This is a genomic window from Geobacillus sp. Y412MC52, from assembly GCF_000174795.2.
Taxonomy (GTDB): Bacteria; Bacillota; Bacilli; order Bacillales; family Anoxybacillaceae; genus Geobacillus; species Geobacillus thermoleovorans.
Genome location: NC_014915.1, coordinates 2446413 through 2561033 on the forward strand (window position 1 = coordinate 2446413; position 114621 = coordinate 2561033).

Below are 114621 nucleotides of genomic sequence, written 5' to 3' on the forward strand. Positions count from 1 at the left end.
ATGCACACCGGGATTTGCGTTGTGTAAAACAATTTATCCGGCAACGCGATGATCGCGTCGACTAAATCTGCGTTGACAATGTTTTTGCGAATCTCCCCTTCGCCGGACGTCATCGAGGACAGCGAGCCGTTCGCCAGCACAACCGCCGCTTTTCCGTTTTGGCTAAGCTTGTCGATCATATGCTGCAGCCAGGCGTAGTTGGCGTTTCCAGCTGGTGGAATACCAAATTTCCAGCGTGGGTCGTCGATTAATTTCGGTTGCCCCCAGTCGCTGTCATTAAACGGTGGATTCGCTAAAATATAGTCCGCTTTTAACGTCGGATGCAAGTCTTCATGAAACGTGTCGGCATGTTTCGGACCGAGATTGTTTTCAATGCCGCGAATCGCCAAGTTCATTTTGGCGAGCTTCCATGTCGTTGGGTTCGATTCTTGGCCGTAAATGGAAATATCAAACTTGTTTCCCGCATGTTCTTCGACGAATTTCATCGACTGGACGAACATCCCGCCGCTGCCGCATGCCGGGTCGTACACATACCCTTTGAACGGCTGAATCATTTCGACCATCAGTTTGACGACGCATTTCGGCGTGTAAAACTCGCCTCCTCCTTTTCCTTCGCTGGCCGCAAATTTGCCTAAGAAGTATTCGTACACCCGCCCTAAGACGTCTTTTTCCTTTGCCCCGCTGCCGCCGACGTCAATATTGGAAAACAAGTCAATAATTTCCCCTAAAATGCGCTTGTCTAACTCAGGGCGGGAGTAGTTTTTCGGGAGCACTCCTTTTAAACTGTCATTCTCTTTTTCGATTGCATCCAACGCCTCATCGACAATTTTTCCGATTTCCGGCGACTTCGAACGTTCCGCTATATAGCTCCAACGGGCCGTTTCCGGCACCCAAAACACTCCGTCCGCCATATACGCGTCGCGGTCTTCCGCAAAATCGGGATCTTCTTTCATCAGTTCTTCCCATTTTTCTTGAAACGTATCAGACACGTATTTTAAGAAAATAAGCCCTAAGACGACGTGTTTATATTCTGCCGCATCCATATTGTTTCGCAGCTTATCGGCTGCGGACCATAACTTTTCTTCAAAACCGATCGTCGCCATCTGTCGCTGCTCCTTTCCCGTTTGACACGATATGTCATTTGATTCCCAGAGTCCATTTTACCATAAAAATCTTTGCCATTAAGGAACTAATTTCCTATAGCCCCGCTCTCCCTGTCATCCAGCCTATCGGCAGGCGACAACAGGGAGAGCGGCGTTTTGAGTTTTACGATTGCATCAGTGTAAACGTCGAACGAATTCCCATTTTTTCGTACAGTTTTAAACTCGATTCAAGCCGTTGCTTCTCGAGTTGTTTCATCATGTCTTGAATGTGTTTTTGTTCTTCGAGATATGACATGATGATTTCCTTCTGCTCTTCGAACGGCCGCACTGGAATCGGAATGTTCTCCAAATCTTTCATATTCAAAATCGTGACATTTGTCCCTGCCTGTTTGCTCAAAAGAAGATATTGCCCAACAGGGCTTTCCAAGAAGATCTTTAAGTAAAATGGGTCGACATGGCGGTGCGGACGAATGCCGATAAAGTTATGGGAAATCAGTATATCTCCCTCATGCGGCGGGATGACCGCTATTTTGATCCCCGCCCCCCGAACCGATATAATGACATCGCCTTCTTGGACAAGATATGATTCAATTTTGGCATTGTTTGTAATTTCATAAGACGCGAGTTGATCGATCAACACCTCCCCATTTTGGACGTCAGATAACTTAATCACTTTATATGGCCCATTCTCTGTTTCTGCGTCTTTGGCTGAGATATTGATGCCGCGGTAGAAAGTGCCGATCCGTTTCAATGGTTGTACGCATGGCAAATTCTTTATGTGATCATGGTAAAACTTCACTTTTCCGTACGGCTCGATCGTCCATTCACTGCTTTGCAAATACCGGTTGCTTAAAAGGTTCGCTTCTTCAATCTCCCGGACGGATACGAATTTGCTTACTTCATCGATCTCCAGCCCTTCATGATATATGGCCACAATCCGTTCGATATCTTCTTGGCGCAAATATCTTCTGCCTCTTCTCCGTTCGCCATAATAATTTTCCGCGTTAATGAATAAAATGTTTCCTTCCCTCTCTGCACTTTTATTTTTATTCAGCACAAGAAGGTTGATCTGAATGGCTGCACCATCAAGCAAAGATGATGGCAGAGCGATCACGGACTCAATCAAATCGGCGGCCAATAAATGCTCCCTGATCACCGCCTCCGGCCCTCCTCTAAACAGCGTTCCGTTTGTGACGACAAGAACCGCTTTTCCGTTTTCCTTCAACGAAGAGAGAGCGTGCAAAATGAAAGCCATGTCAGCGCTCGTTCGCGGCAATCGGCCGTATACAAACCGATCATAACGGTCATTCATCAGTTGTTCATAGCTGTTTATTCTCATGCCGAACGGAAAATTCATCATAATGTAATCAAACTTTTTCAACTTGTTTCCCTCTACAAATGCAGGCTCGGTAAGCGTATCTCCTTTGGCCAAACGAGCATCGGTCCGGTCGTGAAATAACAGACGCAGTTTTCCAAGCGCCCATGCTCGCTGATTGATTTCCTGACCGTACAGCGCCACTTCGCAATGATGTCGCCGTGCATATTCGCTTGCTGCGCACAACGTGCCGGACAGCCCTGAAGCACCATCATAAAACTCCCCTCCTTCCATATTTAAAAGGCGAATGCCCAGCTCATTAACACCAGCCGGCGTGATCAGCTCTACACCTTCAACCCCGGCCATATTGCCTGCGTACACAAACAACGATTCAATCCATTGTTTCCACTGCTCTTTCGTGAATGCAAAAGAATGAATCCGCGACAACAAATGATATAATGTATTGTTGCTTAATCGGCCAAACAAGTCGGAAAACTCATATACTCCCTTTAGGAAAGGGACATGTGCTTCTATTTCGTTTAAAACTGCCTTTACCTTCTCCGCCAAAAAAGCTCCTTCTTTTAAAATCACCCCTAAAGAGAGTTCGTCTGGAAGACTGTAACGCTCCTTATCCAGTTCTAAAAATTTCACGCTTGCAATCGACGCGATCGTCTGCACAGAATCGATCACGCTTATATTCGCCTCGCTGCGCAACTTATCCATGAAATGAGATAATTCTCTTTCATACACCATTTAAAAGTCACCTCATTTTAGTAATAAAATTACTTACTTTAAGTATTGACCAAAAAAACTTTCTATCTGCATTATAATGCCAATAATAATAAAAAATCAACAATAAGTTAGTAATTGAGTTACTTTTTCTTCCCCTTATCCAAAGAGTGGCAATTGCACCTTTTTAACATAGTGCGCGCCGTCCTACAGCCGCCGGACACAAAAAAACAGCCGCCCACTCATGCAGGGCAAGCCGCCTACGCTCACGACGGAGATTTCTCATAAATCGTCTTCCCGTCGCGCTCGATTTCGCGCCGGATCGCTTCGTTCAGCGCGTCGAAAAAAAGCACATCGCACGAATAAATGCCGACGATCTCATCAATATCCTCTTTGATTTTCCACTTTTGTTTGCCGGTGTAGTCCACGCACAAGTCAATGTCGGAGTTGTAGCGGGCCGTGCCGCGCGCCCGCGAGCCGAACAACACGACTTTTTGAATGTCTTTTTCGCCGGCGAAATACGCCATCAGCCGTTTAAACACGACCGGGCTCATTCCATAGGTCACGATCGATCACTTCTTTTTTGATGTGTTCGAGCAGTGCTTCGATTTTGTGGACATATTCATTCATCTGAAATCAAACATGCCTACTTCAGAAAACAGTGAACAGACTAAATCACTTCTAACGATATTTCATGTAGCATATCGAGATCTTGCGTCTGGCAAGATGGAAGGAGCTCACCGTAGACACTTATATTTACTTTCCGCTGTGGAAAAGCCTCAACATGAATTGATTCAATTCTCGCCATATAACGCCCGTTGTTTTGAATAAGGTTAAACATAAACTCGCTATAGAAAGCAGGAATATACCCTAGCTTACACCCTTCATCTGTTAACACTTCTACTGCTTTAGAATCTTGCCTATTCTCCGGCTCTAACCGAAAATGCACCTCATCTCCCACTTTAAGATGTTGAACCACTTGATCTCCCTCATAATACCTCCAACCGGCGACATAAAAATCAAAATCGAAATGATTTCCCGATACATAAATTGGCGCTACAAATTCATAAGAATCTGTCGCAAGTTTACCACCAGTCGCTCGCAACATATCCATATCTGTACAATCGCGCGGCAAGCCGTATGTCCGCAAAATTTCTAAAAAATCCGGACGGCGCCGGTCAGGCAAACGCCGCTCAAAAGGCCCGAACAATCTGTTAGAAACGTATTTTTTTCCTATATCCGGAAACGACAAATGAGGTTGATAACCGTTTTCTAGTGCTTCGAACAGTCCTCTTCTCTTCCTGCTGCGTTCATAATAAAATACATACTTATCCCCATCGTGTAATAAGTTTCCAATATGATATCGCTGCCGAGTACATTCATTTTGCCAAATTAACCAAAGCACAAAAGGGCGCATCGCTTATTTCACCTCCATATACCAATTTACGAGCCATTCTTTTCGATACTGTAATAATTTTAATACCCATTCTTTGTAAATTTTACTCATGACATTTTCTGAAACACCATCTAAAACAGTTGTGACTTGTTGCTCATTTATTTGACTGATACGATCAATTTCCTTCTTCATTTCTATTATCACAAACAATAATGGTCATGCAAAAACCCGAAGTCCCTTTTCGAACTTCGGGTTCTCCTTTCACACTTCCTCACAATATTCATCGAACAGCGCCTGCAGCTTTTGCACGACAGCGACCGGTTCGTTCCCTTCGATGTCGTGTCGGTGCAGCATGGCGCACAATTTCCCGTCTTTTAACAAGGCGAACGACGGCGAGGATGGCGGCTCGCCGACAAAATATTCGCGCGCGCGGGCGGTTGCTTCTTTGTCTTGGCCGGCAAAGACGGTCACCAAATGGTCCGGGCGCTTGTCGTAATGAACCGCGTGGGCCGCTGCCGGACGGGCGATGCCGCCGGCGCAGCCGCACACCGAGTTGATGAGCACGAGCGTTGTGCCCGGACGGCGGAATGCCGCATCGACGTCTTCCGGCGTGCGCAGCTCTTCAAATCCGGCTTCGACCGCTTCGCGCCGCGCTTGTTCGACGATGTCGTTATAGAGCGGAAATTGAAATTGGAACATCTCAACACCCCCTTCGATTTGCCTTTATCATATCACAGTTCACCGCCCCGCTTCCGTTCATACGCCTCGATCAGCTCGCGGACGGCGGCGGTGACCGGCTTGGCGCCGGAAATGACGCTGTTCTCGAGCATCGGGAGCTTTTCTTTCACGATCGGGTCGGCGAAAAAGCGCGTTTCGATATATTCTTTGATCATGGCGTGCATCCAGTCTTTTTGCTGCTGGCGGCGGCGGTCGAAAAAGACGCCGGATCGCTTTGTCGTTTCGACAAACGTTTGAATGACGCGCCACATGTCGGCGATCCCTTCTCCCAAAAGCGCCGAGCATGTGTACGCTTTCGTCTCCCAGCCGGGCGTGGCCGGGCGGAGGTAATGGAGAAACTGGTTGTATTCTTTTTGCGCCGCTTTTGCTTTTTCTTTATTATCGCCGTCCGCCTTGTTGATGACAATGGCGTCCACCAGCTCCATGATGCCGCGCTTCATGCCTTGCAGCTCGTCGCCGGCGCCGGTTAAGGCGAGCAACAAGAAAAAGTCAACCATCCCGCGGACGACAAACTCGCTTTGCCCGACGCCGACCGTCTCGACGAGGATGATGTCATAGCCGGCCGCCTCGCACAGCATCATCGTCTCGCGCGTTTTTCGGTGTACGCCGCCAAGCGCCCCGCCCGATGGGGACGGACGGATGAAAGCAAGCGGATTGCGGGCGAGCGCCTCCATCCGCGTTTTGTCGCCGAGGATGCTGCCGCCGGTCAACGAACTCGTCGGGTCGACGGCCAAGACGGCGACGCGGTGCCCTTGCTCGCACAAAAACGTGCCGAACGCTTCAATGAACGTGCTTTTTCCCGCCCCCGGCACACCGGTGATGCCGATGCGAATCGAGCGGCCGACGTGCGGAAGCAGTTCATTGAGCACTTGCTGGGCGAGATCCATATGCCTGGCCGCATTGCTTTCGACAAGCGTAATCGCCTGCGCCAAAATGGTGCGGTCGCCGGCGAGCACTCCTTGGACGTATTCTTTAACCGATCGTTCTTTTCGCCGCACGAGCCGCTTCGGCGCCGGCGGGCGCTCGGCTTGCACGTACGACGACAGACCATTGCCGTCCGCCCATTCCGGGCGCCGCGGCTGCCCGTCCGAAACTGCGCTCTGGCCGCTTGCCTGTTCCCGCCGTTTCTCTTCGCCGTTCATTGGTTCACTTCCTCATAGCCAAGCCGGGCGTAAATTTCATCCAACACTTTTTCCGCCGCTTCCGGAATGACCGTGCCCGGTCCGAAAATGGCCGCGGCGCCGTGCTCATACAAAAACGCGTAGTCTTGCGGCGGAATGACGCCGCCGACGACGACCAAAATATCATCGCGGCCGAGTTTGCCGAGCTCCTCGACGAGCTGCGGCACAAGCGTTTTATGCCCTCCGGCGAGCGAACTGATGCCGACGGCGTGCACATCGTTTTCGACCGCCTGGCGCGCCGTTTCTTCCGGCGTCTGGAAAAGCGGGCCGATGTCGACGTCAAACCCTAAATCAGCAAACGCCGTGGCGATCACTTTCGCCCCGCGGTCATGGCCGTCCTGCCCCATTTTCGCGATCAAGATGCGCGGGCGGCGTCCTTCGAGTTCGGCGAACTGCTCAACCCGTCGCTTCACCCGTTCCAGCTGCGCTTCGTTTTTGTATTCCGAGCTGTAAACGCCGCTGATCGAGCGGATGGCGGCGCGATGGCGGTTCGCCACTTTTTCGATCGCGTACGAAATTTCTCCGAGCGTCGCCCGGACGCGCGCCGCTTGGACGGCAAGCTCGAGCAAGTTCCCCTCGCCCGTTTCCGCCGCTTTCGTGATGGCATCAAGCGCCGCTTCGACCTGCTCGTTGTCGCGCGTCGCCTTTAGCACGTTCAGCCGCTCGATTTGCCGCTGGCGCACGGCGGTGTTGTCGACTTCCAAAATGTCAATCGGCTCTTCTTTTTCCGGGCGGTATTTATTGACGCCGATGATCGTTTCCGCTCCTGAATCGATGCGCGCTTGGCGGCGGGCCGCCGCTTCTTCGATGCGCATTTTCGGGATGCCGGTTTCAATGGCTTTCGCCATCCCGCCTAAGCTTTCGATTTCTTCGATATGCGCCCACGCCCGCTTCATCAACTCGTTCGTCAACGTCTCGACGTAATACGAACCGGCCCACGGGTCGATCGTCCGACAAATGCCCGTTTCTTCCTGCAAGTACAGCTGCGTATTGCGGGCGATGCGCGCCGAGAAGTCGGTCGGCAAGGCGATCGCTTCATCCAAGGCGTTCGTATGGAGCGACTGCGTATGCCCCATCGCCGCCGCGTGCGCCTCGATGAGCGTGCGCACAACGTTGTTGAACGGATCTTGCTCGGTCAAACTCCAACCCGACGTTTGCGAATGCGTCCTTAGAGCGAGTGATTTCGGATTTTTCGGATTGAACGTTTTCATCATTTTCGCCCACATGAGGCGCGCCGCCCGCAGTTTCGCCACTTCCATAAAGTAGTTCATGCCGATCGCCCAGAAAAACGACAGCCTCGGCGCGAACGAGTCGATGTCAATGCCGGCTTTCAAGCCGGTGCGCACGTACTCAAGCCCATCAGCGAGCGTGTACGCCAGCTCCAAATCGGCCGGCGCCCCGGCTTCTTGCATATGGTAGCCGGAAATGCTGATGCTGTTGAATTTCGGCATGTATTTGGCCGTATAGGCGAAAATGTCGGCGATGATGCGCATCGACATCTCCGGTGGATAAATGTACGTGTTGCGCACCATATATTCTTTCAAAATATCGTTTTGGATCGTGCCGGACAGCTTGTCTTGCGTCACTCCCTGCTCTTCGGCGGTGACGATGTAAAACGCCATAATCGGGAGCACCGCCCCGTTCATCGTCATCGACACTGACATTTGGTCGAGCGGGATGCCGTCAAACAAAATTTTCATATCGAGCACCGAGTCGATGGCCACCCCCGCTTTGCCGACGTCGCCGACGACGCGCGGATGGTCGGAGTCATAGCCGCGGTGCGTCGCCAAGTCAAAAGCAACCGACAGCCCTTTTTGCCCCATCGCCAAGTTGCGCCGATAAAAGGCGTTGCTCTCCTCGGCGGTCGAAAAGCCGGCGTATTGGCGGATCGTCCACGGCCGCACGACGTACATCGTCGGGTACGGCCCGCGCAAGTACGGCGGCAAGCCGGGCATATAATCGAGAAAATCAAGCCCATCGATGTCTTCCTTTGTATAAAGCGGCTTCACCGCAATGTGTTCGTTCGTCTGAAACAACAGCTCATCGATCGACGCTTGCACGCGCCGCTCCACCGCGTCTCTCCACTGTTTCTCATCCACATCGGCCGCTATGGCGGAAAGCGTCATGTTGGTAAAATCAACGTACTTCGCCATCAAGCGCCACCCCTCTTTCCGTTAGAAACGCCACGATCACATCGTACGCGTTCGAACCGAGATGAATCGATCCGTCCACGCCCGCGTCCGCGTACGTTCTCTCAAGCTCTTCCGGCGGCTTTCCGGCGACATACAGCTTCGCGTTCGGCTTGGCTTGCTTGAACGCCTCAGCCAACGCTGGAACGAACGCCGGGTAATCGTCATCGGCGCCGCACACGATATAATGCGTCCCGTTCGTGTTCCGCACCCATTCGACCGCTTCCGCGACCGAGGCAAAGCCATCGCTCCGCTCAGCCGCCACCCCGCCGGCCGCAAACAGCCCGGCGATGAAATCGGCGCGCGCTTGATGGCGGACAAGCGGCCCGATATTGATCAAGTGAACGGAAAGCCGGCTTCCCGTGCGTTCGGCATACTCCTCGGCTGCCTTCCGCAGCTGCTCAAACGGCTCGGCCAAGCGCCATGCGTGAATCGGCGCAATGCGGACTGACGCGTTTCCGTCAGCAAGCGCCGCTGCGATCTCCCGAGCGGTTGCTCGACGGCGGGCCGCACGAATCGCCGCTTCCATCCACTTCCCGCCGACAAGCGCGCTGCGAATCTCGGCCACCCGCTTTTCATCCAGCGGCGGCGCCACGTTCGCTGCGTCTTGCTTCGGCTTTTCGACCGGCGTTTCCTCCAAATTGGCGTACACGTTCGTGCCAACGATTTTTTCCTTCCGCGTCTTGACACGATCCAGCCGCCGCTTGGCGACCGCTTCCACTTCCGTCTGCACGAAGCCGTCTTCGAGCGCCTTCGCCATGCCGCCTTTTTCCTCCACTCGTTGGAACAGCTTCCACGCTTCTTCGGCGAGCTTGGCGGTCAACGTTTCCACATAATACGAGCCGCCCGCCGGATCGATGACGTTCGCCACATGCGCCTCTTCGAGCAAAATGAGCTGCGTGTTGCGGGCGATGCGCCGAGAAAACTCATCGGCGAGTCCGATCGCCTCGTCAAACGGCGACACGTGCACGCCATCGGCGCCGCCGACAACGGCCGCAAACGCTTCCGCCGCCGCTCGGAGCATGTTCACATACGGGTCGTACACCGTTTTCGTAAAGGGCGACGTGCGCACATGCAGCTCGATCCGCCTTGCTGATTCACCGCCGCCAAACGCTTCGATCACTTGCGCAAACAACCGCCGCGCCGCCCGCAGTTTCGCGATTTCCATAAAAAAGTCCGCCCCAACCGCAAACGACGCTTGCATCCGCGTCGCGATGTCATCCACCGTCAGCCCCCGATCCAGCCCGGCGCGGATGTACTCGACCGCCGCCGCCAGCGCAAACGCCAGCTCCTGCACGGCGTTCGCCCCGCCGTTATGGTACGGCTCGCCGCGCACCAAAATCGTGCGGACGGCAGGCATCTGTTCCTTCGCCCACTTTGTTGCTTCCGCCATTTCATCATACAGCCGCAAAAGCGAACACGGGAGCGTCCCCTGTTCCGCCCACGCTCCGAGCGGATCCATGCCGATCGCGCCCCGTACGCTCGATAGCGGCACTCCCCGTTCCTCTAAATAAGCGGCCAACAGCGCCAAAAACGAAAGCGACCGCGCCCCGGCGTCCACACGGAGCGAATAGCGGTCCAGCGGCACGCCATCAAACATCGCCGCCACATCATCAACCGACTCGACGGCAAACGGCAGCCGACCAAGGGCAAGATGGATTTCCGTCTGCCCCCGCTCCAAGTCGTGCTTCACTGCCTCGTTCCAGTCGGACGGGCTCGCTGCCGAAATCTCCTGGCTCACCTTCCACGGCTCGCCCCGATACCCTTCCGGCCGCGCCCCGCGCACATAGCGGCCAAAGCCCGGGTACTGCTCAAGCGGGCCGAGCGCCTCCACATCGCGGCGCGTATAGAGCGGTTTGACCGCAATGTTTTCGTACGTCATCGATACAAGCCGCTCGAGCGGCTTGCCTTTCAGCGACTTTTCCGCTTCCCGCTCCCACTCCTCCACCGTCGGAGCCGGAAACGCCGCTTCCTTCATCTTTGCGACATCGCTCATTCCGATCCCCCTTTGCCTTCCAGACATAAGAAACCGCTTTCTTTTCAAGCCGCACCTTTCCCTCTCGAACCCGTCTGCTCAGAACGAAGCGCTGATGACGCTTCGTGTGGGAAAAAACGGTTTCTATGTTTATTGTAGTACATCGGCCGCGTTTGGGCAATGAACAAAAAGGCAAACAACTTGCTGATGCCACCATTTCGCCATGAAATGGAAAACAAAGCGGTCAAAAAAACATGAACGATCCCGAAATGGCTCGATGACTTGGCGAAACAACACCATCTCAACGATTCACAAATCCTCCAAGAAGCCCTGAAAAAACATGAAAGGAAGAGGGCGTTGTTGCATGCTCTCTTGGACGATGCTCCCTCGTCCCCCTCCAAATCGCCGCTTAGCGAAAATCTCAACTGCCATTTATTCATTGGAAAATGTTTCGCAAATCGATCACGAAATCCTTCAATACATGAACCAAAACGGCGTCATCCCGGTTGTACACTCCATGAAGTTCCAATCTTCCTGTTTTTCCGCGCAAATACACTTCCACCACTTGATTCGCCGGGTCAACGATCCAATATTCCTTCACCCCGGCCCGCTCGTACGCGATCCGTTTGTCCATCCGGTCGATTTTGGCCGTGGCGGGGGACAAGATCTCGACGACCAAATCCGGAGCCCCGACAATGCGGTTTTTTTGAATTTTGTTTTTGTCGCAGATGACGACAAGATCGGGGCATACCCAGTTTCGGACGTTTTCATCCATCCATCCCTTTCGATGATCTTCGAAAAGATACACATCGATCGGGGCGGCCAACACGCGGCAATCCTTCCCACGAAGATGCATCCCGAATTCAATGGAAAGTTGGAGCGAAACTGATTGATGTTCCGGTGTCGGCGACGGCGCCATGCTAATGATGTTCCCGTCCAAGACCTCGCACCGTTTTCCTTCCGGCCATGTCGCATACTCTTTGTAGGTCATAGGGGCCTGTTCCTTTTCTGGTGAACCCATATCCTCCACCTGCCTCCTAATTTTATATTGATTATACACCATCCATTCCTGTGTCTTGAACGATGTTTATTCCTCTTCCCGAACGAGCGGCAGGCGGACGAATACGGTCATCCCGCGTCCAAGGTCGCTGTCGAACCGAATCGCGCCGTCATGAAGAGAGACGATTTGTTTGACGATGGCAAGCCCCAAGCCGGTGCCGCCTTCTTTGCGGGTGCGGGCGCGGTCGACGCGGAAAAAGCGCTGGCCGAGAAACGGGAGCTGGTCTTTTGGAATGCCTTTGCCCGTATCTTGGATCACGAGCTCGCCTTCCGCTTCCGACAAGCGGGAAAGCCGCACCGTCACCACACCGCCTTCTGGGGTGTAGCGGATGGCGTTGTCAAGCAAGTTGCGCACGACTTGTTCGAGCCGGTTGGCGTCGCCGTTGACGATGATGTCATAGTCCAACTCGCACGCCAGCTCGATCCGCTTTTGCGCGGCGATCGGTTCGTACGTGGCGATGACATCTTCGATCACTTGGGCGAACGCCACCGGCGCGCGCTCGAGCGGCACGCTTTGCCCTTCAAGGCGCGCCAGGTCAAGAAGATCGCGCACCAGCCGCTCCATCCGCTCCGTTTCGCGGTGGATGAGGCGAAGGTACGCCTTTTCTTCTTCCTTCGTTTTCGCGAGGCCAGCAAGGAGTGCTTCGCTGTATCCTTTCATATAGCTGAGCGGCGTGCGCAGCTCATGCGAGACGTTCGCTAAAAACTCGCGCTTCCGCTCGTCTTCTTTGGCAATGGCGTCCGCCATTTGGTTGAACGCCTCCGCCAGGCGGCCGATTTCATCATCGCTCCGCACGGGGATGTCCGCTTCGTAGCGTCCTTCCGCCATGCGTTCTGCCGCTTGTTCCATCGCTTGGAGCGGCTCGGTCATCTGCCGCACCATCCGTCGGCCGACAACCAAAAGCGCGGCGGCGAATATGGCGGCCAACGGCCAAAACGTGGCGGCCGCCCGCTTCGTTGCTTCCTGAACGTCGGCTAACGGCAAATACAAGTAAATCGCTCCTTCAAGCCGCTTGCCGTCCAAAAGCGGAACGACGACCGCCATCACGCGGCGGCCGAACCGCTTTTCGTATCCCGTTTTGACAACAGGCTTCCCGGCTAACAATGTTTCCCGGTCGCGGCCGCTGACTAACGCGTCATAGTGGACCGGAAACGGAAAGCAGGCGCTCAGTTCGCGCGGGTTGTCAATCAACAAGATCGTGGCCGTTGATTTTTCGTCATACCATTCGATTTGACGGCGATATGCCTCCGTCACCGCCCCGCCGCGATAGTCGCGGGCGAGGCTCGTCCCTTCCGCGATCAACGTTCGCTCAACTTCTTTCATGTACACCGTCCGGTAAAAATAATTCAGAAGGCCAAAGGAAAACGCCAGCGTCACCACGACCGCGGCGCCGATCGACAGCCATAGTTTTTGTCCTAACCGAAGCCGTTTCATGTTCATCCCTCAAACTTGTAGCCGATGCCCCAGACGGTTTGGATATGGCGAGCGGCGTCTTTCAGCTTCATGCGCAGCGTTTTCACATGCGTATCGACCGTGCGGGCGTTTCCTGTATAATCATATCCCCACACTTTGACGAGCAAATCGTCGCGGCTGAACACCTGACCGCGGTGCTTCGCCAAAAACAGCAGCAACTCAAACTCTTTCAACGTCAATTTCACCGGTTTGCCGCCAACGGTCACGGTTCGGCCTTTTTCGTCGATGGCAAGGTCGCCAAATTGCAGCCGTCCGTCATTCTCGCGGACGCGCTGCACCCGGCGCAGCACCGCCTCAAGGCGGGCGATGAGCTCTCCCGGGCTGAACGGTTTGACGATGTAATCGTCGCCTCCCAGCTTCAATCCTTTCACTTTATCCCATTCTTCGCCAAGCGCGGTCAAAAACAAAATCGGCACGTCCGACTGCTCGCGGATGCGGGCGCAGACGGCGAATCCGTCCTGTTTTGGCATCATGACGTCCAACAGCACGGCATCAACCGGATGTTGCGAAAGCAGCACCAGCGCTTCTTCCCCGTCCCCTGCTTCGAGGCAGCGAAAGCCGGCGTTTTCCAAATACATGCCAACGAGCAGGCGCATTTCTTCTTCATCATCGACGATTAAAACGGTTCGTTCGCTCATGTTCGTCCCTCCCGAATGAATAGCTGCAGCGGGCCGTCTCCCGTCTTCCAACGGGCGAGCGGACGCAGCGTCGCCTCATCGACCACGATGATTTCATCGCTGTCATAACTCGCAATATACAAACGGCTTCCTGCCGCTTCCATGGCAAACGGATTGGCGCCGACCAAAACGGAGTTGAGCCGCTTCCCGCTTGGCAAAAACTGATAGACCGTGTTCGAACCGTGGCTTAGCACAAACACGCCGCGGCCTGTTTCGACAAAATCAACCGGCATAATCGGGGCGGCCATCGTCCGGAGCAAGCGGCCGTCTTGAAGCGAATAGACGTGAACATTCTTCTCCACCTTGTTTCCGCTTCCATGTCCGCCGACCCACAGCTCCCCTTCCTGCTCGCGCATCAATCCGCCTAAGGCGAACTTTGGCACAGAAAATGAGCGAATGACACGGAGGCGGCTTGCATCAATGACAAAGGCGCGGCCGTCTTGAAAGTCGATGGCATACAGCTCCGTTCCCTGGCGATTGACAAGCAGCGTCATCGGGGAGCGTCCGACCGAAAGGCGGGCGATCTCTTTCCCGCCCCGGCTCACAACGCGCACCGCGTGATGGGTGCTGTCACCGAAAAACCACGTGCGGCCATCCGGGGACGGGGCCGCGCTGACGATGCCGTTTCCCGTTTTCCATTCAGAAAGAGGCTTCCCACCTGCGAGATCGTACCGATACACGCGGTCAAGATCCCGCCCGTACAAAAGAAGCGTCCGGCCGTCTGGGCTCAACGCCCCGCCTTGAAACGGTTCGTTGATGTTCCAGCGGGCGATTTTGCTGCCATTTTTCGCGTTCAAAAAGGTGACCGTTTCCGCTTTGACATCGAGGCTGATGACGACGGAAAGCGAATCGGCCACCGGGGGAAACGACGGATTGGCGCAGCCGCTTAGCATAAAGAACAGACACAACAGCATCCATACGCTCGCTCGTTTCATCTGGTTTTTCTCCTTCGCACGTTCTTTTCTGCCCTCATTATACCTCACATTTGTGAAAGAAGTTTGAAATCGCGCCACGCAAAAACCCCCACCGCCAAATCGATGGCGATGGGGGAATCGTTAATCAATCGGCGCATGCTTTGACACTATATAGCTCACATTTCGCACCCTAACAAGGTTAAAACAAAGGATTTTTTATTTCGTTTTTCAGAATAACTTTTCGGCCAACACAACGAGCGATGGCAATCCTTTTTTTACCATCGCTAGTCGTTCTGTATCATGTTAGACGTAGATGCTCTCATCCATGCCCAATCCCTGCAGAATCCTTCGCTGATCCGGGTTGAGGGAGCGATCGAGTGCGCGTTGGATGCGCCCGTCTGGCAGCTCCAGCAGGATGACGTTCACATATTGAAACAGCTGAAAAATCGCCTGTCCCGTTGGCCGGGTCAGCTTGCGGCCTCCCGCGCCCTTTAACGGGTGTTCGGGTGTGATGAACTGGCGCACCCGGCGCTGAAAAACGCGGTAAATCGCTAGGGCCAACAGAAACAAATAGCCCAATACGGCAACTCGTTCTGGCTTTTTGACATCAATCTCATCCGTGAAAAACGGATCTTTCAAAAACGCGAAGTTCATTTCCACCGAGATTTGCCCTTTATACAGCTTCAAGATCTCTTGGGCATCCATTTGTTGGCCCTTCCATTCCTTCGGAACGGTCGTGACGAGGACAAACCGGGACGCTTTCCGTCTTGCCTGTTCCCATGCCGGTTGGTCGAATTCGACGTTTAGGCGAAGGGTGTACAGCGTCTCCATCTCGGGTTCCGCCCCTTTTTTCGGCCGTCCGCGCCGTTTTTTCGGACGCACGATCTCTTTGACCGCGGCCTCCACCCGATGAAACCGAGGGCGAAGGGACGCCTTGAGGGACGTCAAGGCTTGTTCGGCGTCTTCGCGGCAGGAGAAGGGGTGGCGCTCCCAACGGACTTCTCCGAGGGAGTTACATTCCGGATCGAGCTCAGCGAGAGCTTCGGGAACTGGTTCGGTATCGGCGCAGTTTGATCGAGGAACGGGCTCGGGAGCTCAACCGCATCCAAAAAGTGCTGGAAGGAGCCAACATCAAACTGGCTTCGGTTGTATCGGACATCAACGGGGTGTCGGCTCAGCGGATCCTTCGAGCCCTGATCGAAGGAACGGACGATCCGGCGGTATTGGCGCAACTCGCCAAAGGGCGGCTGAAGCAAAAAATCGGAGAGCTCCGGCGCGCCTTGAAAGGAATCATGGGGCCGCATCAACGCATGATGCTTTCGGAACAATGTCGACATATTGAATATTTAGACGAAGCGATTGCCCGGTTGAGTCGAGAGATCGAGGAGAGAACGCGCCCTTTTCATGAAGCGCTGGAGCTCATGGAGACCATTCCGGGAGTAGGGCGGCAAAGCGCAGAACAAATTATAGCGGAAATCGGGACGGATATGAGCCGGTTCCCTACGGCCGCAAACTTGGCCTCATGGGCGGGAATGGCCCCCGGGAATCATGAGAGTGCGGGGAAACGGTTGTCAGGCCGAACGAGGAAAGGGAACAAGAAACTGAGGGCGTGTCTGGTGGAATGCGCCCGTGCCGCCGCCCGAACGAAGAACACGTACCTATCGGCCAAGTATCATCGGATCGCCAAACGAAGAGGAGCGAATCGAGCGAGTGTCGCGGTCGGGAGAACCATCTTGGAAATCATCTATTCGGTCTTAACGCGAAAGGAACCGTATCGAGAGTTGGGAGCCGACTACTGGGATCAGCAACGGGAGGCCGCCATCGTGCGCCAAACGGTGAAACGGCTAGAGGGGTTAGGGTACGAAGTGAAACTGGAGAAGACCAGTGCGTAGCATGAAGAAACCATATATATACTGAAATACCTTCCTTTGGAATCTAATTCCAAAGGCTAGGTGGGGATCGTTTTTTGTTAATTGGTATTTTCAGGATAGAATAATGGAAATTATGAAATTCGTAGAATGGTCAAAAACAACCAAAGTCGATGCAGGTCAACTTGACTATCGTTTTTGGCTCGAACATAAAAAACGAAGGACAGGCTATTCAATTACAACATTTGGTTTAAAAAGAATAACACGATTATCTTTGATAAAAAACAGGGAAATATGGTTTCGTTCCTTCAAAGTATGAAACGGAATTGAAGAGTTTGCTCAATGAGTAGGCAATGCTTAACAAGACGGATTGTTTGAACGCCAAGCGGGATCCAAAGGCCAAATGCACAAAAGAAGGGATAATCGGCAGTATTTTGTTTGCAAAGTAAACAAGAATCCCCCACTTCCACCGGCATTAGCCGATAAGTGGAGGCAGTCCCATCTTTTTTTGTACAGGGGGATGATTGAATATTAATGTGTTCCTAAAAACCCGTACATATATAGAAAAACAAAGAGAAAGGTTAATACGGCTCCTATCATTGTTTGATTAAGTGTGTTTTCATCACTGTTCAAATTTTTTAAAAAGCTTGCTAAATTCAAAAACCACAAAACACCTATTATCGGTAAAATAAGTAAGTATATATATTCCATTCAAAAAACTCCTTTTACTGTAAAGTTTGAACCACTCCCACTTAGCTAACGCTTAAAGTGGAGGATTTCTGGGTAATCCTCCCTATATACATGTAACATGAAGAGTTAGCTTCTCAGTCATCCTCCACATCCTAAGCGTTGCAGCACTTCCTCCGGACGTTCGTGGATGCAGTGGACAAACGGAGCGATGCTTGCATGATATCGTTGCGATCCTTGCGACATATATGGGCGATCGCCGCACCTTTCAGCCATTTCCATAAGCGTTCAATCGGGTTCAGCTGTGGCAAATAGGGAGGAAGGGGAAATAACGGGAAAATACGGCCCTTCTTCCCACCAAAACGTCTTGACCATTTTGGCATAGTGAATGCAGGCGTGTTCCAACACCAAGACCATGAGACGATCCGGATCGCGCTCTTTGAGCATTCTCAAGAAACCCAAGAACGCCGCGGCATGGGCAGCGGTCGTTTGATGAAGCACCGTTTCGCCATCGTGGAGGTTGACCGCGCCAAACAGAGATGCGTGGGCATGACATAAGAGAGGCTTGAAATCATTAATAACTTAGTGTTAAAGCGTAAGAAGCAGTATCTACCGACTTAGATGGAGTTATTGATAATCCTGCTGGAAATACTGATACACTAGGTTCGCCAATATATAATTGGTGTCCATATTCAATTTTAATGTTAATTGTACCATTATTTTTTGTTGGTACATAAACATATTGTCCCATATATCCTTTGTGTAAAGTAAATTCTGTAGAGCTTCTTAAGTCAAATTCACCAGCAACTCCAGCATTTGGTTCCCAATCACTAGGTAAGTAATCAATTGCATAATCTATCCAGTTTCCATTACCTTGTGGATCTTGACTATATCTATGTTGATGTTGTGTTACTTTTCCATTACTAGTTGGAAGAAAAAATCCTGCACTTGAAGGAAAACCGAAAGTCATCTTATCTACAAGTTCGTAAAAAGGAGATTTTAGCCATTGGAAATTACCATAAATATAAAATTTATCGTAATTTGTTCGATCAGAGGTTACTTTATAAACTGTACCCCATAATTTCATCGTTGAGGACGAAATTGTACCCATCGTTGTAAAATCACCAGAATTATTTACTCCATTTTCGAAGGAAAATATTTCAGTTTTTGAATCTTGGATGACAGCTTTATCTTTAATGAGTTGCTTTGCAACTTCTAAAGGCAACATATCTATTTCTTCTTCAGTATGTCCTGTTACATCTTTTAAATATTTTCTTTCTTGCTTTGTTAATTTTTCACTTTTTGAGATATTATCCACTTCTTTTGCAGAGCTGAAATCATTGAAGAAAAATAATGAAAAAAGGAGCACTAAACTAAATAAATGAAATTTTAATTTTTTCAAATTAATCCCCTCCTTTTAGATAGCTTTGAATTTTATTATAAAATTTATAGTATTTATTGTAAATAAAAATATTTATTGTAAATAAAAAAATTAAAAGGATTTTCATTTCAAATTACACTTGACAAAAAAGAGGATTGTGATAAGTAAAAACAAAATAGTATTTCTTCCTTTTTATTCCATGCTCCTCTTTGGGCAACATTGCTGTCATGTTTGCCTTTAAAACTCACATTTCGCACCCTAACAAGGTCAAAACAAAGGATTTTTTATTTAGTTTTTCAGAATAACTTTTTGACCAACACAACGAGCGATGGCAATCCTTTTTTTACCATCACTAGTCGTTCTGTATCATGTTAGACGTAGATGCTCTCATCCATGCCCAATCCCTGCAGAATCCTTCGCTGATCCGGGTTGAGAGAGCGATCGAGTGCGCGTTGGATGCGCCCGTCTGGCAGCTCCAGCAGGATGACGTTCACATATTGAAACAGCTGAAAAATCGCCTGTCCCGTTGGCCGGGTCAGCTTGCGGCCTCCCGCGCCCTTTAACGGGTGTTCGGGTGTGATGAACTGGCGCACCCGGCGCTGAAAAACGCGGTAAATCGCTAGGGCCAACAGAAACAAATAGCCCAATACGGCAACTCGTTCTGGCTTTTTGACATCAATCTCATCCGTGAAAAACGGATCTTTCAAAAACGCGAAGTTCATTTCCACCGAGATTTGCCCTTTATACAGCTTCAAGATCTCTTGGGCATCCATGGGTTGGCCCTTCCATTCCTTTGGAACGGTCGTGACGAGGACAAACCGGGACGCTTTCCGTCTTGCCTGTTCCCATGCCGGTTGGTCGAATTCGACGTTTAGGCGAAGGGTGTACAGCGTCTCCGTCTCGGGTTCCGCCCCTTTTTTCGGCCGTCCGCGCCGTTTTTTCGGACGCACGATCTCTTTGACCGCGGCCTCCACTCGATGAAACCGAGGGCGAAGGGACGCCTTGAGGGACGCCAAGGCTTGTTCGGCGTCTTCGCGGCAGGAGAAGGGGTGGCGCTCCCAACGGACTTGTTCCTCGCGAAGAAGCTCCGCTTCTTTGACTCGCTCTTTTTCGAGCGTCTTTCCTTTGCGCTGGTCGAGCGCGCTCGATTCGACGACGATCAGCCGAACCGGGTGGCCTTCGTAGGTCGCGGCCGTTTCCCATACCCAGTACGTGGCGCCGTTTCTCTCCGCCAGGGTAAAGGGTTCGCTCCACGGGATGTGAGGCGAATCGGCCTCCGCGAGCGCCTGTTTCACGATTCGAAGCGACGAAGGGCCTCTGGTGATCAAAAAGGCACGGGCGGCTTTTGTCTGCGCCAAGGTGTCTTTCTTCATCGCGGCGGAATCGGCCACGTAAAACCATTCGTCGTCGAGGTGGGCTTGCTTCAGCTGCTCATGGACACGAGAGCGCTTTGATGCTTGCGATCAACTTAACCGCATCGCTGGTTCGGGTTTGGCATTGGGGATCCACAGAAACCGTCCGGTCAGAAACAAGTTTGAAATCGCGCCACGCAAAAACCCCCACCGCCAACCGATGGCGATGGGGGAATCGTTAATAAATCGGCGTGTTGTCTTTGTTCATGTTTTCCAAAATCGCTTTGACGCGAGCGAGGAAGCGGCCGCAAATCAAGCCGTCCAAGACGCGGTGGTCAAGCGACAAGCATAAGTTGACCATGTCGCGGATGGCGATCATGCCGTCTTTCACGACCGGGCGTTTGACGATCGTTTCCACTTGCAAAATGGCCGCTTGCGGGTAGTTGATAATGCCCATGGACTGCACCGAGCCGAACGCGCCGGTGTTGTTGACGGTGAACGTGCCGCCCTGCATGTCTTCCGGGCGCAGTTTGCCGGCGCGCGTTTTCGCCGCCAGTTCAGCGATTTCGCGGGCGATGCCTTTGATCGTTTTTTCATCGGCGTGCTTGATGACGGGCACGAACAAGGCGTCATCCGTCGCGACGGCGATCGAGATGTTGATGTCTTTGCGTTGAATGATCTTATCGCCCGCCCACGTCGAGTTCAGCTGCGGGAATTCTTTCAGCGCTTGGGCGACCGCCTTGACGAAGAAGGCGAAATACGTCAAATTGAAGCCTTCACGCCGCTTGAACTCGTCTTTGATCGCATCACGGTAGGCGACAAGGTCGGTCACGTCGACTTCGACCATCGTCCACGCGTGCGGCGCTTCGTGTTTGCTGCGGAGCATGTTCGCCGCAATCGCCTTGCGCACCGGGGTGACCGGAATTTCGATGTCGCCCGCTCCGGCTTCGACGTTCGGGGCCGCTGGTTTGATCGGCGCTGCCTGCGGCGCGGTTGGCGCGGCAGCGGCAGACAGTTGAGCCGCCGCGGCGGCCGGGGCCGGTTGCTCCGCTCTCGGTTCCGCTTTTGGCGCCGCTTGTTCCGCCGCCGGTGCCGCTTCCGCTTTCGGAATTTGTCCAGACTCAATGAGCTTCAGCAAATCTTTGCGCGTCACCCGCCCGCCAAGGCCGGTGCCTTTCACTTGTTCAAGGTCAATGCCATGTTCTTGGGCAAGGCGGAGCACGGCCGGCGAATAGCGGCCGTTGTTTGCCCGGCCGACCTGTTTCGGAGCGGCTGGTTCCGCGTTGTCTTCTGCTTTCGGCGCTTCATCCGCCGGCTTCGCTTCCGGAGCCGGTGCAGCGCCTTCGACTTCGATCGTGCAAATCGGCGCGCCGACTGGGAGCGTCTCCCCTTCTTTGGCGATCAGCTCGCGAATGACGCCGGCAAACGACGACGGAATTTCCGCGCTCACTTTATCGGTGATGACTTCAGCGATCGGATCGTATTTGTTCACTTTGTCGCCCGGGGAAACGAGCCATTTGCTGATCGTGCCTTCCGTGACGCTTTCCCCGAGCTGAGGCATCGTCAATTGTTCGATGGCCACATCGATACCCTCCTATCTTGGCTGCAATGTCTTCGCCTCAAAACGCCGCTAATTCGCGCATCGCTTTTTCGACTTTTTCTGGATTGATCATAAAGAATTTTTCCATCGTCGGCGCATACGGCATGGCCGGAACGTCCGGGCCGGCGAGGCGCATAATCGGCGCGTCGAGATCAAACAAACAATGCTCCGCGATAATGGCGGCGACTTCGCTCATGACGCTGCCTTCTTTGTTGTCTTCCGTAATGAGCAGCACTTTTCCTGTTTTGCTCGCCGCTTCGATGATCGCTTCTTTGTCAAGCGGATAGACGGTGCGCAAATCCAACAGGTGAACGGAAATGCCGTCTTGGGCGACGCGCTCGGCCGCCTGCAAGGCAAAATGGACGCACAGCCCATACGTGATGACCGTGATGTCATCGCCTTCACGCTTGACGTCCGCCTTGCCGATCGGAAGCACATAGTCGTCCTCCGGCACTTCCCCTTTAATGAGGCGGTAGGCGCGTTTATGCTCGAAAAAGAGCACTGGGTCTTCGTCACGAATCGCCGCTTTCAGCAGCCCTTTCACATCGTATGGCGTCGACGGCATGACGATTTTTAACCCAGGCTGGTTGGCGAAAATCGCTTCGACTGACTGCGAATGGTACAAAGCGCCGTGAACGCCGCCGCCGTACGGGGCGCGGATGACGATCGGGCAGTTCCAGTCGTTGTTCGAGCGGTAGCGGATGCGCGCCGCTTCAGAAATGATTTGGTTGACCGCTGGCATGATAAAATCGGCAAACTGAATTTCGGCAATCGGGCGCAGGCCGTACATCGCCGCGCCGATGCCGACGCCGACGATCGCCGACTCGGAAAGCGGCGTGTCGATGACGCGCTCTTCGCCGAACTGCTCGTACAATCCTTGTGTCGCTTTGAACACCCCGCCTTTTCGGCCGACGTCTTCTCCCAACACAAACACGCGCGGGTCTCGTTCCATTTCTTCGCGAATCGCCATCGTGACGGCATCAATATAGGAAATAACAGGCATCGTCGATTCCCCCTTACTCCTCGGCATACACGTAGCGAAGCGCATGCTCCGGCTCGGCGTACGGAGCCTTCTCCGCATAGTCGGTCGCTTCGTTCACTTCTTTCATGACGCGCGCTTGAATTTCTTCATCTTGTTCATCGGTCAAAACGCCGGTTTCTTTCAAATAGTTGGCAAACGACACGATCGGGTCTTTGGCGCGCGCTTCGGCGAGCTCTTCTTCCGTCCGGTAGACGCGGTGGTCGTCGTCCGACGAGTGCGACGTCAGCCGGTATGTCACCGCCTCGATGAGCGTCGGCCCTTCGCCGCGGCGGGCGCGGTCGGCCGCTTCTTTCACGACGCGGTACACTTCAAGAGGATCGGTGCCGTCGACCGTATAGCCCGGCATGCCATAGCCGATGGCGCGGTCCGACACCTTTTCGCACGCGAGTTGTTTCGAAATCGGTACGGAAATGGCGTACTTGTTGTTTTCGCACATAAAGATGACTGGGAGTTTATGAACGCCGGCAAAGTTTGCCCCTTCGTGGAAATCGCCTTGGTTCGACGACCCTTCGCCGAACGTGACGAAGGCGACAAAATCTTTCTTTTCCATTTTCGCCGCCAGCGCAAAGCCAACCGCATGCGGCACTTGCGTCGTCACAGGCGATGAACCGGTGACGATCCGGTTTTTCTTTTTCCCGAAATGCCCGGGCATTTGCCGGCCGCCCGAGTTCGGGTCTTCCGCCTTGGCAAACGCCGCCAACATCAATTCTCTCGGCGTCATGCCAAACGTCAGGACAACGCCCACATCGCGGTAATACGGCAAGACATAGTCTTTCGTCCGGTCGAGGGCGAATGCCGCGCCGACTTGCGCCGCCTCCTGCCCTTGGCATGAGATGACGAACGGAATTTTCCCCGCGCGGTTTAACAGCCACATCCGTTCATCGAGCTTGCGGGCCAAGAGCATCGTTTCATACATTTCCAACACCGTGTCATCGCTTAATCCAAGCGCCTGATGACGGTTTTGCGCCATCGCAACAACCTCCCTTAGATTCACATAGTCAACCAATGATCACGCGCCGCGCGCATACGGCGAAATCGGTTAAAAATGAATAGCTTTGCCATCGACCGCCAGCGCCGCTTCCGCCATGGCCTCTGACAGCGTCGGATGCGGATGAATCGCATGGGCCACTTCCCAAGGAGCCGCATCAAGCACGCGGGCGAGACCGGCTTCGGAAATCAAATCGGTCACGTGCGGCCCGACCATATGGACGCCAAGCAGATCGTCCGTGTTCCGGTCGGCGATGAGCTTCACAAACCCTTCCGCCTCACCGAACACAAGCGCCTTGCCAATGGCTTTAAACGGAAATTTGCCGACCTTGACATCATAGCCTTTCGCTTTCGCCTCTTGTTCGGTTAAGCCAACCGCCGCCGCTTCCGGACGGGTGTAAATGCAGCGGGGCACCATCGTATAGTCAATCGGCGCTGGGTTGTGCCCGGCCAAATGCTCAATGGCGACAATCCCTTCATGGGCGGCGACATGGGCAAGCTGCAGGCCGCCGATGACATCGCCGATCGCGTAAATGTGCGATTCTTTCGTTTGGCCGAACTCGTTCGTTTGAATATACCCCTTCTCCACGACAATCTCGGTGTTTTCCAGGCCGATCCCCTCAATGTTCGCCTGACGCCCGACGGAAACAAGCATCTTGTCGGCCGCAAACGTTTTCCGCTCGCCTTGATGCTCCGCTTGAATGACAACACCGTTTCCTTTTTCGAGCGTTTCCGCGAGCACCCGCGCTCCCGTGACGATGTTGACACCGCGGCGGCGAAGCAGTTTTTCCATTTCTTTTGACACGTCTTCATCTTCTGTCGGCAAAATGCGATCGGCATATTCGAGCACCGTCACGTCAACGCCGAAATCATTGAGCATGGACGCCCATTCCATGCCGATCACACCGCCGCCGACGATCAAGATGGACGAGGGGAGCGTCTCCATTTGCAGCGCCTCATCGGACGTCATCACGAATTCGCCGTCCGGCTCGAGCCCCGGCAGCGTGCGCGGGCGCGAACCGGTGGCGATGACGACGAATTTCGGGACGAGCATTTCGTTTTCGCTGCCGTCGTTCATTTCGACCGACACCGTCCCCGGCAGCGGGGAAAAGATCGACGGGCCGAGCAGGCGGCCGGTGCCGGCGTACACATCGATTTTCCCCTTTTTCATCAAATGCTGCACGCCTTTATGGAGCTGCTCAACAATCGCCGCTTTGCGCGCCTGCACTTTGGCAAAATCAAGGCGCACGCCGTCGGCGATGACGCCAAACGCCTCGCCATTTTTCGTTTGTGCGTACACTTCGGCACTGCGAAGCAGCGCTTTGGACGGAATGCAGCCAGCGTGCAGGCACGTGCCGCCGAGCTTCCCTTTTTCCACAACGGCCGTTTTCAACCCGAGCTGCGAGGCGCGAATGGCGGCCACATAGCCACCCGTTCCTCCGCCGAGAATGACGACATCGTATTCTTTTGCCATCTTGCCTTCTCCTTTCTGTCCGTTGCCGCATCAACGCCGGGCTGGAACCGGCGAAACGGCCTCGCCTGGATACACTTTTTCCTCTTCTTCGCCGCGCAGGACGCGAAGCGCGCCTTCAGCGAGCGCCTGCAGTTCGTTTTCGCCCGGATGGACGATGACATCGGCGATCCATTGCACGCGGCGAGTGATCTGTTCGACAAACGATTTGCCATACGCCAGTCCGCCGGTCAAAATGATGGCGTCAACTTTGCCGGAAAGCACGGCGCTTGCCGCACCGATTTCTTTCGCCACTTGGTACGCCATCGCCTCATACACGAGCTTGGCCTTTTCATCGCCGGCTTCGATCATTTTCTCGACTTTCACCGCATCATTCGTGCCAAGATAACCGACAAGGCCGCCGCCGCCGACGAGCATGTTCATGATCTCTTCGCGGTAATATTCACCAGAGAAGCATAAAGCAACCAAATCGCCCGCTGGCACCGTCCCGGCGCGCTCCGGGCTGAACGGGCCTTCGCCATCAAGCCCGTTGTTGACATCGACGACCCTTCCTTGCTTGTGGGCGCCGACCGTAATGCCGCCGCCCATATGGGCGACGATCAAGTTCAGTTCGTCATACCGTTTGCCGAGCTGCCTGGCGACGCGGCGCGCGACCGCTTTTTGGTTTAAGGCGTGGAAAATGCTGCGCCGCTCAATGAGCGGAAATCCGCTGATCCGGGCGATTGGATCAAGTTCATCGACAACGACCGGATCGACGATAAACGCTGGGATGTTTAAGGCCGAGGCGATCTCATGCGCCAAAATACCGCCGAGGTTGGACGCGTGCTGGCCGGAATATCCGCGCCGCAAATCTTCAAGCATCGCCTCATTGACGCGATACGTGCCGCCTTCGATTGGACGGAGAAGCCCCCCGCGGCCGCAGACGGCGCTCAACTTCGATAAATTGATCCCTTCTTCATCCAGGGCTTGCAAAATCGTTTGCTTGCGAAACTCATACTGGTCCGCGATCGTTTTATATTGCCGAAGCACGTCCGCCTCATGGCGGATCGTTTTTTCGAGCAATGGCCGTTCATTTTCAAACACGCCGATCTTCGTTGAAGTCGAGCCTGGATTGATCGTTAAAATGCGAAACTTCTGCTCTTCCATCGTTGCTGTCCCTCCATCATCCGCCGGCGGGGCGGAAGGCCGCCCCTCGCCGCTATTAGCGGGCGCGGCGGCGGCTTAAAATATGATGGCCGTTTTGCAAAAATTGGCTGCGCGCTTTGCGCATCGTTTCAATTCGTTCTTCGGCCATCCGGTCAGCGGCCACATACGTTGGAATGTTGTCACGCTTGGCGATGGCAAACACTTTTTCGATGTTGTCATAAATTTGCTCGATTTTTTTCATCGCCCGTTCACGGTTGTAGCCGTACAGCTCATCGGCGACGTTGATGACGCCGCCGGCGTTGATCACATAATCTGGTGCATAGACGATGCCCATTTCATGAATCATGTCGCCATGGCGCGGCTCTTTCAGCTGGTTGTTCGCCGAGCCGGCGATCACTTTCGCTTTCAGCTGCGGAATCGTTTGGTCGTTGATGATGCCGCCGAGCGCGCATGGAGCAAAAATGTCGCACTCCACGCCGTAAATGTCGTTCGGGTCGACCGCTTTCGCCCCAAATTCCTCGACCGCGCGCGCCACCGCTTCCTTGTTGATGTCGGTAACGATGAGTTTCGCTCCTTCTTCGTGCAAATGGCGGCATAAATGGTAGGCGACATTGCCGACTCCTTGGACGGCGACAACTTTTCCTTCAAGCGAATCACTGCCAAATGCTTCCTTCGCCGCCGCTTTCATCCCACGATATACGCCGTAAGCCGTGGCCGGCGACGGGTTGCCGGATGAGCCGAATTCCGGCGAAATGCCGGTGACATAGTCGGTTTCTTGATAGATGATATCCATATCGGCAACGGTCGTGCCGACGTCTTCCGCCGTAATGTAGCGGCCGTTCAGCCCTTGAATGAACCGGCCGAAAGCGCGGAACATCGCCTCGTTTTTATCTTTGCGCGGATCGCCGATGATGACCGTCTTGCCCCCGCCTAAATTAAGGCCGGCGGCCGCGTTTTTGTACGTCATGCCGCGGGCGAGGCGCAAGGCGTCTTCAAGCGCCTCTTCTTCCGAATTGTACATCCACATGCGCGTCCCGCCGAGCGCCGGGCCGAGCGTCGTGTCATGAATGACAATGATCGCCTTCAATCCGGATTCTTTGTCTTGGCAAAATAACACTTGCTCATAATCATATTTTTCCATATATTGAAACAGTTCCATCACTGATGGCCTCCTTCATCTATTTCATTTTGCTGCCGAACAAATAGCAAGCGCCAACGAATACAGTTTGCTTTCCGCCGAGTCGGCGCGCGACGTCAACACGATCGGCGCCTTCGCCCCAGCGATGACTGCGCCGACGCGTGCGTTCGCAAAATAGACGAGCGACTTATACAGCATGTTGCCGGATTCAATGTCCGGCACAAGCAAAATATCAGCCTGTCCAGCCACTTCGCTTTCAATCCGCTTATGCTTCGCCGCCGCCAGCGACACCGCGTTGTCCAACGCAAGCGGTCCGTCAAGGAGGCAATGTTCGATTTGCCCCCGCTTTTGCATCATTGCGAGCGCCGCTGCATCGACGGTCGCCGGCATGGCCGGATTGACCGTCTCCACCGCCGCCAGCGCCGCGACTTTCGGGCGCTCGATGCCGATGGAACGCGCGATGCTGACGGCGTTGTTGACAATTTGCACCTTTTGCTCCAAATCCGGAGCGATGTTCATCGCCGCGTCGGTGACGATGACAAACCGGTCAAACTCCGGCACCTCAAAAACAGCGACATGGGACAACACCTTTCCCGTGCGCAGCCCGTATTCTTTGTTCAAAACGGCTTTCAGCAGCATTGCTGTCGGCACATGCCCTTTCATCAACGCATCCGCCTCGTTCAAATGGACGGCGCGCACGGCAAGCTCTGCGGCTTGCCCGATCGAATTCGCATGAACGACATCGACGTCGGAAAAGCGGGCGCATCCTTTTTCCTTCAACAGCCGTCCGAGCCGCTCCCGATCGCCATAAAGCACAAAGCGTCCGAGACGGTGTTCGAGCGCCATCGCCACCGCTTCGATCACTTCTTCATCTTCCGCCGCCGCCACGGCCACCGTCCGGTCTTGGCATTGTCTTGCTTCTTCCACTAACGATTCAAGCTTCATCATCTGCACCAACCTTTTCTGCAAATCGTGCGGCACGGTCTTTTTACGCAAAAACCGTGCCAACTAAAAAATAGATGAAAGCGTTTTAAAACAAGTGATACAAACAAACCGATATGCGCAATTTCTTTCACAACGCGCAAATTATTGCATGATTTTTTTGTCAAGGTTGTATTTTTCCAGTTTGTAGTATAAATTGCGCACCGAAATGCCAAGCGCCCGAGCCGCCGCTGTTTTATTGCCGCGATGGCGGCGAAGCGCCTGCTCAATCAAGCTCGCTTCGTATCGGCTCACCATTTCCTCAAGCGGCCGAATCTCCTCTTCCGTTTCCACTCGATGAGCCGGCACTGACGAAGGCGAAGCGAGCGGCGGCAAATGCGTCGCATCGATCATCACCTCATGAAATTTCATAAAAATCATCGCCCGCCCGAGCACGTTTTCGAGCTCGCGGACATTTCCCGGCCAATCATAGGCAAGAAGCTTCGCCATCGCTTCATCCGTGACACCTTCGACGTTGCGCCCGTAATCTTGGTTCAGTTTCTGGATCAAATGCCGGCAAAGCGCTGGAATGTCTTCCTTGCGAGCGCGCAGCGGCGGAATATAAATCGGCATCCGATTGAGCCGATAGTATAAGTCTTCGCGAAATGCACCTTCGGCAATTGCTTTTTCAAGGTTGACGTTCGTGGCGGCGATGACGCGGACGTTGATCGGGATTGGCTTCGTCCCGCCGACGCGAACGATTTCCCGCTCCTGCAAAACGCGGAGCAGCTTCGCCTGCGTGCTGGCCGACAGCTCGCCGATTTCGTCAAGAAAAATGCTGCCGTTGTTTGCTTCTTCAAACAACCCTCTCTTGCCGCCGCGCCGCGCACCGGAAAACGCTCCTTCCTCATAGCCAAACAGTTCGCTTTCTAATAATGTTTCCGGAATGGCCGCGCAATTCACGCGGATAAACTTGTTATACTTTCGGTCGCTCGCGTTGTGAATGGCGTGGGCGAACAGCTCCTTGCCCGTCCCTGATTCCCCCCGCAGCAAAATCGTCGCCGGTGTTTTCGCCGCCAGCTTCGCCTGCTCGATCGCCACCTTCATCTCCTCTGACTCACCGACAATATCCGCAAACGAATATTTCGCCTCGAGCGTGCGGATGATTTGCCGCGCCCGATTGAGCTCAGCCGTCAGCCGCTGAATTTCTGACACATCATGAATGACGCCGACGCTCCCTTTCAATACGCCATCGACGATGATCGGCGCGACATTGACGATGACATCCCGGTTTTTCGGGCCGACTTTCATGCGCGCCCCGCGCACCGGGCGGCGCGTTTTCAATACTTGCATATGCATGCTTTCCCCTTCGGCGATGTCGGCCGTCGCCGGTTTGCCGATGACGTCTTCCTCTGTCAAACCGGTGAGCCGTGTATACGCCGGGTTGATCAAAATGCCGTTCCCATTTTCATCGACGACGGAAATCGCCTCTTCCGACGAATAGATGATCGCTTCGAGCATCATGCGGACTTCTTTTAAGTCGGTGATTTCTTCCGCCAAAGCGACAAGCTCGGTAATGTCTTTAAACACAGCGAGCGCCCCAAACAGTTTGCCATTGTCATCGATGATCGGGATGCGGGTGGTGATCAATTTTTTTCCATTGGCCAGTTCCACTTCCTGATGAAATTCGGTCTGCCTCGTTTTCAGCACGCGTGGCAAGCCGCTTGACGGCAAAACATCCAAAATATGTTTGCCAATCACTTCGTCTTTGTCCACTCCAAGGAGCTCCGCCGCGCTTTGATTCATATCGGTAATGTAAGCATATTCATCTACAACAATCATGCCATCATGGGACGAATGAAAGATGAGCGCGCGCCGAGCTGCTTCACTTTTCAGCTCAGCGATGAGCGCTTCTTTTTCTGCAACGAGCTCGGCCATCATCCGCGCGACCGCGCTCGGAACAATATTCGCCCCCTCGGGTGCCCGTCGGCGGATTTCTTCCAAAACATCCGCCCTGCCCGTCGTTTCAATGATCAAATCAAGCGGTTTGGCCATCCATGGACGCCAGTCGCTGGCGGCGGCAATACCCCATCGGCGCGCCAGCTGCAACCCCGGAGCGTGTTCATCTACATCCACGACTGCCACGACTTCAAACCCTGATGCCCCATGGAGCAGCTTCAACAACGATGTCCCACGCGAGTCAGCGCCAATAAGCATCACTTTTTTCATGTCCGTCCACCACACTTTATAGTATGCCAATTTTTGCAGACACTTTTATCATACTTGATTTGCTCTTTCCTTGACAAACGCCCAATAACCGCTATGATAGTCGATAAGGCCACTCTTTTCGGAAAGGAACGCGATCGCGATGGGGCGAATGATTGCACTGTTGATTTTAGTCATCCCGGGGCTTTCGGCGGCGCTTGGCATCAAGTGGATGCGCGATGCGTTGTTTGGCATCAACGGGCCGCTGTTTTCTGCCTTATGGCTGCAATTTCTCGCCGGGCTCGCGCTGTTTGCCGCCGGGCTGGCGTTTCTCGGCGGTTTTTTGCTGCACCGCGACCGGAAGCGCAACAAAGTGCAGGCGCGTTTTCAACGAAAACGAAAAACGCCTTGACCCGGAACGTTGATGCCTATTACACTGGGAAAACATCCATTTCAAGACAAACAAAAAATGCCTTAACGTCTCTCGTTAAGGCGTTTTCTCTTTCCATTGCTTCGCTTGGCGCGGGTAGTCGGTGAAGACGGCGTCAACGCCATAAGCAAACATCGTTTTCATCACATTTCGCTTATTTACCGTAAACGGGCGGACCGCCACCCCGCGCCGCCGCGCTTCGGCGGCAAATTCCGCCGTCACCGTCCGATAGTGCGGATGCACCCCGTCGGCGTTCATGGCGCGCACATACGTCCATGGGTCATACAGCGGCTCGATGTACAAGAGCGCCGTCTCGATTTCCGGTGCAAGCGTTCGGCAAAGGCGCATGCTATGATGATTGAACGATGACAAAATCGTCCGCTTCTCAAGCCCATAGCGGCGCACGAGGGAGATCGTTTTTTGCTCAAGCGTTTCGTAGGCAATGAGGCTATTTTTCAGCTCGATGTTGACCGCCATCCGTGTTGATGACAGCCAAGCAAGCACTTCCTCAAGATGCGGAATCGGACAATGGCCGTGCTTGCCGTCCCACATGGCCGCCGCGTTCAATCGGCGCAGTTCGCGGTACGTGATGTCTTTCACCCAGCCGCTGCCGTCCGTCGTCCGGTCGACCGTTTCGTCATGAATGACGACCACTTCGCCGTCTTTTGTGAGCTGCACATCCAATTCAATGCCGTCCGCTCCCGCTTTTTCCGCCTCGATAAACGCCGCCATCGTATTTTCCGGGTGCGTCCCCGCCGCCCCGCGGTGGGCAAAAATCAATGTCATTCTGCCTTCTTCCTTTCGCCTTTATTCGCCGTTCAGCCAACGAGCTGGCCGAAACCGGCGGTCGTTCGTTATACTAAAAGTAATACTATGAACAAACGAGGTGAGATGATGCAACCGTTGAAAATTTCGCTGGAAACAGCGCAAAAGCTGGCCAAAGCGCTCGGCGTGCCGATCGAGCAGATCATGCATATGCCGCCGCACATTTTGGTGAACAAGCTGCTGGAATTGGAGAAAAAAGAAAAAGAAAACGACCCGTCTTAACCGTCTGGCCCTTGGCGGTAAAGCCGCCTCTGTACACCACACCGGCGCAAGCCGCGTTCCCCCTTTTTTCGTTCCAGCAAGCCGCCAAACGGCAAAAAAGACGCCCCCGATTGCGGAGCGTCTTGCCGCTTTGGCTATCATTCGTTTTCCGTTACGATGCCTTATGCTCAAGCCGGAGCTTATCGGCCACCATGGCGATGAATTCCGAGTTTGTCGGCTTTGCCTTCGAGACGCTCACCGTATAGCCGAACAGCGAGGAAATCGATTCGAGGTTGCCGCGGCTCCAAGCGACTTCGATCGCATGGCGAATGGCGCGCTCGACGCGGCTGGCGGTCGTGTTGTATTTTTTCGCGATGTCCGGATAGAGCACTTTCGTGATGGAGCCGAGCAGTTCGATGTCGTGGTACACCATCGCGATCGCTTCGCGCAAGTACAGATAGCCTTTAATATGCGCCGGGACGCCGATTTCATGGATGATGCTCGTAATGCTCGCATCTAAATTTTTCGGTTTGTTGTCGCGCGCCTGGTAGGCAGAGCCGGTTTTTCTGACCATCGGCGCCGTTTTGCCATGAATCTGCCGAATGTGATGGACCAAATTCTCCATGTCGAACGGTTTTAAAATGAAGTAGGAAGCGCCGAGTTCTACTGCCTTTTTCGTGACATCCTCCTGGCCGAACGCCGTCAGCATAATGACGCTCGGCTGATGCTCACAACCTGCGCGGACTTTCTCAAGCACAGCCAACCCATCCAAGTGCGGCATAATGATGTCCAGAAGCAAAATATCCGGCCGCTTTTCCTCGAGCATATGAAGGCAGTCTTGGCCGTTATACGCCGTGCCAATCACTTCCATGTCCGGCTGACTCGAGATATATTCGTCAAGCAATGTCACCAATTCGCGGTTATCATCGGCAATGCACACCTTAATGCTCAAAACGATCGTCCTCCCCCACTTTTTCTTGCTATGTAACATTCCATTAACGTACATTCGACAACAGCGGCAAAAAATCCTTTTATTTTTCAAAAAATAAAAATTATAACAAAAAACGAGCTCATTAGACAATATTCGTTTTCACCAGCGATGCGTTTGTCGAAAAATCTTTACAAATTTCATTTTAACGGATGTTTCACCAAATATCTATGCCAAACCGGCAAAATTTTTGCCGCCTTTTTTGAAAAATTTTTAGTGGCAGCCTAACCAATATGGCGGGATCAATCAAGCCGCTCACAGCATTTCGAAACATTGGCCTTGGGATGATCAGGAAGAGATGAATGGTGACCAAATCATCACTCGTCATTTCACCAAATATACGCAAGAATCGAATGTTGGCTGCCGGGAAAAAGCGAGCCGACTTTGTCAGCTCGCTTTCTTTTGTTTGCCGTATAGATCGATGCCTGCCTCTTGCAGCATCCACTCAATGTGGACGCCATAGCCGGATGTCGGATCGTTCACGAAAACGTGCGTCACTGCGCCGACGAGTTTTCCATCCTGAATGATCGGACTGCCGCTCATCCCTTGGACGATGCCCCCTGTTTTCTTTAACAAGCGCGGGTCCGTGACGCGAATCACGAGGCCTTTGGTCGCCGGAAATTTCTGCGGAATGGTGCTGACAATTTCCACGTCAAACTGCTCGACTTTGTCGTTTTCCACCACTGTCAATATTTTTGCCGGTCCTTCTTTCACTTGGTTCGCCAAGGCAACCGGGATCGGTTTTGTGAACGGACCATTCGGCAGTGGTTTGATCAGCTTGCCGAAAATGCCAAACGGGCTGTTGGTGGTGATCGTGCCGATCACTTCTTCGCCGTCGGAAAAGCGGGCTAATTTTTCACCTGGATTGCCGCTCGTCCCTTTTTCGATCGATGTGACGGTCGAGCGCATAATTTGCCCGTTTTGCACGACAATCGGCTTTTTCGTATCCATGTCAGAGATGACATGGCCAAGTGCGCCATATGTTTTTGATTTGGGGTCGTAAAATGTCATCGTCCCGATGCCGGCGGCCGAATCGCGAATGTACAGGCCGATGCGGTACACATCGTCATGCTTGTCTCTCAGCGGAACGAGCTTCACCGTCATGGAGTGCTGATCGCGCAGAATTTTTAGATGAAGCGGTTTTCCCGTTTTGCCGGCCTCCTCGATGAAAGGGGAGAGGTCGCTCATGTTTTCGATTTTTTGGCCGTTAATGCCGATAATGATGTCGCCGACTTGAATGCCGGCTGCCTCTCCCGGCGATTTTTTCCCGTTTTCGGTTTCGACAAGGTGGTAACCGACGACAAGAACGCCGACGGTATTGAGCTTGACGCCGATCGATTGTCCGCCGGGAATGACTTTGAGCGTCGGCAGCACGTTGACATCCACTTGCTTGATCGGCATTCCGGCAACCTGCAACACCATCGTTTCATGTCCGCGGCGTTTCGCCTTTACAGACAGAGAACCGTTTTTTCGCTCAATATTGAGCGTTTCGGGAGCGTTTCGGTCATTGACGGCCGCTTGCACGGGAAGGGAAGCGGCAGGAAATTCAACCGCATCGCCTTCAAACAGGACAAGCTGCTTCGGAATTTGCCAATATTCCTTCATCGGTTTGGAAAAGGCGATGGCCGTCAATATACCAAGGAGAAGCACTCCTGCGATTTTTCGCGCCGTTTCTTTATTCAATGTCGTCCACTCTCCTCGCTCCCGCCTACACCATGCAAAAACGGTTACAGTTTTAATTTTGCCTGAACCGGGGAAAATATAATCGCCCTGCCGATAAAAAAGCTGCCCGGAATTGGATGGACTTGCATCCGGACAGCCGCGCGGCTTTTTGCTTATCTTTATGAAACACCGTAGTTCTCTTAAGGAAAGCGGGCGCCAAGGCAGAACAGGCAGGCGGAATCGGCCCGCTTTGAGAGGGATGCGCCTCCCCTCGACGAACAGGGGAAACAGGAATCAATGTTTCATTTTCGCCGCCAGTTCCAACAGCTCTTTGGCATGCCGTTTCGTCAATTCCGTCATCTCGACGCCGGAAATCATCCGCCCGATTTCTTTCACTTTCTCCTCCTCATTGAGCTTCCTCACGACTGTTTTCGTCCGTTCCCCATCCGTCTCTTTGGCGATCAACAAGTGCGTGTCCGCCATCGCAGCGACTTGCGGCAGATGGGAAATGCAAAGCACTTGCGACTGGCTGGCGATGCGGTAAATTTTTTCCGCCATCGCCTGGGCGACGCGTCCGCTGACACCGGTGTCGACCTCATCAAAAACAATCGACGTCACTCCTTGATGTTTGGAAAAAATCGTTTTCAACGCCAGCATAATGCGCGACAGCTCGCCGCCGGAAGCGACTTTGACGAGCGGTTTTAACGGCTCGCCGACGTTCGTCGAAATGTAAAACTCGACGACATCGATGCCGTCTTCTTGGAACCTAACCGGCACGCCGTCGACCAAGGGGGCGTCAAGCGATCCTTCGCGCTTGGCAAATACGATGTCAAATTTCGTTTTGTCCATGTACAAGTCTTTCAGTTCTTGATGAATGCGCTCAATCAGGCGCTGGGCATATGTTTGCCGAACAGCGGTGACGTTTTTCGCCTCCGTAAGCAACTCGTCCGTCACCAGAGCGAGCTGCTGCTTAAGCTCATGCACATGCGTTTCGCGATTTTCGATTGTCTCGATTTCCTCGGCGATCGTCTCGGCGTAGTGCAAAATATCGGCGATCGTCGCCCCGTATTTTCGTTTGAGCTGCCCGATTTCCGCGAGACGGCTTTCAATGGCATCGAGCCGCTCTGGGTCGTACTCCATCTCCTCAATTTGATCGCGCAGCTTGTACATGACTTCCTCGAGCAAATAGTAGCAGTTCGACGTCGTTTCATGCGCATCTTTGAGCGCTGCATCCATGCCTGCGACGTCATCGAGATGGCGCATCGCCTCCCCGATCGAATCAAGCCCGCGTCCCTCTCCGGAGAGGGCCTCATAGCTTTTCTGCAGCGCGGTATAAATTTTTTGAAAATTGACGATGCGAACTTTTTCCTCCATCAGCCGCTCGTCCTCGCCCAGCTCGAGCGCCGCCTGCTCGATTTCGCGCAGCTGAAACGTCAGCAAATCAAGCCGGTGCGCCATTTGCTGTTCATTTTCGCTCAGCTTTTTCAATTTGTTTCCGAGCTCCTCATACCGCTCGTAGACGGCGCGGTAGCGAGCAAGCGCCTCTGCCGCCTCTAGGCCGCCGAACTCGTCTAAAAGCGGCAGATGGCGGGACGGATCCATCAGTTCTTGATGTTCATGCTGGCCGTGAATATCAACAAGCGTCGCCCCGATGTCGCGCAGCACCGCCGTCGTGACGAGCTTGCCGTTAATGCGGCAGACGCTTTTGCCGTTGGCGAAAATATCGCGGCGCAACACGATCATGCCGTCGCTGGCGTCGATGCCAACGTCTGCGCATTTTTGCCAGCACGGATGGCGGTCATCATCAAGCAAAAACAGCCCTTCGATTTCCGCCTTTTCCGCTCCAAAGCGGACAAATTCAGCGGAGCCGCGTCCGCCGATCAACAAATGAATCGCGTCGATGATGATCGATTTGCCGGCTCCCGTTTCGCCGGTTAACACCGTCAGCCCTTTGTCGAACGACAACGAGAGCGACTCGATAATGGCGAAATTTTTAATCGACAGCTCGGCGAGCATTTCATCACTCCTTGCCTGTCCGATTAATTCCACTTTTGATTATAGCACGTATGTTCGGGTTTGCAAACGAGGACCGCCCTGTCGTTCCGTCCTTGAACGCAGAACGGGAGCTGGGCCGGTCCTCGCCTAGAGCATGGACAACAGCTGGTCGGACACTTTTTCCGCATCTTTCGGCGTCCGGCAAATGATCAGGCACGTATCGTCGCCGCAAATCGTACCGACGATTTCGTTCCAATCCAAATTGTCGAGCAAGACGCCGACGGCATGGGCGTTGCCCGGCAGCGTCCGCAAGACGAGCAAGTTGCCCGTTCCGTCAAGCTTCACAAACACATCAACAAGCGCCCGCTTCAGCTTTTGCAGCGGATTGAAGCGCTGGTCGGACGGAAGGCTGTACTTGTAGCGGCCGTTGGCCATCGGCACTTTGACGAGCTGCATTTCTTTAATGTCGCGCGAGACGGTCGCTTGGGTGACGTTAAAGCCTGCTTCTCTCAGCCGGTCGACAAGCTCGTCTTGCGTTTCAATGTCATGGTTCATAATGATTTCGCGAATTTTAATATGCCTTTGCCCTTTGTTCACACTGCGCCACCTCTTTGCTTGCAAAATGCCACGCTGTTGTTTCCCGCCTCTATTCGCCATTCCCCTCTGTCCTGTCGCCACGTAGATGGGCGTGCGCCTCACGTACGATATGTGCGATCGGCATCGACAGACGGTTTTCCCCTTTGCGATTTTCTCCCGAATAAACGGCGTGAAGCAAAAACTCAATGTTGCCATCGCCGCCTGTAATGGGCGAATAGGATAAGTGCAAAACATCGAATCCTTCCGCACAGGCGAATTGAATGATCGATTCGAGCACTTCCTCGTGAATGTTCGGGTCGCGAACAATCCCCTTTTTGCCGACCTTTTCCCTGCCGGCTTCAAACTGCGGCTTGACGAGCGCAATCACATCGCCGCCCGGCACCATGACCGTCTTGACGACCGGCAAAATGAGACGCAGCGAAATAAACGAGACATCGATGACAGCTACTTCCGGCAGCCCTTTCGTAAACTGATCCGGCGTCACGTAGCGGAAGTTCGTCCGCTCCATCACAACGACGCGCTCGTCTTGACGCAGCTTCCAAGCAAGCTGGTTGTAGCCGACATCGACGGCATACGTCAGCTTCGCCCCATGCTGCAAGGCGCAGTCGGTGAAACCGCCGGTCGACGCGCCGATGTCAAGAACAATTTTATTTTCCACGCGAATATGAAACTCGCGCAACGCTTTTTCCAGTTTCAACCCACCGCGGCTGACGTACGGAAGCGGGTTGCCTTTCACCTCAAGCGGAATGTCAACCGGCACTTTTTCTCCGGGCTTATCGAGTCGAACGTCGTTTGAATAGACAAGCCCGGCCATGATCGCCCGCTTCGCCTTTTCTCGCGTTTCCGCCAGCCCTCGTTCAACAAGCAGCACATCGAGCCGTTCTTTTTTTCCTTTCATGTCTCAAGCCCTTTTCTGTTTTCTTGGCATCATCGTTTTGATGCGGTCGATGATATGGGTCGACGTCAGCCCGATTTCATTGAGCAGCTCGCTGACGCTTCCATGTTCGATAAAGCGGTCCGGGATGCCCATCCGTTCGATGACCGCTCCGTGATAACCATGATCATGAGCAAACTCCAACACAGCACTGCCAAAGCCGCCTTGCAGCACCGCCTCTTCGACCGTTAAGATCGGCAGGCGGCTCTCAAGCAGTTCGTGAAGCATCGCCACGTCCATCGGCTTCAAAAAGCGAGCGTTGACGACTTTCACCGATATGCCGTCTTTCGCCAGCTCGTCGGCCGCCTTAAGCGCCATCGAAATCGTCGTGCCAAACGTCAAAATCGCCGCATCGCAGCCGTCGCGCAACACTTCCCACGTGCCGATTGGGATTTCTTTCAGCTCCTCATCAAGCGGTACGCCAAGCCCGTTGCCGCGCGGGAAACGCATGGCGATTGGCCCGTCGTCGTAGCGGATGGCGGTGTACACCATGTGCTGTCCTTCGTTTTCGTCTTTTGGCATCATCAACACCAAGTTCGGCACATGGCGCAAAAAGGCGATGTCAAACACCCCTTGGTGCGTTTCGCCGTCCGCCCCGACCAACCCAGCACGGTCAATGGCGAAAAAGACATTTAAGTTTTGCCGGCATACATCATGGACGACTTGGTCATAGGCGCGCTGCAAAAATGTCGAATAAATGGCCAAAAACGGTTTCATCCCTTGCGTCGCCAATCCAGCTGCAAGCGTTGTCGCATGCTGCTCGGCGATGCCAACATCAAACATCCGATCGGGGAACTCGCTTGCGAATCCTTCCAGCTTCGAGCCGACCGGCATCGCCGGCGTAATCGCGACGATGCGCGGGTCGGTGCGGGCGAGCCGGCGCACGGTTTCGCTGACAAGCGCGCTCCATGACGGACCGGCCTCTTTCGTTTTGACAAAAGCGCCGGTTTCGATTTTGTACGGCCCTGTGCCGTGCCATGTGCCGACTTTGTCGTTTTCCGCCGGACTGTACCCTTTTCCCTTCTTCGTGATGACATGGACAAGCACGGGGCCTTTCATCTTCTTCGCATAGCGCAAGTTCTCAAGCAAATCCTCAAAATCGTGGCCGTCGACCGGGCCTAAATACGTAAACCCGAGCTCTTCGAAAAACACGCCGGAGACAAGCAAATATTTCAAGCTGTCTTTCAGCCGCTCGGCCGTCGCCGCCAGCTTGCCGCCGACCGCTGGGATGCGCTTGAGCAGCAGCTCCAGTTCATCTTTCACCCACTGGTATTTGCCGGCGGTGCGCAACCGACCGAGGATGTTGTGCAACGCGCCGACGTTCGGGGCGATCGACATTTCATTGTCGTTTAAGATGACAATCATATCCGTTTTCTCATGCCCGATATGGTTGAGCGCCTCAAGCGCCATGCCGCCGGTGAGCGCCCCGTCGCCGATGATCGGCACGATGTATTCATCCGTCCCTTTCAAATCACGGGCGATCGCCATTCCCATCGCCGCCGACAGCGACGTCGAGCTATGGCCCGTTTCCCACACGTCATGCTCGCTTTCGCTCCGTTTCGGGAACCCGGACAGCCCTTTGTATTGGCGGAGCGTGTCGAACGCGGCGGCGCGTCCGGTCAAAATTTTATGCACATATGACTGGTGTCCGACATCCCAAATGAGCTTGTCTTTTGGGCTGTCGAATTCGCGGTGGAGGGCGATCGTCAGCTCGACGACCCCTAAGTTCGGGCCGATATGTCCGCCTGTTTTCGACAACTTCTCAATTAAAAACCGCCGAATCTCGGCGCTTAACCGTTTCAGCTCAGGAATGGACATGTTTTTGACAACGCGCGGATGGTCAATTTTTGTCAAGTCCAACAAAGATCACTCGCTTTCATTCTGTCGTTCTCCGAGCCGTTTCTCCTCGTACAGGTAGTATTATTATACATGATCCGGCGCGAAAAATCGACTTTTCCCGCCAACGCAGCCCGTCACCACTAGGACGCGTTTTGTGGTGTATCTATAGAACTTGCGGCGGCCGCCCGGCGGAAAACAACCAAAAAAACAAGGCCGCCTCCGCCCCGAAGGAAAGCGAACAACGGGAACAAGAGGCCGCCGCCCCGCATCAGTGGTCGCGGACCGCGACAAGCTCGCAAATGTAGGCCAGCACCGCGTCATCGATTTTGGCTTGCTGCAAATGGCGCTTCGCGGCGTCAATGTGAAACGCCAGTTTCTCTTTAGCACCGCCTAGCGAAAGAAGCACCGGATATGTCGCCTTCTTGTTGTCGCGGTCGCTGCCGACTCGCTTGCCGATTTTTTCTTCCATTCCTTCAATGTCCAAAATATCGTCGCGAATTTGAAAGGCGAGGCCTAAATGTGCGGCGAACTCGTTGAGTTCGCGCGTCTGCCGACCATCGGCGCCGCCAAGCAGGGCGCCGGCGTGCACGCTGTATTGCAGCATTTTCCCCGTCTTATGGCGGTGGATGTATTCCAGTTCCGCAAGCGCCAGCGTTTTTCCTTCCGCCTCCATATCAGCCGCCTGTCCAGCGACCATGCCTTCCGGGCCGGCCGCCTTCGCGAGCTGCTCGATGAGCTGCAGACGGACGGGAGGCGGCACGCGATCATCATCGATTTCGGCCATCAATTGAAAGGCATACGTCAACAAAGCGTCCCCGGCCAAAATGGCCATCGCCTCGCCGAACACTTTATGGTTCGTCGGTTTGCCGCGCCGCAAATCATCGTTGTCCATGCTTGGCAAATCATCATGAATGAGCGAGTACGTATGGATCATTTCAATGGCGCAAGCGACTGGCAGACCGATCGCCGGGTCTTTGCCAAGCGCTTGGATGGTCGCCAGCAACAAAAGCGGGCGGATTCGTTTGCCGCCGGCCTCAAGCGAGTAGGCCATCGCCTTTTTCAGCGTCTCCGGCCCACGAAGCCGCGCCATATAGGAGGAAAGCGCCGCCTCGACGGCCCGTTTTTGTTCGTTGAGAAACTGTTCAACCGAAAGCTGCGCCACCCGTCACTCCTCCTCCGGCGAAAAAGGGACAAGCTCGCCGTCTTCGCGCAGCATGTACTCCAACTGTTTCTCCACATGCTGCAATTTATCATGGCAAAGCTTGGACAGTTTCATGCCTTCTTGAAAAAAGGCGATCGCCTCCTCAAGCGGCACGTTCCCTTCCTCGAGCTTTTCGACGATTTCCTCCAGTTTTTTCATCGCTTCTTCAAACGTCATCTCTTTTTCTTCGCTCATACGTGTTTTTCCTCCACTCCCGTCACTTGACAATCGACTCGTCCGTCTTGAACTTGAATGGAAAGATGCTCGCCGATTCGAAGCTGGTTCGTTCGTTTCACGAGCTCGCCCTGCTCATTGTACACCAAGCTGTAGCCGCGCTCCATGATGCGAAGCGGACTGAGCGCCTCAAGCCGGGCGAGGTTGGAGCGAAAGCGGAACCGATGGCGCTCCACCGCGGTGCGCATCGCTTTTTCCAGCGCATTGGCGGTCGCCTTTTGCCGTTCTTTCATCCGCTCAAGCTCTGCAGCCGGATGGTGCCGCCATAGTCTCATGTCAAGCTCATGCAGCCGCTGACGATGTTTGTCGACGAGCCGTTCGCGTTGGCGGCTAAGCCGCTCAAGCAACGCATCAAGCTGCTGTTCTTTTTGTTCATAGAGCCGCTTGGGATAGCGGAATGCGTAGGATCCTTGCAGCCGGCGAAGCTGCTCTTTATCAGCGGCAAGCCGCTCTTTCATGGCGCGGATGAGCCGCCATTTCCGCTCGGCGAGCCGCTCAGCGAGCTCCCCAACATGCGGCGCCGCCATCTCAGCTGCTGCCGTCGGCGTCGGCGCCCGCAAATCGGCGACAAAGTCGGCGATCGTAAAATCTGTTTCATGGCCGACAGCGGAAATAATCGGTATTTTTGAGGCGAAGATGGCGCGAGCGACGATTTCTTCATTGAACGCCCACAATTCTTCGATCGAGCCGCCGCCGCGGCCGACAATCAGCACATCAACCCCGCCGAACGCATTCGCCCGCTCGATGGCGCGCACGATGGAGGGCGCCGCCCCGTCCCCTTGAACGAGCGCTGGAAACAAAATGACTTTAGCGAGCGGATAGCGGCGGCGAATCGTCGTCATAATATCGCGCACCGCCGCTCCAGTCGGCGATGTAACGACGCCGATGCAGCGAGGGAAAGCTGGAAGCGGCTTTTTATGGACCGGCGAAAACAACCCTTCCGCCTCGAGCCGCTGCTTCAGCTGTTCGTAGGCTAAATAGAGGCTTCCGACACCTTCCGGCTGCATTTCTTTGACATAAAGCTGATAGTTGCCGTTCGGTTCATAGACGGAAATTTCCCCGCGCGCGAGCACGTTCATCCCATCTTCAGGACGGAACGGCAAATACTGGTTGTAGCCGGCGAACATGACGGCGGCAATGCGTCCTTGGCTGTCTTTCAACGTAAAATACATATGGCCGCGCGAATGCTGCTTAAAATTCGAAATCTCGCCCTTCACCCATAGATCGCGCAAATGCGGGTCGACATCGAACTTGCGTTTGATGTACTTCGTCAACGCCCCGACCGTCACATATTTCACTTCCACTGATCCTGCCCTCACTTTGCGGCCAGCTGCCGCGCCGCTTCAATCGTGTTGTGCAAGAGCATTGTAATCGTCATCGGCCCGACTCCACCCGGCACCGGCGTAATATAGCCAGCCACTTCTTTCACAGCGTCAAAATCGACATCGCCGCACAATTTGCCGTTCTCAAGCCGGTTGACGCCGACGTCGATGACGACCGCCCCGGGCTTGACGTGTTCCGGGCCGATGAGGCGCGCCTTGCCGACAGCGACGATCAAAATGTCCGCCTGCCGAGTGATGGCGGCCAAATCCGGCGTTTTCGAGTGAGTGTAGGTGACGGTGGCATGTTCGCGCAAAAACAGCTGGCCAACCGGTTTGCCGACGATGTTGCTTCGGCCGACGACGACGACGTGCTTGCCGGCGATGTCAATGCCGGCCGATTGCACCATCACTAAAATGCCATGCGGAGTGCACGGGAGAAACGCCCGTTGGCCGATCATCATTTTTCCGACATTGATCGGGTGAAACCCATCGACATCTTTTTCCGGTGCGATCGTTTCAATGACCGACCATTCGCAAATGTGATCCGGCAGCGGCAGCTGCACTAAAATGCCGTGCACCGCCGGATCGACGTTTAACTCGCGGATTTTCGCAAGCAGCGTCTCTTCGTCGATCGCCGCCGGAAACGTGTAAAGGAACGAGCGAATGCCGACCTCGGCGCACGCTTTTTGTTTTCCTTTTACATACGAATGCGACGCCGGATCGTCGCCGACTAGAATGACGGCCAGCCCCAGCTCAACGCCGTCCGCTTTCAACTGTGCGGCTTCATCCGCCAATGCAGTGCGAATCGTCCTCGCCATCTCCGTTCCGCTAATGATTTGTGCTGTCATCGTGTTTCGTTCCCCTCTCCTCGTTCATCGTTCGATATCAGCCCGCGATGCAACCGGTTTTATTTTTGCAGCGCCGCCTTCACTTTCGAAAGCACGCCGTTGACAAAACTTCCGGATTTCCAATCGCCGAATGTTTTCGCCAGCTCGACCGCCTCATCGAGGCTGACGCTTACCGGCACATCATCGGCGTATTTCATCTCGTACGTCGCCATGCGCAAAATGGCGCGGTCAACGTTGGCGACGCGTTCAAGCGTCCATTTTTCCAAATTGGCGCGCAACAGCTCGTCAATCTCCTCCTGGTGCTCGACGACGCCAAAGACGAGCTGGCGCAAAAACGGGTCGATGTCGCCGCCGCCCGTGACATTGTGGAGCGCCTCATCTGGTGGAATGCGTCCGACATCGATTTGAAACAGCGCCTGCAACGCCTTTTCCCGTGCTTCATGCCGCTTCATGGCGGTCCCCCTTTCCAAAAAAACGAACATTCACAATGAAATCATATCATATTTTTCGGAAAAAGCCAGCCTTTTCCCACAAATCATTCGCGCTGCCGTTGGTTGCGCCATAACGGCCTCGTTCATTACAATAACAAACTTTGGCCAAAAAAACAAAAAGGCAGCCGCCGAAAAAGCAACTGCCTTGCGAGATCACTGTTCGACCACGCCTTGTTCCTGCTTGCCGCCCTCAAACTGGATGCCGACGATATGAACGTTCACTTCGCTCGCCTCGAGGCCGGTCATGTTCCAAAGCGCCTGGCGCACATTTTCCTGCACCTTTTTCGCCACGTTCGGAATCGATGCGCCAAACTGGACGAGGCAATAAAGATCGATGACGACGCCGTCGTCGCGCAAATCAACCTTGACGCCTTTGCCATGGTGTTTCTTTCCAAACCGCTCGGCGACGCCGGCGGCAAAATTGCCGCGCATTTGCGCGATGCCGTCGACTTCTGACGCCGCGATGCCAGCGATCACCTCAATCACTTCCGGTGCAATTTCCACCTTGCCGAGCGCCGGGTACACTTGCTCTGTTTCAAAGACATGCTCAGACATAAGGCACCTCCTATTCCGCCTTCATAATATCATATAACTCCAAAAACTTCGTATTAAACTCACCGCTTTGAAATTTCTCATGCTCCATTAATTTTATGTGGAACGGAATCGTTGTATGAATGCCTTCGATGATAAACTCCGAAAGCGCCCGTCTCATGCGGGCGATCGCTTCCGCACGCGTCGGCGCATGAACGATCAATTTGGCGATCATCGAATCATAATACGGCGGGATCGTATAGCCTGGATAGACGGCGGAATCGACGCGCACGCCCGGGCCGCCCGGCGGCAGGTACATGGCGATTTTCCCCGGCGACGGCATAAAGTTTTTCGCTGGATTTTCGGCGTTGATCCGGCACTCGATCGCCCAGCCGTTAAACGTGACGTCCTCTTGGGTGATCGACAGCTTTTCACCGGCGGCGATGCGGATTTGCTCCTTGACCAAATCGATGCCGGTGATCAGTTCAGTGACCGGATGCTCGACTTGAATGCGCGTATTCATCTCCATGAAGTAAAATTGTTTGTTCCGGTGGTCATAAATAAATTCAACCGTACCGGCGCCGGTGTAGTTGACCGCTTTCGCCGCCTTGACCGCCGCCTCGCCCATCTTCCGGCGCATCTCGTCGTCAAGCGCCGGCGACGGTGCTTCCTCGACCAGTTTTTGCAGCCGGCGCTGGATCGAGCAGTCGCGCTCACCGAGATGAATCGTATTGCCGTACGAATCAGCGAGCACTTGAATTTCGACATGGCGGAAATCTTCGATATATTTTTCAATATAGACGCCTGGGTTGCCAAACGCCGTCGCCGCTTCCTGCTGGGTGATGTTGATGCCTTTGACGAGCTCGCCTTCGTCGCGGGCGACGCGGATTCCTTTCCCGCCGCCGCCGGCCGTCGCTTTAATGATGACCGGATAGCCGATCTCTTCGGCAATCGCCCGCGCCTCATCAAGGCTTTCGATAACCCCGCGCGACCCAGGCACGATCGGCACCCCCGCCTCGCGCATCGTCTCGCGAGCGATGTCTTTAATGCCCATTTTTGCAATCGCTTCCGGACTTGGGCCGATAAATGTCACGTTGCATTCACGGCACAGCTCGGCGAACGCTTCATTTTCCGCCAAAAACCCGTAACCGGGGTGGATGGCGTCACAGCCAGTCAGCGTGGCGACGCTCATAATGTTTGTGAAATTTAAATAGCTGTCTTTCGAAGCGGTCGGCCCGATGCAGTACGCCTCATCAGCCAGCTGCACGTGCAAGGCGTCGCGGTCGGCTTGCGAAAAGACAGCGACCGTCTCAATCCCAAGCTCGCGGCAGGCGCGGATGATGCGGACGGCGATTTCCCCGCGGTTCGCCACCAACACTTTTTTGATCATCGTCCGTTCTCTCCCTTATTCAGGCTTGACTAAAAACAACGGCTGGCCATATTCGACGAGCTGGCCGTTTTGCACCAACACCTCGACAATTTCGCCATCGACTTCCGCTTCAATTTCATTAAACAGCTTCATCGCCTCGATGATGCAAACGACCGTATCTTTTTTCACTTTGTCGCCCGGCTTCACATACGGCGGCTTGTCCGGCGCCGGCGCTGCGTAGAACGTGCCGACCATCGGCGAAGTAATTTGATGCAAGTTGCCTTCCACAGCCGGCTTTGCTTCTTTGACCACCGGCGTTTCCGCTTTCGGTGCCGGCGCTTCCGAGGCCGCTGCTTGAACGGGAGGAGCTGCCGGAGCCGGTTCGACCGCTGCCGGAGCGGCAGGCGCCGGCGGCGCGACCGCCGTCTGTGCGGCCGCAGCCGGCGCAACGGCAACAGCAGCCGTTCCTTTTTTCATATGTACTTTTGTTTCGCCTTGTTCGTATACGAATTCGTCAATCGAGGACTGGTCGACCAAGCGGATCAATTCACGGATTTCTTGAATTTTCATCGATCTCACACCTTTCTCCAAGTATCGTGCAGCCCGTTCCTTTCTGGCGGTGCCTAAACGTGTCCATAACGATTATACACACAACAGTAGGACAAACAAAAGACTTTTCCGCAAAAAAAGAAGCTGCCCTAAAGAGCAGCGCGTTCATCCAGCCGGCTGAAACTCAACCGTCACGTATTCAGCATCGGGTATTTCTTTTTTCACCATATGAATGACTTCATTCGCCGATTTAGCTGAGCTTTGTTTCGCTTTGATCGTCACGCGCACTTGGCTGTCATCGGCGCGCACGAGCACGTCTTCATAACCGCCTTTCGATTTGATGAGCGTCTCCAACGTGGCTTCTTTTTCGGACAATGCTTGCAATTTTTCAATTTTGTCGAGCGCTTCATTTTTTTCTTCCGCCGTCGCGTTCGCTGAAGCGACAATGGCGTTCAGCTCATCGCGCAGCCGGCTCCGTTCATCCTCAATTTTCATGCGCAGCGCTGTAAACAAGTCGTCGCCCGTTTCGCCAGACGCGGACGGCTTTTTCGCCTCTTCGACAGCGACGCTCGGCTGATCGGTTGTTTTTTCCGTTTTCTTATTGGCGGTAAATGCCGGACTGTCGTTCATATTTTTTGGCGCTGTCACGTAATAGACCGACAGCACAACGACCAAGCTCAACATCGTCAACAGCCATACGGTTTGTTTTTTCAACATGCCGATCTCCTCCCCTTACCCGGTCATTTTTTCGGCAAGACAGCGACGCGGTAGCTCGGAACGTTTAACACGCGCGTCACCGCCTCGACGATCCATTTTTTGATTTGCAAATTATCCGCCCCTTTGGCGACAACGAGAACGCCGCGGATGTCCGGCTTTTTCGTGGCGACGACAAGCGGCGTTTCTTCTTCGCCGTTATGAATAATGATGACTTCTTCATTGGTCGACTCGTTTTCGATCGTCCGCTTCCCGCCTTCCTTGTCGCTCTCTTCCGTTGTCTGCTGCTGAGTCGAACGCTTTTTCTCATACAGTTTCAACTCCGTGGAATCGAGATTGACGACGACCGTGACATCATCCACCCCTTCGATCGCCTCAAGAGCGGCTTTCAGTTCTTTTTCGTATCGCTCCTCATAGGCGGCGATCACTTTCTCTTTCGTCTCCTTGCTTGCCAGGAATGCCGGCTCGGCTGGAGCGGACGGCTGCCCGGCGGAAGGCTTCGCTTCGGCTTCCTCTCCACTGTTTGCCCAATGGCTTGCCGCCATCAAGGCGACACCAGCCAACAGCAGGACGACGACGTACGAAAACGGCCATTTTTTCTGTGCTCCTTCCCCGTCTTTCGGCGCTGAAGAAAAGAGCCGTTTGATGAGCGGCAACATCCCCCCTCTATTCCCTCCCCCTAAATTGCACGTCAATTTTATCTTCATCGATTTCCCATCGGCCGGCGAGAAAAGCGCGCACCTCCTCTGCCAGCGAAGCATCGCCCTCCGGCAAAGCCGGCGGCTTCGTCGTATCGATGACAACCGGTTCCACCGAACCGGCTGACTTCTGTTTCGAAAGGACGACCTCAATCGTCTTGATGTCATCCGGCATGCGCCAGTCGTCGCCTGGCTTGGCGTAAACGTTGACATCCGCTTTCAGCCCATACTTTTCCATCAACTCCTCATTGACATCGTTTTCGAGCTGGACAGCCATTTGTTTTAAAATATATGCGCGTTGCGAGGCTTGTATTTCTTTTTTCTGCTGTTCGATTTGATTTTTTATTGCCTCTTCCCCCGCACGGCCGTTGGAAAAATGGACGAGCGCCGACGCGATGAGCTGCTCGGGATCAACGGAAGCGAGCCGGAGCACCGGAGCGAGCATCACGAGAACGAGCATAAGCCCGACAGCCATTTTAACGTATTTTTGCATCGTCCCCGACGGCAGCAAAAAATCGATGATGACAGCAAACAACAAAAACAAAATGATGTTTGTCACCCACTCAATGACTAGCTGCATAGCGCTCCCCCTAGCGGACCATCATCGTAATGTTCCCGGCCATCACCATGACGGTGAGGCTTAAGAAAAACATGAGCGACACAATGAGCAGCGCCGCCAGCACGTAAGCGATGCTTTTGCCGATGATGTTGAGGCAGGACAATACCGGTCCGCCGCCAAGCGGCTGCAGAAGAGCAGCCGATAGTTTGTAGACGATGACGATGGCGAAAATTTTCACCGCTGGAAAGATGGCGATCATGAGCAAAATCGCCGCCCCGACCAACCCGACCGTATTTTTCAACAGCATGGAAGCGGCGACGACCGTATCGGCGGCATCGGTGAACAGCTTGCCGACGACCGGGATGAAATTGCCGGTGACAAATTTCGCCGCCCGGAGCGCCACGCCGTCAGCCACGGCCGCTGTCGCTCCTCGCACGGACATGACGCCAAGGAACACGGTCAAAATGAGGCCGAGCAAACCGAGGGCGGCTTTGTTGAGCAAATCGGCGAGCTGAGTCGCCTTGTAACGGTCGCTGAGCGTGCTGACGACAGAAAGCAGCGCAGCCAGAAGCAAAAGCGGCAAGGTGACGTATTCAACGACCGTGCCGGTGGTGTTCATCACAAACAAAATGATCGGGTGGAAAAACGCCGCCGACGCGACCCCGCCGGAAGTGGCGAGCAGGGCGAGCAGCAGCGGAACGAGGGCGATGATGAAATGGCTCATCGTCCGCACCGCCTCAAGCGCATAATCCGCCGCGAGGCGAAAGCTGTTTAAGGCGATCAACAAGAGCACCATATAGACGACCGCCTGGGCGATTTTGCTTACTTCCTGCTGAGCGAATGCATTTTGCAGCGATTGCAGCACCGTGCTGAAGACAGCAAGCAAAATGAGCGTGCCGAGCAGTTTGCCGTTCACCTGCAGTTCATAAAACAAATAGCGGGCGAGCGCCTTCAGCCATTCGGACGGCGACCATTGCTTGTCGCCGCTTAAAAAATCGGTGAGCGGCCCTTTCTCGCTTTCCGGCAAAAATCCGCCGTACTCGCTGACGATCGTTTCCCAATAGCGGCGGATATCGCTCACATCGAGCTGAGCGAGCTGCTCGCTGACCGACGGTCCATCGCTTGCGGCTTGTACGACCAACGGGCAAAAAAAGAGAGAAAGCAGCCCGAGAATAAGGAACGCTGTTCGCTTCAATCCGTTCCCCCCTTTAGCGCGCCGACGGGATGAGGCCGATGACCGCTTCGATGATCGCGGTTAAAATCGGAACAGCCAGCGCCAAAATGACGATTTTGCCGCCGAGCTCAATTTTGGCGGCGATCGCCCCTTGGCCGGCGTCTTTGGAAATTTGCGCGGCGAACTCAGCAATGTAGGCAATGCCGATGATTTTCAGCATCGTCTCTAAATACACCATCTGAATATGAGCGCCTTCGGCCATTTTTCGCAACATCGCTAAAATGCTGCTGATTTGATCGACCAACAACAGAAAAATGGTGCAGCCGACAAACACGGTCAACAAAAAGGCCAGATTCGACTTTTGCTCTTGCAGCAACACGACCAAAAACGTCGCGATCAACCCGAGGCCGACGATTTGCAAAATGTCAATGGCCGATCCCTCCTACCCGCGGAACAAAAAGACATCCTTGATTTTTTGGAACAAGTCGCTGACGATGGAAGCGACCATAAACAAAATATAAATAAAGCCGAGCAGCGTCACCCATTGGGCGTATTCTTTCCTCCCCATCTGATCGAGCACCGTATGCAAAAACGCGATGACGATGCCGACGCCGGCGATTTTCAAAATGAGATCGACATCGATGCCCATGATTCTGCCTCCTGTCTACATGAGTAAAATGACGAGCAGCAGGCCGGCCAACACGCCTAAACTTTTCGCCATCTTGGCGTAGCGCGCCTGGTTGTCTAGCGCTTCCGCTTCCTCCCGCTCAAGATGGGCGAGCGCCAGCGCGATTTGCCTTTGCTGGGTGAGCCGGTCGTATTGGCCAAGCGTGGCGCCAAATTGTTTCATCACTTCAAATTCTCCTTGCTTTAGAGCGGTTTTTTCCCATACAGCTCGCAAGCTTTTTTCCCATGCCTCGGCGGCGCTCGTTTCTTCTGTGCATAACGCGGCGGCAAACCGCTCGAACAATTCGGACAACGGGGCGGCCGTTTGCCGGGCGAGATGCATAGCGGCGTCGGCAAGCGGCGTATGGCCATACATCACTTCCGCCTCAAGCGCCCTCAGCGCCGCTTTCAGCTGGCGGAGCTGGCGCGGCCGCTCGTGCAACACGCGGGCGGCGGCAAACCCAAGCCATGTTGAGGCGGCGAGAATCAACAGAGCGCCAAACCATTTCATCGATGGACCACCGCCCTTTCATACAGCACCGTTCCGCCAGCGTCGAGAATGCGTCGGATTGAGCCGGGATGGGGAATGTTCGTCAGCTCAATAAACCGTTCAAACACCTTTTGTTCCATCACCGGGCCGAGCGTCGGACGCTGCCATACGTCTTGGATGTTGCGGCCGTGCACAGTCGTCCATACAGAGACGCCAGCATTGGCCGCTTCAAGCACTGCCTCGCTGTCCTCCTCGCGCCCGATTTCGTCGACAATCATGACATCAGGGCTCATCGAGCGGATCATCATCATCATCCCTTCCGCTTTCGGGCAGGCGTCCAACACGTCAAGGCGCGGGCCGAACGAAAACTGAGGAATCCCTTTCACACAGCCAGCGATTTCCGATCGTTCGTCAACGATCGCCACCTTTTGCGCCGGAATGCGCCCCGTCCCGCTGCTAATCAAGCGCGCCGCATCGCGCAGGAGCGTCGTTTTTCCCGTCTGCGGCGAGCCGATGATCATCGTATGACGCCAGCGGCCGTCGTACACATACGGAATCAACGGCTCGGCGATGCCGATCTGTTCCTTGGCGATGCGAATGTTAAACGAGGAAACATCGCGGATCGCTTTCACCTTGCCCCCTTCAGTAATGACTTTGCCGGCCAGCCCAACGCGATGCCCCCCCTCAATCGTCATAAATCCGCGCTTCAGCTCTTCTTCGACGGCATAGATCGAATAATGACTCAATTTGTTGAGCAAATGCACGCCGTCTTCTTTCGTCACTTCATACGGCAGCAATCGGGCCGTTCCGTCGACGATCACCTCAAGCGGCCGGGAGACGCGGATGCGGATTTCTTCAATTCCGCGGCGGCATGAAGGAAGATGGTGCTGCAACGCGGCGGCGACCGTTTTCGGCAAAATTCCCCACACCGCTTCCATGGCCCTCCCCCTTTTCTTGTGGACTAGTTCATATGTATGGGCGGAATGCGCCGTTTATGCCTTACTTGTAAATCGCGAACAAAATGAGCGCTATCCCGAGCGCCACAAGCCCAAGCCGTGAAAACGAGAGCTCGTCCGCAAGCGAAAGCAGTCCAATCGCCATGGTCACCATCATGACGGTTGGACCGACGACAGCAAGCGCAGCATTAACGGCAAGCGCTTTTTTCACGTCATTGAACACAAGCATCAACAGCGCCGCGCTCAGTTCCATGAACGCGGACACCATCCGCATGCCAGCCATGGCCATAACGGACGGGTCGATCGATCGCAGCCAATGTTTCATGTTCCCCTCCTGTTTTGCCAAATGGGATCGATTAGTACAAACGTATGCGAAAACAAGCCGTTTCAGAAGAAGTTTTTACTGAGGAAAACGATGGGGGAGAGCAAAACGGCGCCCATTTTGCGCATAAAAAACACCGCCCCGGAAGGTGTCCGAGACGGTGCCTGTCGGGCTTGCGCTTACGCCCGCGAAACGTACGTGCCGTCGGCCGTATTAATGATGAGCGTGTCGCCTTCGTTGACGAAAAACGGCACTTGAACGACAAGGCCGGTTTCGAGCTTCGCCGGCTTCGAACCGCCAGAAGCGGTGTCACCTTTAATGCCCGGCTCTGTTTCGACGACTTTCAGCTCGACGGTGTTCGGCAGCTCGACGCCGATCGTTTCGCCTTGGTACATCATAATAAATACTTCCATATTCTCTTTCAAGAACTTCAATTCATGCTCGATTTGTTTCGCCGGCAGCTCGATTTGTTCGTACGTTTCCATATCCATAAAAACGTGTTGGTCGCCGTTGGCGTACAAATATTGCATTTTGCGTGTGTCGATTTGCGCCCGGTTCACTTTTTCGCCGGCGCGGAACGTCCGCTCCTGAATGGCGCCGGTGCGCAAATTGCGCAGCTTCGAACGGACGAACGCCGCCCCCTTGCCCGGCTTGACGTGCTGGAATTCAAGGACGCGCCAAATCTCGCCGTCCACCTCAATCGTAAGTCCTGTGCGAAAATCGTTGACTGAAATCATTAGCCGAAATCCTCCTCACGCAATCCATTATAAAATGATCAGTTCTTTTGGCGAATGGGTGAGCGCTTCGTTCCCGTCAGCAGTGATGACCGTATCGTCCTCGATGCGCACCCCGCCAAGCCCCGGGATGTAAATGCCCGGCTCGACGGTGACAACCATGCCTGGCTCAAGCACGACATCCGAACGGAACGAAAGCGTCGGCCCTTCGTGAATTTCCAATCCAATCCCATGGCCGGTCGAATGGCCGAAATAGTCGCCATACCCTTTTTCGCGGATGTAATCGCGCGTGAGCGCATCAGCCTCTTTTCCGGTCATGCCTGCCTTGAGCCCGTTCATGCCGCGTTGCTGCGCTTCAAGAACGATGTCATAGATCGTCCGCAGCTCCGCGCTAATGTCGCCGACGGCGACCGTTCTCGTAATATCGGAACAATACCCTTTATAGTAAGCCCCGAAATCAAGCGTGACGAGCTCGCCGCGCTCGATCGTTTTCTCTGACGCCACCCCGTGCGGCAGCGCCGAACGGTAGCCGGAGGCAACGATCGTATCAAAGGAGGACGAAGACGCCCCTTGTTTGCGCATAAAAAATTCCAGCTCATTCGCCACTTCGATTTCTTTAACGCCTGGACGGATGAACGACAAAATGTGCGAAAACGCCGCATCGGCGATTTCTGCTGCTTCCTTTAATATCTTAATCTCTGCCTCTGACTTAATCAAGCGCAATTTTTCTACGAGCCAAGACGTTGGCACGAGTTCAGCGCGGATGGCTTCTTCATACGACTTGTATGCGGCATAGGTGACATGTTCTTGCTCAAAGCCAAGCCTCTTGATGCCAAGCCGCTTCACCTGATTGGCAATTTCTTCGATGATCGGCCCGCTGTGCTGGACGACTTCAAACCCTTGGGCTTGCCTCGATGCTTGTTCGACGTAGCGGAAGTCCGTAACCAACACCGCCCCTTGACGGCTGACAAGTACAGCGCCGGCCGTGCCAGTAAACCCGGTCAAATAGCGGCGGTTGTAGCCGTTTGTTACTAACAGCCCGTCGATATGCTGCTCGTCAAGAAGCTCCCGAAGCTTTTCCAGCTTTTCCATGTTTCCGTCTCCTCTTCCCTTAGAGTGTGCTCGTCTCCTTGGCTGCCTGCGTCGAGAGCGGAGAAAATCTTCGCGGTCAGGATGACGCGAAAGACCTCGTAGGCGCGCCAGTTTCACGCAGCGCCCGCAGCAACCATGGACTGATGGTGAAACACAAGTGTTGATGATCCATTATTTTACTATATAGGTGCAACCAAAACGTTTAACATATCTTTGACAGAAAAGCCACTTATCGATTTTTCCACTGTCGAGGGCAAGCCTTTGCTTGCCTCCGTCACGCCGATCCAATGCTCAGTAAAAGCTACAAATGCGAAAACTTCAAATTGATAAAAAAACACAGAATCATATGGCTGAACACAAGCTTTTCTGTCTCTTCCCTCGAACAAGAACGCCGGCAGGCAAATGTCATTTGCCAGCAAAACGTTCATTGTTTGAGGAGAGCATGCCGTCATATGCCCAGTCGGCAAGCGAACCGCTTGCCGACGACGCCAGAAAGGCTGGGAACAGAGCCTTCTCATCTGGTTTTTATTGGTTCATCAACACGCCTGATGCTGAAACGTGCCAAAACCTTCTTTATTTTACCATAAAGATGGTCGTTTCCGCTAGACATCCGCGCGGCGCTTGATGCAGCACTCACTCGAGCGGGTGAGAGCAAAAAGAAGCTTCATCAGTTTCCTTCATTTGCCGCCTCTTTTCCGACATTTGACGCCGGTCGATTCATTTCTTGCGTTTCAAAAGAAATCGAATAGCCGACAAATACGCCATATAAAATGTATAGGCAAAGCGTCGTAATAATCGTATTCGCTTCTAAGTCTGCAACTGGTTGGACGTTTGGAAACAGTGGATTAAACAAATAAAAGACCATCATCCAAAGCACCACGCCATATACCATTCCCGCCCACATACCGGCGATCTTGCGCAGGAACGCATAGTACAAAAGCGCCGCCGCAATGGAAATGATGCCGATCAGCACGATGGCCGCATAATTGCCGGCTTTCCCATATTTCCAGTCCCCGGCAACCCACGGGATGAGAATCATATTCGGACTGATTTCACTGAAATGGAAAAAATAGGCCAAATAGCCGATCAAACTCCAAAACACCCCGCCGACAAACCCGATGATGATCGTTTTTTGTATGAGCGTCATCGGTCGCTCCGTTTTCTCTTGCTCGAGCTCCCCTTTTTGTTCCGCCATCATCGTGCACCTCCTTGTCTGGTAGTATGACCGAAAGCCGACCGTCCCATGAATCAAACGAAAAAAATGACCGCTCTTGTGTAAATCATGGATTTTTTGGAAATCATAATAGTAGCATCAACCTAGAGGTTTCCGGATATTTCTTGTAGAATAAAATAATAAACATAAAAAATAGGTTGGTGTTGGCCTGATGAAATCATCAATGGAGAAACCGTTATACGGCGGCCAAGCGGTCGTTGAAGGGGTGATGTTTGCTGGCAAGACGCACTCCGTCACCGCTATTCGCCGCCATGACGGGACGATTGACTATTTTACGCTGCCTCGCCGCAGCCATCCGACGCTGGCTGCCCTGAAAAAAATCCCGTTTGTCCGCGGCATTGTCGCCATTATTGAGGCGAGCGCAAACGGGGCCAAGCATTTGCAGTTTGCCAGCGAACAATATGAGGCGTCCTCGGACGAAAAACAGGCCGCCGAAGAAAGCCGCTCCAAATTCGGGCTGATTCTCGGCGCCGCCGTCATCGGCGTGCTATCGTTTTTATTCGCCAAAACCATTTTTACGCTCGTTCCGGCGCTCGCCGCCGACGCCTTTAAACCGCTCGTACCGGGGAAAATGGGGCAAATTTTGCTTGAAGGAGCCTTTAAGCTTGCTCTTTTGCTCGGCTACATTTACTTTATTTCGTTGACGCCGCTTGTTAGGCGCTTGTTCCAATACCACGGGGCGGAACATAAAGTCATCAACGCCTTTGAAGCGGGGTGGCCGCTCACTGTTGAGCACGTCCAGCGCGCCTCGCGCCTTCACTACCGATGCGGCAGCAGCTTCATTTTATTTACTGTCATGATCAGCTTATTCCTTTATTTGTTCGTGCCGACGGATCCGCTTTGGCTGCGAATCGCAAACAGGCTCGCTTTAATTCCTGTCGTGCTTGGCGTTTCGTTTGAAGTCTTGCAGTTTACAAATAAATTGAGGGATATTCCGCTGCTAAGCTGGCTTGGCTATCCCGGGCTATGGCTGCAGCGGTTGACGACAAAAGAACCGGACGATGACCAAGTGGAAGTGGCCATCGCCTCGTTTCAGCGGCTTCTCGATTTGGAAGCGGAAGCCGAAAGGAAACAAGCGGTGCAGTAATCGATCAAAGGGGGTGGACTCATTGCGGCGCCGGGCCATTCATCCGCTTGTCGGGCTTATGATTTTGCTTGGAACGCTTGGCATTGTCTATACCCTTTTTGCCCATCCGACGGTGCTGTTCCGCCAGCTGTTGTTTGTTGCGCTGTTTTTGGCCGCCATTTATTTCTTCTACCGGTTCGTATACCAACGCCGCACCGATAAAGATCGGTTATCGTATTTAAAGGCGGTGCGGCAGTCGAAAAAGCTCCATCCCCGCTCTGGGCGCAAACAAGCAAAGCCGGCGAAACTGAAGCGGCCGCTGAAAAAACGGACGGCCATTCCGCACTTGACCGTGATCGAGGGCAAAAAAGGCAAAAAAAAGAATCGAGCTTCGTTTTAGCTTGATTCTTTTTTGTTTGCCTCTGCCGTTCAGCTGAAAAATCGGCGGCAGAGGTGTGCCCTATTGCCGCTTTCCCATCTAGTACGCCCATTGGCGCAAAAACTGCCGCGTCCGCTCGCGTCCGTAATCGATCAGGCGCCGGCGCGCTTCCAGGTCGATGGAAAATTCCGTGGAAATAACGTTGTCCACCGGCAAAAAGACGATGTTTTTTTCATGGCGACGCGAAATGTAGCGCGCATCATGCGCCTCTCTCATGGCCGCAAACAGCGCCTCATACAAATCGAGCGCATTGGTGATCGTTCGTTTCGGCCGCTCCCCTGGTTTTGGGCTCAGCTGAACGCCCAGCACCGGCCGTTTTTTCTTCTTTTCTTCATCGAACAAAAACAGCGGAAAGTTGCTCAACACCCCCCCGTCGACAATGAAAGCCACACCGTTTCGCCCGCGAAGGCGGACCGGCTCAAAGAAATAAGGAATGCTGATGCTCATCCGCACTGCCTTGGCGATGGAAAACGACCCAGGGTCAATGCCGTATATGGCTAAATCGTCCGGCAGCACGACGATGCGCCCGTTCGTCACATCGGAAGCGACGATATACAAACTGCCGGCCGGCACATCTTGAAACGTCCGCACGCCGCGGGCGGCGAGCGCCGCCTCGAGCCACCGCTCAAACGCCTTTCCTTGATACAGCCCAAGATGCCAATACAAGCGCACCCATTTCCAAAGCGAAAACGGAATCCATAGCGGCCGTTCATCCAAAAACTGCTCCAACTCCAACTCCTCAAGCAGTCGGGCGATATCGCGAGCGCTGTAGCCTGCCGATAGCAACGCCGAAAGCAACGCTCCCGCACTCGTGCCGGCAAGCCGCTTCCAGCGCAGACCTTTTTCCTCAATCGCTTCATACGCTCCAAGCAACGCAAACCCTTTCACCCCGCCGCCGGAAAAGACAAGATCAATGTCCACCGCCGCCTCCCCCTTTTTGCCGTTTATACATATGTAAGAAAAAAGGAGGGCATTTAGTACGGCAAACAAAAAAGAGCAAGCATCGGCTTACTCTCCTTGTTCATTGCGCTTTTGGACATCGCGCAGCGCTTCAAGGCGGCGTTCGTCCTCTTGAAAATACTGCACCAAATCGCCGATCCGGTCGATGGCGTTCCAGCTCAAATGGTGTTCAATCCCTTCCACGTCGCGGTAAATGTTTTCTTCGCTGACACCGATCAAACGGAGAAACTGCTCAAGCAGCTCATGGCGGTAGACGAGCCGCTGGCCGATTTTTCTTCCTTTTGGCGTCAAGACGAGTCCGCGGTATTTCTCATACACTAAATACTCATCTTTATCGAGCTTTTGCACCATTTTCGTCACCGAGGAGGGATGGACGGACAACGCTTCAGCGATGTCAGAGACGCGGGCATAGCCCTTTTCTTCAATCAAAATGTAAATTTGCTCAATATAATCTTCCATGCTTGGTGTCGGCAACGTTTGTCCCCTCCCATTACATTTGTCTGCCGCAGACAAGTGCAGCGGCCGTCAGCATCTCTCGTGAACATTGCCGCTTTGCCCGCTTCGGCTAGACGCTGCCGGGCCAGTCGGCCGCCCAGACAAACAAAAAATAGCAATCAATCCCATTATACCATGAAGGGAACATTACGTAAAATACTGCACTTGGGCCGATGGAAAAAAGCGAGCAATATACGAGCGCATGGTTTCCTCCAGCTCCCGCGCTTCCTTGTCACGGTACACATATTTGCCGATGCCGTACCGCCCCCACTTATATTTGCGCTTCGATTCGTCCAAATCGAGCTTGGTTTTCGGGTAACGCTGCTCGATGACCCGCTTGGCCGGCTTGGTAAACCGATGCTGGATGAGCTCAAACGTCAAATCAGATAAGTCCACCCCTTCCAATTGCCGGGCGAGCTCCTGAAACAATTCAAAATACCCTTGTTCCCAGCCGTCATGCCGGTAAATCGGCGCGACGACAAAGCCGAGCTTATAGCCGGCACCGGCCACTTTGCGCGCTGCTTGAAGCCGCGCGTCAAAGGAGGACGTTCCCGGCTCGAAATGGTTGATCACATAGCGGGAGTTGACGCTGAAGCGAAACCGCGTTTTGCCGTTATGCTTGGCATCAAGCAAATGGTCGACATGCTCATACTTCGTCACAAATCGGAGCCGCCCGTAGTCGGTCGCGCCAATAAACTCAATCGCTTTTTTCAGCGAATGGGTCAAATGATCGATCCCGACAATGTCGGACGTGCATGCCGCCTCGAAGCGAGTGATCTCGGGTGCGCGCTCGTCAATATACTTTTGCGCTTGAGCGAAAATGTCGTCCAAGTTGACATACACGCGGATATATGGCTTGCTTCCTAATGTCGTTTGCAAATAGCAATAATGGCAATGGCCCATGCATCCGGTTGCCAACGGAATGGCGTATTCGGCTGACGGCTTCGATGAATCAAATTTCAGCGTCCGCCGCACGCCAACAACGAGCGTCGATTTCGCATTTCGATACCGGGCCAGCTCCGTCTCTCCCGGAATGCCGCGCACTTGGTTGTGCGATGTCGTCTCGCGAATCTCAATTCCCATTTGCGTAAATTTCTCATACAGTTCCTGCCCGAGCGGGTACGACAACGCCTCCGGTTCGAAATACACAAGTTTTGGCACAAACGGTTTCATCGTTTCCCCCCATTTCGTCCATCTTTATGGTTAGTATGGACAGGAACGGAGGAGTCATTATCTTACTTTATTTGGAATTCTTTTTTCGTTTCCTTGTCGCCTCCTCATCCACATCCATCCGCCTCCCAGCGAAACCAGCGGGCATGGCCGTCGGTTTCGGCAACGATTTGCCGGCATTCTCGGCCATTGATCATGCGATCCAGATGCAGTTTCGGATCCCACATATTGTTATACACATGGAACAAATCCCGTTGGCGGCCGATTTCACGAAGCTGCTCAAGCAATCCACGCTTTGCCTCATCTGACATTTGGTTCGCGACATGCGTGTGGAAGATGCAAACAACGGTATCGGACGGAACTTGTGCAACAAGATCAGAGAGAAGTTCAACCCCGTCTCCCTCGATCAGACGAATCGGCGTTTGTTCCAGACATCGGGCTGCCTTTTCAAACAATTGGCGCCGGTCTTTATGTTCGGGCCAAATGAGCGCCTTCATCCATCGTCGATCATCCTCTTTTTTCAAGTCAATCACATGCAAATCGATACCGATCCGTTCAGCGACCCATGTGAAATTCAACTTGATCATCTCCCTTATTCTTCGACTTTTCACAACATTCTTCGCTCTCTTCATGCCATTGAATTCCATCAACTAGAAACTCGATCCTTTCGCTTACTATATTCGTTCCAACATACAGATTGCCCTGCAAAACATTCGCACACCTTTGCGATTTGCCATGACAGCCCATGAACGCAATGATACAATAAAACTAAACTGAAAGGAGGGATGCAGAATGTCTCACGAGCTTGTCGAATTGCTTCGCTCGGTGCTGAAAGAGGAGTTGCAGCCGATTCATGAACGCCTCGACCGCCTAGAAGCCGGACAGCAGCGCCTCGAAGAACGACAACAACGCCTCGAAGAACGACAACAACGCCTCGAAGAACGACAACAGCGCCTCGAAGAACAGCAACAACGCCTCGGGGAAAAGTTGGACCATTTCATCATCGAGACACGCAGCCATTTCAAAAAAATCGAGGACAAGTTGGCTGGCCATCGGCGTATGTTCGACATATTACCGCATGATTGGCGTGACACGACCATGGCGATTGAGTATTTAAAGCATAAGATCAGCCAGCACGATCTGGAAATTTATCAACTAAAAAAGCGGCTCGAACTCCAAGAAACAAAGTAAAAGCGCATGCCCGATGACCGGCGCATACGCTCGAACTGCTTATCCCCGCTTGCGAATGCGGAAATTGTCTTCTAACAGCACCCAGTTTTCCGGATACGGATACCCGAGCACCCAGTAGCTGATTCCGCGCAATCCGTATTCTTTCACCAATTCAAATTTCGCCAACGCGCTGCGGGCGTCTTCAAACCATACTTCGTGCTGACGCCCTTGTTCGTCCGTGTAGCGGTAAAAAGGCGAAGCCGCCGCCGCATCGTATTGGATAGACGCTCCGTAGCGAACGGCGCGCTCGAGCGCCTCTTTCGGACTGAACGTTTCCGCCTCTTGCCCTTGCACGTGCGGCAGCACCCAGTCGCGGGCATAAATTTGAAACCCCATCATGATTTTGCTACGCGGAATGGCGGTCACCGCATAATCGAGCACGCGCCGAATTTGATTCACCGGCGAAATGGCTTGCGGCGGCCCAAACCGGTAGCCCCACTCATAGGTCATAAGGACAACAAAATCAGCGATGCGTCCGTGGGCTGGGTAGTCGTGCGCTTCGTACAGCAGCCCTTTTTGTTCAGCGCTTATTTTGGGCGCCAGAGACGTCGATAAAACATACCCTTCGGCGTGAAGCCGGTTGGCCGCCCGCTGCAAAAACTCGTTATACCGCTTGCGGTCGGACGGATAGACATTTTCAAAATCGACATTCAACGTGCGGTACCCTTTTGCTCGCATCACTTGAATGACGTTGTCAAGCAATCGCGTTTGCAGCGCAACGTCGGCCAGAATCATCTGCGCCAGCCTCGAGCCCGGGTCTTGGTACGTAAAGTTCGTGATCGTCATCATCGGCACGACACGGGCGGCATAAGCCGCCTGAATGAATGCTGTATCATTGATCGGATTGAGCCCGCCATCGGCGCGGATCGTGTAGGCGAATGGCGCGGCATAGGTCAAATGGCGGCCGACTTCGCGCACTTGCTCCGCTCCTTTCTCCCCTTGGTCCACCGTAAATGCGTTCACCTCGATGAGCGGCTTCGCCGGCGGGATGATGAGCCGCTGTCCGGGGACGATCCGGTTCGGATCGGTAATATCGTTTACTTCGATCAGCTGCTGAACCGTCACTCCGTAGAACGAAGCGATTTGCGCCAGCGTCTCCCCGCTTCGCACCGTATGGATGCGCGCTGGGATGAACAACGTTGTCCCTGGATAAAGGAGCGACGGATTCGTGATCCGGTTCGCCTGTATAATCGCTTCGACCGCCACTCCATACTGGCGCGCAATTTGCCATAACGTTTCCCCTGTGCGGACCGTATGGTAACGATATGGAACCGGGATGACGAGCGCTTGGCCAACGGCTAGCCGGTTCGGGTCGCTCAGTTCATTGGCGGCGACAATCCGCTCGAGTGGAACGCCGTAACGCTGAGCCAACTGCCAAAGCGTCTCCCCGCGCTTTACAACATGGACAATCATGACGCTCCCCCTTTCGTTCCCTCCTTTTACCACTATATTTTGGCTTTTGCCTTTTATGTAAAAAAACGCCGGTTCCTCTACGGAAACCAGCGTTTCATCCATCCAAACCCATCCGTATCACCATTACAGGCCGCACTTCAGCTGCGCGCCGCAGTTGGTGCACGTGTTGCAGCCGCCGATCTCTTCGACCGTCCCTTCGCGGCAAATCGGACAAATATTGCCAACTTCCGAACCAATCGTCACATCGGTGGCGCGCACATCTTGAATCGTATCCACAAGCACAACGGCGCGTTTCGTCTCTTTTTCCTCGAGCTCCTCTGGAAGCAGTTCAAGTTGCTCTTCAATCCGATTCTCCTCAGCCTTTAACGTCAACACTTGCGCATCGCGGCTGCCGTCGACATAGACGGTTCCGCCTTTCGCACCGCAACGCCATAAACGCTCGTACACTTTTTGCACTTGCTCGACGGTGTAGCCCTTTGGCGCGTTGACCGTTTTCGACAAGCTCGAGTCGACCCAGCGTTGAATGATGCACTGCACATCGGCGTGCGCTTCCGGAGGCAAGTCCATCGCCGTCACAAACCAAGGCGGCAAGTGGTTCGGATCGGCTTCCGGATGTTTGTCCAAATATTCTTGGACGATGTCCGCTTTCACTTCGATAAATTTGCCCAAGCGCCCGCTCCGGTAGTACGAGAACGAGAAGTACGGCTCAAGCCCGGTTGAGACGCCGACCATTGTCCCTGTCGATCCCGTCGGCGCCACCGTCAGCAAGTGCGAGTTGCGGATGCCGTATTTCAAAATATCTTGACGAATATCTTCCGGCATCCGTTTCATGTAGCCAGTGTTGATGAACGCTTCACGCAGCTTGCGCGTCTCTTCCTCCGTTTCGCCGACCAAAAACGGGAAGCTGCCTTTTTCTTTCGCCAGCTCGATCGATGCCCGGTATGCGGTCGTGGCGATCGTGCGGAACAGCTCATCGACAAGCTGGTTTCCTTCCTCAGAGCCGTACGCTTTTTCGCAGTAAATGAGCAAGTCTGCAAGCCCCATGACGCCAAGGCCGATGCGGCGCTCGCCGAGCGCTTGTTTTTTGTTTTCCTCAAGGAAGTACGGCGTGGCGTCAATGACGTTGTCTTGCATCCGCACCCCGATTTCGACCGTGCGTTTCAGTTTTTCGTAGTCCACGACCTTCCGTTCTTTGTCGACCATGTTCGCCAAGTTAATGGCGGCCAGATTGCACACCGAATACGGTGCCAACGGTTGTTCCCCGCACGGGTTGGTCGCCACGACTTTTTGCCCGTACGCGCGGGCGTTCGTCATTTCGTTGGCGTTGTCGATGAAGAAAATGCCCGGCTCGGCCGAATACGTCGCGCAAATGTTGATCAGCTTCCACAGTTCGCGGGCGCGGATTTTCCGGTAGACGCGGACGCGATAGCCCATTTTCTCCCATTCGCGTACATCGCCGACTTCATGCCATTTTTCGTTGTAAATGCGCATTTCCTCTTCGGAATAGGTTTCCACGTCCGGGAAGCGGAGCGCGTATTCTTCGTCCTTTTCGACCGCTTCCATGAACTCTTTCGTCAAGCAGACGGAAATGTTCGCACCGGTCAAAAAGTCAGGATTGTGCACCGTATATGTACCGCCGGTGCGCAGTTTTTCTTCGGCGTCTTTGATGATGTCTTCGGTGAATCCGCCGTAGTCAGGCTCGTTCTTGTATCGGACGATCGCTTCGTACATCGCCCGCTCCCGCTCGGTGAGCGGCGTGAATTTCAGCTTGTCGCGCGCTGCTTTTTTGATGCCTTCGTCTTCCATGTTTTCAAGCAGGTAGCGCAAAATGCGCGGGTTTTGCATTTTCGAGACGATGAATTCGATAATGTCCGGGTGCCAGTCGGCCAGCATAATCATTTGGGCGCCGCGCACATTGTTACTCACTCGCTTTCACGAGTGGGCTAGGTCATTTCTGCCTAGCTCTCCGCCTTTCGGTCGGAGATCAGACTATATCATCAGGGAAGAGAATGCTTCCCTGTCTCGCGCCTCGTAGCCCCGTCGCCGTAAGCTACGATTTACTCCTTCCATGGCCCTCTCCCCCCCGAAACAACGTTCGTTATCCTCATTGTACCGAGGGCTGTAGGAAGTTTCAATAGTCGTTGAACCTTCATCTCCGTTTCCAGAGATGCTTGGCTGCTGGTTGCCCATTGTTGCATCCAACTTGTTTTCCAACCGTCACGTCTGCCGTCACCAGCTCCGTTGTGGTCAAGTTGGCTTTAGGGTGTTCCAGCAATTCGCGAGATTTTACTCCCGCCGTCTGGCGCCTCATCAACGGGAGCCACCTTGCTCAACAAGGTGGGTCAGCTTCGCAATGTCGTCAAGCCATGAGACCGACCCGGACGATTTGCCGTTCACCCCGCGCGCAAGCGTATGGCGCGGCCGCAATGTCGAGCCGTTCGTCCCAACGCCGCCGCCGCGGCTCATGATTTCCATCACCTGCTTCCGATGTTCGGAAATTCCTTCGCGCGAGTCTTTCACAAACGGCATCACATAGCAGTTGAAATACGTCACTTCCTTGCCCGAACCCGCCCCGTACAACACGCGGCCGGCCGGAACAAAATTCAAGCTTGCGAGCTCTTGATAAAACTTTTCGAACCATTCTTTCCGCTTTTCTTCCGTCTTTTCCACCGCCGCCAGCCCGGTCGCATTGCGCTTGGCGATTTGCTCATAGAAAATCTCGAGCGGCTTATCAATAATGTCGAGCGACCGAACCACAATGCCGGTCTCCGCCTCTTCCCCTTCGAGCACGTGCCGGTATTCGTCTTCAATCAACACGCGCGCCTTTTTCGCCTCCCAATCGATGTCGACGATAAACCCGAGCCCTCGTGCCGGGAATTTCGGATCCTCCTTGATCGTCAACACGACGAAGTCGCCCGGTGTGAGCGTCAGCTTCTCCGTATCTTTGAATGAATACCGGTCAAGCATGACCAAACGGGATACGCCTTTATGGGTGATGTGCATATCCGGCGTAATCGGATGCACTTGCGGAAATAGGCGGATATCCTCGTTCAGCTTGTCAATATTGATCTTCATTTTTTCGGATGACGCCACCGTCATTCTCCTATCTCTCCTCCCTCTAGAAATGTTGATTTATCAAGGCTTTTCGGCCCCTCAGGGGTGTCCAAAAAATATTTTTCGACAAAATCCCTTACATCCTTTTTCAGTTTTGTGGATATCTTACAGACCTAGGGTGCGCTTCGCGGCCACGGCTGGGGATATTTTCCTTCCGTGGGGAGAAGCGTATTCGATGCACCCTTTGGATCTCCGCGTCGCTGATGAGGACGAACCCTCCCATGTCTCCGGGCGTCTTCGCGCCAACATTCCCTCGTTCGGTCTCGTCATCAGGCGGAGGCCGGCCAAGCTCCTTTGGGGACTCAAGGTCGAATGGATAAAATCACGCCAGCTTCTCCGGTGTCATCCTGTTGTCCAACGATTCTTCCGTTCGCAGGGGGAGGCCTTAGGCCGCCCGTTGCACCTGGGACAAGACGTCCTGTTTCATTCGCTCCGCGTCAAAGGCTTGTTTCTTCGTACAAATCGCAAACAGCACATTCAACAGCTTCCGGCATAATGCGACGATGGACTGCTTTCCGGTCAGCGGATTGACGGGGCGGGTCGTGTAATAGTCATGCAGCTCGCGAAACGCCTCGTTGTGCCGGATCAGCGGAATCATCGCCCGAAACAGCACCGATCGCAGCCGTTTCCGTCCCCGTTTGGAGATGTGCTTTTGCCCTTTGCGCTGGCCGGAGGAGTTCTCTTTGAGCGTCAGGCCCGCCAACTTCACCAATTGACGCGGGTCCCGATAGTGGGCGAAGCTGCCGATCTCCGCCAGCAGATCGATGATCGTGGCGTCTCCCAACCCGTCGACCGTTTTCAGCCATTGATACTCCATCGTCGTTTGAACCAACGCCTTCAACTCGGCGTCCAACGCGGCGATCTCAGCCTCCAATTGGCGGTATCGGCGGACGAGCGCGGCGATTTCAAACCGGGCCATCGTCGTCCCTTCCGTCACCCCAATCGAGTCCTTCGCGGCGTCGATCAACGCCTGAATTTTGGCCTTCTGCGGGCATTTCAGCCCTTCGCTTTGCCGGTACACCTCGATGAGCTCCTCGGCGGATCGGCTGGCCATATCGGCCGGAAGCGGCGTCCACTCCAGCACCGAAAGCGCCGTTTTCCCCAGGTCGCGAAACACCGTCCAAAACTCTGGAAAATATCGGTCGGTCCAGCGGACGATCGCGTTTTTCACCGCCGTCTGTTCCTTGCGGAGCTTCTCTTTGAGCGTGCTCCCGACGCGCAAATCGGCTTCGATCTCGTGCAGCAGCCGGGGGACGAGGAATCGTCCGTCTTTCGCCAGTCTGGCGATGACTAGGGCGTCTTTGGCGTCATGTTTCGTCGGCAGGTTGTCATCGAGTTCTTTCGACCGGCACACATGCGCCGGGTTGACCATGACCAACGGGATCCCGTGCTCCTCGAGGAAGTAGGCCAGGTTCAACCAGTAGTGCCCGGTCGGCTCCACCGCGACGATCACCTGCGGCTTTCCGAACGCTTGCATCGCCTCCTGAATCGCTTCATACAGCTGGCGAAAGCCCTCTTTCGACTGGAAGATCGGGAACGATTTGCGAAGCACACGCCCCCGGTCATCCACGAAGCAGGCGTAGTGGGTTCGTTTCGCGATATCGATGCCCACGACAAGCGTTTGTTCGGTGACTTGATCAATTTTATAGTTTTGTGTACAATTCATCTGAAGTCCTCCTTGGTATGGTGAGTGATGTGTTTGACACCCCTGCATCATACCAAGAGGGCTTTTTTTGATCAAGTCCCCGGAAAAGCACCTAACGGGAATGCTCTTTTATATAATCTCTCATGTTTTTGGCAAAGTTGTCCTGTCTTCTCTACCTTACCATATCAAACAGAAAAAAACAATATATAGTATGATTTTTTATGAAAATCATACTATATATTGTTAAAGAGAACAAATGATTTCATTTTGTCAAGCAAAAAAAAACAAAACAAGGCGAAAAGCGGAGAAAAACGGGGGAGTGCCGCTGTTTTTGCCGGAAAACGAACGATTTACCGCGTCGCTGCTCAGCGCTTGAAGTTCCATTCGTCGCTTTCGTATTTCGTCCGCGCCAGCTCTTCGACGTACGCCCGCTCTTCGGCGGTGAGCGTGTACGGTTCCAATACGATGTTCAATCCTTTTTCAAATCCTTTGTAAAACGCCTCTTTCGCTTCCTCGATCGTCACCGTGCGGCTCGTCAACTCATTGATCGCGACCGCCTTCTTTTTAAAATCGCGCTGCAGACGCTCTTTCACCCGCTCGTTTGGATATTTAAACAAGCTGAACAGCAAGTCTTCGTCCAAATCGAGCAAAATCGAACCATGCTGCAAAATGACGCCTTTTTGCCGCGTTTGCGCGCTGCCGGCGATTTTCCGCCCCTCAACGACAAGTTCGTACCATGACGGCGCGTCAAAACAAACAGCCGAACGCGGGCTGCGCAAATCGGCTTTCTCTTCTTCTGTCCTCGGCACGGCAAAATACGCATCCAATCCAAGATAACGAAATCCCTCTAAAATGCCTTGGGAAATGACGCGGTATGCTTCCGTCACCGTCTTCGGCATCGCCGGGTGCGACTCGGAGACGATCACGCTGTATGTCAACTCTTTATCGTGCAGGACGCCGCGCCCGCCGGTCGGCCGACGGACAAAGCCGAGGCCGTGCCGTTTCACCGCCTCTAAATCAATTTCTTTCTCCACTTTTTGAAAATAACCAATCGACAACGTCGGCGGATTCCAGCCGTAAAAGCGGATCGTCGGCGGAATTTTGCCTTCGCTGTGCCAATCGAGAAGCGCCTCATCGAGCGCCATATTGAACGCCGGCGGACAATAGCCGGAATCGATAAAGCGCCATACTTCTTTTGCCATCGTTCCACCTTCTCTATTGTTCCATACTCTAAACGCTGCGGCGGCTTGTCGACCACCGCCAAGGGGCGGGACGCTTTTGGCCGCCTTTATTAGTTTAGCAAACAACGCCGGTGAAGGAAAGAAAAATGGCATGGCGAAAATCTCTTTGCTTCCCGGCGGCGACTTTATATAATAGGAAATAGCAGACGAAGCGAAGGGAGGCATGATGGGGTGGAAGCATTGCTCATTATTCTCGGCGCGATCATCATTTATTCGGTGATCACATACATTTGGCAAAGACGAATTGTCAAATCGTTGACGGAAGAAGAATTCCGCGCCGGCTACCGGAAAGCGCAATTGATTGATGTCCGCGAACCGGATGAGTTTGCGGCTGGACATATTTTAGGGGCGCGCAACATCCCGCTCACGCAGCTTCGCGTGCGCATGAAAGAATTGCGCAAAGACCAGCCGATCTATTTGTACTGCCAAAACGGACTGCGCAGCGGGCGGGCCGCGCAAATGCTCTACCGAAAAGGATACCGCGACTTGTACCATTTAAAAGGCGGATTTAAAACATGGACCGGGAAAGTGAAGAAAAAAGCGTAGCCCGTTAACCAAAAAGGCGCTCTGCCGAAACAGGCAGGCGCCTCTTTTCGCATGCGCTAGACCGCCGCAAATTCCGGCGGCAGGACGACCGCCTCAAGCACCGAAGCAGCCGCGCCGATGGCGCAGCTTTTCTCTTTCAGCTTGGAGGAGATGATGGACGGCTCGCTTTCTTTTTTGACGAGAATTCGCTTTCTCACTTCTTGGCGCGCCGGACCGATCACATACTCGCCCGCTTGGGCAAGCGGACCGCCAATGATGACTGATTCTGGATTGTACGCATAAATCACCTGCAACAACCCAACGCCGAGATAGCGCCCCGTTTCCTCCAAAATGCGCGCCAGCTGTTCATCGCTTTCTGCTGCCAACGCCATCGCAGCGATGGAAAAGCGTTCATCGAGCCATTCGGAACGCCCTTCTTCAGCCAAACGGCGTTCAATGTATTTTTCCGACGCATACATTTCCCAGCAGCCGATGTTGCCGCAGCTGCAGCGAATGCCGTTGACATCGATCGTATGATGGCCGATTTCACCAGCTAGGCCGCTGACACCCCGATAGAGCTGATGGTGAAGAACGACGCCGGCGCCAATGCCGATTCCGGCGCTGATGTAAACAAAGTGGGCGAACTCGTTGCCGGCGCCGAACCACTTTTCTCCAAGCGCCGCCAGTTTCGCCTCATTCTCGACAATGACAGGACGCTCAGGCCACCGTTGCCGCAAAACAGCCGCCAAGGCGACATCGTCCCAGCGCAAGTTCGGAGCAAACACAACGGTCCCGCTTTCGGTATGGACGACGCCCGGCACGCCGATGCCGATTCCCATCACGCCGTACGGCGTCGCCGGCGCCCGGCGGATGGCCGCCTCGATGAGCTCCATCATTTCGCTGATGATCGCCTCCTGCCCTTCAGACGGGCGGAACGAACGCCGTTGCTCCCAAAGAATGTCCGCGTTTAAATTGGTCAACACGGCATACAAATAGTTCACCCCCAGCTCAACGCCGATAAGCGAGCCGGCGTCGGCGTTGAAGCGAAGCATGAGCGGCCGGCGCCCGCCGGTTGACTCGCCGATTCCGCTTTCATGGACGAAATGCTCGGCGATCAGTTCGTCAACAAGCGCGGAGACAGTGGCCTTGTTCAATCCGGTTGTCTTGGCGATATCGGCGCGCGAAATCGGATGCTGGTCGCGAATCAATTTTAAGACGAGCTGTTTATTCATTTTTTTTACAAGAGAAATGTTTCCTGTCCGCACGTCTCTGTCATCCTTTTCATTTGATTGATCGAATGTGTCTTGCGAAAGGGCAGGGGCGCCTCGCTATTATGGCGGTTGCTGCATCCGTCGATTCCTGCCGTGTTCGACTCTTGACCATCAGCTTTTTCGCCCAAGCCGTCGGGCGCCCGTGCACCGACTGTTAAGGCTAACTTCTCCATATGGACACATGCTTTTTCTTTCTTGATCTTAGTTTATATAATAAACTAATTCAACATTTCTGTCAATGACTCATCCGTCGTACAAAGAAACGGCCCGCTCCGTTAGGGAGCGAGCGCTCATCAATGCTCAAACATCAGTTATCGCTATGTTTTGGTTTTTGATAGCGCAAAATCGGCTTGCGCGCCGCGGTCGTTTCATCAAGTCGCTTCACAACGGTCGTATGCGGCGCTTCTTGAACGATTTCCGGATTTTCCTCCGCCTCTTTGGCGATTTGGATCATGGCGTCAATAAACGCGTCGAGCGTCTCTTTCGACTCCGTCTCCGTCGGCTCGATCATCATGCATTCTTCAACGATGAGCGGGAAGTAAATCGTCGGCGGATGAAACCCGAAATCAAGCAGTCGCTTGGCGATGTCGAGCGTTCTGACGCCGAGTTTCTTTTGCCGGCGGCCGGAGAGAACGAACTCGTGCTTGCAATGGCGGTCATACGGCAAATCGTAATACTCAGCAAGCCGACGCATCATATAGTTGGCGTTTAACACCGCATATTCGCTCACCGCTTTTAAGCCGTCCGGCCCCATCGAGCGGATGTACGTGTACGCCCGAACATTGATGCCGAAATTGCCGTAAAACGGCTTGACGCGGCCGATCGATTGCGGACGGTCATCATCAAGGTAATAACCGTTTTCCCCTTTTTCGATGACCGGCTTCGGCAAAAACGGAACGAGGTCGGCTTTCACCCCGACCGGGCCCGAGCCTGGGCCTCCGCCGCCATGCGGGCCGGTGAACGTTTTATGCAAGTTCAAATGAACAACGTCAAAGCCCATGTCCCCCGGGCGCGCCTTGCCAAGAATCGCGTTTAAATTCGCGCCGTCATAATACAGCTTGCCGCCGGCTTTGTGGACGATTTCGGCCATTTCGACAATATGCTCTTCAAACAGCCCGAGTGTGTTCGGATTCGTGAGCATAAGCGCCGCTGTATCCGGACCGACGACGCGCTTTAAGTCCTCTAAATCGACAAGTCCATCGGCGGTCGATTTGACCGTCACCGTCTCAAAACCCGCGACCGTTGCCGACGCCGGGTTCGTGCCGTGCGCTGAATCCGGGACGATCACTTTCGTCCGGTTGAAGTCGCCGTTTGCTTCATGGTAAGCGCGGATCATCATCAGCCCGGTCCATTCGCCGTGGGCGCCGGCCGCCGGTTGCAAGGTGACCGCATCCATGCCTGTGATTTCTTTTAAATGCTCTTGCAAGTCGTACATCAACTCAAGCGCCCCTTGCACCGTTTTCTCTGGCTGAAGCGGATGAATGTGGGCAAACCCAGCGAGGCGGGCGACGTTTTCATTGATTTTCGGATTGTATTTCATCGTGCACGACCCGAGCGGGTAAAACCCGGAATCGACGCCGTGGTTTCGTTTCGAGAGCGCCGTATAATGGCGCATTAAGTCAAGCTCCGACACTTCCGGGAGCTCCGGCTCTTCAGTGCGAAGATAATCGGCCGGCACGAGCTCGCTGACATCGACAGCCGGCACGTCAAGCGCTGGCAGGCTGTAGGCGATGCGCCCCGGCTTGCTTCGTTCGAAAATAAGCGGTTGATCGTTACGCATGGCCATCCCCCAATTCATTGACAAACCGATCGATTTCTTCTTTTGTCCGCAGTTCGGTGACAGCAACAAGCATATGACCGGCAAGCTCTGGATAGTCAGCCCCAAGGTCATAGCCGCCGATGATTCCTTTTTCGAGCAGGCGATCGTTCACATCAGAAACCGGCCGTCCAAGCCGGATGACAAACTCGTTGAAAAACGGACCGGCAAACGGCGACGACAGTCCGCGCTTTTCAAGTTCCACCTTCGCATAATGCGCTTTTTGAATATTCATCGCCGCCATTTCTTTCACGCCCCGCTTGCCAAGCGCAGACAGCGCAACGGAAGCGGCCAAGGCGTTTAACGCTTGATTGGAGCAAATGTTGGATGTCGCCTTATCGCGGCGGATGTGCTGTTCGCGCGCTTGAAGCGTCAAGACAAACCCGCGGCGCCCGTCCTCATCGGTCGTCTGCCCGACAAGACGGCCTGGAATTTTGCGCATGAGCGGCGCTTTGACAGCGAAATAGCCGCAATGCGGGCCGCCAAATTGCGTCGGGATGCCAAATGGCTGCATGTCGCCGACCACAATGTCGGCGCCAAACGCTCCGGGTGGAGTCAACACACCAAGCGCCAATGGGTTGCTGGCGACGACAAACAAACTTTTCTTTTCATGCGCAAGCGGCGCGATCGCTTTCAGCGGCTCGATTTGACCAAAAAAGTTCGGGTATTGGACGACAACGCACGCCACATCATCCCCCATTTCCGCTTCAAGCGCCTTAAGATCGGTGATGCCGCCGTCATACGGAATTTCTTTCACTTCGAGCTTCTGTCCTTTGGCGTACGTGCGCACAACTTCCCGATATTGCGGATGAACGGCGGTCGAGATGAGCACTTTCTTCCGCTTCGTATGCGAGGCGCTAAGAAGCACCGCTTCGGCAAGCGCCGTGCCGCCGTCGTACATCGACGAGTTGGCGACATCCATGCCGGTCAACTCGCACACCATCGTTTGAAACTCAAAAATCGCCTGCAGCTCGCCTTGGGAAATTTCCGGTTGATACGGCGTATAGGCCGTATAAAATTCAGAGCGCGACAGGACATGGTCGACGACAGCCGGAATATAATGGTCGTACACCCCGGCTCCTAAAAAGGAAACGTATTGTTTTACGCTGGCGTTTTTTTCCGCTAAGGCCGCAAGCTCTTTCCACAGCTCCGGCTCGGATTTGGCCGGTTTCACCTTCAGCTCGCCGCGGAAGCGGACTTGTTCTGGAATATCGGCAAACAAGTCGTCAATCGAGGCGACGCCGATCGTCTTCAACATCTCCTGTTTGTCTTCTTCCGTCATCGGCAAATAACGATGGAGCACTGCGTTTTTCCCCTTTCCTTGTCGCTTTGGAATCGTCACTTGGCCCGCCTGTAAAACGGAATCGGCACGATGTTCGCTTTCAGCCGCTTGCCGCGGATGTCCACCTCCACCTCCCGGCCGATGGCGGCCACATCCGCTTTCACCAAGGCCAAGCCGATGTTTTTCTTCAGCGTCGGCGACTGCGTGCCGGTCGTGACGAACCCGACCTCTTCACCGTCGGCAAATACAAGGTATCCGTGGCGCGGAATGCCTCTGTCGATCATTTCAATGCCGACGATCCGGCGCGGCGGCCCTTCCTCTTTTTGCCGTTTCAATACAGCTTGGCCGATAAACGGCGGCTCTTTTTCCGTTTTGACGGCAAAACCAAGCCCGGCTTCAACTGGTGAAATCGAGTCGGACAGCTCTTGACCGTAAAGCGGCAGGCATGCTTCAAAGCGAAGCGTATCGCGCGCCCCCAGTCCGCATGGGAGAACGCCGTCACGAGCTCCGGCCGCTAGGATCGCCTCCCATAGCGCGGCGGCGTCTTCCGCTTTACAATATAGCTCAAACCCGTCTTCCCCCGTATAGCCGGTGCGCGAAACGAGCGCCTTCACGCCCGAGACTTCGACGCCGTCAGCGAATGAAAACGGGCGCAGCGCCGCCAAATCAAAATCCGTCAATCGCTGCAAGACGCGCTCCGCTGCCGGCCCTTGCAAGGCAAGCTGAGCCGTTTCGGACGATACATCTTGAAGCTCGACGTCGCCCTCAACATGCCCGCTTAGCCAAGCGAAGTCTTTTTCCGTATTCGCCGCGTTGACGACCAGCAAGTAGTCATTCTCTCCTTTTTGATAGATGAGCAAATCATCGACTGTGCCGCCGTCCTCATAGCACATGAGCGTATATTGCGCCCGGCCGGGCCGCAGTTTGGCGACGTCATTGGTCATGAGCTTTTGCAAAAACGCGAGGCTCCCACGGCCGCGGACGACAATTTCCCCCATATGGGAGACGTCAAACAGCCCGGCGCGCGTTCTTACAGCCTCATGTTCTTCCTTTATGCTGGAAAACTGCACCGGCATTTCCCAGCCGCCAAATTCAATCGTTTTGGCGCCGTAACGGGCGTACACCGAGAATAGGGGCGTGCGCTTTAGCATCTGATTCCCTCCTTTGATCCACGTCACACAAAAAAGGACAGACTTCCCCCTATCAACAAATAAGGGGGCTCTGTCCTGGCACCTGAAAGTTTCCCGCCGGCCCGTTTGGCGCGTCCGTTCGCGGTCCATGGGGCCGATCGGTTTCCTCTTGGGTGGCCTGCGTGAACGCAGGCGCTCTCCAGAGCTGCGTCAAGCAAGAGTCTTTTTGCCTGAGAGATTCGCGTTTCCGCTTGCTCCTTCGGCGCTACATTCCGTAGTCTCTCCCCTTGCCGTCATCCGCCCATCAATAAATTGTTTCCATATCGGGCATACTAACAAACACCCTGATCAACGAGTCATGAGAATGTTCTAAATTTATACTACCATCAATCACAGTCAAAGGGCAATAGGAAATAATCGAACTTTCATGGCAATTAGTCATAATAATGTTCTTGTTTTATCCAACATACCACATGCAATCTATATAAACATTCGCAACAAGGGAAGGGGATCGCCATGAACATTGACCTTGAAATGGATGAAACATGGAAGGAGGAATTTTTGGCACGCGTCGAAAAAGACGGTCCGTGGGCGAGCTGGGAAATGTACGAACTGGCGCTTGAGGCCGCCCATCATTTAAGCGTCCCAGAATTTCATGGCTTGCAGGCGCCCAAACACCTGCCCCACTTGACGATCCTTCCGCACCAGCTTGAAGTGGCGCGCCGCGTCGTCGAGGAGATGAACGGCAAAGCCATTTTGGCGGATGAAGTCGGGCTTGGAAAAACGATCGAGGCCGGGCTCGTCTTAAAAGAATATATGATTCGCGGCCTTGTGAAAAAAGCGCTGATTCTCGTTCCCGCCTCCCTTGTTTCGCAATGGGTGAGAGAGTTGAACGAAAAATTTTTCATCCCGGCCGTCCAGCAGAAAAAGAGCTACGTCTGGGAGCAGTGCGATATCGTCGTTTCCTCGATCGACACGGCGAAAAAACCGCCGCACCGTGACATCATCTACGGGCAGTCGTACGACATGATCATCATCGACGAGGCGCACAGACTGAAAAATAACAAAACGAAAAACTACGAGTTTGTGCAAAATTTAAAAAAGAAGTTTTGTTTGCTCCTGACAGCGACGCCGATCCAAAACCGGATCGAAGAAATTTTCAACCTCGTCTCGCTGTTGAAACCCGGCCATTTAGGCAGCTCGGAACAGTTTGCCAAAACGTACGGAAAAACGCGGGCCGTACAGACGAACGACCATTTAAAAGCGCTCGTCAACAAAGTGATGATCCGCAACCGCCGCGCCGATACGCCGATCGAATGGGCGAAGCGCCACGTTGAACCGGTGCTGATCGAGTTTACGAATGAGGAACGAGAACTGTATGAAGCGGTCAAGGCGCTCCGCCGCGAATCGTTCGCCGGCTCGTTTTCGCTCATCACGCTTCTTCGCGAGGCGTGCAGCAGCCGCGAGGCGCTGTTTCTCACGATCAAAAACATGATCGATAAATGCAGCGGAGCGGTTCCAGAGCCGCTTGAACGCGTATTGGAAAAAATCAACGCCGTCAAGACGAATTCAAAGGCTGAAAAAGCGCTCGAGCTCATCCGTTCCATTCATGACAAAGTCATTATTTTCACGGAATACCGGGCGACGCAGCTTTACTTGCAATGGTTTTTAAAGCAGCACGGCATCTCGTCCGTTCCGTTTCGCGGCGGCTTCCGGCGCGGCAAAAAAGACTGGATGCAGGAACTGTTTAAACACCACGCCCAAGTGTTCATCGCCACCGAGGCGGGCGGCGAAGGCATCAACTTGCAGTTTTGCCGCTATGTCATCAACTACGACTTGCCGTGGAACCCGATGCGCCTTGAGCAGCGAATCGGCCGCGTCCACCGGCTCGGGCAGACGGATGACGTCTACATTTATAACTTCGCTGTCAAACAGACGGTCGAAGAACATATTTTAACGCTTCTGTACGAAAAAATCCGCCTGTTCGAACGAGTCGTCGGCGAGCTGGACGACATTTTGGCGAAAATGAACCTCGCCAACCTGGAGCGCTACTTCGAAGACGCCTTCGTTCATTCACGGAGCGAAGGGGAGATGAAAATCAAAATGGAAAACATCGTCGCGATGATCGAGCTGGCGGAGCAGCTCGGAAAGGAAGGAGGAGAGCGGCATGCAGCAACATGAAATCCGCCGCTTTGTCGAACGCTATTTTGCCGCCAACGGCTGCACGTTTGTGGAAGCAAGCGACGACTACCTCACCGTGCAGCTGACGGCAGAAATGGACAAAGAGCTGATGAATCGGCCGTTTTACTGGCATTATATTGAACGGACAGGCGGCGTCCCGCAGCCGATGCGACTGACGCTCATCACCCGCGCGAGCGAGCGGACGGACAAACTCAAAGGCGAGCGCCTCCATTTCGGCGCTCCCCGGCTGCACCAGCTGTTCCGCTCAGCGCAAAAACGCGGCAGCTTCATCCGCCTGTATGAGGAGCCAAGCGCGCCTTTGGACGGCAACGCCGCCCTCCATCCATGGCTCGGCATGAACGTCACGATTTCGTACGAATGCGACCGAAAAAAAGATGAAATCGTCTCCCTTGGTCTTCACCTCATTAGCGGAACGATCGTCGAGTCGTTTCATGAGCGGATGCGCGAGCGACGGCTGACGCCGAAAATCCCTGATTACTGTTTCACCATCTCCCCGCTCATTAAGCCGAGAAGCGGCATCGGCCGTCTCGAGCAATACATACGCAGCCGCATCGCCGCCGACAACCATGCGTGGGCGGATGAGGCGCGCCGACGCTGGGCCGACGATTTGGCGTTGCTTGATGAATTTTACAAAGACTGCGAAGAAAAGCCGGAGTGCTATTATATTGAGAAGGAAGCGTTGGAAAAGCAGTACAAGCCGCGCATCACCGTTTCCGTCATCAACGGCGGACTGTTTTATTTGCTGCCCCGCTCATCGTGAATCAACCCCGGGATGGGTCCATCCGGCTCGCAGCGCTCAAACCGACGAACCCCCTTCCGTCGGCACGAAAACCGCCCGCCGGCCTAGGCCAGCGGGCGGCTGCTACGGGCGGCGCCGAAACAGCAAGCGAAGCGAAAGCGGCACCATGCCAAACAATCGGTATGAAAGCGGAAGCTGCTCTTGTTTCCGCACCTGACGCCGCTGCCTCCGCTCCTCTTTCGGCAAGTCCATGTAGGCGACAAACTGTTGGGTGACAAACTTGACATAATCGTTGACCGCCATCAAATCCCCCCCTTTTTTCTTTTAGTTTTTCCGCTTCTTTCCTCTTTTAACCGTTTTGCTCGCTCCATTCGACAATATGAAGCGCCGGAAGCGTGACAGTAAACATGACAGCGCGCCTCAGCCCAGAGGCCGAACGGATGGACAAAGAAACCCGAACGTGCGCTGCATCTTCCCGCACCCACCGGTAGGCGGCCATTCCGCGCGGATAGGTCCATTCCCCAGCCTCTCCCGCGGTCGACGGATCTGCTGATGCGATGCGTTCTTTTACGTCAAACACGGCCATCTGCACAAGCTCGTCCGCCTCGGCTGCCTGCCGGGCCGCATAAGCCGCCTGTCGTTCCGCTTCATAGAGGAGCAAGACATGCATGACAGAAAAGACAAGCAACAAAGAAACAACAGCCACAATCGGAAACATGACGCCATCTTGTCGACCCATTTCCCCTTCCCCTCGTTTTTCCAGTCTAAAAGGGGGAAGCGGCGGTCAAGGGGGTCTCACCGTACAAGCCGCCCGCTAAAACGCCCGTGCCACAAACGCCTCGCAAACGGTGCCGTCATCAGCCGTCACTTGCAAAAATATCCCGCGTGCGCCGGCGCGGTACGAAACAGTGCGCACATGACGGAGCGCCGTTTCATTGCCAGCGCCGTCCACCTGGCGGATCAGTTCGGCTCTTGACGCAACAACAGAAAAACTGACCGTCTCACCGCTCCATTTTTGCAAATAGAGGACACGGCCGCCAGTCGACCATTGCTTCGTTTCATTCAGCTCGATTTGCAGCTGTTGCACAAACAGCCGCCATTCCAATCGGGAAAACGCGTCCGTCGGCTCCGGAGCCAGCAAGCGGACGGACAACAGCGCCGGAACGGCCGCCGCCACCGCCATCGCAGCCGCCAGCGCCAACAGTGCTTCGATCATCGTAAACCCGTTTTCTTTTGCCGCTACCGCTTGCCATACCCGCACCGCTCCATCTCGCGGCCGGCGTAATCGTTCCAACGCACGCATACTTTCCACATTCCTCCCCCTTCATCGCTCGCTTGCAGCCGAAATACCGTACGCCCGTCGGCGATCATGGTTTCTCCAGCAAGCGGCTCTTCATACAACGCGATGGCCAACAGCCGGCGCGCTTTCTCCTCGAGAATGAGGCCGTTGCGCTCATGCGCCATTTGCGTCAACAGCGGAAGAAGAACGGCCGCTGTCGTCCATAGCAGCGCCAAAGCGAACAACGCTTCAACAAGCAAAAATCCGCCGCTACATTTTTTGCACATAAAATCGCCCTTTCCCCAGCAAAAAGGTGACTTTATAAGTCATTTGGCCACCCCCTATCCAAATGGTTCCAGCCCGTTCAATGTTGCCGTTGTCGGTAAAGATGAGCGGATTGCGCAGCGTGCCGAGCCGAAACCGCCACGGAGAAGGGAGCGAACGAGCGACAACCTGCCGGCCGCTCGCTGCATCAATCGCCTTGTACCCAGCGCCACCGTCGGTAAAAAAAACCGCTACATTCACCCGCCGGGCGATGGCATGCTGCTGCGCGCCATACAAATCCGCGCGCAGCACAGCCAGCATATACATCTCCTCTTGATGGCGCACAGCGCCGCCAAGCGTCGGAACAGCCAGCGCGGCAAGCACCAGCACCACCGAGAAAACGATCAGCATCTCAAGCAGCGTAAACCCGCCGTTACGAGCCACTTTCACTCACATCGCCGTTCGCGCTGATTTGGATCGCACGACCGTTCGGACATTTGTCCGACTTGATATAGCGGCCAGCGAGCAATTCCTCCACCGTCGGAATTTTGTTATGCTCCATCTCATACGCTTTCACCTGCGCTTGCACGGTGTTCAAAAACGCCTCGCATCCTTTCGAATTGATCATGCTGTTGTGCTTTGTCATATTCGGAATGGCAATCAGCAGCAGGACAGAAATCACCATCATAACGATCAACATTTCGATCAATGTGAATCCCTTTTGATTCATTGTCACTCCTCCTCGCATACGAAATTTCAGAAAGAGCGCTTAGCGAATGACCGGTTCAGTTCGATCCGTTCCTTGACCATCGAATCTGTTCATTGATTGGGCCTTGGGAGGAGGGGCGCGCCCCTCTCCCAAGGAGCCAACACATCAAGATTGAGCATCTTGTTCCTACAGAGCCGTCCCATCCCTGTTAGATGGAAGTGATTTACAGTTCATTCAACATAGAAAACATCGGCAACAAAATCGCCAAATACATGCCGACGACAAACGAGCCAACGACCGCCAACAAAAGCGGTTGCATGCATTTTAAGACCGACTCGATTCGTTGTTCCATCACCTGCAGCAAAAACTCGCTGTAATGTTCAAGTTCTTTGCCAAGTTCGCCGTTCGACTGGCCGTGGCGGATGACAAGCGCCAGCTCTTGTTCGTAATAGCGGGCGGCGCCGATTAATCCGTCAAGCGTCATCCCTTTCATCAACCCGTCGCGAAGGCGCCGGCCTTCCATTTGCAAAAACGGCCAGGACGACGGCTCGCTGAACACGCCGAGCGCATCATAAACCGACAATCCGGCCTGCAGCAGGCGCCCGAGCTGGCGGGCGGTCAGGCAGGTGACAAACAGTCTCAGAAACGAAGCAAGCCCTGGTATTCGCAAAGCGAATTGAAGTTTTCGGGAGACCGGCCAGCGGCGGAAACAAGCGGTGTAAAACAGCCCGGAGAACACCGCCAAGACGGCGATGGCCGCCATCGCCATAGGGGCATGGGCGACCACCGCAAGCAGCCAAGCGGTGTGCCCGCGTTGTGGAGAAAACGCCGCCGCCGCCCGTTCAAACTGCGGCAGCAGCCACCATTCCATCAAGACGAGCATGATGATGAGCAAAGAAAGAAGGAACATCGGATAGCGGCTGAAGCGGCGAAGCTGCTCGTGGAAGCGCGCTTTTTGCGCCAGCGTTTCCCCTGTCTCTGCCATGCCGCGCGGCAAGTCGCCATGCCGTTCGGCAAAAAAGAGAAGGTTAACCGCCATGCGGTCGACCGACAGCGCTTCGACAGCCGCAAACAGCGGCAGCCCGGCGCGCAGCTGCTGCAGGCAGCGCTCTATTTCCAGCCGCCGGTGTGTTGGAGCTTGGATGGCCAAAAACTCAAGCGCTTGCCCAAGGGGGTAACCGCGTTCGAGCAGCCGGCCGAGCCGGGTGAAAAACAACGCCTGTTCAACAAGCGGCCACATTTTGCGTTTCATCTTTCTTCCCCTCCGACGAGCTCAAGCATGCGGACGGGCAGGTAGCCAAGCGCAATCCCCTTGCGGATCAAGCGAGCGAGCGTCATATAAGAGCGCTTGGGCTTCCCTCTCCCATTGGAGAGAAAATGAATCACGTCCTCCAGGGCTGAACCGCAAAGCAACTCATAAACAGCCGTGCGCCGGCGGCGCCCAAGACGGCCGCACGATGGATGGCAATCGTCGCCGCACAACGGGCAGCAAAGCTCGACAAGCCGCTGGGCAGAGACGGCAAGCAGCGTCTCAGCCAAATCGCCGAGCGGAATGCCGAATTCATGCAGCCGGTAGACGGCGCCGACTGCATCGGCGGCGTGCATCGTCGAGACGACCAAATGGCCGCTCAACGCTGAACGGATGGCAATGGCCGCCGTGTCATGATCGCGGATCTCGCCGACCATCAACACATCCGGGTCATGGCGCAGCGCCGCTTTTAACCCAGCGGCGTATGTGATGCCTGCTTTTTCATTGATTTGCACTTGCAACAGTCGTTCGTTCTGTTTTTCGATTGGATCTTCAAGCGTGATGATGTTGCGTTGCCTTTCCGCTTGGCAAAGATCAAGAAGGGTGTACAGGGTCGTCGTTTTTCCCGACCCCGTCGGACCGGTCAACAGCACGAGTCCTTGCGGATGCTGCATGAAGGAAAATAATCGTGCGGTGGAGTGGAAGAATAAGGATAGTTCGCGAAGCGGCAGCGGGAGTCGCTGCGGCAGAAGTCGAATGACAAGACTTTCGTCGTAGAGCGTTGGCAATGTCGATAAACGCAAATACACCGTTTCCCCAAACTCCGCCACTTCCATGGCGCCGCTTTGCGGACGGCGTCGTTCCCCGATGTCCATGCCGGCTAAAAATTTAAAGTGGACGATGAGACGTTCCGCCGTTTCTTTCGGAAGAGCGCCAACGTCGACAAGCATGCCATCGAGCCGAAGACGAACGGCGGCATCACGGCGGCGCGGAACGAGGTGGAGATCCGAGGCGCGGCGCTGCACCGCTTCGGCGAGAAGGCGGTTTGCCGTTTGTTCGATCTCGTTCAGCACATATTCCCTCCTTTCGACATACTATTTTTTATTTCGACGAGCATGAGTCGTTATCCTGCTTTTGGCGCAGCTTTTTTGTGAAACTGTAGATGAGCAAATTCACTAACATAAATTGACAACCAAACAAAAAAGGAGACATGAACCGGACTCCTTGGGTAAAATAGATGTGCTCAAAACCCATTCACACAAGGAGGTTCATGTCTCATGAATAGATTAGCACATCACCAAGGAATCCACAAGTTTTTCTTCACTTTGGGGTTGACGCTGCAGCTTTCCAAACCGGTCATCAAGCATCTCATTCATATCGTCGATGCCTTGACCACCAAGGGATTCTCGGGAACATTGACCGATATTCATCACTGGAGCTTTCATCCGAATCATCGAACGACGCTCAGTCACTTTTTCACGAAAAGCCCTTGGGATGAGGAAAGGCTGCTTGGGAAGCTTCAAGAGTGGATCCTCCGCCGAATCGAGCGCCTGGTCGAGCGAAAGAATCAGCCTCTTTTTGTCTCGATTGATGATACGATTTGCCAAAAAACGAAGCCTTCGTCACGGGCAACGCACGCCATTCAAGGGTGCGACTGGCACTACTCGCATAAAGATCATCAATCGGTTTGGGGGCATTCGCTCGTTTGGCTGATGGTGCACACCTTGACACAAGCGTTTCCGTTTGCGTTCCGCCTGTATGACAAGAAAGCGGGAAAAAGCAAGATCGACCTGGCCATCGAGATGCTTTCTTCGCTCAAAGTGAAGCGGGCTCAGCCGGTGTATGTGCTCATGGATTCGTGGTATCCGTCCAAAAAGCTCATTGAAGCCTGCTTGAAACAGGGATTCCATGTCATCGCCATGCTCAAGACGAACCGGATTCTCTACCCGAAAGGCATCGCCATCCAAGCCAAGCAGTTCGCCCGCTATGTCGAGTCCGAAGACACCCGCCTCGTCACGGTGGGGAAGGAGCGTTACCGCGTGTATCGCTATGAGGGGGCGATCCATGGCCTCGATGACGCGGTGGTGCTGCTGGCTTGGAAGGCGGATCAGCCGATGGCGCCGGAACATCTCCATGTCGTCTTGAGCACCGATCGGGAGCTGAGCGACGAAGACATCTTGCGTTACTATGCTCAGCGTTGGACGATCGAGTGCTTTTTCCGGCAGGCGAAAGATCAACTGAAGCTTGATGGATACCGCGTTCGCCACATTCGGGCGGTGAAACGGTATTGGGCGGTGGTGCTGTTGGCCTGCGTGTATAGCATCGCCGAATCCCGACAAAACCTCTCCGCCGGGCTGGAGCTTCTTCGGTCGCGGAAAGACCACAGCGTCGTCGAGTTCATTTATGACGCTGCGAAGCAAGATATTCCCATTGATGTGATCAAAAAACAGCTCCGTATCGCGTAAGGGGTACCCTGTTTGTCTCTCTAATCATGGAAATTATTGTAATGAAAAATGCTCATCTACAGTGAAATTTTTTTGAATGTCAGTCCACTCACTGCCAATAGTGACAAAAATCATTCCTGGCTTTGAACGATTTCATTATAATAACCATATCAATGATTCATTTGGGAGGGAAACCGATGGAACAAACGCTGAAAATCACAAGCGTATTGTCTGACCCGACAAGATTTCATATTTATGAATATATAGCAAAAGTGCATCGCGAAGTTTCTGTTCAAGAAATCGCAGAAAAATTCCATATCCATCCAAACGTTGCCCGCTTGCACTTAACGAAGCTTGAAGACGTTCGCATGGTCGTATCGGATACGCAAAAAACGGGAAAAGGCGGACGGCCGAGCCGGCTGTACCGCCTATCCGACGAAGTGATCGGGCTGTATTTTCCGTTCCGCGATTATCAACTCCTCGCCCGCATTGCCATTCAAACGATGGCCAAACTCGGTCCCATTGGAAGCGAGGCGTTGCGTGAAACAGGAAAGCGGTTCGGCCGTGAGCTCATCGCCAGCCGTTTGCCGCATAACGGCGCAGCGAGCGCGCTCACCATGGCGGACAAAATCGCCATAATGGAAGAGGCGGCCGAAGCGGCTGGATTTTTGCCGCAATTGCACTATGATGAAGAAAAAGGAGTGCTATACCTCGATATTTTCAACTGCCCATTCAAAGAAATCGCCGCGCAAGCACCTGATACGGTTTGCGGTATGCATCACTCCCTCTAGAAATGTTGATTTATCAAGGCTTTTCGGCCCCTCAGGGGTGTCCAAAAAATATTTTTCGACAAAATCCCTTACATCCTTTTTCAGTTTTGTGGATATCTTACAGACCTAGGGTGCGCTTCGCGGCCACGGCTGGGGATATTTTCCTTCCGTGGGGAGAAGCGTATTCGATGCACCCTTTGGATCTCCGCGTCGCTGATGAGGACGAACCCTCCCATGTCTCCGGGCGTCTTCGCGCCAACATTCCCTCGTTCGGTCTCGTCATCAGGCGGAGGCCGGCCAAGCTCCTTTGGGGACTCAAGGTCGAATGGATAAAATCACGCCAGCTTCTCCGGTGTCATCCTGTTGTCCAACGATTCTTCCGTTCGCAGGGGGAGGCCTTAGGCCGCCCGTTGCACCTGGGACAAGACGTCCTGTTTCATTCGCTCCGCGTCAAAGGCTTGTTTCTTCGTACAAATCGCAAACAGCACATTCAACAGCTTCCGGCATAATGCGACGATGGACTGCTTTCCGGTCAGCGGATTGACGGGGCGGGTCGTGTAATAGTCATGCAGCTCGCGAAACGCCTCGTTGTGCCGGATCAGCGGAATCATCGCCCGAAACAGCACCGATCGCAGCCGTTTCCGTCCCCGTTTGGAGATGTGCTTTTGCCCTTTGCGCTGGCCGGAGGAGTTCTCTTTGAGCGTCAGGCCCGCCAACTTCACCAATTGACGCGGGTCCCGATAGTGGGCGAAGCTGCCGATCTCCGCCAGCAGATCGATGATCGTGGCGTCTCCCAACCCGTCGACCGTTTTCAGCCATTGATACTCCATCGTCGTTTGAACCAACGCCTTCAACTCGGCGTCCAACGCGGCGATCTCAGCCTCCAATTGGCGGTATCGGCGGACGAGCGCGGCGATTTCAAACCGGGCCATCGTCGTCCCTTCCGTCACCCCAATCGAGTCCTTCGCGGCGTCGATCAACGCCTGAATTTTGGCCTTCTGCGGGCATTTCAGCCCTTCGCTTTGCCGGTACACTTCGATGAGCTCCTCGGCGGATCGGCCCGCCATATCAGCCGGAAGCGGCGTCCACTCCAGCACCGAAAGCGCCGTTTTCCCCAGGTCGCGAAACACCGTCCAAAACTCTGGAAAATATCGGTCGGTCCAGCGGACGATCGCGTTTTTCACCGCCGTCTGTTCCTTGCGGAGCTTCTCTTTGAGCGTGCTCCCGACGCGCAAATCGGCTTCGATCTCGTGCAGCAGCCGGGGGACGAGGAATCGTCCGTCTTTCGCCAGTCTGGCGATGACTAGGGCGTCTTTGGCGTCATGTTTCGTCGGCAGGTTGTCATCGAGTTCTTTCGACCGGCACACATGCGCCGGGTTGACCATGACCAACGGGATCCCGTGCTCCTCGAGGAAGTAGGCCAGGTTCAACCAGTAGTGCCCGGTCGGCTCCACCGCGACGATCACCTGCGGCTTTCCGAACGCTTGCATCGCCTCCTGAATCGCTTCATACAGCTGGCGAAAGCCCTCTTTCGACTGGAAGATCGGGAACGATTTGCGAAGCACACGCCCCCGGTCATCCACGAAGCAGGCGTAGTGGGTTCGTTTCGCGATATCGATGCCCACGACAAGCGTTTGTTCGGTGACTTGATCAATTTTATAGTTTTGTGTACAATTCATCTGAAGTCCTCCTTGGTATGGTGAGTGATGTGTTTGACACCCCTGCATCATACCAAGAGGGCTTTTTTTGATCAAGTCCCCCGGAAAAGCTCCTAACGGGAATGCTCCTTTTTGGAAGGAATGGTCGAGACGCTGTTTGCCGGTGCTGAAGTAACGGAAACGGAAAATATGATGGAAGGCAGCCACCGCTGCGCCTACCGCATCGTCATCCGTCCGTGACAGCGTCCCTCCTTCCTTCTTTTTTGTCTGGAGCAAGCAACGGCCGGCATTGGCATCATTTCTTACCACTTGTCCGAAAGCGTTATTTACATTCCCAATCATTGTACATTATAATAAGTAAGGACCATGGTTTGCACAAACAAAGGAGGGATATAGAATGGATCGCATGTTCCGCGTGCTCGCCTTTTGGACCGGCATTTTTGCTGTCATGTTTTACCTCGGCCACATGCATACGACGTCGCTCATCTTCTTTGGGCAAACGGTGTTTTTCCTGTTCCTCGGCTTTTTAAAGCTGACCGAAAGAATGTACATTTACATTTTCGGGGCATATTTGACGATCTTCTTCGCGGCGTTTACGTATTGGACGACGTTTATGATGGTGCCCGGCATGGGCGAATAAAAAACAGGCAGAACCTCCTGCCTGTTTTTTTGCCGCTTTGACCGGAACCTCTTTTCTCCATTGCAGATAGGCGAAGGAAGCCGTTAATCGGCCGGCAAAAACTCGGGCGCTGGCCAAAAGTCGCGCGCGGCAAGACTCATCCCTTTCTGCAAGATAAGCACGTCAAAAAAGCGGCTGACGCCATCGTCGGCGATCAGCGCGCGGATCATTCGATTTTGGCGGCTTGCCGGCGAAAAGAAATCGCCGGCTTCTGAAACGTTCCATTCATGCAAAAGGCCGGCCGCGAGCAAAAACCGATCTTGGCGAACGAACGCCACTTCCTCCCACCCAGCCTGGCGGGCGTACAAGCGAAACGCATCCCATTGTACATGGCTCGTCAAGTCCATCTCCCCCGGATGGCGAAGCGGGTCGGCAACAAGCTGATGACGGAAATATCCGCGCAAGCTTCCATGCCGCCGCGCCGGGGCGCGCAGCTGTTCGTCCGTATAGCCATAGTCGATCGTCACCATCACCGCCTGATGAAACAGCGTCCCAACCTCGAGCCAAAACGCCTTCATCGCGAGAGGCACCTCAAGCCTTTGCCCTTCAGCAAGATCCAATCCGCGCTCATGTAAATAGCGGACAATAGCGGGACGGCAAAGCGGCGCCTTTTCTTCAACGAGCCGGCCATCGCGGGCGGCGACAAAACATTCGTGCAAAACGCCGCCTTCCTTTACAATGACGTGAACGGGAAATGCATCAAAAAATTCGTTGCTAAACACAATGCCGGAAAACGGCCCACGCTCGGCCAGCCAGCGAGAGACATCGTCATATTGCTCCACCTTCTCGGCTGCGGGTTGAAGCGTTTCCCGCTGGCGCCGGCGGTGGAACGGGCTTTGGTCGATGATCGTATACGACAAGCGGTCGTATGTATGTGGACTTTTTTTCTTCCATTCTTCCAATACCGAAAGCGCCAATCTTCCGTCTCCGCCCCCCCACTCGCAAACAGCGGGCGGCAGGCCGCTCTGTTCCACCATCCGAACCCAAAGCGAAGCAAGCGCTTTGCCAAACACCGGCGCGAATGAGCTGTTCGTAAAAAAATCGCCTTCCTTGCCGATTTTCGCCCGCTCTCGCATATAGTAGCCGAAACGTTCGTCGTACAGAGCCATCTGCATGTAATCGGCGTACGACACCCGCCCGCCCGGCGCTGCGGCAATCTGTTCATACAATCGACCCATCACCATTTCTCTACCCCGTCTTCATCATCATTCCGAAAGAAGCTCCCGCCTCAAGCAAAGTGAAGTGGGAGTCGTTCACTTTTTTTACTGTTGACATAGTGAAAATAATCATATATTGTTATAGTAGCAGCTTAACTATATCCCCTCCCATTATTGTGGATAGAACATCCCCCAAAAACCCTTCTTGGCGCGGCTAAGAAGGGTTTTTTTGTGTGTTCCGGCGCCAGGAGGCCTTCCGTTGCGCTTTTCCTTGCCCAAAGGAGCCGCCTGCGTTTGCCCGAGGGGATTGCTTGTGTGAAGCCGACGTAGACGGCTTTTTTCTTACGAAAACCCATGCAAAAACGGATTTGCATCCATCTCTGCGGCGATCGTCGTCTCTGGCCCATGGCCTGAAAGAACGATCGTTTCCTCCGGCAGCGTAAGCAGTTCGTCATGAATGCTTTTCAACAGCTGCTGATGGTTGCCGCCTGGCAAATCCGTGCGTCCGATGCTGCCGGCAAACAGCGCATCGCCGGAAAACACAATATTGGCTTGTTTGCAATAATACGAGACGCTGCCCGGGGAATGACCCGGCGTTTCGCGGACATCCAACGCAAACGGACCAATGTTCAGCGCCGTCGGTCCTTTCAGGCATGTCGGTTCGCAGCGGACAGCAACCGGACCGCCGAAATAAAGCGAGCCATTCAATGCCGGATCTTGCAGCCATTGTTTTTCCTTTTCGTGCACATACACTGGAATGTCCCAGCGGGCAAGCACGTCCGGGATGCCGCCAATATGGTCAAAATGCGCATGCGTCAGCAAAATCGCCAACGGGGTCAGCCCTTTTTCCTCGATCCGTCGGACAAGCGCCGCGCCTTCCGCGCCGGGGTCAACGATCAGGCATTGTCGGTCTGCAGACGACAACAAGTAAGCGTTGGCCTGAATCGGACCGACAGGGATGCGCGTCCATTCCATACGATCTCCTCCTTTTCTTGGCATGTCCAATATTTAACTTTATTTTACTGTTTTTTTTCAAGCGATGGAAGAGAAAAGAGAAAGGGACCTCGACAAATGGGGGAAAAAAGATTACAATGAAAAAGAATGGACACGTTTGTACATACTGTTTCATGAGGGGGTAAAACGATGGGTACGGTCATTATTTTTGCACTTGTAACGCTGCTTGCCCTTTATGGAATGCTCCGTACATTGCGCGAGAAAAACGTGCTCGGATTTTTGTTTGGACTTGCCACTACCGCCGTATTCGGCTGGTTTACCATTATGACCATTTTACATCATGGCATTCCAACCGGCACGCACTGAAAACGCAAGAGGCCAATCATGCCTCTTGCGTTTTTTTATGCCATTTTGAGCGCTGCTAAAAACAGGCCGAGGCTGTCGCGATAGATTTGAGCAAACTGCGAAAGTGGCAGCGGATTGACGCCTTCACCAAGCTCCACCGTGTAACCGCGCCGTCTCCACGTTTGAATGAACCAATCGCGGTAGCCGGCATGGCTGTCAATGTAGCGAACAGCCTGGTAGCCGCTTGCTTCAGCCATCGCCTGAACCGTTGCCTTCGCCTCCGGCGGCTCGAACCCTTCATATCCCCAATAAATTTCCTTGCCTTGTGTATGAAACGCGACGATCATCGCAAAATCGCCTGACTCGGCGAGCGCCGCCATCGCTTTCGCCTCCGGCTCCGTAAGCGGGGAGAATCCTGGAAAATCACGCGGTGCCGGCGCTTTCGGCGGTTTGCGGGCCTGTTCTATTTCCCAGTTAGCTGGGAATTGATTGTTTAAATCAACGCCGCGGATGTTCGCTTTCCATTGCGAAAAGTCGAGCGATCCACCGTTGATGCAGACGACTTCGCTCCGATGCGGCTCTTCTTCCGGCGGGCCGTTCAGCACAAGATTGACGCCGTCGGGATTGACCATCGGCACAACGGAAAGAGTCACTTTACGGTAATAATCAAGCACCCGATGGCCGGCAAGCTCGTCATCGTTAACCAACGCCCTCGCGTACTCGTCGATGAGCGCCATGATCACGGCCGTCGTGATCCACTCATTCGCGTGGAATGATCCGTTCATATGCACGCGCACCGGCCCGCGGCCGATTTGCAGTTCAACGAGCGGCAAGCCGAGAACGCTATGGCCGATCGTCCGCTGGCGCACAAACGGATAGCGACAGACGAGGGCGGTGATATCCTCCATCAAAGCGGCAAAATCGTACGGACGGACGCTGCGGACGATCGGGGACGAAATCCGCTTCGGCAGCGGCGCTGTTCCGTTGATGACCGCCATCGCCCCCGGCAGCCGCCGCAGCACCTCCGTCGGCAGCGATAGGCGGTCAGCGAGCGCTTCCCACGTATCGATCGGCGCGTATCCCGGGATGGCAACGGTCTGCCCAGGGCGCAATCCCTCTTTGACATGCGGATTCGAATCGATGATCAGTTCAGTCGGCACCGAAAACCATCGTCCATATGTTTCAAACGTATCGCCGGGCCATGCTTGAAGGTGCATGCGCCGTCTCCCCTTCCCATTTCTTTACCTTAACATATGTCGGCAGACGGCAAAAAATGAGCGCCTGGCAGGCGGCAGTGCACGAATGTTCGCAAACATCTCCTTCTTCAAAGTTCGTTCCCATCTCATATATCATCCAACAATAAGAAAAGGCGCCCCGACCTTTTTGGGACACCTTCCGTATGTTTACGCGCCGACAAGCTCTTTCGCCAGCCAGGCGGCGCCGATGACGCCGGCATCGTTGCCAAGCGTCGCTAAAACAAGCTTCGCCCCAGCGGCGACGCGCGGGAACGCGAAGCGGCGGAAATGGGCGGCCACGCGCTCGACAAGCATGTCACCCGCCTTGGACACGCCGCCGCCGATCACGATTTTCTCCGGGTTCGTCACATTGGCGGCATTCGCCAACGCCCAACCAAGATAGTACGTTGCTTCATCGACCACTTCCAATGCCAGCGCATCGCCCGCTTTGGCGGCGTCAAACACCGCTTTGGCCGTCACATCCCCGTTGCGAAGCTCACTCGGACGCTCATCTGCGGTCAATTTCTCCTTGGCGATCCGCACGATGCCGGTGGCGGACGCAATCGTTTCCAAACATCCGGTTTTGCCGCAGTTGCAACGGGCGCCGCCATCAGGGATCATCGTCATATGTCCGATCTCTCCGCCGGCGCCGTTTATGCCGCGCACAATGGCTCCGTTGGCAATCACACCGCCGCCAACGCCGGTGCCAAGCGTCACAAACAACAAATGTCGCGCTCCTCCCCCTGCTCCTTTCCACATTTCGCCAAGCGCGGCGAGATTGGCATCATTATCGACCGAAACGGGCAGCCCCGTCGCCTCTTCCAGCCGTTGCTTTAATGGATAATTCGTCCACCCTATATTGACCGTCTCATACAACATGCCGGTTTCCTCTTCGACCGGTCCGGGGGCGCCGATGCCGGCGGCAAGCAGCCTCTCTTTCGCTCCGCCGAGCTGGCCGAGCGTCTTTTCAAGCGATCGGGCAATGTCAGCGACGATATGCTCACCGCGATTGGCGGTGTTCGTCGGAATTTCCCATTTGTGCACGATGTCACCCTCGGTGGTGACAAACGCCATTTTGATTGTCGTGCCCCCGAGGTCAATGCCTACCAACCATGGTTCCATTGCATCCTCATCCTTTTTTCATCCGTTTTTCCCGCTCCATTTGCGCTTCCTGCCGCAAAATAAACAAAGCGGCTTGCAGCTGTTTCGCATCGATCAGCTGGGACTGGTACAGCTCTTTCACTTCCTCTTCCATCAGCTCCAAATCAGCAAGCCGATCGCCCATGTAAATGATCGTGCCGAACTGCTTCAACAGCTGCTGAACGTCATATACGGTCTTCATGGCCACTCATTCTCCTTTTTTCCTCTTTTAATGTAGCGGCAAACGGCCGCGGCCGTCAAGACAAAAAACGCAGGCGCTAAAATCAGCACCTGCGTCAGCGGTCAGGGTCGCGCGGGTGAAGAATCGCCGGCCGCCGGTTTTTGAGCGGCATCGGCGACCGGATGAGCACGTCGCGCATCGCTCGGTAGGAGAACGGGATGAACGGCCATAAGTACGGAACGCCAAATGACGTCATCCGCGCCAAGGCAAGAATCCAAACGGTGATGCCGATGACATAACCGTACAGGCCGAACAGGCCCGACAAAATGAGCAAGGCAATGCGGACGAGCCGGTTCGCCAAGCTCATTTCATAGCTGGGCGTCGCAAACGTACCGATGGCCGTAACAGAAAAATACAAAATCACTTCATTGGAAAAGAGTCCAACTTCCACCGCGATGCCGCCAATCATAAGCGCAGCGACGAGGCCGAGCGCGGTCGCCAGCGAAGACGGTGTATGAATGGCGGCCATTCGCAGCATATCCATCCCGATTTCAATCATCAAAATTTGTGCAAACAGCGGAATGTCTCCCAATTTGGCCTTTCCCAAAAACTGGAGTGGATCCGGCAGCAGTTCCGGCTCGATCATGAGCAAATACCAAAGCGGCAGCAAAAACACCGACGCCCAAACGGCCAGAAAGCGGACGAGCCGCAAATACGCCCCGACGATCGGCTTATTCCGGTACTCTTCAGCGTGCTGCAAATGATGCCAAAACGTTGCCGGGGTAATAATGACACTTGGCGATCCATCGACGATCACAAGCACATGGCCTTCATACAAATGGGCCGCTGCCGTATCGGGGCGTTCCGTATAGCGGACAACCGGGTACGGATTCCAATGCCGGCCGGAAATAAACTCTTCCACCGTTTTCTCAGCCATAACCAGCCCGTCTGTGTCAATGGCGGTAATCGATTCCCGAACGCGGCGAACGAGTTCTGGGTCGGCTATTTCCTCGATATAGCAAATGCAAATATCGGTCTTCGAGCGCCGCGCCACCTGCACGTACTCCATGCGCAAGGAAGGGTCGCGGACGCGGCGGCGGATGAGCGCGGTGTTAAAGACGATCGTCTCGACAAAACCGTCGCGCGCCCCGCGTACGACCCGTTCCGTATCCGGCTCTTGCGGCCCGCGCACCGGATACGTGCGGGCGTCAATCAAAATGATCCGCTCAACGCCGTCAACGACTAATGCCGTCGGCCCAGCAAGCACCATCGCGACCGCTTCTTCCAAGTCGTCTGTCTGTCCGATCTCGACGTACGGAAGATATTTTTTCAGGAGCTTCTCAAGCGGGTGAACGTCCAGTTCGTGTTCCTCAAGCCGGGACAAATATCTCATCAAATAATGCAAAATATCGTCTTTGACAAATCCGTCAATCATAAACAACGCCATCGCCCGGCCGCCATATTCGACGTCAAGGCGAATGACATCGAGGCTCTTGCCGACTCCAAGCCGTTCGGCCAAATAGGATGCATTGTCATGAAGGCGACGGGACGCCGGGCGTTTGGGCATCTGTTTCTCCATCGTCATCCCCCTGCATCGTTTGCACTGTATACTCCCCATCATAGACAAGCATGAGGAAATTCATACATAAATGTTCCTTGCGATGCATATATTGGTGAAAACCTTGTCCAATCCGGGAGGATGTCATGAAACGATGGATGATCCCCTTCATGGCGCTTGCTTTTTTCCTTGCCGCCGCGCTCGCCTCGCTGTGGGAGCACGATCAGACCGCTGAAACGATCAAGTTTTTCCCGCTTGATCGCGAAGCGGCGTTCATCGAAGCGAAAACATCGCTTGCGCTTGAGGGCGACAATGAACCCGGACGCTACGCGCTCCGCTGGTCAGCCGCCTCCATTTTAAACCGCCGCGCCTATTTGCGTCAGGACGTCTCGTTGTTGTTTGCCGATGGCCGCTTGGCCGATGTGCTGTCGAAATGGAAAACGAACACGGATGCGATCGACATGGAAAAGACGGTCCGGATGCGGGACAGCCGCTTTTTTCAAGCCGTCTCGTTCCATCACGGCGAGCTGCATACAGGAGAGAACATCACAAGCAGCCAAACGATGTCAAGCAGCTATTTGTACGTCATTGACTCACCGTACCATCCGCGCGCATCGTTCCGGCGGCCAAGAACAGATGACGAGCGCGAATGGCAGCGCGTCTTGAACAAAGCCACGAATGAATTTCTTCGTCATAAAGCGGACGAGCTGCTCACCCACTTTTCTTTGTCAAAGAAAGATTATTACGCCCTTTATTTGCCGGAGCTCGTCGCCTACACGGAACAACCGTTGCCGGGGTTGTCAACGGCAAAAACGCAAACCGTCATCGGCCGTCTTTGGGAAGGATTGTACAAGTCGTACATCCTTGGCATAAAAAAAGAGGATGGATCCATCCTCTCGCCAATCGGCAGCACGATGCCTCTCATTCTCATTCGCAAAGATTACAGTAGGCTCTTCGTTCTCATTGAAGCGAAAACCGGGGAAAAAGTGATGCTCGTGCAACTTCTTTAACACATTTCGAAAAGAGGCCTCCCACTTCAAACAAAGCGAAGTGGGGGCGTTTACCGAAATCCGATCCATAAGCCAGCGGCGACAAGCAACGCCGACACCGCCAACGCTCCCGCCTGCCGCCCTAAAGCGGTGTGTTTTGGCAAATGAACGACGCCAGCCGCCAAAAAACCGCCAACCAGTCCGCCGATATGGCCGGCGTTGTCGATGCCGGGAACAAGCAGGCCAAACAACAGGTTGACGATGATTAAACTGATGACGTTCATCCCCATCGTTCGAAAAAATAAATGCCGGTAGACAGTGCCGAAGTAAAGAAGAGCCCCGAACAGCCCGAAAATGGCTCCCGACGCCCCGGCCGATAATGATGGTGTAAACAAAAAACTCGCCAGCGCTCCGAAAAATCCAGCCGTTACGTAAATGAACAAAAAGCGAAGCGAGCCGTACAGCCGCTCAACCGTGATCCCTAAATAATACAAGGCGAGCGTGTTGGTCAGCAGATGCAAAAAACCAATATGCAAAAACATCGGCGTCAACAGCCGCCACCATTCTCCCGCCTCAATGAGCGGATTGAATTTGGCGCCGTAGTGGATCAACACATCCGGATTCGTGCTCCCGCCGCTCCATTCGAGAACCAAAAACATCGCAACCTGCACGACGATGAACAGCCGGGTGAACATCGGCTTGCCATACTCAAAAATGCGCCGTTCCTCCTCACGGCGGCGCCGCCATTCGCGGACCACCTCGCGCTTTAAGCGCTCGGCGGCAGCAAACGGATCGGACGTTTCCACAGGCGGCTCAAAACGGAGCGCAACACCCGTCATCTCCGCAAGCCGCGGCAGCACGTCCCCCATATTGCCGCTGTGAAGGAGGAGCGTATGAAGCACGCCATCGGACGCTCCAGAGAGCGGCAACGGCTCGGCGACAAGAAATTCCCAATCGTCAACCGGCGGATACACCATCACATAAACATTGATGACTCGGCCCGCTTTGCTGAAATTCCATCCCCTCATTTGCTGAACGAATTGCCATGTATATTCCATATCAAGGCGCAACGATCGGCTCCAATCAAAATCAGCGCGCACGAGGCGGATGAGTGTTGGGCGACGCCAATGGTTTGATTCCAGCCATACTTCATCGGCCTGCTCAGACATCCGTACGATGCGGTAGCCGCCGCGAGACAAACGCTGAACAAGCTGCCAAAACAGTACATCCATCGTTCCAATCACGTTCTCCTCTCCCTTTCCCTGGCGAGGCCAAGTCTGACAAACAGCAACAAAGCCAACTCATCGACCGTCCGGCAAACCGGAGCGAATGGGCCGGCGGGCGCCGGTCGCCGCGGCCGGTTTTTTTCATAACCGACTTCTTCAAAAATGATTCACCGCTATTGCATCATGGACGCAACATTTGCGAAACAAGGGCGTTGCGCACAGGAGGAATGTGGAGCGCAAATCGGACAAGTTGCTTTCGCAACGGCGGAACGCGCAATGCGAAGGCGGCCATTCGGTAGCGATAGCGGTAAGCAAGACATCCAGCGGCAACGACAAGCAGCGAGTACGACCATTTATTCATCGTTGTTCCTCCTATCATATGACATGCTCGTTATTCTTTTTCCCTTTTTCTCTCCAAATATGAAGCGGGGCGCGCCTAACGCGCCAGCACGAAGGCGGCCAGCACCGCGCTGATGACTGAAAGAACGTTCACCGCATCATTGTCAAGCCACCGCCAGCCTTTCATATGAATGGTCGCCTGCCCGCAATGCCGTTTCCGCTCAGTCGTCGCCCCGCATGCCGGACAGCGGTAAGCCGCTTGCCAAGCCGCGCCAAGCCACGTATCAAACCAGCTGCCGAGCCAACCGAAAAAGGCAGGAGTAAAAACGGGTCGGACGTCGAGAAAAAACACGCCAACAGCCGCAATAAACAGTGCGCCGGCAAACGAAGCAGCCGTGCCAAGGAGCGTCACAGCCCCTGAGGTGCCGGCTTCCACCGGCCGAAAACTCGGCCAAACCCGAGGCGGCCACGGGCTTAAAGAACCGATTTCAGACGCCCACGTATCAGCGTTCGCTGCAGCGACGGCGACAACAAACAGATCATCCCAAATCGGGTCGGGACGGACAGCGGCCAATAGCGCCAACACGGCCGGCACCCCGCCATTGGCCAGCACTTGGATGGCATCGCGCCGCCCGCCTTTCGCCAATTTTTCAGACAGTTTTGCCTTGCGTTGCTTTCCGATGTGGCTAAAGAAGCTGGAGCTGACAAAAAAGCAGCCTAACACCCATATTCCGCCCCATGAAAAGCCGCATCCAACCGCTGCGCCGATGACAACGGCTGCCGCCGCTCCTGATATGGACAACGAGCGCAACAGCCATCCTCCGCCGGCGGCGAGGGCAGAGACTGCGATATACCACCATTCATCGCTCACAGTGAAGAACTCCTTGATCCGTAATAATGAATTTCACCGGCACATCATGCTCCTCGGCCGGAATGTCGTCCATCACTTGAAAGGAGTAAGCCAGCGCTGCCGTCACCGCCGAAGCTCCCCGCAAATATCGGTCGTAATACCCGCCGCCATAGCCGATCCGGTAGCCGGTTTTGGCAAAACAGACCCCCGGGACCATGATGAGATCAAACTCATCGCGGTCGATCGGCGTTGTTTGCTTTTCAATCGGCTCAAACAATCCGGCGTACGCTTTTTCGAGCTGGGAAAACGACTCAAGCCGCCGAAAGGACATCGTTTTCGCCCTTGGATCGCATTTCGGGACGCCGATCGTTTTTCCTTCCCGCCACGCCTGTTCAATGATCGACAAGGTGTTGACTTCCGTCTCTCTCGACACCGTCATGGCGATCGTCCGCGCCGTTTGCCATAATGGCCACCGATATAAATGAGCGGCGATTTGCCGATCGTACATCTCTTTTTCTGCCGCTTTAAGCTGCCGAAGCTGATTCAACATGCGCTGGCGCCATTCCTGTTTGCCGTCCATCATCTTCCCCTTCCTCCCATAAAGATAAAAAGCAGCAGGAATCATCTTCCCACTGCTTACTTCGTTTCGCGGTGCAACGTGACTTTGCGATCGCGCGGGCAATATTTTTTCAATTCCAAACGCTCTGGGTTGTTGCGTTTATTTTTCGATGTAATATAGTTGCGTTCGCCGCATTCTGTGCATGCCAATGTAATGTTCACGCGCATCTTTTTTCCCTCCAAACGAGCTTTATACTTTATATATAATCAGACCTTTCTATGATACCATTTTTCTTCGGCGATTTCCACCTCTAAATTTCATCTTTGTTCAATAAGAGCGCCACAAGCAGAGAATGGTATGGTATAGTGAAAAGGGGAGGGATGCACGTGGTGGAATACGCAATCATCGCTTTGGCAGCTCTAGCCATTATTCTCCTTGTTCTTTCCTTTTTTGCGAAAGATGAACTGAAACCGCTCGAAGAACAAATCGATCATTTGACCGTTTCCCTGGCGCAAGAAACGTACCAGATCAAAAAGCGGCTGCAAGTCATCGAGGAGGAGCTCCTCATTCCGGAGCGGCAACGGTCCGCTTCGCCGCGGCTTGGCGGATCATTGTCGCCGGCCGATCGGCGCATCTTGTTTTTGCATAAACAAGGATTCCCGCTCGAAGACATCGCCCGTGAGACGGGGCTGACCGTTGCGGAAGTCGAGCGGGCGGTAAGGAGGTTGCGCCGATGAACAAGCGATCCATGCGTTCGTTTGCCCTCGGGCTGCTTGTATCGACAGCACTGATCGGCGCCTCGTATTACGCTTCACCCCCGGCTGCACCGACGGAAGCGGAAATCAAGACGTTCCTCAAACAGCATGGGCTTGTCGCCGTGGCGAAAGAGGAATACGACAGGCTCCGAAGCGCTCAGCCGAACGCCGCTCCGAAAGCGGCGTCCAAGCAGATGTCCGAACCATCAGGGCAAACCGTTTACGTCTATCGACTCGTTATTCAAAAAGGAGATACGCCAGAGACCTTTGCCCGCGAACTTGAAGAGGCTGGCATCATTCAAAGCGCCCGCGCCTTCAACGACTACTTGGAGCAACATGGGCTGACGCGCTCCATCCGCCCCGGCGTCTACAACGTGAAGAGCGATATGGACTACGCAGCCATCGGCCGTTTGATTGCCGAACCATAACGAAAGAAGGTGTCCCAAAGGATCGGGACACCTTTTCTTAAGGCTGTGTCTGCGCATCAAACAGCGTTTTTTGAAAGAAACACATCTTTTTTGAAACGAACTTTTTGTCCGTCATTGCCGACGCAGCCCGGCCGCTTTTATCATCCGAACCGCCCGGCGATATAATCCGCCGTCCGCTGATCAGCTGGACGAGAAAACAACGTTTTTGTCTCGCCGTACTCAATCACTTCTCCGTTTAAGAAAAACGCCGTCCGATCAGAAATGCGGGCCGCCTGCTGCATATTATGCGTGACAATGATGATGCTGTATTTTGTTTTCAGTTCGCCCATCAACTCCTCGACCTTCGCTGTCGAAATCGGATCGAGCGCTGATGTCGGCTCATCCATTAAAATGACATCCGGCTCGACAGCCAAACAGCGGGCGATGCACAGCCGCTGCTGTTGGCCGCCCGATAAACCGAGGGCATTTTCATGAAGCCGATCTTTGACTTCCTCCCAAAGCGCCGCTTGGCGCAAGCTTTTTTCGACGATCTCATCGAGCCGCCGCCGGTCGCGGATCCCATGAATGCGCGGCCCATAGGCGACGTTGTCATAAATCGACTTTGGAAACGGGTTGGGCTTTTGAAACACCATGCCTACTTGCGTCCGCAGCTGTTCAACAGGGTATGACGTGTCAAAAATGCGGCGGCCGCGATACAAAATCTCCCCTTCGAGCCGGACGTTTGGAATGAGCTCGATCATTCGATTGAGCGTTTTGATATAGGTTGACTTGCCGCATCCTGACGGGCCGATAATCGCCGTAATCTCGCGTTCATAAAAAGACAGGTGAATATGTTTTAACGCATGATGCTCGCCATACCATACGTTCAGTCCATTCGTTTCGTAAACGACCTCTTTTTTCACCAACTGGGCCGAAGGAATGTCCTCTTTTCGGCGCTCCACCACCGCCATCGTCCTCATCGGCGTGACTCCTTTCATTTCCTTCCGCCCTCACTGGCAGCGGAAGATCGAGTTTTTCCTATCATGAGCATACAAAACGATCGTTAACGCTGTGTGGACGGTATGTAAAGTTTTTGTAAACAAACATCATTTTTTTGGCTCTTCACCACAACATGCACTTGACAAGCAATACGGTTTCCGGCACAAAGATATGCAAAAAGTGCTGATTTTCCCTCCCAAGCGTAAATAGGGTATGTTCAGAAAAAATCAAGTACAACTTTTGGTGAAGAGCCATTTTTTTGCAAGCGCAAAAAAAGAGGCGCCTGGCTAGGCGCCTTTCCTGTCAGCGCGCATCGGCGGCCTCCGCGCCGCCTTGCGCATCGAAGCTGCTCCCGCCTTCAGCGGCTCGCTTCGCTTTCAATTCAAAATAGGCGTCCAAAATGCGGCGGCCGATCCGGTCATTAATCCCGTCGCTCTTCCCTTGCGTCGCCCACGGAACGACAACAGCGAACGACACTTCTGGATCGTTGTACGGCGCATAGCCAACGAGCGTCAAGTTGTACGTTGGATCATTCCGTCGGCTTTGGATCGGTCCATCGTAAAACGCCTCTGCCGTCCCCGTTTTGCCGGCCGGCTTGTACGAAGCACTCGCAAAGTACGAATACGCCGTTCCGCCCGGCTCTTGCATCACACGGCGGAATCCTTCTTGCACCCGCTTGATGTATTCCGTCTTCATATCAATCCGGTTTAGCACAACCGGTTCGAACCGTTTCATGATCCGGCCAAGTTTTTTTCCGTCAGCCGACGGCTCACGAATTTCTTTGACAAGCTGCGGCTTCATCCGATAGCCGCCGTTGGCGATCGTCGAGACGTATTGCGCCAGCTGCATCGGCGTATACATATCGTACTGGCCGATGGCTAAGTCAAGCAAAAATCCGCCGCGCGTGCTTTGTCCTTGGAAGCCGCTAAGTTCGTTCGGCAAATCGATGCCCGTTTTCACGCCAAGGCCGAATTGGCTGAAATAGTGGCGAATCGTCGTAAATGCCTCTGGATTGATGCGAAGCGGCGCGTGCGGACGATACACACCGCCCCCGATGGCGATCGCTGTTTTGAACATATAGACGTTCGACGACTGCTTGAGCGCCGTCAGTTCGTTGATCGTCCCCATCGTCTTCCATGATTTTTTCACCGGGGTTCCTTTAATATACAGCGGCTCGTCCTTTATATACGTATTCGGATGAAGCACCCCGGTTTGAAAGCCGGTGAGAACGGTCGCCCCTTTCACCGCCGATCCCATCGCATAGGCGGACGTGATGTTGCCGATGGCAAAGTCGACAAATTTGCCGTCTTGAAGAAGCTTGCCGGCCATCGCCAACACTTCGCCCGTCTTCGGGTTCATCATGACGACAAACGCCCGGTCCAAGAGCGGCGACCGGCCTTTGCGCTTCGTCGCCAAAATCTCCTGCTGAATGATCTCTTCGACTTTTTGCTGCAATTCAGCATCGATGGTCAACACGAGATCTTTGCCGCGCTCGCCTGGATACACTTGCTCAACCGAGATGACATTGCCCGATTTGTCGACAACGTTTTTCACTTTTGCCTTTTTGCCGTGCAGCACTTCTTCATACTGCATCTCCAAATAGCTTTTGCCGACGCGGTCGTTGCGGCTGTAGTCGCGGGCTAAAAAGTAATCGAGCCGTTCACGCGGGACGCCTTCATCTTCTTCCGTCACACTGCCGAGCACAGAGCGGAATGTATTGTCATAGACGTATTTCCGGTCCCAATCCACCGTCGTATTGACGCCGGGCAACTCGCTCAAATGCTCGCTGACGACCGCATATTCGCGGTCGGTCACTCCTTTGCTTTTGACCGTTTGCGGCGTCAAGGCGTAGCCGCTCTCCATCTCATGTTTAATGGCGATCACTTCAAGCTCCGACTTCGAAATTTGCGCCAAATCTTGCTTGGTGATGCGGTCAAGCGTCCATTCGTACACCTTTTTGTCGATCTCTTTTTGTGTCAGCCCTTGGTCAGCGAGCTTTTTCCGTTCTTGTTCGCTCACTTTCTTTTTGGCTTCTTCCGGATGGGTCAAAATCCAATAATCTTTCATATCGCGCTCCGTCACTTTTTTCTCTGCATCGGGAATGTCGATGTATTGGGCGAGTTTCCTTGCTACGTCCAATATTTCTTCCGGCTGAGTCGTTTTGGAGCGCGTGTACGTAATCGCCTTTTCCGGCGTATTGTCGACGATCACGCGGCCGAACCGATCGTAAATTTTGCCGCGCGGCACCGGCGTGCTGACGATTTCATCCTGCGTTCGCTCCACTTCGCGCCGATAATCTTCACCGTAGACGATCTGCACGACGCCAAGGCGCAAAATCAGCGCTGAAAACAACAAAAAAACAAAGAAGAACAAAATGTTTAACCGAATCGGCACTTGCGCCCGCTTTTTCCGTTTCATCCCCCGGTCCTCCTTTCCCTCCCCCTATTGTAAAAGAAAAAGGCGGGCATGGCTAGGGAAAAACTTGGCCCCTCACACCGGCGAACGGCCTCGTTCGCCGGCCAGCTTCGGCCGAAGCAAAAGCCGCTCGCGCCGGCCGCGCTCTGAACAGCCATCGGTGAAGCGAATGCGGCGGACAAACCAATAAATCACCAAATGCCCGGCTCCGCACACAAACATAAGCACGCGGATGCCAGCTTCTTCGCCAAAGAGCGCCACAGCCGTCAAAAAGGCTAAAATCGACGCCACCCGTCCAGCGTTTAAAAACAATTCGCGGACAACGATGTATTCGACGCGCGCCTCGGCCGATTTCCAGCTCTTTCCGATGACGTCAAACGTCAAGGAGGAATACGGAACAAGCAGCAATGGATACGCAATGGCGATCGTGATGGCATAAAGAATGAGGCGCGGATAGGTCGGATGGAAAACGATCAAAAAAATCGCCCCATATAGCAGCGCTCCTCCCAGCAAAATCGCTTTCATCCGATATTCACGCTTGATCAGCCGGGAGACGGCATAATAGGCGACAAACGATGTAAACGAGTTGACAAGCCCGAATTTGCCGAGCGCCCATTCACTTCCAGAAGTGACGTACACAAGCACGGAAATGATAAACACAAACGTGCCTTCGCGCAATCCTTGAAAAAAGTGGGCATTCGTAATGAGCCGCCAGTTCCGGTTTTCATTCCGCTCCTTTAAAATGCGGACGAACAAATATTTCCCCGCGGCCGCGCGGCGCTTCAAGAAAAAGCTGAGCAGCACAGCGACAAGAAACAAGCCGAGCGACAGCGAAAAAACCAACGTATACCCTTTCGCACCGGCGAGCGATGAAATCATATAGCCGGCGACAATCGGCCCGATCATGCCGGCTGATGAGGTCAACACCCCGAAAAAACCGTTAAAAAAGTCGCGTGTCTCCGGTTCGGTAATTTCAAATGTCAACACGTTAAATGCCAGCCAATAAAAACCATAGCCGACGCCGAGCAGCGCACCGAGAAAAAGCAAATATTGATGGGCGCGAGAGCCGACCAATAAAACGGTGACAAAAAAAACGGCTAAACACGACACGCCAAGCCGCAAAACGAGAATGCGGTCAATTTGTTTTGCCATCCGGCCGGCGAAAATAAACGTCAGCGGCTGCATCGTGACAATCGCCAAATTGTATAGCGCCAAGTCGCGGAAATCGCCGGTCTGTTTCCATAAATACTCACATTTCGCACCCTTCCGACGAAAATCGGGAGGATTTTTTGTTCCGATGTCGAATGAATCCTTGACACACAAGGAACGTAAAGGAGTTTTTCTCTCATGAATGTGAAAGTCAAAGGGGTCTATCGTAATGGTTATTTGAATATAATAAGTGTTCTAGTCAAAAAACTCGACATCCCCCACTTGATTGACCATCTTGTGCCCGTCGATCCACAGTGCCAAACGCGAGTCAGCGATGCCGTTCAGGCCATCCTTTACAATCTATTTGACGGCCGGCAAGCCCTGGTTCACTTAGAACGATGGGCTCAGGAGATCGATCTGGAGAAACTCATCCGTCCCGGTCTCCATCCTTCCTGGTTGAACGACGATGCCTTGGCCCGTCATCTCGACCGCTTGTATGAGGCCGATATTCACAAGGTCATCAGCACTTGCTTGATTCACATTTATCGCAAAGAAGGCCTTTCCCTCCGAGCCTTTCACGCCGATACGACAGACAAAACTGTTTACGGAGCGTATGAATCGGCCTCATTAGAGGCTTTGCAGATCACACATGGCTATAACCGCCATCACCGTTGGCAAAAACAGATCGGCTTCGGGCTGGTCGGCAACGAGGATGGCATCCCGTTTTACGGCGATGTGCATGACGGCAATCTATCGGATAAGGCGTGGAATCCTGAGGTGCTGTCGCGGATCCACGAACAGTTCAAACAAGCCAAGATCGACGACGAATGGATTTACGTGGCCGATTCCGCCGCGATGACGAAAGACACCTTGGCGCAGACAAAAGCCGCCCGTGCCTTTTTGATCACCAGAGGCCCTTCGTCGCTTCGAATCGTGAAACAGGCGCTCGCGGAGGCCGATTCGCCTCACATCCCGTGGAGCGAACCCTTTACCCTAGCGGAGAGAAACGGCGCCACGTACCGGGTATGGGAAACGGCCGCGACCTATGAAGGCCACCCGGTTCGGCTGATCGTCGTCGAATCGAGCGCGCTCGACCAGCGCAAAGGAAAAACGCTCGAAAAAGAGCGGGTCAAAGAAGCGGAGCTTCTTCGCGAGGAACAAGTCCGTTGGGAGCGCCACCCCTTCTCCTGCCGCGAAGACGCCGAACAAGCCTTGACGTCCCTCAAGGCGTCCCTTCGCCCTCGGTTTCATCGAGTGGAGGCCGCGGTCGAAGAGATCGTGCGTCCGAAAAAACGGCGCGGACGGCCGAAAAAAGGGGCGGAACCCGAGACGGAGACGCTGTACACCCTTCGCCTAAACGTCGAATTCGACCAACCGGCATGGGAACAGGCAAGACGGAAAGCGTCCCGGTTTGTCCTCGTCACGACCGTTCCGAAGGAATGGAAGGGCCAACAAATGGATGCCCAAGAGATCTTGAAGCTGTATAAAGGGCAAATCTCGGTGGAAATGAACTTCGCGTTTTTGAAAGATCCGTTTTTCACGGATGAGATTTATGTCAAAAAACCAGAACGGGTCGCCGTATTGGGCTATCTATTTCTCTTGGCCTTGGCGATTTACCGCGTTTTTCAGCGCCGGGTGCGTCAGTTCATCACACCAGAACGCCCGTTAAAGGGCGCGGGAGGCCGCAAGCTGACCCGGCCAACGGGACAGGCGATTTTTCAGCTGTTTCAATATGTGAACGTCATCCTGCTGGAGCTGCCAGACGGGCGCATCCAACGCGCACTGGATCGCTCCCTCAACCCGGATCAGCGAAGGATTCTGCAGGGATTGGGCATGGATGAGAGCATCTACGTCTAACATGATACAGAACGACTAGCGATGGTAAAAAAAGGATTGCCATCGCTCGTTGTGTTGGTCAAAAAGTTATTCTGAAAAACTAAATAAAAAATCCTTTGTTTTGACCTTGTTAGGGTGCGAAATGTGAGTAAATAAATGTTGACAAACGTGTTCGACAGGGAAACACCGAGCGCATAAAACCCACCGATGCAAAGCAAAAGCAACAGGTCGCGGTTCACTTGTTCTTGGCCGGTTAGTTTTTGGAAAAATGCCATTGCAAACTCCCCTTTTCATCTATCCGGTAGTGTGGCCATTTCCGCTATGGCTATGCACCCGGCGCGAAGAAAACCGCTTCCTTTGCCTGCACCCTCCGTCGCTAAAAAAAGCGGGGCGTTTTGTTTCGCCCCGCTTTGTTGATTACTTCGCTTTCGCTTCGCTGTACCGTTTCGCCACTTCGTCCCAGTTGACAATGTTCCAGAATGCGGCAATGTATTCCGGACGGCGGTTTTGGTATTTCAAGTAGTACGCATGCTCCCAAACGTCCAAGCCGAGAATCGGCGTTTTGCCTTCCATGATCGGCGAGTCTTGGTTCGGCGTGCTCGTAATTTCCAGCTCGCCGTTGTTCACGACAAGCCATGCCCAGCCGGAACCGAAACGGCCGGCCGCTGCTTTCGAAAACTCGTCTTTAAACGCGGTGAAGCTGCCGAATTTTTTGTTGATCGCCTCAGCCAGCTCACCCGTCGGCTCACCGCCGCCATTTGGCGACAAAATCGTCCAGAAAAGCGAGTGGTTCGCATGACCGCCGCCGTTGTTGCGCACCGCCGTGCGAATGCTTTCCGGAAGGGCTTCCAAATTGCTGAGCAATTCTTCGAGCGATTTGTTTTGCAAATCCGGATGCCCTTCAAGCGCCGCATTCAAATTTGTAACGTATGTGTTATGGTGCTTCGTGTGGTGAATGTTCATCGTTTCTTTGTCGATGTGCGGCTCAAGCGCATCGTACGGATACGGCAATGCTGGCAATTCAAATGGCATACCGATCTCCTCCTTTTTGGTTTATGTACACGAACGCCAACGCGTTCGCTTGAGATTAGCTTACCAAAGTTGGCACAATGTTTCAATCGATTTGCTTGTCCTCGCTTTTTGTTTACATATTTTCAACACACCGTTGACCGTTTCTTCATAATGACAAGTTCTTGCTTGAAACCTTTCATTTGCCTTCTGACTAAAGCGGGAAGATGCCCGCTTTTTCTTTGTCTCAAGTTGAATTCTTCCTCTTTCCCGGCTACAATGGAAAAGGAGACAAAGAAAGGTGTGTCTGCGATGAACGTATTCGTCCAACTGTGGAAAAGCTTATATTCTCCAAAAGACATCGCCCGCTTTCGATTTCAGGGAATTGGGAAAACGATCGGTTATTTGTTTTTGCTGACGTTGTTGTCCATTCTTCCGACGTTTTACTATGTCTCCTCGTCGCTTATGGAAGGCATCCGCACAACGAGCGCCTTATTGAATAACGAGTTGCCGCCGTTTTCGATTGAAAACGGCGAACTTCACTCGGAGGCGGCCACGCCGATTCATATTGATCAAGGCGGATTTACGATCATTTTTGACAGCACCGGCAAAGTGACGAGTGAGAACGTCGAGCAGTTTCCGAACGCCATCGCGCTCTTGAAGCATGAAGCCGTGCTCGTCGCCGGCCATCAGGCGCAGCATTACAGCTATGCCACGTTTCCGGATGTGACCATTACCGACGAAGACGTTCGCGCGTTCATCGCCGGTCTTCAGTCGCTTCTCCCTGTCCTCATCCCGCTTTTTGGGCTCGTTTTATACGTGCTCGCCTGCGCCGGGAAATTCATCAGCGTGTGCATCTTTGCCTTTTTCGGCCTGATTCTTGCCGGAGTGCTCGACAAAACGCTGCGCTACCGCCATACATGGGTGATGTCGGCTTACGCCATTACGCTGTCGACCGTCTTTTTCACCGTGATGGAAACGGTGCAAGCGGTCGTGCCCTACGGCGCGTTGATCCATTGGTTCGTTTCGCTTGTCGTTCTCTTTTTGGCCGTCAAGGAAGTGCCATCAGCCAAACGGGAAATATAAAAAAGCTGCCTGTTGATGCAGGACAGCTTTTTTTGTGCTTACGCTGCTTTGCTTCTTTCTCCTCGTCCTCGACGCGCGCGCCGCCCCCCGGAGAAATGCCGCGCAAGCAAGGAAGAAGCGAGCCGTGCGGCCAAATTGAATAAAAGAACGGCCACCATCAATACAGCCGCCGATTTGGCCGCGATCAGCTTTGCGTCTGGGACAATGCCTTCCGAATTCAATTTCCAAATATGCACCGTCAGCGTTTCGGCCGGCCGGAACACGTTCAGCGGGTTGGCCTGGCTGCCCCAATCCGCATCCCAACGAAGCATCGGAGTCGTCAGCCCAGCGGTATAAATGAAAACAGCCGCTTCGCCGAAAATGCGCCCAGCCGATAAAATGACGCCGGTGACAATTTGCGGGATGGCGGCCGGAAGCACCGCTTTGACCAACGTCTGCCAACGCGTCGCTCCAAGGGCAAGACTCCCCTCTTTAATGTTGGCTGGAACATCCAAAATCGCCGTTTCGCAAATGCGCGTCAATCCAGGCAAATTGATGATCGTGACGGCTAACGCTCCGCCGAGCAGCGTATAGCCCCAACCCGTCAAGGTGACAAACGCCAACAATCCAAACAACCCGACGACAATCGACGGCAATGATGCCATCGTTTCCAAGCAAAGGCGAATGAACCCGACGATCCGCCCTTGTTTGGCGTATTCGGCCAAATAAATTCCAGCTCCCAACGAAAGCGGAACCGACAAAAGCAATGTCACAACCAACATATAAAATGAATTGATGAGCTGCGGACCAATGCCGCCGCCCGCTTGCGTATTGCTCGGCCGTCCGAACAGAAACTCAGGTTGCCAAAACCCCGCTCCTTTCGACAACACAACGGCAAAAAAGAACATGAGCAACCCGATGACTGCAGCAGCCACCGCATAGAAAATGCCTGTCCAAACTTTATCGATCATTCGCGCTGTCATCTTATCGCTCCTTTCTCGGGCCGACCAAACGGATCACGGCAATGAAGAAAAACGAGATCAAGAGCAAAATGAGCGCCAATGTCCATAACGCGTTGTTCCATGGTGTTCCGTTGATCGTATTCGCCATATCCATCGTCAATACACTTGTTAACGTCGCCGTCGGGCTGTCAAGGCCTGAAGGCAGCTTAATCGTATTGCCGATCACCATCTGCACGGCAAGCGCCTCGCCAAACGCCCGCGCCAAGCCGAGAACGACGCCGGTGGCAATCCCGGCTTTCGCCGCCGGAACGATGACGCGGGAAATGGCCTGCCAACGCGTAGAGCCAAGCCCGTATGATGCTTCCATATACGTCATCGGGACATTGGCCAAGGCGTCGGCCGCAATGCTGGTGATGGTCGGCAAAATCATCATACTAAGGACGATGATCCCCGCAAGCAGACTAAAGCCGGAGCCTCCGAACCATTCGCGCAAGAGCGGAACGAGAATCGTCACCCCAAGCCAGCCATACACCACCGACGGAATGCCGACAAGCAGCTCCAGCACCGGCTTGAGCAACGAAACGAACCATTTGGGAGCGATAAAGTTCATGAAAATCGCCAACGCCAACGCGATCGGCGCACTGATCAACAAAGCGCCAAGCGAGACGAGCATCGAGCCAACAATAAAAATGAGCGCCCCATACTTCGGCGGCGTGCCGTTTGGATCCCATTGCGCCGAAAGCAACATGTCGGAAAGCGAGAGACCGCTGTCCGTAAAGGACTGAATTCCCTTTACCGCTAAGAAGATGATCATCGTCACCGTAATCAGAACGATCAGCCAGCCGCAGATGACCGCAAACGTGCGGCCGATGTACTCTTCAAGCCAGCGATTCCGCCGTTTCGTATGCATTTGTTGCATGGCTTCATCCCTCCATTGTCAAAGGCCGGCCTAACGAGCCGGCCTTCCGCCCTTCTCTACTCCAATTCCGTCATCGGGATATACCCCATCTTTTTAACGGTCGGCGCAAATTCTTCGCTCTTGACAAAGTCGATAAACGCTCGCACTTCTTCCTTCGCTTCCCCTTTGGTAATCATGTATTCATACGACCAAAACGGGTACTTTTCCGTGCGGATGTTTTCCACCGTCGGTTCCGCGCCGTCAATTTTGACCGTTTTCAAGTTTTTCTTTTCCCCGATTAAATACGACATGGCTACATAGCTGACAGCGCCCGGCGTCGAGTTGATCGCCTGTTCGACCGCTCCGTTCGAATCTTGCACCGTACCGATGGAATCATCGATTTTTACGCCTTTCATGATCGTTTTCTCAAATGTCGCCCGCGTACCCGATGACGCCGGACGGTTGATCACGTGAATGGCTTCATCTGGTCCGCCGACTTCTTTCCAGTTTTTAATCTTTCCGCTGAAAATATCTTGAATTTGCTTCGTCGTTAAATTATCGACCTTCACATCGTCGTTGACCACAATCGCAAAGGCGATGCCGGCCACTTTATGGTCAACAAGCTCTGACGCTTTCGTTTTGTCGTCCAGCTTCTCCGCCGCCGGCACATCCGAGTTGCCGATTTGCACGGCGCCGGCTGCCACTTGGTTGACGCCCGTACCGCTGCCGCCGCCTTGAACGGTGATCGATACGTCCGGATACTTTTCCATAAACGCGTTTGCCGCTTCCTCTGCCAGCGGCTGAAGCGCTGTAGATCCCGCTAGTGCAATGGTGCCGGAGTAGGTTTCTTCTTTCTTTGCTGTTCCTTCATTGCCGCCCGCGTTGTTCTTTTCAGTCTGCCCGCAGCCGGCCAAAACGCCGGTCATCAACAAGGCGGCCAATCCCAATTTGACTCGTTTGCTCCACATTCAGAAATCCCCCCGTTTTGTTTTCGTACTTTCAACGTACAAGACCATTGTAGCGAGACATTGTTAGGCCCTTATAAAGCAGTTGTTAAGTTTCTGTAAAGACAAAAAACAGGAATATGTTCAAAAAGCCGTCAAGCGAGCCTTGAAGGCAAAGAAGAACGGTGATGCCGTTTTTCAAATTGGAGACATTCTTTTGTTGAAGTGTTTTCCTCATGAACTCAACGACCTTGCTAAGGAAGACATATTTTCGCTGGACAAGCATACATATGAAATAGATATACGCATGCGGAGGAAGCGTCATGAAAAAATTCATTTTTCTCCTGCTTCTCTTTCTTTCCAGTTATATCGTTTACCGCGACCTTGCCATCGGAACGCTTCACCCTTCATCTGAAACAGCGGCAGCCGTTGTCCAGTCGAAACAGGCGGCCATCCCGTACCGGACGGTGACCATTCGCCCTGGCGATACGTTGTTGTCCATCATCGAGAAAGAACTCAACGGTCCATTGCCCGTTCCGCTCGAGCAGCTGATCCGTGATTTTGAACGGTTAAATCCAGGCGAACATGCGCAAACATTAAAAATCGGGAAAACTTATAAAGTGCCGATCTATCGCTAACCGGCGAATCGCTTGTCAAACGGCGGATGGCACTGTTACAATAATGCAGAAAGCGACTTGAATGTTAAAGGAGCGAATTCCCGTGGGTGAAATCATCCATCGTTCAAAGACTCGGCCGGTCCGCGTCGGTCCGCTGACAATCGGCGGCAGCAACGAAGTCATCATTCAAAGCATGACGACGACAAAAACGCACGATGTCGAAGCGACGGTGGCGCAAATCCACCGCCTCGAGGAAGCGGGGTGCCAAATCGTCCGCGTCGCCTGCCCGGACGAGCGGGCGGCTGAGGCCATACCGGAAATCAAAAAGCGAATCAACATCCCGCTTGTCGCCGACATCCACTTTGACTATAAATTGGCGCTGAAAGCGATCGAAGGCGGCGTCGATAAAATCCGCATCAATCCAGGCAACATCGGGCGCCGCGAAAAAGTCGAAGCGGTCGTGAAAGCGGCGAAAGAGCGCGGCGTGCCGATTCGCATCGGCGTCAACGCCGGATCGCTGGAAAAACGCATTTTGGAAAAATATGGATATCCAACAGCCGACGGCATGGTTGAGAGCGCCTTATATCATATCCGCATTTTAGAAGAACTTGATTTTCACGATATTATCGTTTCGTTAAAGGCGTCCGACGTACGCCTCGCCATTGAAGCGTACGAAAAAGCGGCGCGCACGTTCGACTACCCGCTCCATGTCGGCATCACCGAAGCGGGAACGCTTTTTTCCGGCACGATCAAAAGCGCGGTTGGACTCGGCGCCATTTTAAGCAAAGGCATCGGCAATACGATCCGCGTTTCGTTAAGCGCCGACCCGGTTGAAGAGGTAAAAGTGGCGCGCGAAATTTTAAAAACGTTCGGACTCGCTTCCAATGCGGCGACGCTCATTTCCTGCCCGACGTGCGGGCGGATTGAGATCGATTTGATCAGCATCGCCAATGAAATCGAGGACTATATCGCCAAAATTCAAGCGCCGATCAAAGTCGCTGTGCTCGGATGCGCCGTCAATGGACCAGGGGAAGCACGGGAAGCCGACATCGGCATTGCCGGCGCCCGTGGCGAAGGCTTGTTGTTCCGCCACGGCAAAATCGTCCGAAAAGTACCCGAAGAGCAAATGGTGGAAGAGCTGAAAAAAGAAATCGACAAGCTGGCGGAAGAATACTTTGCAAAGCAAAAGGAAAACAAAGCCGCTCTGAAAGGCAGCTCCGCCCAATGAGCGGAATGTTCCTGCACAACGAGAAAGGGCGTCCCCACTTGGGGACACCCTCGCTTTTTACGTATAAAACGGCATAATAAACAGACGGACGAGAATCGCGATGACGCCGATGCCGATGGCCCACGCACCGAGCGTCTCTGCGCCGCGCCGGCGCGCGATAAACCCGACAATAATGCCGGCCGCCCCTAACAAAATCGGCCAAATAAACAAGGCGATGATGGACAGGGCCAAAGCGAGCCAGCCGAGCCCGGCGCCGTCCGCGCGTTCTTCGTCCCGTTCGTCGCCGCGGCGAATCGGTTCAGCGACTTCCGCCGCTGTTTCTTCCATAAAATTGCGTTCTGGTTCCTCTTTTCCGATCGATTGCACGTAACTTCCGTTATACGTGCGCTCGCGGTCGTCTGCCATATGCTTCCCTCGCTTTCCTAAAGTAAGAAGCATTATTAGTATGAGAAACCGCCGTTATTTTATCAGTGTGAATATTTTCTAACAGGAGGATGAAGCGGTGAAAAAACGGCTTGGCATCGACATTGACGGCACGGTGACATGTCCGAGCACGTTCATTCCGTATTTAAACGAAGCATTCGGCAAAGAGCTCGCATTAAACGACATTACGCAATACAATTTGGCGCCGTTATACGGCGTGGCGGAGGAAGAAATGGACCGCTGGCTTGAGGAAAACGAAGCGGATATTTATGAGAGGGCTCCGCTTGCCCGCTATGCGCTTGAGGTGATTGACAGCTGGAAAGACAAATACGAGCTGTATTACATCAGCGCCCGTGGCCGCCATTTGTACGGTCTCACCGAGCGCTGGTTCCGGCGGCACGGCGTCCATTACCACCATATTGATCTGATTGGGTCGCACGACAAAATCGCCGCCGTCCGCCAATATAAGCTGTCGGCCTTCTTTGAAGACAAGTACGATAATGCCTGCGAAATCGCCGAAACATGCGGCATTCCCGTCATTTTGTTTGACACTCCGTACAACCAAGGCCCGCTCCCCGAAAACGTCATCCGCGTCAATAACTGGCTTGAAGCAAAGCGAGAAATCGAACAGCGCCTCCGGCCATAAACAAGGGGCTGATCCAAAACGCGAATGCGTTTTGGGATCAGCCCCTCTGTTGACATTGCGGGCATGTGCCGTAAATTTCAAACTTATGGTCAGTGATCTCATACCCATCGAGCTGCGCCGCAAGCCCATCCATCGGACAAGCGTCAATCTTCTTCGTTTTTCCGCACTGGATGCAAATGACATGATGGTGGTGGCGGCGGGCGCCGCAGGCAAAACGGAAATGTTTCTCCCCGGAAAGCTCGGTCATTTCCAAAATGCCAAGCAGCGTAAAGAGCGACAAATTGCGGTACACGGTATCAACGCTCAAGCCCGGATAGACGGGACGGAGCGCTTCAAGCACGTCTTTGGCCGTCAAGTATTTGTCGCTTTCGGCAAACAACTCAAGCATTTGTCTCCGTTTTTCCGTATATTTAAATCCTTTCTCTTTCATCAACTGCAACGCTTCGTCGATATTCATCGCTGCCGCCCCCTTTTCCATCCGAGTGCGAAAAGCAAAATGACAACCGCTGCGATGACGATCGTTCCACCCGGCGCCCAGTCTAGCTCATACGCCGCCCAAAGCCCGGCGATGACGGCCAGCTCCCCGAACAAAATCGAAAGCCCGATCACCTGTTTAAAACTTTTGGCGATGCGGATGCTCGCCGCCACCGGCAGCGTCATGAGCGACGAGATGAGGAGCACGCCGACGATGCGCATCGATGCAGCAATGACGAGCGCAACAAGCACAATAAACAAAAAATGGATCAATGTGGTGCGAACGCCGGAGACACGGGCGTATTCCTCGTCAAAGGAAAGAAGAAACAGCTCTTTGTAAAACGTCAAAATCACCATCGCGGCAGCTGCGGCGACAGCAAACGCTGTCCAAACGTCAGCACGGCTGACGGCGCTGACGCTGCCGAATAAATACGAAAACAAATCGGTCGTAAACCCGTTGGCCATCGAAATGAAAATGACGCTCAAGCCAAGACCGGACGACAACACGATTGGAATCGCAAGCTCTTCATAATGCCGATACACAGCGCGCAGCTTTTCGATAAACAGCGACCCGACGACGGAAAACCCCATTCCGATGTAAAGCGGGTTCCAGCTCGCGGCTGCCGGAATCGTTTTTTCAAGCAAGAGCCCGGCGGCAATGCCCGCAAGCGTCACATGACTCAATGCATCAGCGATGAGCGACAGCCGCCGAACGACAATAAAAACGCCGAGCAAGGGCGCCGTAAAACCGGTCAAAACGCCGGCAACAAACGCATTGCGCAAAAATTCGTATTGCCAAATGGCTTCCCACACGTGTCATTCCTCCACCGTCACCGTTTCATTCCGCCCGTTCATGCTCGTGAGAGAGGACGTGGAGCGGATGGCCATAAAACTGCGAAATCGCCTCGTTGCCAAGATGTTCGAACTCTTCCGCCTTTCCATGGAAATAGAGGCGCTTGTTCAAACAGGCGATATCGGTCACCCGGTCCGTGATCGTCCCGATGTCATGCGTCACTAAGATAAGCGTCAAGCCGCGGCGGTTCAAGTCGCCGAGCAGTTCGTAAAATTCGTGCACATGGCGCGCATCCACGCCGACCGTCGGCTCGTCTAAAATGAGCAAATCCGGCTTGCTCGCCAGTGCGCGGGCGATAAATACCCGTTGTTGCTGGCCGCCGGACAGCTCCGCGATATTGCGCTTTGCCAGGCCGCTCAACCCAACGGCCGCGAGCGCCGCTTCGACCGCACGGCGGTCTTCGTTTGTCAGCGGCCGAAATAAGCCGCGTTTGGCCGCCACCCCACTCGCCGCCACTTCCTCAACCGTCGCCGGAAAGCTGCGGTTGAAGCTGTTCGCTTTTTGCGACACGAAACCGATCCGATGCCATTCGCGAAACGATTCAATCGGCTCGCCGAACAAAAAAATGCGGCCGCTGTTCGGTTTTAACAAGCCGAGCACACATTTGAGCAGCGTCGATTTTCCCGAGCCGTTCGGTCCGACCAATCCTAAAAATGCCCCTTTCGGCACGGTTAAACTAACATGCTCAAGCACGTTCTCGTTTTCATAGCGGAACGACACATCCTCAATTTGCACAACAAGCCCATTTTCCATGGCGGTTCTCCCTTGCTAATTCAGAATCATTCCGATTTGCTTCACTATGCAAGTATACCCCACCATCCGCGTTTTGTAAACCTCAATGAATCGCTGATTTAAAGCGGGCGCCGCGCACTTCATGCGTCGGCATAATGGTGATGAACGCATCGGGGTCGATTTCATTGACGATCGATTTTAGTTTTGTCACTTCCAAGCGCGTGACGACTGCATAAATGATTTCCTTTTGCTCGTCCGTATATCCGCCTTTGCCGAGCAATTTCGTCGTCCCGCGGCCGAGCCGGTGCAAAATGGCGTCGGAAATTTCCTCATAATGATCGGTCACAATAAAGGCCGCCCGCGTCTCGTCAAGCCCTTCAATGACCGCATCGATCGTTTTTGAGGCGATGTAGTACGTCATCACCGAATACATGGCTGGCTCGAGGCCAAACACAAACGCCGCCCAGCCAAAAATAAAAACGTTGACAAACATGACAAACTCGCCGACCGAAAACGGGATTCTTTTCGTCATCAAAATTCCTAAAATTTCCGTCCCATCGAGCGATCCGCCATGACGGATGACCAATCCGACGCCAAGACCGAGCGACAACCCGCCAAAAACGGTGGCCAAAATCGGCTCGGTTGTCAGCGGGGAAAAATGGTGAAACAGCCGTTCGGTGACGC

112 protein-coding genes, 8 pseudogenes and 1 riboswitch (2 of these 121 running past the window's edge) are annotated in these 114621 nt (G+C 53.9%); of the genes and pseudogenes, 22 read left to right on the top strand and 98 right to left on the bottom strand.

The genetic code is table 11. The features are described 5' to 3' along the window. The 8 genes from GYMC52_RS11990 to GYMC52_RS12030 all read right to left on the bottom strand — a co-directional run. Nucleotides 1-1103 carry the 5' portion of a type I restriction-modification system subunit M gene (locus GYMC52_RS11990; RefSeq protein ID WP_012820612.1) on the bottom strand. The gene continues 391 nt to the left of window position 1, outside the view, so the window shows 1103 of its 1494 coding nt (coding positions 1-1103); it begins with the start codon at nucleotides 1101-1103; the stop codon falls past the left edge of the window. Between the two features lie 163 nt (nucleotides 1104-1266). Beyond that, entirely contained in the window at nucleotides 1267-3171 is a 1905-nt protein-coding gene (locus GYMC52_RS11995) for an N-6 DNA methylase (RefSeq protein ID WP_012820611.1), read from the bottom strand. A 242-nt stretch (nucleotides 3172-3413) separates the two neighbouring features. Then, nucleotides 3414-3701 (bottom strand): nucleotidyltransferase family protein, encoded by a 288-nt coding sequence (locus GYMC52_RS12000; RefSeq protein ID WP_080997829.1) that lies wholly within the window; start codon nucleotides 3699-3701, stop codon nucleotides 3414-3416. 116 nt (nucleotides 3702-3817) lie between these two features. Further along, nucleotides 3818-4564, bottom strand: a complete 747-nt coding sequence (locus GYMC52_RS12005) for an HIRAN domain-containing protein (RefSeq protein ID WP_012820609.1) — start codon at nucleotides 4562-4564, stop codon at nucleotides 3818-3820. A gap of 240 nt (nucleotides 4565-4804) precedes the next feature. Then, complete coding sequence (locus GYMC52_RS12015; RefSeq protein WP_012820608.1) at nucleotides 4805-5242, bottom strand: BrxA/BrxB family bacilliredoxin; 438 nt, start codon at nucleotides 5240-5242, stop codon at nucleotides 4805-4807. Nucleotides 5243-5274: 32 nt separating this feature from the next. After that, nucleotides 5275-6423 (bottom strand): methylmalonyl Co-A mutase-associated GTPase MeaB, encoded by a 1149-nt coding sequence (meaB, locus tag GYMC52_RS12020; RefSeq protein ID WP_012820607.1) that lies wholly within the window; start codon nucleotides 6421-6423, stop codon nucleotides 5275-5277. Continuing rightward, nucleotides 6420-8615, bottom strand: a complete 2196-nt coding sequence (scpA, locus tag GYMC52_RS12025) for a methylmalonyl-CoA mutase (RefSeq protein ID WP_012820606.1) — start codon at nucleotides 8613-8615, stop codon at nucleotides 6420-6422. Before scpA ends, meaB begins: the two co-directional genes overlap by 4 nt. Then, the gene (locus GYMC52_RS12030) at nucleotides 8599-10647 is read right to left on the bottom strand and encodes a methylmalonyl-CoA mutase family protein (RefSeq protein WP_012820605.1); all 2049 of its coding nucleotides are present in this window, start codon (nucleotides 10645-10647) and stop codon (nucleotides 8599-8601) included. The genes scpA and GYMC52_RS12030 overlap by 17 nt, the downstream gene beginning before the upstream one ends. 186 nt (nucleotides 10648-10833) lie before the next feature. Between GYMC52_RS12030 and GYMC52_RS20035 the strand changes: the two are divergent. Then, nucleotides 10834-10968, top strand: a pseudogene (locus tag GYMC52_RS20035) (type II toxin-antitoxin system HicB family antitoxin); the annotation flags it as partial. Nucleotides 10969-11062: 94 nt separating this feature from the next. Here GYMC52_RS20035 and GYMC52_RS12035 read toward each other — a convergent pair. The 5 genes and pseudogenes from GYMC52_RS12035 to GYMC52_RS12055 all read right to left on the bottom strand — a co-directional run. Next, nucleotides 11063-11647 carry a Uma2 family endonuclease gene (locus GYMC52_RS12035; protein ID WP_011231854.1) on the bottom strand — a complete coding sequence of 195 codons (585 nt, stop codon included), beginning with the start codon at nucleotides 11645-11647 and terminating at the stop codon, nucleotides 11063-11065. Nucleotides 11648-11713: 66 nt separating this feature from the next. Then, on the bottom strand, nucleotides 11714-13120 hold the full coding sequence (locus GYMC52_RS12040) for a sensor histidine kinase (RefSeq protein ID WP_012820603.1): 1407 nt from the start codon (nucleotides 13118-13120) through the stop codon (nucleotides 11714-11716). A 2-nt stretch (nucleotides 13121-13122) separates the two neighbouring features. Beyond that, nucleotides 13123-13797: a response regulator transcription factor gene (locus tag GYMC52_RS12045; RefSeq protein ID WP_012820602.1), complete on the bottom strand. Its 675-nt coding sequence runs from the start codon at nucleotides 13795-13797 to the stop codon at nucleotides 13123-13125. Further along, nucleotides 13794-14771: a YncE family protein gene (locus tag GYMC52_RS12050; RefSeq protein ID WP_012820601.1), complete on the bottom strand. Its 978-nt coding sequence runs from the start codon at nucleotides 14769-14771 to the stop codon at nucleotides 13794-13796. The genes GYMC52_RS12045 and GYMC52_RS12050 overlap by 4 nt, the downstream gene beginning before the upstream one ends. Nucleotides 14772-15053: 282 nt before the next feature. Further along, nucleotides 15054-15752 (bottom strand): annotated as a pseudogene (locus tag GYMC52_RS12055) (IS1634 family transposase); the annotation flags it as partial. Between GYMC52_RS12055 and GYMC52_RS12060 the strand changes: the two are divergent. Next, a pseudogene (locus GYMC52_RS12060) lies at nucleotides 15743-16642 on the top strand (IS110 family transposase); the annotation flags it as partial. The pseudogenes GYMC52_RS12055 and GYMC52_RS12060 sit on opposite strands and share 10 nt — an antisense overlap. Nucleotides 16643-17460: 818 nt before the next feature. Here GYMC52_RS12060 and GYMC52_RS20310 read toward each other — a convergent pair. From GYMC52_RS20310 to GYMC52_RS12115, 12 genes and pseudogenes are all read right to left on the bottom strand, one after another. Next, on the bottom strand, nucleotides 17461-17688 hold the full coding sequence (locus GYMC52_RS20310; protein ID WP_349674962.1) for a transposase: 228 nt from the start codon (nucleotides 17686-17688) through the stop codon (nucleotides 17461-17463). Beyond that, nucleotides 17594-17806, bottom strand: a complete 213-nt coding sequence (locus GYMC52_RS20285; protein WP_227456692.1) for a hypothetical protein — start codon at nucleotides 17804-17806, stop codon at nucleotides 17594-17596. The genes GYMC52_RS20310 and GYMC52_RS20285 overlap by 95 nt, the downstream gene beginning before the upstream one ends. A gap of 73 nt (nucleotides 17807-17879) precedes the next feature. Beyond that, nucleotides 17880-18707: a hypothetical protein gene (locus tag GYMC52_RS12070; RefSeq protein WP_012820599.1), complete on the bottom strand. Its 828-nt coding sequence runs from the start codon at nucleotides 18705-18707 to the stop codon at nucleotides 17880-17882. 350 nt (nucleotides 18708-19057) lie between these two features. Further along, nucleotides 19058-20131: pseudogene (locus GYMC52_RS12075) on the bottom strand (IS1634 family transposase); the annotation flags it as partial. A gap of 145 nt (nucleotides 20132-20276) precedes the next feature. Further along, nucleotides 20277-21620: a dihydrolipoamide acetyltransferase family protein gene (locus GYMC52_RS12080; RefSeq protein WP_012820598.1), complete on the bottom strand. Its 1344-nt coding sequence runs from the start codon at nucleotides 21618-21620 to the stop codon at nucleotides 20277-20279. Between the two features lie 37 nt (nucleotides 21621-21657). Further along, nucleotides 21658-22641, bottom strand: a complete 984-nt coding sequence (locus GYMC52_RS12085; protein WP_011231859.1) for an alpha-ketoacid dehydrogenase subunit beta — start codon at nucleotides 22639-22641, stop codon at nucleotides 21658-21660. A gap of 13 nt (nucleotides 22642-22654) precedes the next feature. Further along, on the bottom strand, nucleotides 22655-23650 hold the full coding sequence (locus GYMC52_RS12090; RefSeq protein WP_012820597.1) for a thiamine pyrophosphate-dependent dehydrogenase E1 component subunit alpha: 996 nt from the start codon (nucleotides 23648-23650) through the stop codon (nucleotides 22655-22657). A 69-nt stretch (nucleotides 23651-23719) separates the two neighbouring features. Continuing rightward, the gene (lpdA, locus tag GYMC52_RS12095) at nucleotides 23720-25141 is read right to left on the bottom strand and encodes a dihydrolipoyl dehydrogenase (protein ID WP_012820596.1); all 1422 of its coding nucleotides are present in this window, start codon (nucleotides 25139-25141) and stop codon (nucleotides 23720-23722) included. 30 nt (nucleotides 25142-25171) lie between these two features. Beyond that, nucleotides 25172-26284 (bottom strand): butyrate kinase, encoded by a 1113-nt coding sequence (buk, locus tag GYMC52_RS12100; RefSeq protein ID WP_012820595.1) that lies wholly within the window; start codon nucleotides 26282-26284, stop codon nucleotides 25172-25174. A 55-nt stretch (nucleotides 26285-26339) separates the two neighbouring features. After that, the gene (locus GYMC52_RS12105; protein ID WP_011231863.1) at nucleotides 26340-27443 is read right to left on the bottom strand and encodes a leucine dehydrogenase; all 1104 of its coding nucleotides are present in this window, start codon (nucleotides 27441-27443) and stop codon (nucleotides 26340-26342) included. 24 nt (nucleotides 27444-27467) lie between these two features. Further along, entirely contained in the window at nucleotides 27468-28370 is a 903-nt protein-coding gene (gene yqiS, locus GYMC52_RS12110; RefSeq protein ID WP_012820594.1) for a phosphate butyryltransferase, read from the bottom strand. 138 nt (nucleotides 28371-28508) lie between these two features. Beyond that, nucleotides 28509-30572, bottom strand: a complete 2064-nt coding sequence (locus GYMC52_RS12115) for a sigma-54 interaction domain-containing protein (protein WP_012820593.1) — start codon at nucleotides 30570-30572, stop codon at nucleotides 28509-28511. A gap of 139 nt (nucleotides 30573-30711) precedes the next feature. Here GYMC52_RS12115 and GYMC52_RS12120 point away from each other — a divergent pair, with 139 nt between their 5' ends. Next, nucleotides 30712-30960, top strand: a complete 249-nt coding sequence (locus GYMC52_RS12120; RefSeq protein WP_012820592.1) for a DUF2627 domain-containing protein — start codon at nucleotides 30712-30714, stop codon at nucleotides 30958-30960. Between the two features lie 75 nt (nucleotides 30961-31035). Here GYMC52_RS12120 and GYMC52_RS12125 read toward each other — a convergent pair whose 3' ends face one another. Further along, complete coding sequence (locus tag GYMC52_RS12125; protein ID WP_012820591.1) at nucleotides 31036-31764, bottom strand: glycerophosphodiester phosphodiesterase; 729 nt, start codon at nucleotides 31762-31764, stop codon at nucleotides 31036-31038. 108 nt (nucleotides 31765-31872) lie between these two features. Here GYMC52_RS12125 and GYMC52_RS18200 point away from each other — a divergent pair, with 108 nt between their 5' ends. Further along, nucleotides 31873-32025, top strand: a complete 153-nt coding sequence (locus GYMC52_RS18200) for a YycC family protein (protein WP_011231868.1) — start codon at nucleotides 31873-31875, stop codon at nucleotides 32023-32025. Nucleotides 32026-32176: 151 nt separating this feature from the next. Here GYMC52_RS18200 and spo0A read toward each other — a convergent pair whose 3' ends face one another. The 26 genes from spo0A to GYMC52_RS12255 form a co-directional block, all read right to left on the bottom strand. Further along, complete coding sequence (gene spo0A, locus GYMC52_RS12130) at nucleotides 32177-32995, bottom strand: sporulation transcription factor Spo0A (RefSeq protein WP_025038882.1); 819 nt, start codon at nucleotides 32993-32995, stop codon at nucleotides 32177-32179. Nucleotides 32996-33379: 384 nt separating this feature from the next. Then, on the bottom strand, nucleotides 33380-34675 hold the full coding sequence (gene spoIVB, locus GYMC52_RS12135) for a SpoIVB peptidase (protein WP_012820590.1): 1296 nt from the start codon (nucleotides 34673-34675) through the stop codon (nucleotides 33380-33382). 273 nt (nucleotides 34676-34948) lie between these two features. Further along, the gene (gene recN, locus GYMC52_RS12140) at nucleotides 34949-36670 is read right to left on the bottom strand and encodes a DNA repair protein RecN (RefSeq protein WP_012820589.1); all 1722 of its coding nucleotides are present in this window, start codon (nucleotides 36668-36670) and stop codon (nucleotides 34949-34951) included. A gap of 126 nt (nucleotides 36671-36796) precedes the next feature. Continuing rightward, nucleotides 36797-37246, bottom strand: a complete 450-nt coding sequence (gene ahrC, locus GYMC52_RS12145) for a transcriptional regulator AhrC/ArgR (protein WP_011231872.1) — start codon at nucleotides 37244-37246, stop codon at nucleotides 36797-36799. A gap of 49 nt (nucleotides 37247-37295) precedes the next feature. Further along, nucleotides 37296-38144 (bottom strand): TlyA family RNA methyltransferase, encoded by an 849-nt coding sequence (locus GYMC52_RS12150; RefSeq protein ID WP_012820588.1) that lies wholly within the window; start codon nucleotides 38142-38144, stop codon nucleotides 37296-37298. Nucleotides 38145-38147: 3 nt separating this feature from the next. Next, on the bottom strand, nucleotides 38148-40040 hold the full coding sequence (gene dxs / locus GYMC52_RS12155) for a 1-deoxy-D-xylulose-5-phosphate synthase (RefSeq protein WP_013144772.1): 1893 nt from the start codon (nucleotides 40038-40040) through the stop codon (nucleotides 38148-38150). A 247-nt stretch (nucleotides 40041-40287) separates the two neighbouring features. Continuing rightward, nucleotides 40288-41181: a polyprenyl synthetase family protein gene (locus GYMC52_RS12160; protein ID WP_012820586.1), complete on the bottom strand. Its 894-nt coding sequence runs from the start codon at nucleotides 41179-41181 to the stop codon at nucleotides 40288-40290. A 3-nt stretch (nucleotides 41182-41184) separates the two neighbouring features. Then, nucleotides 41185-41415: an exodeoxyribonuclease VII small subunit gene (locus GYMC52_RS12165; RefSeq protein WP_012820585.1), complete on the bottom strand. Its 231-nt coding sequence runs from the start codon at nucleotides 41413-41415 to the stop codon at nucleotides 41185-41187. Next, the gene (gene xseA, locus GYMC52_RS12170) at nucleotides 41412-42758 is read right to left on the bottom strand and encodes an exodeoxyribonuclease VII large subunit (RefSeq protein WP_012820584.1); all 1347 of its coding nucleotides are present in this window, start codon (nucleotides 42756-42758) and stop codon (nucleotides 41412-41414) included. The genes GYMC52_RS12165 and xseA overlap by 4 nt, the downstream gene beginning before the upstream one ends. Before the next feature lie 11 nt (nucleotides 42759-42769). Continuing rightward, entirely contained in the window at nucleotides 42770-43624 is an 855-nt protein-coding gene (gene folD / locus GYMC52_RS12175; RefSeq protein WP_012820583.1) for a bifunctional methylenetetrahydrofolate dehydrogenase/methenyltetrahydrofolate cyclohydrolase FolD, read from the bottom strand. Between the two features lie 59 nt (nucleotides 43625-43683). Next, nucleotides 43684-44076, bottom strand: coding sequence for a transcription antitermination factor NusB (nusB, locus tag GYMC52_RS12180; RefSeq protein WP_012820582.1), 393 nt, complete (start codon nucleotides 44074-44076; stop codon nucleotides 43684-43686). A gap of 192 nt (nucleotides 44077-44268) precedes the next feature. Continuing rightward, on the bottom strand, nucleotides 44269-44670 hold the full coding sequence (locus GYMC52_RS12185; protein ID WP_011231880.1) for an Asp23/Gls24 family envelope stress response protein: 402 nt from the start codon (nucleotides 44668-44670) through the stop codon (nucleotides 44269-44271). Nucleotides 44671-44680: 10 nt separating this feature from the next. Further along, nucleotides 44681-46036 carry an acetyl-CoA carboxylase biotin carboxylase subunit gene (accC, locus tag GYMC52_RS12190; protein WP_012820581.1) on the bottom strand — a complete coding sequence of 452 codons (1356 nt, stop codon included), beginning with the start codon at nucleotides 46034-46036 and terminating at the stop codon, nucleotides 44681-44683. Between the two features lie 15 nt (nucleotides 46037-46051). Further along, entirely contained in the window at nucleotides 46052-46585 is a 534-nt protein-coding gene (gene accB, locus GYMC52_RS12195; protein WP_041469218.1) for an acetyl-CoA carboxylase biotin carboxyl carrier protein, read from the bottom strand. 144 nt (nucleotides 46586-46729) lie between these two features. After that, nucleotides 46730-47281 (bottom strand): SpoIIIAH-like family protein, encoded by a 552-nt coding sequence (locus tag GYMC52_RS12200; protein ID WP_012820579.1) that lies wholly within the window; start codon nucleotides 47279-47281, stop codon nucleotides 46730-46732. 23 nt (nucleotides 47282-47304) lie between these two features. After that, entirely contained in the window at nucleotides 47305-47937 is a 633-nt protein-coding gene (gene spoIIIAG / locus GYMC52_RS12205; RefSeq protein ID WP_011231884.1) for a stage III sporulation protein AG, read from the bottom strand. A 7-nt stretch (nucleotides 47938-47944) separates the two neighbouring features. Then, on the bottom strand, nucleotides 47945-48556 hold the full coding sequence (gene spoIIIAF, locus GYMC52_RS12210) for a stage III sporulation protein AF (protein ID WP_011231885.1): 612 nt from the start codon (nucleotides 48554-48556) through the stop codon (nucleotides 47945-47947). A 10-nt stretch (nucleotides 48557-48566) separates the two neighbouring features. Then, a complete protein-coding gene (spoIIIAE, locus tag GYMC52_RS12215) occupies nucleotides 48567-49730 on the bottom strand; it encodes a stage III sporulation protein AE (RefSeq protein ID WP_012820578.1) in 1164 nt (387 codons plus the stop codon). 13 nt (nucleotides 49731-49743) lie between these two features. Continuing rightward, a complete protein-coding gene (gene spoIIIAD / locus GYMC52_RS12220; protein WP_012820577.1) occupies nucleotides 49744-50130 on the bottom strand; it encodes a stage III sporulation protein AD in 387 nt (128 codons plus the stop codon). 21 nt (nucleotides 50131-50151) lie between these two features. Beyond that, entirely contained in the window at nucleotides 50152-50358 is a 207-nt protein-coding gene (spoIIIAC, locus tag GYMC52_RS12225; RefSeq protein ID WP_011231888.1) for a stage III sporulation protein AC, read from the bottom strand. 15 nt (nucleotides 50359-50373) lie between these two features. Next, entirely contained in the window at nucleotides 50374-50886 is a 513-nt protein-coding gene (spoIIIAB, locus tag GYMC52_RS12230; protein ID WP_012820576.1) for a stage III sporulation protein SpoIIIAB, read from the bottom strand. Continuing rightward, nucleotides 50883-51803 (bottom strand): stage III sporulation protein AA, encoded by a 921-nt coding sequence (spoIIIAA, locus tag GYMC52_RS12235; protein ID WP_012820575.1) that lies wholly within the window; start codon nucleotides 51801-51803, stop codon nucleotides 50883-50885. Before spoIIIAA ends, spoIIIAB begins: the two co-directional genes overlap by 4 nt. A 61-nt stretch (nucleotides 51804-51864) precedes the next feature. Beyond that, complete coding sequence (locus GYMC52_RS12240; RefSeq protein ID WP_012820574.1) at nucleotides 51865-52146, bottom strand: YqhV family protein; 282 nt, start codon at nucleotides 52144-52146, stop codon at nucleotides 51865-51867. 176 nt (nucleotides 52147-52322) lie between these two features. Further along, nucleotides 52323-52880, bottom strand: coding sequence for an elongation factor P (efp, locus tag GYMC52_RS12245; protein WP_011231892.1), 558 nt, complete (start codon nucleotides 52878-52880; stop codon nucleotides 52323-52325). A 27-nt stretch (nucleotides 52881-52907) separates the two neighbouring features. Next, the gene (locus GYMC52_RS12250) at nucleotides 52908-53969 is read right to left on the bottom strand and encodes a M24 family metallopeptidase (RefSeq protein ID WP_012820573.1); all 1062 of its coding nucleotides are present in this window, start codon (nucleotides 53967-53969) and stop codon (nucleotides 52908-52910) included. Nucleotides 53970-54636: 667 nt separating this feature from the next. Further along, complete coding sequence (locus GYMC52_RS12255) at nucleotides 54637-55167, bottom strand: YqhR family membrane protein (RefSeq protein WP_012820572.1); 531 nt, start codon at nucleotides 55165-55167, stop codon at nucleotides 54637-54639. A 187-nt stretch (nucleotides 55168-55354) separates the two neighbouring features. Here GYMC52_RS12255 and GYMC52_RS12260 point away from each other — a divergent pair, with 187 nt between their 5' ends. Together GYMC52_RS12260 and GYMC52_RS12265 are read left to right on the top strand one after the other, a co-directional pair. Beyond that, nucleotides 55355-56290, top strand: a complete 936-nt coding sequence (locus GYMC52_RS12260; protein WP_012820571.1) for a DUF1385 domain-containing protein — start codon at nucleotides 55355-55357, stop codon at nucleotides 56288-56290. Between the two features lie 22 nt (nucleotides 56291-56312). Continuing rightward, nucleotides 56313-56669: an SA1362 family protein gene (locus GYMC52_RS12265; RefSeq protein ID WP_012820570.1), complete on the top strand. Its 357-nt coding sequence runs from the start codon at nucleotides 56313-56315 to the stop codon at nucleotides 56667-56669. 78 nt (nucleotides 56670-56747) lie between these two features. On the opposite strand, the gene GYMC52_RS12270 is transcribed toward GYMC52_RS12265, so the two are convergent. The 4 genes from GYMC52_RS12270 to GYMC52_RS12285 form a co-directional block, all read right to left on the bottom strand. Then, nucleotides 56748-57629: a patatin-like phospholipase family protein gene (locus GYMC52_RS12270; RefSeq protein ID WP_012820569.1), complete on the bottom strand. Its 882-nt coding sequence runs from the start codon at nucleotides 57627-57629 to the stop codon at nucleotides 56748-56750. 87 nt (nucleotides 57630-57716) lie between these two features. Further along, nucleotides 57717-58142: a transcriptional regulator MntR gene (gene mntR, locus GYMC52_RS12275; protein WP_011231898.1), complete on the bottom strand. Its 426-nt coding sequence runs from the start codon at nucleotides 58140-58142 to the stop codon at nucleotides 57717-57719. 168 nt (nucleotides 58143-58310) lie between these two features. Beyond that, nucleotides 58311-59336 carry a spore photoproduct lyase gene (splB, locus tag GYMC52_RS12280; RefSeq protein ID WP_012820568.1) on the bottom strand — a complete coding sequence of 342 codons (1026 nt, stop codon included), beginning with the start codon at nucleotides 59334-59336 and terminating at the stop codon, nucleotides 58311-58313. Between the two features lie 104 nt (nucleotides 59337-59440). Then, complete coding sequence (locus GYMC52_RS12285; protein WP_230982701.1) at nucleotides 59441-59920, bottom strand: DUF2332 domain-containing protein; 480 nt, start codon at nucleotides 59918-59920, stop codon at nucleotides 59441-59443. Nucleotides 59921-60125: 205 nt separating this feature from the next. On the opposite strand from GYMC52_RS12285, the gene GYMC52_RS12290 reads away from it, so the two are divergent. Continuing rightward, on the top strand, nucleotides 60126-60524 hold the full coding sequence (locus GYMC52_RS12290; RefSeq protein ID WP_012820566.1) for a hypothetical protein: 399 nt from the start codon (nucleotides 60126-60128) through the stop codon (nucleotides 60522-60524). A 39-nt stretch (nucleotides 60525-60563) separates the two neighbouring features. On the opposite strand, the gene GYMC52_RS12295 is transcribed toward GYMC52_RS12290, so the two are convergent. The 5 genes and pseudogenes from GYMC52_RS12295 to GYMC52_RS12315 form a co-directional block, all read right to left on the bottom strand. After that, the gene (locus GYMC52_RS12295; RefSeq protein ID WP_012820565.1) at nucleotides 60564-61976 is read right to left on the bottom strand and encodes a LysM peptidoglycan-binding domain-containing protein; all 1413 of its coding nucleotides are present in this window, start codon (nucleotides 61974-61976) and stop codon (nucleotides 60564-60566) included. Nucleotides 61977-62099: 123 nt separating this feature from the next. Next, a pseudogene (locus GYMC52_RS12300) lies at nucleotides 62100-63887 on the bottom strand (vitamin B12-dependent ribonucleotide reductase); the annotation flags it as partial. Between the two features lie 402 nt (nucleotides 63888-64289). Then, nucleotides 64290-65075 (bottom strand): annotated as a pseudogene (locus GYMC52_RS12305) (ribonucleotide reductase N-terminal alpha domain-containing protein); the annotation flags it as partial. A 400-nt stretch (nucleotides 65076-65475) separates the two neighbouring features. Next, nucleotides 65476-66756, bottom strand: coding sequence for an IS110 family transposase (locus tag GYMC52_RS12310; protein WP_012820563.1), 1281 nt, complete (start codon nucleotides 66754-66756; stop codon nucleotides 65476-65478). A gap of 344 nt (nucleotides 66757-67100) precedes the next feature. Next, complete coding sequence (locus tag GYMC52_RS12315; RefSeq protein ID WP_012820562.1) at nucleotides 67101-67937, bottom strand: lipoate--protein ligase family protein; 837 nt, start codon at nucleotides 67935-67937, stop codon at nucleotides 67101-67103. A gap of 210 nt (nucleotides 67938-68147) precedes the next feature. On the opposite strand from GYMC52_RS12315, the gene GYMC52_RS12320 reads away from it, so the two are divergent. After that, a complete protein-coding gene (locus GYMC52_RS12320) occupies nucleotides 68148-68522 on the top strand; it encodes a rhodanese-like domain-containing protein (protein ID WP_012820561.1) in 375 nt (124 codons plus the stop codon). Nucleotides 68523-68578: 56 nt separating this feature from the next. Here the strand turns inward: GYMC52_RS12320 and GYMC52_RS12325 are convergent, their stop codons facing one another. The 4 genes from GYMC52_RS12325 to gcvT form a co-directional block, all read right to left on the bottom strand. Beyond that, complete coding sequence (locus GYMC52_RS12325) at nucleotides 68579-69766, bottom strand: ROK family transcriptional regulator (protein ID WP_012820560.1); 1188 nt, start codon at nucleotides 69764-69766, stop codon at nucleotides 68579-68581. Between the two features lie 313 nt (nucleotides 69767-70079). Then, entirely contained in the window at nucleotides 70080-71552 is a 1473-nt protein-coding gene (gcvPB, locus tag GYMC52_RS12330) for an aminomethyl-transferring glycine dehydrogenase subunit GcvPB (protein WP_012820559.1), read from the bottom strand. After that, nucleotides 71545-72891 carry an aminomethyl-transferring glycine dehydrogenase subunit GcvPA gene (gene gcvPA / locus GYMC52_RS12335; protein ID WP_012820558.1) on the bottom strand — a complete coding sequence of 449 codons (1347 nt, stop codon included), beginning with the start codon at nucleotides 72889-72891 and terminating at the stop codon, nucleotides 71545-71547. The genes gcvPB and gcvPA overlap by 8 nt, the downstream gene beginning before the upstream one ends. A gap of 35 nt (nucleotides 72892-72926) precedes the next feature. Next, nucleotides 72927-74021: a glycine cleavage system aminomethyltransferase GcvT gene (gcvT, locus tag GYMC52_RS12340; RefSeq protein ID WP_012820557.1), complete on the bottom strand. Its 1095-nt coding sequence runs from the start codon at nucleotides 74019-74021 to the stop codon at nucleotides 72927-72929. 187 nt (nucleotides 74022-74208) lie between these two features. Then, nucleotides 74209-74297, bottom strand: a riboswitch (glycine riboswitch). Nucleotides 74298-74516: 219 nt separating this feature from the next. Here gcvT and GYMC52_RS12345 point away from each other — a divergent pair. Both GYMC52_RS12345 and GYMC52_RS12350 read left to right on the top strand, forming a co-directional pair. Then, nucleotides 74517-76181, top strand: coding sequence for a DEAD/DEAH box helicase (locus tag GYMC52_RS12345; RefSeq protein WP_012820556.1), 1665 nt, complete (start codon nucleotides 74517-74519; stop codon nucleotides 76179-76181). Continuing rightward, nucleotides 76168-76962 (top strand): YqhG family protein, encoded by a 795-nt coding sequence (locus GYMC52_RS12350; protein ID WP_011231909.1) that lies wholly within the window; start codon nucleotides 76168-76170, stop codon nucleotides 76960-76962. The genes GYMC52_RS12345 and GYMC52_RS12350 overlap by 14 nt, the downstream gene beginning before the upstream one ends. A 102-nt stretch (nucleotides 76963-77064) precedes the next feature. On the opposite strand, the gene GYMC52_RS12355 is transcribed toward GYMC52_RS12350, so the two are convergent. From GYMC52_RS12355 to comGA, 8 genes are all read right to left on the bottom strand, one after another. After that, a complete protein-coding gene (locus GYMC52_RS12355) occupies nucleotides 77065-77244 on the bottom strand; it encodes a YqzE family protein (protein WP_011231910.1) in 180 nt (59 codons plus the stop codon). 46 nt (nucleotides 77245-77290) lie between these two features. Next, a complete protein-coding gene (comGG, locus tag GYMC52_RS12360; protein WP_012820555.1) occupies nucleotides 77291-77680 on the bottom strand; it encodes a competence type IV pilus minor pilin ComGG in 390 nt (129 codons plus the stop codon). 75 nt (nucleotides 77681-77755) lie between these two features. Beyond that, entirely contained in the window at nucleotides 77756-78202 is a 447-nt protein-coding gene (gene comGF / locus GYMC52_RS12365) for a competence type IV pilus minor pilin ComGF (protein WP_012820554.1), read from the bottom strand. Next, on the bottom strand, nucleotides 78181-78507 hold the full coding sequence (locus GYMC52_RS12370) for a type II secretion system protein (RefSeq protein WP_012820553.1): 327 nt from the start codon (nucleotides 78505-78507) through the stop codon (nucleotides 78181-78183). The genes comGF and GYMC52_RS12370 overlap by 22 nt, the downstream gene beginning before the upstream one ends. Next, nucleotides 78491-78928, bottom strand: coding sequence for a competence type IV pilus minor pilin ComGD (comGD, locus tag GYMC52_RS12375; RefSeq protein ID WP_012820552.1), 438 nt, complete (start codon nucleotides 78926-78928; stop codon nucleotides 78491-78493). The genes GYMC52_RS12370 and comGD overlap by 17 nt, the downstream gene beginning before the upstream one ends. Further along, nucleotides 78918-79214 carry a competence type IV pilus major pilin ComGC gene (comGC, locus tag GYMC52_RS12380; RefSeq protein WP_012820551.1) on the bottom strand — a complete coding sequence of 99 codons (297 nt, stop codon included), beginning with the start codon at nucleotides 79212-79214 and terminating at the stop codon, nucleotides 78918-78920. Before comGC ends, comGD begins: the two co-directional genes overlap by 11 nt. Nucleotides 79215-79416: 202 nt before the next feature. Continuing rightward, nucleotides 79417-80445, bottom strand: coding sequence for a competence type IV pilus assembly protein ComGB (gene comGB / locus GYMC52_RS12385; protein WP_012820550.1), 1029 nt, complete (start codon nucleotides 80443-80445; stop codon nucleotides 79417-79419). Next, nucleotides 80442-81515 (bottom strand): competence type IV pilus ATPase ComGA, encoded by a 1074-nt coding sequence (gene comGA / locus GYMC52_RS12390; RefSeq protein WP_012820549.1) that lies wholly within the window; start codon nucleotides 81513-81515, stop codon nucleotides 80442-80444. Before comGA ends, comGB begins: the two co-directional genes overlap by 4 nt. A 204-nt stretch (nucleotides 81516-81719) precedes the next feature. Here comGA and GYMC52_RS12395 point away from each other — a divergent pair, with 204 nt between their 5' ends. Then, complete coding sequence (locus tag GYMC52_RS12395) at nucleotides 81720-82907, top strand: IS701 family transposase (RefSeq protein WP_012820547.1); 1188 nt, start codon at nucleotides 81720-81722, stop codon at nucleotides 82905-82907. Between the two features lie 176 nt (nucleotides 82908-83083). Next, nucleotides 83084-83671 (top strand): annotated as a pseudogene (locus GYMC52_RS12400) (helix-turn-helix transcriptional regulator); the annotation flags it as partial. 383 nt (nucleotides 83672-84054) lie between these two features. Here GYMC52_RS12400 and GYMC52_RS12405 read toward each other — a convergent pair. Next, nucleotides 84055-85335 (bottom strand): IS110 family transposase, encoded by a 1281-nt coding sequence (locus GYMC52_RS12405; protein WP_012820510.1) that lies wholly within the window; start codon nucleotides 85333-85335, stop codon nucleotides 84055-84057. Between the two features lie 376 nt (nucleotides 85336-85711). On the opposite strand from GYMC52_RS12405, the gene GYMC52_RS12410 reads away from it, so the two are divergent. Continuing rightward, entirely contained in the window at nucleotides 85712-85954 is a 243-nt protein-coding gene (locus GYMC52_RS12410) for a DUF2626 family protein (RefSeq protein WP_008879854.1), read from the top strand. Between the two features lie 83 nt (nucleotides 85955-86037). Here GYMC52_RS12410 and GYMC52_RS12415 read toward each other — a convergent pair whose 3' ends face one another. Both GYMC52_RS12415 and GYMC52_RS12420 read right to left on the bottom strand, forming a co-directional pair. Further along, nucleotides 86038-87171, bottom strand: coding sequence for a class I SAM-dependent methyltransferase (locus GYMC52_RS12415; protein ID WP_012820545.1), 1134 nt, complete (start codon nucleotides 87169-87171; stop codon nucleotides 86038-86040). Between the two features lie 321 nt (nucleotides 87172-87492). Continuing rightward, the gene (locus GYMC52_RS12420) at nucleotides 87493-88125 is read right to left on the bottom strand and encodes an MBL fold metallo-hydrolase (protein WP_012820544.1); all 633 of its coding nucleotides are present in this window, start codon (nucleotides 88123-88125) and stop codon (nucleotides 87493-87495) included. A gap of 168 nt (nucleotides 88126-88293) precedes the next feature. Between GYMC52_RS12420 and GYMC52_RS18205 the strand changes: the two genes are divergently transcribed. Further along, entirely contained in the window at nucleotides 88294-88470 is a 177-nt protein-coding gene (locus GYMC52_RS18205) for a DUF2759 domain-containing protein (RefSeq protein ID WP_011231921.1), read from the top strand. A gap of 35 nt (nucleotides 88471-88505) precedes the next feature. On the opposite strand, the gene GYMC52_RS12430 is transcribed toward GYMC52_RS18205, so the two are convergent. From GYMC52_RS12430 to GYMC52_RS12445, 4 genes are all read right to left on the bottom strand, one after another. Continuing rightward, nucleotides 88506-89666 carry a M14 family metallopeptidase gene (locus tag GYMC52_RS12430; RefSeq protein ID WP_012820543.1) on the bottom strand — a complete coding sequence of 387 codons (1161 nt, stop codon included), beginning with the start codon at nucleotides 89664-89666 and terminating at the stop codon, nucleotides 88506-88508. A gap of 186 nt (nucleotides 89667-89852) precedes the next feature. After that, the gene (locus GYMC52_RS12435; protein WP_012820542.1) at nucleotides 89853-90806 is read right to left on the bottom strand and encodes an ROK family glucokinase; all 954 of its coding nucleotides are present in this window, start codon (nucleotides 90804-90806) and stop codon (nucleotides 89853-89855) included. Nucleotides 90807-90813: 7 nt separating this feature from the next. Beyond that, nucleotides 90814-91026 carry a YqgQ family protein gene (locus GYMC52_RS12440; protein WP_012820541.1) on the bottom strand — a complete coding sequence of 71 codons (213 nt, stop codon included), beginning with the start codon at nucleotides 91024-91026 and terminating at the stop codon, nucleotides 90814-90816. A gap of 94 nt (nucleotides 91027-91120) precedes the next feature. Then, complete coding sequence (locus tag GYMC52_RS12445; RefSeq protein WP_012820540.1) at nucleotides 91121-92584, bottom strand: spore germination protein; 1464 nt, start codon at nucleotides 92582-92584, stop codon at nucleotides 91121-91123. 125 nt (nucleotides 92585-92709) lie between these two features. Here GYMC52_RS12445 and GYMC52_RS12450 point away from each other — a divergent pair, with 125 nt between their 5' ends. Next, a complete protein-coding gene (locus tag GYMC52_RS12450) occupies nucleotides 92710-93573 on the top strand; it encodes a hypothetical protein (RefSeq protein WP_012820539.1) in 864 nt (287 codons plus the stop codon). 50 nt (nucleotides 93574-93623) lie between these two features. Here GYMC52_RS12450 and GYMC52_RS12455 read toward each other — a convergent pair whose 3' ends face one another. From GYMC52_RS12455 to rpmG, 5 genes are all read right to left on the bottom strand, one after another. Next, complete coding sequence (locus GYMC52_RS12455; RefSeq protein WP_012820538.1) at nucleotides 93624-94784, bottom strand: rhomboid family intramembrane serine protease; 1161 nt, start codon at nucleotides 94782-94784, stop codon at nucleotides 93624-93626. A 175-nt stretch (nucleotides 94785-94959) separates the two neighbouring features. Next, nucleotides 94960-95139 (bottom strand): hypothetical protein, encoded by a 180-nt coding sequence (locus GYMC52_RS12460; RefSeq protein ID WP_012820537.1) that lies wholly within the window; start codon nucleotides 95137-95139, stop codon nucleotides 94960-94962. 75 nt (nucleotides 95140-95214) lie between these two features. Continuing rightward, a complete protein-coding gene (locus GYMC52_RS12465) occupies nucleotides 95215-95988 on the bottom strand; it encodes a DUF92 domain-containing protein (protein WP_012820536.1) in 774 nt (257 codons plus the stop codon). Further along, nucleotides 95978-96550, bottom strand: a complete 573-nt coding sequence (locus GYMC52_RS12470; protein ID WP_012820535.1) for a 5-formyltetrahydrofolate cyclo-ligase — start codon at nucleotides 96548-96550, stop codon at nucleotides 95978-95980. The genes GYMC52_RS12465 and GYMC52_RS12470 overlap by 11 nt, the downstream gene beginning before the upstream one ends. Before the next feature lie 53 nt (nucleotides 96551-96603). Beyond that, a complete protein-coding gene (gene rpmG, locus GYMC52_RS12475; protein WP_011231931.1) occupies nucleotides 96604-96753 on the bottom strand; it encodes a 50S ribosomal protein L33 in 150 nt (49 codons plus the stop codon). A 159-nt stretch (nucleotides 96754-96912) separates the two neighbouring features. On the opposite strand from rpmG, the gene GYMC52_RS12480 reads away from it, so the two are divergent. Next, entirely contained in the window at nucleotides 96913-97263 is a 351-nt protein-coding gene (locus tag GYMC52_RS12480) for a sigma factor-like helix-turn-helix DNA-binding protein (RefSeq protein WP_012820534.1), read from the top strand. Next, nucleotides 97260-97709, top strand: coding sequence for an endolytic transglycosylase MltG (locus GYMC52_RS12485; RefSeq protein ID WP_012820533.1), 450 nt, complete (start codon nucleotides 97260-97262; stop codon nucleotides 97707-97709). The genes GYMC52_RS12480 and GYMC52_RS12485 overlap by 4 nt, the downstream gene beginning before the upstream one ends. Nucleotides 97710-97849: 140 nt before the next feature. On the opposite strand, the gene pstB is transcribed toward GYMC52_RS12485, so the two are convergent. From pstB to GYMC52_RS12500, 3 genes are all read right to left on the bottom strand, one after another. Further along, nucleotides 97850-98659, bottom strand: a complete 810-nt coding sequence (gene pstB / locus GYMC52_RS12490; protein WP_119878022.1) for a phosphate ABC transporter ATP-binding protein PstB — start codon at nucleotides 98657-98659, stop codon at nucleotides 97850-97852. A gap of 331 nt (nucleotides 98660-98990) precedes the next feature. Beyond that, entirely contained in the window at nucleotides 98991-101105 is a 2115-nt protein-coding gene (locus tag GYMC52_RS12495) for a peptidoglycan D,D-transpeptidase FtsI family protein (protein ID WP_012820531.1), read from the bottom strand. Nucleotides 101106-101177: 72 nt separating this feature from the next. Further along, nucleotides 101178-102401, bottom strand: coding sequence for an MFS transporter (locus GYMC52_RS12500; protein ID WP_230982770.1), 1224 nt, complete (start codon nucleotides 102399-102401; stop codon nucleotides 101178-101180). A 48-nt stretch (nucleotides 102402-102449) separates the two neighbouring features. On the opposite strand from GYMC52_RS12500, the gene GYMC52_RS12505 reads away from it, so the two are divergent. Next, nucleotides 102450-104108 carry an IS1634 family transposase gene (locus GYMC52_RS12505; RefSeq protein ID WP_012820529.1) on the top strand — a complete coding sequence of 553 codons (1659 nt, stop codon included), beginning with the start codon at nucleotides 102450-102452 and terminating at the stop codon, nucleotides 104106-104108. 128 nt (nucleotides 104109-104236) lie between these two features. Here GYMC52_RS12505 and GYMC52_RS20040 read toward each other — a convergent pair. Both GYMC52_RS20040 and sodA read right to left on the bottom strand, forming a co-directional pair. Beyond that, a pseudogene (locus tag GYMC52_RS20040) lies at nucleotides 104237-104362 on the bottom strand (MFS transporter); the annotation flags it as partial. Between the two features lie 142 nt (nucleotides 104363-104504). Continuing rightward, nucleotides 104505-105119, bottom strand: a complete 615-nt coding sequence (gene sodA / locus GYMC52_RS12515; protein WP_011231937.1) for a superoxide dismutase SodA — start codon at nucleotides 105117-105119, stop codon at nucleotides 104505-104507. Between the two features lie 288 nt (nucleotides 105120-105407). On the opposite strand from sodA, the gene GYMC52_RS12520 reads away from it, so the two are divergent. Beyond that, nucleotides 105408-106181, top strand: a complete 774-nt coding sequence (locus GYMC52_RS12520; RefSeq protein ID WP_033006581.1) for a DUF1189 domain-containing protein — start codon at nucleotides 105408-105410, stop codon at nucleotides 106179-106181. A 38-nt stretch (nucleotides 106182-106219) separates the two neighbouring features. Here GYMC52_RS12520 and pstA read toward each other — a convergent pair whose 3' ends face one another. From pstA to GYMC52_RS12535, 3 genes are all read right to left on the bottom strand, one after another. Further along, the gene (pstA, locus tag GYMC52_RS12525) at nucleotides 106220-107143 is read right to left on the bottom strand and encodes a phosphate ABC transporter permease PstA (protein WP_011231941.1); all 924 of its coding nucleotides are present in this window, start codon (nucleotides 107141-107143) and stop codon (nucleotides 106220-106222) included. 1 nt (nucleotide 107144) lies between these two features. Further along, complete coding sequence (pstC, locus tag GYMC52_RS12530; RefSeq protein WP_041468712.1) at nucleotides 107145-108032, bottom strand: phosphate ABC transporter permease subunit PstC; 888 nt, start codon at nucleotides 108030-108032, stop codon at nucleotides 107145-107147. A 65-nt stretch (nucleotides 108033-108097) separates the two neighbouring features. Continuing rightward, a complete protein-coding gene (locus tag GYMC52_RS12535; protein WP_012820526.1) occupies nucleotides 108098-108988 on the bottom strand; it encodes a phosphate ABC transporter substrate-binding protein PstS family protein in 891 nt (296 codons plus the stop codon). Nucleotides 108989-109287: 299 nt separating this feature from the next. On the opposite strand from GYMC52_RS12535, the gene GYMC52_RS12545 reads away from it, so the two are divergent. Both GYMC52_RS12545 and ispG read left to right on the top strand, forming a co-directional pair. Beyond that, on the top strand, nucleotides 109288-109602 hold the full coding sequence (locus GYMC52_RS12545) for a LysM peptidoglycan-binding domain-containing protein (protein WP_012820525.1): 315 nt from the start codon (nucleotides 109288-109290) through the stop codon (nucleotides 109600-109602). Nucleotides 109603-109684: 82 nt separating this feature from the next. Next, nucleotides 109685-110809, top strand: a complete 1125-nt coding sequence (gene ispG, locus GYMC52_RS12550; protein ID WP_012820524.1) for a flavodoxin-dependent (E)-4-hydroxy-3-methylbut-2-enyl-diphosphate synthase — start codon at nucleotides 109685-109687, stop codon at nucleotides 110807-110809. A gap of 57 nt (nucleotides 110810-110866) precedes the next feature. Here the strand turns inward: ispG and GYMC52_RS12555 are convergent, their stop codons facing one another. After that, entirely contained in the window at nucleotides 110867-111214 is a 348-nt protein-coding gene (locus GYMC52_RS12555; RefSeq protein ID WP_011231947.1) for a hypothetical protein, read from the bottom strand. Nucleotides 111215-111311: 97 nt separating this feature from the next. On the opposite strand from GYMC52_RS12555, the gene GYMC52_RS12560 reads away from it, so the two are divergent. Continuing rightward, nucleotides 111312-111878, top strand: coding sequence for a nucleotidase (locus GYMC52_RS12560; protein WP_012820523.1), 567 nt, complete (start codon nucleotides 111312-111314; stop codon nucleotides 111876-111878). Between the two features lie 37 nt (nucleotides 111879-111915). Here GYMC52_RS12560 and GYMC52_RS12565 read toward each other — a convergent pair whose 3' ends face one another. The 4 genes from GYMC52_RS12565 to GYMC52_RS12580 form a co-directional block, all read right to left on the bottom strand. Further along, complete coding sequence (locus tag GYMC52_RS12565) at nucleotides 111916-112335, bottom strand: Fur family transcriptional regulator (RefSeq protein ID WP_012820522.1); 420 nt, start codon at nucleotides 112333-112335, stop codon at nucleotides 111916-111918. After that, nucleotides 112332-113165 (bottom strand): metal ABC transporter permease, encoded by an 834-nt coding sequence (locus GYMC52_RS12570; protein WP_012820521.1) that lies wholly within the window; start codon nucleotides 113163-113165, stop codon nucleotides 112332-112334. Before GYMC52_RS12570 ends, GYMC52_RS12565 begins: the two co-directional genes overlap by 4 nt. Before the next feature lie 25 nt (nucleotides 113166-113190). Next, the gene (locus GYMC52_RS12575) at nucleotides 113191-113958 is read right to left on the bottom strand and encodes a metal ABC transporter ATP-binding protein (protein WP_012820520.1); all 768 of its coding nucleotides are present in this window, start codon (nucleotides 113956-113958) and stop codon (nucleotides 113191-113193) included. 82 nt (nucleotides 113959-114040) lie between these two features. Continuing rightward, nucleotides 114041-114621: the 3' portion of a YitT family protein gene (locus GYMC52_RS12580; RefSeq protein ID WP_012820519.1), read on the bottom strand. The gene runs 301 nt beyond the window's last position; the window shows 581 of its 882 coding nt (coding positions 302-882); its start codon lies off the right edge, out of view — the gene reads right to left on this strand; its stop codon occupies nucleotides 114041-114043.

Coding starts and splice junctions, on each gene's coding strand:
- GYMC52_RS11995 (WP_012820611.1), bottom strand. CDS start 3,171: ATGGTGTATGAAAGAGAATTATCTCATTTCATGGATAAGTTGCGCAGC.
- GYMC52_RS12000 (WP_080997829.1), bottom strand. CDS start 3,701: ATGAGCCCGGTCGTGTTTAAACGGCTGATGGCGTATTTCGCCGGCGAA.
- GYMC52_RS12005 (WP_012820609.1), bottom strand. CDS start 4,564: ATGCGCCCTTTTGTGCTTTGGTTAATTTGGCAAAATGAATGTACTCGG.
- GYMC52_RS12015 (WP_012820608.1), bottom strand. CDS start 5,242: ATGTTCCAATTTCAATTTCCGCTCTATAACGACATCGTCGAACAAGCG.
- meaB (WP_012820607.1), bottom strand. CDS start 6,423: ATGAACGGCGAAGAGAAACGGCGGGAACAGGCAAGCGGCCAGAGCGCA.
- scpA (WP_012820606.1), bottom strand. CDS start 8,615: ATGGCGAAGTACGTTGATTTTACCAACATGACGCTTTCCGCCATAGCG.
- GYMC52_RS12030 (WP_012820605.1), bottom strand. CDS start 10,647: ATGAGCGATGTCGCAAAGATGAAGGAAGCGGCGTTTCCGGCTCCGACG.
- GYMC52_RS12035 (WP_011231854.1), bottom strand. CDS start 11,647: ATGGGTTCACCAGAAAAGGAACAGGCCCCTATGACCTACAAAGAGTAT.
- GYMC52_RS12040 (WP_012820603.1), bottom strand. CDS start 13,120: ATGAAACGGCTTCGGTTAGGACAAAAACTATGGCTGTCGATCGGCGCC.
- GYMC52_RS12045 (WP_012820602.1), bottom strand. CDS start 13,797: ATGAGCGAACGAACCGTTTTAATCGTCGATGATGAAGAAGAAATGCGC.
- GYMC52_RS12050 (WP_012820601.1), bottom strand. CDS start 14,771: ATGAAACGAGCGAGCGTATGGATGCTGTTGTGTCTGTTCTTTATGCTA.
- GYMC52_RS20310 (WP_349674962.1), bottom strand. CDS start 17,688: ATGCCAAAATGGTCAAGACGTTTTGGTGGGAAGAAGGGCCGTATTTTC.
- GYMC52_RS12085 (WP_011231859.1), bottom strand. CDS start 22,641: ATGCCTGTTATTTCCTATATTGATGCCGTCACGATGGCGATTCGCGAA.
- GYMC52_RS12090 (WP_012820597.1), bottom strand. CDS start 23,650: ATGGCGCAAAACCGTCATCAGGCGCTTGGATTAAGCGATGACACGGTG.
- lpdA (WP_012820596.1), bottom strand. CDS start 25,141: ATGGCAAAAGAATACGATGTCGTCATTCTCGGCGGAGGAACGGGTGGC.
- buk (WP_012820595.1), bottom strand. CDS start 26,284: ATGGAAGAGCAGAAGTTTCGCATTTTAACGATCAATCCAGGCTCGACT.
- GYMC52_RS12105 (WP_011231863.1), bottom strand. CDS start 27,443: ATGGAACTGTTTCAATATATGGAAAAATATGATTATGAGCAAGTGTTA.
- yqiS (WP_012820594.1), bottom strand. CDS start 28,370: ATGATGAAGCTTGAATCGTTAGTGGAAGAAGCAAGACAATGCCAAGAC.
- GYMC52_RS12115 (WP_012820593.1), bottom strand. CDS start 30,572: ATGAAAAAAGTGATGCTTATTGGCGCTGACTCGCGTGGGACATCGTTG.
- GYMC52_RS12120 (WP_012820592.1), top strand. CDS start 30,712: ATGGGGCGAATGATTGCACTGTTGATTTTAGTCATCCCGGGGCTTTCG.
- GYMC52_RS12125 (WP_012820591.1), bottom strand. CDS start 31,764: ATGACATTGATTTTTGCCCACCGCGGGGCGGCGGGGACGCACCCGGAA.
- GYMC52_RS18200 (WP_011231868.1), top strand. CDS start 31,873: ATGCAACCGTTGAAAATTTCGCTGGAAACAGCGCAAAAGCTGGCCAAA.
- spo0A (WP_025038882.1), bottom strand. CDS start 32,995: ATGTTACATAGCAAGAAAAAGTGGGGGAGGACGATCGTTTTGAGCATT.
- recN (WP_012820589.1), bottom strand. CDS start 36,670: ATGCTCGCCGAGCTGTCGATTAAAAATTTCGCCATTATCGAGTCGCTC.
- GYMC52_RS12150 (WP_012820588.1), bottom strand. CDS start 38,144: ATGAAAGGAAAAAAAGAACGGCTCGATGTGCTGCTTGTTGAACGAGGG.
- GYMC52_RS12165 (WP_012820585.1), bottom strand. CDS start 41,415: ATGAGCGAAGAAAAAGAGATGACGTTTGAAGAAGCGATGAAAAAACTG.
- folD (WP_012820583.1), bottom strand. CDS start 43,624: ATGACAGCACAAATCATTAGCGGAACGGAGATGGCGAGGACGATTCGC.
- nusB (WP_012820582.1), bottom strand. CDS start 44,076: ATGAAGCGGCATGAAGCACGGGAAAAGGCGTTGCAGGCGCTGTTTCAA.
- GYMC52_RS12185 (WP_011231880.1), bottom strand. CDS start 44,670: ATGTCTGAGCATGTCTTTGAAACAGAGCAAGTGTACCCGGCGCTCGGC.
- accC (WP_012820581.1), bottom strand. CDS start 46,036: ATGATCAAAAAAGTGTTGGTGGCGAACCGCGGGGAAATCGCCGTCCGC.
- accB (WP_041469218.1), bottom strand. CDS start 46,585: ATGAAAATTCAAGAAATCCGTGAATTGATCCGCTTGGTCGACCAGTCC.
- GYMC52_RS12200 (WP_012820579.1), bottom strand. CDS start 47,281: ATGTTGAAAAAACAAACCGTATGGCTGTTGACGATGTTGAGCTTGGTC.
- spoIIIAG (WP_011231884.1), bottom strand. CDS start 47,937: ATGTTGCCGCTCATCAAACGGCTCTTTTCTTCAGCGCCGAAAGACGGG.
- spoIIIAF (WP_011231885.1), bottom strand. CDS start 48,556: ATGCAGCTAGTCATTGAGTGGGTGACAAACATCATTTTGTTTTTGTTG.
- spoIIIAC (WP_011231888.1), bottom strand. CDS start 50,358: ATGGGCATCGATGTCGATCTCATTTTGAAAATCGCCGGCGTCGGCATC.
- spoIIIAB (WP_012820576.1), bottom strand. CDS start 50,886: ATGAAATGGTTTGGCGCTCTGTTGATTCTCGCCGCCTCAACATGGCTT.
- spoIIIAA (WP_012820575.1), bottom strand. CDS start 51,803: ATGGAAGCGGTGTGGGGAATTTTGCCGAAAACGGTCGCCGCCGCGTTG.
- GYMC52_RS12240 (WP_012820574.1), bottom strand. CDS start 52,146: ATGAAACATTGGCTGCGATCGATCGACCCGTCCGTTATGGCCATGGCT.
- efp (WP_011231892.1), bottom strand. CDS start 52,880: ATGATTTCAGTCAACGATTTTCGCACAGGACTTACGATTGAGGTGGAC.
- GYMC52_RS12250 (WP_012820573.1), bottom strand. CDS start 53,969: ATGGAAAAGCTGGAAAAGCTTCGGGAGCTTCTTGACGAGCAGCATATC.
- GYMC52_RS12255 (WP_012820572.1), bottom strand. CDS start 55,167: ATGATGGCGGAACAAAAAGGGGAGCTCGAGCAAGAGAAAACGGAGCGA.
- GYMC52_RS12260 (WP_012820571.1), top strand. CDS start 55,355: ATGAAATCATCAATGGAGAAACCGTTATACGGCGGCCAAGCGGTCGTT.
- splB (WP_012820568.1), bottom strand. CDS start 59,336: ATGAAACCGTTTGTGCCAAAACTTGTGTATTTCGAACCGGAGGCGTTG.
- GYMC52_RS12285 (WP_230982701.1), bottom strand. CDS start 59,920: ATGATCAAGTTGAATTTCACATGGGTCGCTGAACGGATCGGTATCGAT.
- GYMC52_RS12290 (WP_012820566.1), top strand. CDS start 60,126: ATGTCTCACGAGCTTGTCGAATTGCTTCGCTCGGTGCTGAAAGAGGAG.
- GYMC52_RS12295 (WP_012820565.1), bottom strand. CDS start 61,976: ATGATTGTCCATGTTGTAAAGCGCGGGGAGACGCTTTGGCAGTTGGCT.
- GYMC52_RS12310 (WP_012820563.1), bottom strand. CDS start 66,756: ATGAATTGTACACAAAACTATAAAATTGATCAAGTCACCGAACAAACG.
- GYMC52_RS12315 (WP_012820562.1), bottom strand. CDS start 67,937: ATGGCAAAAGAAGTATGGCGCTTTATCGATTCCGGCTATTGTCCGCCG.
- gcvPB (WP_012820559.1), bottom strand. CDS start 71,552: ATGCGTAACGATCAACCGCTTATTTTCGAACGAAGCAAGCCGGGGCGC.
- gcvT (WP_012820557.1), bottom strand. CDS start 74,021: ATGCTAAAGCGCACGCCCCTATTCTCGGTGTACGCCCGTTACGGCGCC.
- GYMC52_RS12345 (WP_012820556.1), top strand. CDS start 74,517: ATGAACATTGACCTTGAAATGGATGAAACATGGAAGGAGGAATTTTTG.
- GYMC52_RS12350 (WP_011231909.1), top strand. CDS start 76,168: ATGCAGCAACATGAAATCCGCCGCTTTGTCGAACGCTATTTTGCCGCC.
- GYMC52_RS12355 (WP_011231910.1), bottom strand. CDS start 77,244: ATGGCGGTCAACGATTATGTCAAGTTTGTCACCCAACAGTTTGTCGCC.
- comGG (WP_012820555.1), bottom strand. CDS start 77,680: ATGGGTCGACAAGATGGCGTCATGTTTCCGATTGTGGCTGTTGTTTCT.
- GYMC52_RS12370 (WP_012820553.1), bottom strand. CDS start 78,507: ATGTGCAAAAAATGTAGCGGCGGATTTTTGCTTGTTGAAGCGTTGTTC.
- comGC (WP_012820551.1), bottom strand. CDS start 79,214: ATGAATCAAAAGGGATTCACATTGATCGAAATGTTGATCGTTATGATG.
- comGB (WP_012820550.1), bottom strand. CDS start 80,445: ATGAAACGCAAAATGTGGCCGCTTGTTGAACAGGCGTTGTTTTTCACC.
- GYMC52_RS12395 (WP_012820547.1), top strand. CDS start 81,720: ATGAATAGATTAGCACATCACCAAGGAATCCACAAGTTTTTCTTCACT.
- GYMC52_RS12405 (WP_012820510.1), bottom strand. CDS start 85,335: ATGAATTGTACACAAAACTATAAAATTGATCAAGTCACCGAACAAACG.
- GYMC52_RS12410 (WP_008879854.1), top strand. CDS start 85,712: ATGGATCGCATGTTCCGCGTGCTCGCCTTTTGGACCGGCATTTTTGCT.
- GYMC52_RS12415 (WP_012820545.1), bottom strand. CDS start 87,171: ATGGGTCGATTGTATGAACAGATTGCCGCAGCGCCGGGCGGGCGGGTG.
- GYMC52_RS12420 (WP_012820544.1), bottom strand. CDS start 88,125: ATGGAATGGACGCGCATCCCTGTCGGTCCGATTCAGGCCAACGCTTAC.
- GYMC52_RS18205 (WP_011231921.1), top strand. CDS start 88,294: ATGGGTACGGTCATTATTTTTGCACTTGTAACGCTGCTTGCCCTTTAT.
- GYMC52_RS12430 (WP_012820543.1), bottom strand. CDS start 89,666: ATGCACCTTCAAGCATGGCCCGGCGATACGTTTGAAACATATGGACGA.
- GYMC52_RS12435 (WP_012820542.1), bottom strand. CDS start 90,806: ATGGAACCATGGTTGGTAGGCATTGACCTCGGGGGCACGACAATCAAA.
- GYMC52_RS12440 (WP_012820541.1), bottom strand. CDS start 91,026: ATGAAGACCGTATATGACGTTCAGCAGCTGTTGAAGCAGTTCGGCACG.
- GYMC52_RS12445 (WP_012820540.1), bottom strand. CDS start 92,584: ATGGAGAAACAGATGCCCAAACGCCCGGCGTCCCGTCGCCTTCATGAC.
- GYMC52_RS12450 (WP_012820539.1), top strand. CDS start 92,710: ATGAAACGATGGATGATCCCCTTCATGGCGCTTGCTTTTTTCCTTGCC.
- GYMC52_RS12455 (WP_012820538.1), bottom strand. CDS start 94,784: ATGGATGTACTGTTTTGGCAGCTTGTTCAGCGTTTGTCTCGCGGCGGC.
- GYMC52_RS12460 (WP_012820537.1), bottom strand. CDS start 95,139: ATGAATAAATGGTCGTACTCGCTGCTTGTCGTTGCCGCTGGATGTCTT.
- GYMC52_RS12470 (WP_012820535.1), bottom strand. CDS start 96,550: ATGATGGACGGCAAACAGGAATGGCGCCAGCGCATGTTGAATCAGCTT.
- rpmG (WP_011231931.1), bottom strand. CDS start 96,753: ATGCGCGTGAACATTACATTGGCATGCACAGAATGCGGCGAACGCAAC.
- GYMC52_RS12485 (WP_012820533.1), top strand. CDS start 97,260: ATGAACAAGCGATCCATGCGTTCGTTTGCCCTCGGGCTGCTTGTATCG.
- pstB (WP_119878022.1), bottom strand. CDS start 98,659: ATGGCGGTGGTGGAGCGCCGAAAAGAGGACATTCCTTCGGCCCAGTTG.
- GYMC52_RS12495 (WP_012820531.1), bottom strand. CDS start 101,105: ATGAAACGGAAAAAGCGGGCGCAAGTGCCGATTCGGTTAAACATTTTG.
- GYMC52_RS12505 (WP_012820529.1), top strand. CDS start 102,450: ATGAATGTGAAAGTCAAAGGGGTCTATCGTAATGGTTATTTGAATATA.
- sodA (WP_011231937.1), bottom strand. CDS start 105,119: ATGCCATTTGAATTGCCAGCATTGCCGTATCCGTACGATGCGCTTGAG.
- GYMC52_RS12520 (WP_033006581.1), top strand. CDS start 105,408: ATGAACGTATTCGTCCAACTGTGGAAAAGCTTATATTCTCCAAAAGAC.
- pstA (WP_011231941.1), bottom strand. CDS start 107,143: ATGACAGCGCGAATGATCGATAAAGTTTGGACAGGCATTTTCTATGCG.
- pstC (WP_041468712.1), bottom strand. CDS start 108,032: ATGCATACGAAACGGCGGAATCGCTGGCTTGAAGAGTACATCGGCCGC.
- GYMC52_RS12535 (WP_012820526.1), bottom strand. CDS start 108,988: ATGTGGAGCAAACGAGTCAAATTGGGATTGGCCGCCTTGTTGATGACC.
- GYMC52_RS12545 (WP_012820525.1), top strand. CDS start 109,288: ATGAAAAAATTCATTTTTCTCCTGCTTCTCTTTCTTTCCAGTTATATC.
- GYMC52_RS12555 (WP_011231947.1), bottom strand. CDS start 111,214: ATGGCAGACGACCGCGAGCGCACGTATAACGGAAGTTACGTGCAATCG.
- GYMC52_RS12565 (WP_012820522.1), bottom strand. CDS start 112,335: ATGAATATCGACGAAGCGTTGCAGTTGATGAAAGAGAAAGGATTTAAA.
- GYMC52_RS12575 (WP_012820520.1), bottom strand. CDS start 113,958: ATGGAAAATGGGCTTGTTGTGCAAATTGAGGATGTGTCGTTCCGCTAT.